The following is a 115107-nucleotide window of genomic DNA, read 5'->3' as shown; positions in this document are numbered from 1 at the left end:
CGATATGGCCGACAAAATCATGGTTATGTACGCCGGCCGTCCCGTCGAGTTCGGTACTGCTGAGGAAATCTTCTACGAGAGCCGCCATCCCTACACCTGGGGCCTTATCCGCTCCATCCCGGAGCAGGCTATCGATGAGAAGAAGCCGCTGACGCCGATTCACGGCAACCCGCCTTCGCTCATGAACCTGCCCGAGGGTTGTGTGTTCTCGCCTCGTTGTCCCTATGCGACCGATAAGTGCCGCAAGCAGCGCCCCGAGCGTGTTGTCATCGAGTCCGGTCACTATTCTGCGTGCCACTACGCCGGCGACCCCGAGTTCCTCAAGAACGCTCCTGAGACGTCCCGTACGCGCAAGGATTTCGAGAAGGGAGGCGAGGCGTAAATGGCAGACAAAAACACGCGCACTCCGCTGCTGAAGGTCGAGCACCTCTCTAAGGAGTTCCCTGCAGAGTCCGGCATGTTCGCCAAGCGTTTTTCCAAGCGCGTCGTCTCTGCTGTAAATGACATCTCTTTTGAGATTTATCCTGGCGAGACCTTTGGTCTGGTTGGCGAGTCTGGTTGCGGTAAATCCACGACGGGCCGCACTATTATGCGCTTGACCAAGCCGACCGCTGGTAAGGTGTTTTTCCAGGGCAAAGATGTTGCCGAGATGAGCAAGCATGAGATCAAGGACATGCGTCGTGAGATGCAGTTTATCTTCCAGGATCCTTATGCTTCGCTCAACCCTCGTATGACTATCGGTGAGATCGTCTCCGAGCCCATGACCATTCACGGCGTGGGAACCAAGGAGGAGCGCATTGAGCGTGTCCGCGAGCTTCTCGACGTTGTCGGACTGAACCCCGAGCACATCAACCGCTATCCTCATGAGTTCTCCGGCGGTCAGCGTCAGCGTGTCGGCATTGCCCGCGCATTTGCGCTGAAGCCCAAGCTGATTATCTGCGACGAGCCGGTTTCCGCTCTGGATGTATCCATTCAGGCCCAGGTTTTGAACCTGCTCAAGGAGCTGCAGGACAAGTTTGGCACGGCGTATCTGTTTATCGCCCACGACCTGTCCGTCGTGCAGCACATCTCCGATCGCGTTGCCGTTATGTATCTGGGTAAGATGGTCGAGGTCTCGGACTGGAAGACGCTCTACAGCGAGCCTCACCATCCGTACACGCAGTCGCTGCTGTCTGCTGTGCCAGTTCCCGATCCCGATATCCAGAAGACCCGCAAGCGCATCATTCTCGCTGGCGATCCGCCGTCGCCGCTGGATCCGCCGACCGGTTGCCGTTTCCACACGCGCTGCCCGATCGCGCAGGGTATCTGCTCCGAGAAGCTTCCCGAGTTTAAGGAAGTTGCCCCGGGCCACTGCTGCGCGTGCCACTTCGCAGAGCCGTTCCCGATCAAGGAATCGCACATCGACCTGTAGTCGGTTGTTCTCGTCCGGGCCCGCCCTGGTGTTACTTTCCAGAACGTCCTCGGACATGCAAGAAACCCCCGCTGCGCACTTCGTGCGGCGGGGGTTTCTTGCGTCCTGCGGAATGTTCTGAAAAGTAACACCAGGGCGGGCCCTACGGTAACAAGGTAGGGGGAGTTCGATTTCCTGATCGCTCACTTAATCTAATAAGAAATTGAGTGAGGCCGGAGCTTTCGCTCCGGCCTCCTTATATAAGGGCTCGGCAAAGCCGAGCCACCAAATTTGCATCAGCCCCCAGAACATGTTTGAGAACTGTGCCTGGAGTACATGCCCCTAGGGCAGGAATGAGGTTGCTTTCCAACGCATTCCGCAGGGGGCGGCATTATTTTGTAGCGCGAAGCGCGGATCAAAATAATGCCGCATGCCCGAGGACGCGTTTGAAAGCAACCTCATTTCTGCCCGAACAGTTCAGTCTACCTGGGCATTTACAAATTCGTAAACTTTTTTGAAAAAAGTGCTTGCACAGTTCTCGAATCATAGGTTATTATCTTCCTCGTTGAAAGCGCGGGTTCAACAGAACGAACCGCGATCAACAACATAGCATGTCGGAGTGGCGGAATTGGCAGACGCGCTAGCTTGAGGTGCTAGTGACCGCTTTTTGGTCATGCGGGTTCAAGTCCCGCCTCCGACACCATCGCATTTATGAAGCCTCTTCGGAGGCTTTTTTGTTACCGATAGACGGTGAGGTTCACGATGGAAACGCTTGAGCGCAACGAGTGGGCAGACGTTGCCCAATTGGTCGAGATTACGAGCGATGCTGTCATTGTCTGTGAGCTTGACGGAACCATTTTGCATGTAAATAATCGTTTGCTCGACTTAATGTGCGAGGAGCGTTCCGATGTGATCAACGGAGATGTTAAAGACCTCCTGTACTCGTCGGCATTTGAACGCGCGACAGCGCATCGTCTTCCTTTTGAGACCAATGGAACAAAGAGCGAGTTGATGCTCAAGCTGAGTGACGGCTCATTTATCCCCGTCCTGGTGTGTGCCGGCTCGGTTACACCGTCTCGCATCTTTGGCCGCCGTGCACCGCGTGTTCTGGTGGCGCTCCATAGCATCGAAGAACAGTATTCGCACGACCGCCAGCTCAAGCGTGCACTTTCGGAACTGAGAGTGGCGAATAAGCGCCTCTCGGGCACGCTCTCGGTCATTATGAGCACGGTGGGCTCCGATGAGCTGCCTAGTTTGTTAGATACCGTTTTGAACCAGCTCGTAGGAACCCTCGATGCCTCGGGCGCTGCCATTTATTTTTCTGAGAGCGGCGGTTTTAAGCTTCGCGGTGTTTCCAAGGAGCTGCATGACAGCTACCTGCCCGAGTTTTTGCCGTATGGCGCCGGCATTCCGACGTATGTTCTTCGCGAGTCGCGTGCCTGTCGCTTGTCGATTCAACAGGACCTTGAGGGCGATAGGGCCGCCTCCGGTATGTTCATGGACCTGGACAATCGTTCTAAGCACCTGTTGCGCGTGCAGGATATGCCTCCGTACCGCAGCGAGATCTGTCTTCCCGTGTTTTACGGTACGCAGATCCTTGGCGTGCTGGAAGTTGGTTGGAAACGCCCCCAGGCACCGCTCGCCTATGACGTTAATGTGCTCGAGGTTATTTGCGATTACCTGTCTATCCAGCTGGTCGGCATGGCATCGAGCCTTCGCTCTCGTCGCACGGCCGAGCTTGGCCGCTCGCTCAATGTCTTGCGTGACGAGTTGTTTACCTTTCTAGACGATCCCGCCGCGGCTACCCAGGCGGTATCGTCCGAGATCTGCAATATGCTCAACTGCCATTTTTGTCCTGTTGAGTATGACGCCAGTCTGGATTCCTACGTCATAGATTTTGAAGGCGGCAGTCGCGTTGCTTTGCCGGACGATCCCGAGCAGCTGTTCTTTTCCACGATGGCGCCAGCGGCACGTCTGGGGGCTGGCCCTGATGGCTTTGAGGCATCTGTTTTGGGCGGCACGAGTGCCGGGGACCTTAAACACGTCCGTATAACGCGCGTTGACGAATCGATGCCTATGGGAGGCTGGCTTAGGGCGCATGGCCTGCCTTGTCAAGGTCTCTACGTCGACACCGGCATCGAGGCGGGGCGCCCGCGCTCTGAGGGTGATGGCAAGCACAGTAACGACGCGATTGTTCCTGTTTCTGTTACGAAGAGCCCGACGACGCGCGCGCTGCTGCTTCGTGATGGTAGCCAAGAGCCGATTGATGACCTTGAATACGACTACTTGGTGCACTTGGCGCATGACTTTGAACTGATCTACGAAGGCGAATCTCAAAAGCGCGAGGAGCGCCATATCGCTCAGACCCTCCAGATCGGCATGAGAAATTCCCTGGGGGATGTTCCGGGTATCGCAACCGATTCGGTGTACCTGTCGGCCACGAACTCGGCGTTGGTCGGCGGCGATTTCTATACGCTCATCCGTCTTCCCGACGACTGCGCCGTCATGATTCTGGGTGATGTGTCTGGCAAAGGCATTGAGGCCGCATCGATGTCCGCGCTCGTCAAGACGGCCCTGACGGCCTATGCCTGGGAGGGCGCTGGACCGACCCGCATGGCACGCTCCCTTAACAGCATGCTCATGGGCTTTTCGAGGGTCGAGACGTTTGTGACGGCGTTTATCGCCAAGATCGATCTTAAAGCGGGTCGCGCTACCTATTGCTCTGCGGGACATCCTCCCACTATGGTCATTAGGCCGTCGTCGACGCCGCTTGGTGGCGGCGAGACCTGCGGGGGAGAAGTGGAGCTCCTTGGGTGCCAATCGGGCGTGATCGGTGCCTTTGAGAGCATGGTGTACGAGACAGGCGTGTTTACGTTCGCCCCCGGCGACATGCTCTTCATGTATACGGATGGAACGATTGAGGCCCGCGACCGCACCGGAGCGTTCTTTGGCGAGCAGCGCTTGCGTGATCTTCTGCTTTCTGTTTCGGGGGAGGGCGTGTCGGGCATTTGCGGCAAGGTCTTGGGCGAGCTTGACCGATTTACCGAATCGGCGCTGGACGATGACATTGCATTGGTGTCCCTTGAGTTTTTACGGGGTCGTTCATAGACGACGCTGGGCGGGCTGAATCCGTGCGGTTGGGAAAACGAATGCATCGAGTGGGCTTTTTTGGGGAACCATGGTCGTATGAATGAGTGGAATGACATAGCGGTTTTGACGCCACCAGGCGATATCGACATCGCCACGGTGCCTGCGCTGCGTCGGCGGTTGGATGCTTTGATTGGCCGCGGCGTGCGTCGTGTCGTCTTCAACTGTCAGGCTGTTAGCTTTATCGATTCGACAGGCTTGGCATTTCTGCTTATGCACGCTCGTGAGCTCATGAGACGAGAAGGCCTGCTTTCGCTTGTCAATGCATCAGATGAAGTTGTTCGCTTTTTGAAGATTGCTCGTCTTGTCGATATCCTTCATGTCGCAGGGCCGGCACGGGAGTCTATTCCCGCCATTCCGGTGGGGGAGCTGCCTCGCTGGAGTAAGAGCGTCGAGGTCCGTCAGGGTATCGAGAATCTTCCATACTACCGACATCGCATCGCCGAACTCCTTGAATCGCTTCCGTTGCGCCGTGACGAGCGCTACGATGTCGCATTGGCGTCGGGGGAGGCGCTGGGTAATGCCTATGACCATGCGGGCGGTATCGGGTGCGTCCTGACGGTTCAGGCCTATGGCGATCGCGTTGTGGTTGAGGTGCTTGATCGAGGTGCCGGCTATTCTATCGATGAAACGAGCGAGCCGGTGGCATCCGAGGAACGTGGACGTGGTATCAAGCTAATGCGCATGCTCGTCGATAACGTGGAGGTTGCTCGTCGTACGGACGGCGCCGGCACGCGCGTGCAGATGGTGAAGCTGTTTAGCGGAGCGCTGGAATCGTGTGCCTAGCCAATCGCTTTAGCGCGTTTAGCTACTAAGAACATGCGGCAGACAACTTTTTTTGAAAAAAGTACTTGCGTCTTTTGGACAACTCGCGTAAATTAATAACCCGCAAGCGGACATGGCTCAGTTGGTAGAGCACAACCTTGCCAAGGTTGGGGTCGCGGGTTCGAGCCCCGTTGTCCGCTCCATTGCATTTCCGGACCGTCTTAAGCGGTCCTTTTCCGGCGAAGTGGCCAAGTGGTAAGGCAGAGGCCTGCAAAGCCTTTACCCCCGGTTCGAATCCGGGCTTCGCCTCCAGGCAACATCCGGGCGCTCCGGCGCCCGTTTTGTTTTACATATGCGGACATGGCTCAGTTGGTAGAGCACAACCTTGCCAAGGTTGGGGTCGCGGGTTCGAGCCCCGTTGTCCGCTCCAACTATCTTACGCGGTTCTAACGAACCGCGTTTTTTGTTGACGCTGCGCGAGCCCCGGGCACCCCATCTTGCCCCTCAATCGTCGGTCGCGTACATAAAGTACGCTTCCCTCCTCTTTCGCGGCAACCTGGGGCACCCGGAGCCCGCTCGCTGTTGTGGCCGGGGGAGTGAGTCTTCCATTCTTTTCACTAATTGGTCGATCCGTCCCAGGGGGCTCGAACTTTTTTCAAATTATTCGAAAATAGTTCTTGCATTCGGGTGGATTATCCCGTATATTGAATCCTTGCAGGCGGACATGGCTCAGTTGGTAGAGCACAACCTTGCCAAGGTTGGGGTCGCGGGTTCGAGCCCCGTTGTCCGCTCCATTTGGGCGTTTAGCTCAGGGGGAGAGCGCTTCCCTGACACGGAAGAGGTCAGAAGTTCAAATCTTCTAACGCCCACCAAATGTTCGCAGCTCAGAGGCTTAGCCTCTGAGCTGTTTTTTGTCACGAAGCTCGCCGCCAAATATTGATTTAAGGTCTGTACGCGATGATCTTCGCATCCCGTAGGGGTACCGACAGATTGCATACATCTTGGTCGATCGTGACCGCAACATGTTGGTCAAGCATAATCTTTTGGATTCTTTTGGCATGAGTGGCTTAGTTTTGGTAGGATTTGTCGGCGGCTTGACTAAGGGGTTTTATAACTGCCATGCAGGTAGTCGTGTTGGTAACGTTTTACCGACTTGTCAAATACCCCTCAGTTTTAATGCGTCTGCAAAATGACTAATTGCTTTGACCTGCTGAAACACTATATGTTGTGTTTGACCTAAAAAAAGAATACAGGATATAGATGCATCTTTGTCGTATGATAGATGGCGGACAGAGAACGAAGACCTTAACTGCCTCTTTTGAACGTGTCCTTGAGCCGCTTGATCGGCTCCTGGGAATGTCCGCATGGAGGCTTATGGTTTATCGAGAACACAGATTGCGCGACGGCGCCGCAAGACAGGGGCAAGCCCTGCCGGGCATCGTTTGGCTCTGAAGCGCAATGAGACTACGATGCGAAAGAGGCAAGAGGATGAAGATCATCAAGCGCAGCGGCACCGAGGTTGTCTTTGACATCGACAAGATCGTCAATGCCATCCGCGCCGCAAACTTGGAGGTCGAGGAGAGCTCTCGTCTAACCGACCGTCAGGTGGTTTACGCGGCACAAAACGTTGCCGAGGCATGTGAGAATGCCGGGCACACCGTATCGGTCGAGGAGATCCAGGATCTGGTCGAGGACGAGATCATGCGCCTCGACTGCTATGAGGTCGCTCGCCACTACATCATTTATCGCTATGTTCAGAGCCTGAAGCGCCAAAAGAACACGACCGACGACAAGATCCTGTCGCTGATCGAATGCAACAACGAAGAGGTCAAGCAGGAGAACTCTAACAAAAACCCGACTGTCAACTCCGTTCAGCGCGACTACATGGCCGGCGAGATCTCCAAGGACCTGACGCAGCGCGTGCTGCTGCCCCAGGAGATCGTGGATGCCCACAACGAGGGCCTGATTCACTTCCACGATTCGGACTACTTCGCCCAGCACATGCACAACTGCGACCTGGTGAACCTGGAGGATATGCTCCAGAACGGCACCGTTATCTCGGGCACGCTGATCGAGAAGCCGCACAGCTTCTCGACTGCCTGCAATATCGCGACGCAGATTATCGCCCAGGTCGCCTCTTCCCAGTACGGCGGTCAGTCGATTTCGCTGACCCATCTGGCTCCGTTTGTCGAGGTGAGCCGTCAGAAGATTCGTGGCGAGGTTGCCCGCGAGCTCGAGGAGCTTGGCGTTTCTGCGTCTGCCGAGAAGGTTCGTGAGGTCGTTGAGGACCGCCTGCGCGATGAGATTCGTCGCGGCGTCCAGACGATTCAGTATCAGGTCGTGACCCTTATGACCACGAATGGCCAGGCGCCGTTCGTGACGGTCTTTATGTATCTCAATGAGGCCCGTACGCCCCAGGAGAAGCACGACCTTGCCATGATTGTGGAGGAGACGCTTCGTCAGCGCTATGAGGGCGTTAAGAACGAAGCCGGCGTGTGGATCACCCCGGCGTTCCCCAAGCTTATCTATGTGCTTGAGGACGATAACGTTTACGAGGATTCCCCGTACTTCTACCTGACTCAGCTGGCTGCGAAGTGCACCGCCAAGCGCATGGTGCCCGACTACATCTCCGAGAAGAAGATGCGCGAGCTCAAGCTGTCGAAGGGCGAGACCGCGGGCAACGGCGACTGCTATACCTGCATGGGTTGTCGCAGCTTCCTGACGCCCGACCGTTCGGGCAACGGCTTTAACAATGTCGCCAACGCGCTGAACTATGACCCGACCAAGCCTAAGTACTATGGTCGCTTTAACCAGGGTGTTGTGACCATCAACCTGCCCGATGTCGCGCTGAGCTCGCATCAGGACATGGACAAGTTCTGGAAAATCTTCGATGAACGCCTTGAGCTGTGCCACCGTGCCCTGCTGTGCCGTCATGAGCGCCTGATGGGTACGCTTTCTGATGCCGCCCCGATTCTGTGGCAGTACGGCGCCCTCGCTCGTCTGAAGAAGGGTGAGACGATCGACAAACTGCTCGTGGGCGGATACTCCACCATCAGCCTGGGCTATGCTGGCCTGTATGAGTGCGTCAAGTACATGACGGGCCACAGCCACACCGAGAAGGAGGGTACGCCCTTTGCCATGGCCGTCATGCAGCGCATGAACGACAAGTGCGCCGAGTGGAAGGCCGAAAGCGATATCGACTTCTCGCTGTACGGTACCCCGCTTGAGTCGACGACCTACAAGTTCGCCAAGTGCCTGCAGCGTCGTTTTGGCATCATCCCGGGCGTGACGGACAAGGGCTACATCACCAACAGCTACCATGTCCACGTGTCCGAGGAGATCGACGCATTCGACAAGCTCAAGTTCGAGGGCATGTTCCAGCAGCTTTCGCCGGGCGGTGCCATCTCCTACGTCGAGGTTCCCAACATGCAGGACAACCTCAAGGCTGTCATTCGCGTGATGCAGTACATCTACGACAACATCATGTACGCCGAGCTCAACACCAAGAGCGACTACTGCCAGGTGTGCGGCTACGATGGCGAGATCCGCATTATCGAGGACGACGGTAAGCTGGTGTGGGAGTGCCCCAACTGCGGTAATCGTGACCAGGAGAAGATGAATGTCGCCCGTCGCACGTGCGGCTACATCGGTACCCAGTTCTGGAACCAGGGTCGAACCGAGGAAATCCGCGACCGCGTGCTGCATCTCTAATATCGCTCCGGGGCTGAACCGAGAGGACCGCTTGGGCATTTGCTCGCTATTTCGGACAGTCCTGCGCAAGACGAAGGCCACATTAAGTGGCCTTCTTTGCGTGCGGAACTCATATCGAGCAAAAGCCCAAGCGGTCCTCTCGGTTCAGCCAAGTTGACGTAGTTGAGATGCAGCATACGGTCTGCTCACTCCTCGAAGTTCTTAGCGGAAATGAGTCGACTTGCAATAACGGTTTGCTTGCAGCAACGGTTGAGCTGCAACAAATTTTTTATTGGACCTCGAACCCTATACTCGATGCTCGCTTCGTTCATTGAGTGTTGCTCGCGAGGGGTCTGGAGTATATCGTTCCGCCCGCAGTTTCGCAGGCCAAAGGCCGAGAATGTTTGAGGACGGAATGATATACTCCAGACCCCCAGGAAGGTTACTTATGAACTACGCGAACATTAAGTATTTCGACATTGCCGATGGGGAAGGCGTTCGTACTTCTCTGTTTGTGAGTGGATGCCGTCGTGGGTGCAAGAACTGCTTTAACTCTGCTGCGTGGGACTTTGCTGCGGGCGAGCCGTTCGATCGTGCCGTCGAGGGCAAGATTATCGAGAGTCTCGACCATCCCTTTATTGATGGCCTGACAATTCTGGGCGGCGAGCCCATGGAACCCGAGAACCAGGCGGGGCTTGTTGATTTCATTGAGCGCGTTCGCGCCACTTATCCTGTGGGGTCGGGAAAGACCATTTGGTGCTTTACTGGCGACGTACTCGAGGAGCTTATGCCGGGCGGGCACCATCATACCGAGGTGACGAGCCGCATTCTCGCCTGCCTCGATATGTTGGTGGACGGTCCGTTCGTTCAGGATTTGTACGATATCTCGTTGCGCTTTAGGGGCTCGAGCAATCAGCGCGTGATTGATATGAATGCCACGCGTGCCCGTGCCGAGCGTGAAAACGTTGCGCTTTGCGACGCCGTGGAGCTTTGGCGTGATGATCCGGTCTATTCGACCCATACTATGTAGCTGGCAGAGGTTGCGTGCCGTCGTGGTACCATAGCGCGAACGCGAAATCGAAGAAAGTGAGGCCCAGATGGTCGATCAGGAAAAAGTCGAGACTGCCATTAAGCTGCTGCTTGAAGGTATAGGCGAGGAGCCGTCTCGTGAGGGGCTGCTGGAGACGCCGGCACGCGTTGCCCGTATGTATAGCGAGATTGCCGGCGGTATGGACCAGAGTGCCGAGGAGCATCTGTCCAAAACTTTTGCCGTCGCTTCGAACGATTTGGTTATCGAGCGTGACATTACGTTTTACTCGTTGTGCGAGCACCATCTGCTGCCGTTTTATGGCAAGGCTGCCATTGGTTATATCCCTAACGGTCGGGTGGCGGGCCTGTCTAAGCTTGCTCGCACGGTTGAGGTTTATGCCCGCCGTCTGCAGCTGCAGGAGCAGCTGTGTGCGCAGGTTGCCGACGCTCTCATGGATTATCTCGCTCCCCAGGGAGCGATTGTGCTCATGGAAGCTGAGCATATGTGCATGACCATGCGCGGCGTGCAAAAGCCCGGCACCAAGACTGTAACGCTCGCTCGCCGCGGCGTCTTTGAGACCGATCCGGCGCTCGAGGAGCGATTCTTTAGGATGCTGGGACGCTAGCTATGAGAGTCGTTAACGACTTTACATCGAATACGGACGAGGGAACACTGCGTCGCGGTTTTATGGCTTCGGGCCTGACTCCCTTTGGTGCCATGCCTCGCATTGATTATATTTGTGCCAACGGGCTGTTCCGGCGGCACCTGGGCAACATTGCACGGTTGGAATCGGGGCGCATCTTTTGCCGCCACGGTATTGACCACCTGCTGGATGTTGCCCGTATTATGTGGATCAAGAATCTCGAGGAACAGCTCGAATTTGACCGCGAGGTCATCTACGCCACGGCACTTCTTCACGATATCGGCAAAGATGAACAGTATGAATCGGGTATATCCCATGATGTTGCAAGCGAACGCGTCGCTGATGCGATCCTCGGCGGCATGCCCGATGACGTGGCGTTTGAGCCGGCCGATGCCGCAGCCATTAAGACGGCCATCCTGGGCCATCGAAAGCTGCGCGTGAACAGCCAACCGCTTGAGCGTCTGCTCTATGCAGCCGACAAAGCGTCACGCGCCTGCTTTGCATGCCCCGCGCGCAATGCTTGCAACTGGAGCGACGATAAAAAGAACCTGTCGATTCGCGTGTAGCCGGTATGCGCGATCGGGGTTCTAAACGAAGGAGACGATCGCGATGAGTAACAAAAAACTGCCTGAGAATGCCACCAAGACCGAGGGTGCTGAGCTTGCCCGTCGTGGTAGGGGCGAAATTTCTGCTGCGACGGCGGTACCCCATGTGAGCTATGACGACCTTCGCCATGCCGACCGTATTGTCATTGACGGCCTTGAGGTTTTTGCCAACCATGGCGTGTATCCCGAGGAGAACGCGCTGGGTCAGAAGTTCATCGTTTCTCTGGTGCTCTATGCCGACCTGCGCGCGGCGGGGGAGCACGATAGTTTGGACGCCTCGATTGACTATGGCTCGGTGTGCCACGATGTTGATGGCTATCTGCGCGAGCATACGTTTAAACTCATCGAGGCGGCAGCCGAGGGGACAGCCCAGATGCTGCTGCGCCGTCATCCTTCGCTGCTTGGTGTGCGTGTTAAGCTCGATAAGCCTTGGGCGCCTGTCGGTCTTCCCCTGGCAAGCTGCGGTGTCGAGATCGAGCGCGTGCGCTAACCGGCTCTAATACGTCTCTATGGGTGGTTGCTTGAGCCGCTGAGACGGTGCTCTATTGTTGGGGCAGTATGTGTCGAGCAGGGCGTGGAACCGCTGGTTGTGGCTTGGCTCAAGCAGATGGACAAGCTCGTGGGCGACAACCATGTCGAGACACTCGATGGGATAGGCGGCAAGTTCGCGTGCGATGCGAATGGCGCCGGTCTTGGGCGTGCATGAGCCCCAGCGCGTTTTCATGCTGCGCACAGAGACGCGGGCCACGGTGACGCCCATTGCGATTTCGTACGCGTGCACCATATCGCGCAGTGCCGTGGTGACCTCGGACGTATAGAGCTGGTTGATGTTGGCTTGGAGCTCATCGGGCGTTAGGCCGTCGAGGATTGCGTGCCGCTTGGCCTGTGGGCGTTCCTCTGGCTCGTCGGTACCCATAAAACTTGCAAAGGTGGCCTGTTTAGGCCGCGGTACGGGTGATGCAAAGTTGTGATCGAGTGCATCCTGCACCGTGATGGGCTTGCCCCAAAGTGCAATGATGGACGAGGGGCTGAGCGGCTCTCGCGCTGTTGCCTGACGTTGCTCGCGCTGGGCAAGTCGCCTGATAATCCAGGCGCTGTTGCGCTTCACAAAGGCTTCGATACGCTCGCGGCTGGCGCCGAGCGGTGCGCTGGCGTGGACCTCGCCGCTCGATGTGATGCGTAGGTTGAAGTTTTTGACGCGCTTTTTGGCAACGACGACGGGGATGGGCGTCCCATCCGGTCGGGATAGGAAAAACGTAAATTGCTGCGTCAAAAGCGGTCCTTCAGATTGGGGACGGGCCGGCATGTCGACCGTTCGGGATGCCGGCCCGCTCAAGGGATGTGAAATTAATAACGCTCAAAGAAGGCAAGCGCGTTGTCGCTGCAGAGCTTCTGCATCACGGTCTTGCCGAAGTGCCTGGAGAGCATGTTTTGGAATTCGGGCATTTTGCTGGCATCGGAGAGGAAAGTGGGCACCGCGGCACCGTCCCAGTCGCCGCCGAGCGCGATGATATTTTCGCCACCCAGGTCAAGCCAGTGTTCGATATGGGCTGCCAGCTGGTCGAAGGTGACATCTGCGGCGGTCTTGTCGGTTGCATCGTTGGATAGGAACTTGCTGCAGTAGTTGAGGCCGACGATACCGCCCATGTCGCGGATGGTGCGGAACTGGTCGTCGGTGAGGTTGCGCTTGACGCCGCAGACGGTGCGGGAGTTGGAGTGGCTGGCGACGAAGGGGCGCGTGGCGTGGGCGACAACCTCGTCAAAGCACTCATCGTTGAGGTGGGAGACGTCGAGCACCATGCCGGCGTGCTCCATCTGCGTAAGCGCCTCGATGCCGGCGGCGGTGAAGCCGGCATGGGTGTCGTGTCCGCTCGCGAGCGGTCCCTGCGCGTTCCAGCTGAGTGATGACATGAGTACGCCCAGGCTCTTGAGCACCTCGATCAGCGCGGGGTCCTCGGCAAAGAACGTGGCGTTTTCGATGGTGTGGATGCAGGCGACCTTGCCGTCTTTGAGCGCAGGGCGAATGTCAGCGGCGCTACGTACGTTGACCATGCGGTCGTGGTTGAGCGTTGCCTGGCCGCTCATGTGCGCCATGATCTGCGCCTGGAAGCGCGCAGCGTGGGCGGTGGGAATCTCGTCGGGGACAAACGTGGCGAAGCACTGTGCCCACGGCGTGTTGCCGATCTTTGCGAGCGAGATGGCGCAGGCGTTGCCCTCGATGAGGTCGAAATCCTGCGGATGCGTTTCGTCGCCGGGGAAATAACCGTCGGTGCCGGCGGTAAAGCGCAGGTCGAGATCGAGCGTGGCCCAGCCGATGCGGTCGGCGGTGTCGCAGTGTAGGTCAAATACGGGATATGCCATGGTTCCTCCGGTTGCAGCGTTTCTTTGCAAACTGTCTTTGAATTGTATGACTAGGGTATAGTTAGCGCCATATGTTCACGGCGGCCCGCGTTGTGCGCCGCCCTTATCACGGAGGTTACCATGTCCAACCAGGGCAAGAAGGTTAAGACCCATTATCGTGGCACGCTCGACGACGGCACGCAGTTCGATAGCTCCTACGATCGCGGTGAGCCGCTGGAGTTCACCTGCGGCGCCGGCCAGATGATCAAGGGCTTCGACGCCGCTGTTGTCGACATGCAGGTGGGCGAGAAGAAGACCGTGCACATTCCTGCTGCCGATTCCTACGGCGAGCACAATCCCGAGATGGTTATTACCTTCCCGGCCGAACAGGTTCCCAACATCGAGCAGATCGAGAAGGGCATGAAGCTTTTCCTGTCCACGCCAAGTGGTATGCCCGTCCCCGCCGTGGTCATCGACGTAACGCCCGAGGCCGTGACGCTCGATGCCAACCACGAGTTGGCCGGCAAGGACCTCAACTTTGATATCGAGCTCGTTGAGGTCGAGGGTTAGAGTATGCCTGAACGCTTGGTTTCGACGACATGCTTGGGAAATCTCAACGATCCGTCCTATGAACTCCTGCTTCGCCGGAAGTTGGGCGGCGTCTTTGAAGTTGACGAGCTACTGCTCGATTGGGACCAGGCCGATGTGTGCGCGTTTGTGGGCGTGACGGGGCTGGGGCGCACGATCGACGTTCGGCTGGATACTACCGATGGCGGTCGTCTTGCCGATGGCGACGTGCTCGCCATCGACCGTTCGGGCGTGGTGCCCGTGGCGGTTGTCGTGCGCCTGCGCAGCGCCGAGGTTTATTTGGTCGAAGTCGACCGCGTGGATCCGATTGCGCTCGCGCATGCGTGCTGGGAGATCGGCAACATGCATGCGCCGCTCTTCCGGGGCGACTCGGACGAGCATACCGTGCGCATGTATACGCCGTTGCAGCCTGTTTTGGGCCGCATGCTCCGGGGTGTCGAGGGTGTTCGGCTCTCGGTGGTTACCCGTGAACTCGATGCGGACCGGCGCTTTGCGTCGAGTGCGGCGGAGGTCGTCGTGAGCAGGGCTCCCGACTTTACCATCGTAAAAAAGACGTGCGGCTAAGCGCACGTATGCGCAAGATGGGCTTTGAGGGGCGACCAATCAAGGTCCGTCTTGCTGTTGATAGAAGGCTTTGGGGGAAGCTATGGGTCTTGAGGGAATCAAGCTGATTGCATGCGATTTGGACGGCACTTTACTGCATCCGGGGGAGCGCGAGCTGCGTTCCGAGGCCTTTGAGCTTATCGATGAGCTGCATCGCCGCGGTATCGTGTTTATGCCGGCGAGTGGCCGTCAATATGCGAGCTTGCGCTACCTGTTTGCCCCGGTGGCCGATGAGCTCGCCTATGTATGCGAAAACGGAACCCTGGTGATGAGCGAGGGGCGTGCCGTTGTCAAGCGTTCCATGGAGCGTAGCCTTGCTATGGTTATCGCGAATGCCGTGGTTGCGTATCCCCATGCTGACGTGACCCTTTCGTGTGAGGGGCACCTCTACGCCATGAGCGGCAACGATGCGTTCGTCGACCATTTGCGCTATGAGGTCCACTGCGATGTGGCGGTGGTCGACCGTCCCGAGGACATCGACGAAGATGTCATTAAGATTGGCTTCCAGACGCCCAAGGTGGATTATCCGGCGGCCCGGGAGTATTTCGAGCGCCTCTTTAGCGACCGTGTCGACGTGATGACGTCGGGAGCCGCATGGACGGACTTGATCGGTTTCGGTTCGGGCAAGGGCTCCGCGCTTGTCGATTACGGTCGTGCCCTGGGGATTTCGCCCGATGAGATGATGGCGTTTGGCGACAATGAGAACGATCGCGACATGCTCAACGTCGTGGGCCATCCCTATCTGATGGAGAGCTGCAACCCCACTATGCGCGGCATCAACGACCGCGTCCGCTACGTGCACACGGTCGAAGAAGAACTCCGTCGCCTGCTCGCCGAGTAGATATTTGGGACATGCCTAGAAATCTACTTTTTGCTGCAGGGTGCGGAAAGGTGTTTTTTAAGGCATGTCCCGAACATCTACCGGCAGTCGGGGCAGAGACCCTCGAAGATGGTGTAGTGCGACGTGACGTGCCAGCCGATGCGCTCGGACGCCTTGGCGTTGAGCTGGGCATCGAAGGGAAGTGGTACGTCGATGACGCGGCTGCACGAGGCGCAGATGATATGCGCATGCGGATCAATCGTGCGATCGAAGCGGCTGCCGCCCGGCGTCTTGATGGAGAGAATCTCGCCGGCGTCGGCCAAGAGGTTGAGGTTGCGGTAGACCGTGCCGCGGCTGATCTTGTCATCCTGCGCGCGCACGACGTTGTAGATTTCGTCGGCGGTGGGATGGTTATAGCTTTGGCGCACGGCGTCAAGAACCAGCTTTCGCTGTCTGGTATTCCTTCTTTGCACCGCCATGCGCCTCGCCTCTTTTCTATCAACGGTCGTAGGTAAATGATACCGTATTTAGCACACAATACTAATAACGAGGACTGAAACCGTCTTCATTGGCAAGTGGGGCTCGGGCCTGGGCGTCTACGAGGCGAAAACGCGTTCCTATGCGCTCGTAGGAGGCATGAAGCGCCTCGAGATGAGATAGGATGTTTGCCGGAGCTCCCTGTATCTCCATCTCAACCGAGTCGTCTTCCATATTGCGCACCCAGCCGGTGAGTGCGCGTGCCTGCGCGAGGTTGGTGTTGGTAAAGCGAAAACCAACGCCTTGGACTTGTCCCGCCCAGCGCAGGAAGTAACGCAGGGGAGTGTCTTGAGTGGCCTCGTCGCTTGCGAACACAGTAAGTCTGCGGCGCAGCTCGAGCTCGACGCCAGAGGGCTTTTGAGGTTCTCGACTGCCGCCGGTGACGCCCGAGAAAAGCTTGTCGAAAAAACCCATCGCTATGCCTGCTTGTTAGAGTCGGCGGGGAAGGCGATGCCCGCCTGCTGACGCACGGCATCCATGATACGCAGCGACACGAGCGTGACATCGCGGTAGTGGCCAAGCTCGTGGCGTCCCGCCGGGGTCTCCCAAATCTCTTCCTTAACGTTATCGATGCCGCCGATGGCGGTGATAAAGTCTGCGAGTTCGTATTCCATCGTGTTGTCCGATTTGGGCAGGTCGAGCACACGGCCGTTGTCGCCCTGATCGCGCGGTGTCTCGGTTGCCGAGCCGCGTACGACATCGCCGCGATAGTCGATGCGGACGTTGCGGGGCGTGGACAGATGGTCGATCTGGATAGTGCCACGCTCGCCTTCGATCTGCGAGGGCAGCAGGTCATTCGTAATTTTGGAGTGTGCGAGCTCGACGGAGATACGGCTACCGCCGTAGCTGGCGAGGATGGAACCGCAGCCGTCGATGGGGCCGTGCGTGAGCTGTCGCGTGGTGGGGTCGAGCAGAGTGGTCATGCTCGTAAGGCCGGAGGGCATGCCGAAAATCTCGACCATGGGCTCGACGGTGTAGACGCCAATGTCCATGAGGGAACCCGATGCCATATTGCAGTCAAAGATATTGGTGGCGCGTCCCGCGAGAATCTCGTTGTAGCGCGAGGAATATTTGCCAAAGCGCAATGAGGCGCGGCGGATGGGGACGATCTCGCCCAGGGCATCCTCGATGGCGTGGAAGGCGGGATCGTGGAGGGGGCGCATGGCCTCGAGGGCCACGACACCTGCTGCCTCGGCAGCGCGGAAGACTTCCAGCGCCTGCGCTTCGGTGGCGCAGAAGGGCTTTTCGACGATAACGTGCTTGCCGCCGGCAATACAGGCGAGCGCCTGGTCGCAGTGGAGCGCATTGGGGCTGCCGATGTAGACGGCGTCGACGTCGGCGGCTGCCGCAAGCTCATCGAGTGAAGTAAAGTTTCGCTCGCCACCGCGCTCGGCGGTAAAGGCGGCACCGCGATTAGCATCGCGTGAAAGCGCGCCCACAAACGCGGCTTGGTCGTTGGCGTTGACGACTTGGATAAAGTCGTTGGTGATCATGGATGTGCCGATGGTCGCGATGCGCAGCATACGTCCCCCTTGCGTTGTTTGGTCTACAGGATGAGTGTAGCGCGTGGGGATATAAAGCTGCGCGAAAACGTTATTACAGGTCGCTCTCGTTAAAGCCGGTGTCGATATCGAGGTTGCCGCCGTCGGCCGCCGTGGTGGCGAGCTCATCGCAGCGCTCGTTGAGCTCGTGACCGGCGTGACCCTTAACCCAGATGAACTCAACCTTGTGCTTGCTTTTGGCGGTGAGTAGGCGCTCCCACAGGTCGCGGTTCTTGACGGGCTGCTTGTTGGCGGTTTTCCATCCGCGCTTTTTCCAGCCGTCGATCCAGTGTTTGTTAAAGGCGTTGACGACGTACTGCGAATCGGAATGGACTTCGACCTCGCAGGGGCGGTTGAGTGCCTCGAGCGCCACGATAACGGCCATGAGCTCCATGCGGTTGTTGGTGGTCTTGGCGTAACCGCGCGAAAGCTCGGAGGTAAAGGTCTTGCCGGCGGGGTTAGTGTATTTGAGCACGGCGCCGTAGCCGCCACGTCCCGGATTTGATCGGGCCGAGCCGTCGGTATAGATGATGACCTTCACGGGTTTCCTTTCGTTGGGTATGTTTCGCGCGAGTGACCATTGTAGCGCCATGCCCGCCGGGGGCTAGCAATCTACGATTTCTACCCCGTCTTCCGACAGTTGGTTGGCATGGATGATGCGGTCGAGCTCATCGAGATATTGCTGCAGCAGGGGAGAGGGCCTGCGCTCGTCGTGCATGATATAACCCACATGCATCGTCGGGGCGTCTGCTAGCGGGATCGACGCCATGCCCCATTGCATTTCGTTAGAGAGGACACCGGTCGATAGCGTGTAGCCGTTCGAGGTGATAAGCAGGTTGGTGAGCGTGCCGCGGTCGGACACGCGGATGTTGCGGTCACAGGGAATGTAGCTAAAGGGTTCCTCGGCGTAATAGAAGGAGTTCGAGGTGCCTTGCTCAAAGCTGTAGCGGGTGTAGGGCGTAAGGTCGACAAGGGACAGTTGCGGGCGGCGGGCGAGCGGGTGGCGTTCGCTTACGAATACGTGGACCTTTGCGTCAAAGAGGGGGTGGAAGCTCGCGCGCGCATCGGCAAAAGCCTTCTGCAGAACGCGGGCGTTAAAGTCGTCCAGATACAGGATGCCGATGTCGCTGCGAAACGCGCGGACATCATCGATGATCTGCGATGTGGTGGTCTCGCGCATGATGAACTCGAACTTGCTGTCGCGGCAGCGCTCGACCACGTTGACAAAGGCCTCGACCGAAAAGGCGTAGTGCTGGGCGGAAATGGCGAGGCGGGCTTGCGGGGTGCCGCCGTCCTCGTAGCGTGCCTCGAGCATGTCGGCCTGCTCTACGACCTGGCGCGCATAGCCCAAAAGCTCGGTGCCGTCGTTGGTGAGCGTGACACCGCGGCTGGAGCGCGTAAAGATCTCCAGATGGAGCTCCTGTTCCAGGCTCTTGACGGCGTTTGAGATGTTGGATTGAGCGGTATAGAGGCGCTGAGCTGCGGCGTTGATTGAGCCGGACTCTGCCACGGCGATCAGAAAACGAAGCTGCTGAAGGGTCATCGACGCCATCCTTTCGATTGTTATCTATAAAACAGATAACAGGTTAGCGCTTTTAAGTGATTGACCGAGGGAAACAATGCTCGTACTATTCAAAACACACAAAGGCGGTAGGTAATTAAGCCGACTACGGAACCGGGATGCGAAAGGAGGCCCGCATATGAGTTGCTTACCAAGACGAATGCCGGGCTCCTGTTTGCGCCCGTTGGCGTGATCAGGAGACAGCGACTTACTTCTCTCTTTTTATTTTATTTCCTTTCGTTCGATCAAGGAGATCATCATGAGCCAGTTTATCAACAACCCCGAGCACACCTTTGGTTTCGATACCCTGCAGCTGCACGTTGGCCAGGAGAGCGCCGATCCCGCATCCGACTCCCGTGCCGTGCCTATCTACCAGACCACGAGCTATGTGTTCCGTAACTCCCAACACGCCGCCGACCGCTTTGGTCTTGCCGACGCCGGTAACATCTACGGTCGTCTGACCAACTCCACCCAGGGCGTCTTCGAGGACCGTATCGCCGCACTCGAGGGTGGCGTGGCAGGTCTTGCCGTCGCCTCCGGTGCTGCTGCCATCACCTATACCCTGCAGGCTCTTGCCCAGGCCGGTGACCACGTGGTGGCTCAGAAGACCATCTACGGTGGCTCCTACAACCTGCTGGAGCATACGCTCTCCCAGTTTGGCGTCGAGACCACGTTTGTCGATGCCCATAACCTGGAAGAGGTTGAGGGTGCCATCAAGGACAACACCACGGTCATCTATCTCGAGACGCTCGGCAACCCCAATTCCGACATCCCCAACATCGACGCCATCTCCGAGATCGCCAAGAAGCACGGTCTGCCGGTTGTCGTCGACAACACCTTCGGCACCCCGTATCTGTTCCGTCCGCTGGAGCATGGTGCCAACATCGTCGTCCACTCCGCAACCAAGTTCATTGGCGGTCACGGCACCTCGCTGGGCGGCGTGATCGTCGACGGCGGTAACTTCGATTGGAAGGCGAGCGGAAGGTACGCCCAGATCGCTGAGCCCAACCCCTCCTACCACGGTGTTTCGTTTGCCGAGGCTGCCGGTCCCGCCGCCTTCGCAACCTATGTCCGCGCTATCCTGCTGCGTGACGAGGGCGCCTGCATCAGCCCGTTCAACGCCTGGGTCCTGCTTCAGGGCACCGAGACTCTGTCGCTGCGCGTCGACCGTCATGTCGAGAATACCAAGAAGGTCGTTGAGTTCCTGGCTGGTGACAGCCACGTCGCCAAGGTGAACCACCCGAGCCTGCCTGAGCACCCCGATCACGAGCTCTATCAGAAGTACTTCCCCCATGGCGGTGCCTCGATCTTTACCTTTGAGATTAAGGATGGCCAGGAGGCAGCTTGGAAGTTCATCGATCATCTGCAGGTGTTCTCGCTGCTCGCCAACGTGGCCGATGTCAAGTCGCTCGTCGTGCACCCGGCTACCACCACGCACTCCCAGCTCTCTGCCGAGGAGCTCGCCGAGCAAAACATCACGCCTTCCACGATTCGTCTTTCCATCGGTACCGAGAACGCCGAGGATATCATTTGGGATCTGAAGCAGGCCTTCGCTGCGCTGGACGAGTAGGGCGACTTGTGCAAGGACCCCTTGCGACTCGATAGGTATAACTGCATAAAATGCCTGTTCAAGGTGCCTGTGCGAACAATGGTTGCACAGGCGCCTTTTTTTTGCAGAGAGAGGGGGCAAAAACAGGGTTTTTGACACGCTTTATGCATTCGAGTTGTGGAAAACTCCTGTTGAGAGGATGTGAGTTTTACGCAATTGACGTGCGCCTTTTGAGTAAAACCGCAGGTCGCGATGTGCTCGGGGTACTATGCAGCGCGATCGAATCACACGCAGCTCAAACGCAGCAAAAACGCACTACGGAGGTTTCCAGCTACATGAAGATTGATTCACGAAAACCGAAAGCCGCCGCCCTTTCCGCCGCTCTGACCGTGGCACTTTTGGCGGGCGCCGGCGCAACTGATGCCCGCGCGGCAACACTATCCGATACGGTCGGATCTACGCCGTCCGAGGCGACGCTGGCGCAGCCCGTCGACTACCGCGGCGACGGTTATGGCTCTATGCAGGAGTGGAACGCCTCGATGGGGGCAAAGCGCGATTCCCTGGAGATGCGCGCTCAGATCATTATGAATATGTATGGCGACTATGCTACCGATGACGAGCGCGCTGTGTTGCAGGGCTGCATCGACGGTGCGGGTAGCCTGTTGACGATGGGGGAGGTCGACGCCAAGTCGACCGAGCTCGACGAGCTTCGCTCCGCGCTTGAGGATGCCAAGCGCGAGGCGCTCGAGGCTGCCGCAGCCGAGGCCGAGGCTGCCGAGGCCGCCCAGGCTTCGTACTACAACGCCGGCTCCGGCTCGTCTTACGCGTCTGCTGCGTCCTACGCGAACGGATCGGGCCTGACGCGCTCTGCGGGTGTCAATAACTACAACGGCCGCCGCGAGACTTATTACAGCAGCAACGTGTTGTATCACCACCGCACGGGCGAATGGACGCAGGACGCCGAGGGCTTTTGGCGAGATTCCGATGGCTACTACGTCGTGGCCGCGGGCGATAAGGCCCAAGGCTCCACGTTTACCGGATCCAAGGGCGAGTGCAAGGTCTATGACTCCGGCTGCGCTGCCGGAACCACCGACTACTACACCGGCTGGTAATTTTTTCTGCATCACGGATATTTGGCAGACGGGCGTCTTTACCGAGCTTTTGGGCAACGTAGGGACGTCCGTTCTATGTATGCGCTTGAGCTAACAGAGCCCTTACCGTGACGGTACGTCGCGCATATGGGCGCGGGGCACACTAGTTCATGAGAAATAGGGTCTTTCTCGTGGAGGAAGTGGTCTTGTGAACGCTCGAGATATCGCCGTTGCCGCCGTTGCATTGACGCTTGGTTGCCTTGGTCCTACGGCCGCGCTCGTCGCGGGTATGCAGGGGTCTTGTGGGGCTGCCTCTATCGTGGTCGGCGCGTTGATCGCGGCCGCGCTGCTGGGAAGTGCGGGTGTAGTCCTTTGTCGCGACGATGGGGACCAGGCGTCGGAGTTGCAGCTCTAACCGTCGGGACATCGACTTCTGGTTATAGATGAAGATGAAAGCTGCCGTAAGGGGAGCGCTCCTTGCGGCGGCTTTGCTGTTGAGTCTGTTGACGTGGTGAGCCGGGCGCTACCAGCTTGCCTCGATATCGCGAATGCGCTGATAGAGCCATTCGTTCTGCGGTGTCTGGATATCATGCTTGGCCGCCAGACGGCAGATGGTGCCAGCGAACTCCTCGACCTCGGTTTTGCGCCGCGCGACGCGGTCTTGCGCCATCGATGGCATGCCGGCAGGGTCGAGCCCCTCGATGAGGCGCACCATCTGCGTCAGGTCCGCCTCGGTCAGCTCGATGCCTTCGACATTGGCGATTGCAAGTGTCTCGCGCATGGCGGAAACAAAGCAACGACGCTGCTCGGAGCCTTGTTTCGTGGCGCTTCCGTACGTGCCGCCGTAAGCCATGCAGGTCTGGTTGATGCCGTCGTTGAGCATAAGCTTGGCCCACATGCGGTGCGCGATGTCTGCCTCGACGGTGTGTGCGATGCCGCAACGCGTGTAGAGCTCGTCGATTGCGGTGACGGTTGCGGGATCCGTACCGGCCGCCGCGCCAAAGCGGATTTCTCCCGTGTTGGTAAAGGTGAGCTCTCCGTTGAGGAATACGGCGTCCATGCCCTGGCAGATACCAAGAACGGTATGCTCCCAGCCAAAGCGCTCGGCAATCTTTTGCTCGCTCGTAATGCCGTTGCACAGCGAGGCGATGAGCGTATTGGGCCCCACGACGCGCTCCATAGTCTTGAGTGCCATATCGAGCCCAGTCGTCTTGACCGTAAGAATGACCAGATCGGCGGGCGTTGCCTCGCTGGCGCGGACAGATTTGAGCGCACAGGGCTTGCCGTTGACGGTGAGCGCATCACCCGCGTGACGCTCAAAACGAGCGTCATCCATAACGTATTCGACGGCGTCATTGCCGAGGGCCCTGGCAATCATACTGCCGTAGAGCAGGCCGACGCCGCCCTTGCCGATAAAGGCGACCTTGTTGATCTGCATATGAATCATCTCCCCATATAAAAGGCGCCCGCGTAAGGGACGCCTGATGGATTGTATGTCGCTGGCGCGTTTGGTGAGCGCGTGGGGCTGCTGCTATGAAAAAGATACTATTGCGCTGTGCGCTTATGCCGCGGGGCAGACCGCAAAAACGCGCGCGGGGTATCCGACGCCATCGCGGACCTTGGGGAAGGTGCAGAAAATGACGGCGCCCGTGGCGGGAAGCTCGTCCAGATGGTCCATGACCTCGATCTGGTAACGGTCGACCGAGAGGATGTATTGTTCGCCAGGGTAGGGGTAGGCATTCTCGCGTGTGGTCACGGTCGCGGGGTCGGTGTCTGCCGGTTCGTGGCCGATGGCGCCGATATTGCGCTCTTCTACAAGCCATTTGATGGCGTCGAGGTCCCAGCCTGGGTAGTGGGGTTGGCCGTCCTCGTCTTTGTTCTCCAGGTCGGCGAGCTTGGACCAGTCGGAGCGGAAGGCGACGAAAGCGTCCTCGGGAATACGACCGTGCTCGTCCTCCCAAGCTTTGAGGTCATCGACGGTCAGGATAAAGTCGGGGTTGGCGGCGCACTCCTCGTGCTTGTCGATTACGCAGAGCGGATGCATAAACTCGATGGGTTCGATCTCGCCAAGGGAACGGCCGTCAACATGGAAGTGGCGCGGTGCATCGACGTGGGTGCCGTACTGCGAGGCGACCGAATACTGGAAGCAACGCATGGGCGCGAGCATGTCCTCGGGCGTGCCGGGCAGGTAGTCGAAGAGCTTGGTGGACTCAAATGGCTTAAAGCCAAACCAGTGCGGGGTGTCGCACGAGAGCGTGTGGGTGAGGTCGACCCAGCGATAATCGGTGCTTTTGAGCTGGGATGCGAGGTTCCAAAGATTGAGTGCGGGCATGGGTGACTCCTTTCATCGGGCTTTTTGCTGATGTTAAAGCGGTGCTGTGACAGCTCGATTTCTGCTACGTTACGATACGTTCTCGATTGCGATTCCAATGTGTTTCGATGATGTGGCCGTTGTGTTTCGCCTCATTAGGATTTCGAGGGGAGAGGAGGGGCAGTGCAATATCGTGTTGACCCCAAAAGCGACAACCGTATCTCGGCGCTGGGGCTGGGTTGCATGAGGTTTCCCGGTGCGCCGGGACACCCCGATGCGAAGACGGCCGATGCCATCATTTCCCGTGCGGTGGAGCAAGGGATAACCTATCTGGACACGGCCTATCTCTACCCCGGTAACGAGGCTTGTGTGGGGGCTTCGCTTGAGCGCCTGGGTCTGCGCGACCAGATTTTTCTTGCGACCAAGTTGCCGCACGCTTCGTGCAAATGTGCGGAGGATTTCGACCGCTTTTTTGACGAGCAGCTGCACCGTTTGCGGACTGACCATATCGACTACTACCTCATGCACAACATCACCTCGCCCGCGCAGTGGGAGCGCTTGGCAGCGTTGAGCATCGAGGACTGGATCGCGCGTCAAAAGGCGGCGGGGCGCATTCGGCAGATAGGTTTTTCGTACCACGGCAGTGCGGCGGACTTCTTCACGATGCTTGACGCGTATGACTGGGACTTTTGCCAGATCCAGTACAACTACGCTGGAGAGCGCTACCAAGCGGGAACGGCGGGGCTCATGGCAGCCGCCGAGCGCGGGCTCGCGGTGTTTGTGATGGAACCGCTTTTGGGTGGACGCCTGGCGGGCAAGCTGCCTCCGCGGGCCCGCGCCGTGCTCGATGGCGTATGCGATCCGTACCTGAAGACGCCGGCTGCTTGGGGGCTTTCGTGGGTGTGGAATCATCCTCAGGTGACGATGCTGCTTTCGGGTATGACCGATACCGCGCAGGTGGATGAGAACGCGGCGTTGGCCGATCGGGCCCTGCCGGATTCGATGACGGCTGCTCAGCTCGATGCCATCGCACGCGTGCTGGCAGAGTTTGAAAAATCGAATCGCGTGCCCTGCACGGGATGTGGCTATTGCATGCCGTGTCCTAAAGGCATCAATATCCCTGGGTGTTTCGCCGCCTACAACGCAAGTTATGCGCACAGCTGGTTTACGGGTCTATCGCAGTACTTTACGGCGAGCGCGGTGCGCACAAGCGAGCCCAAGTTGGTGAGCAATTGCGTCAAATGTGGCAAATGCGCGCGGCACTGCCCACAGCACATCGATATTCCCGGGCGCTTGGACGACGTACGCCGCCGTTTTCAGCCTGGACCCGTGACGGCGGTGCTTAAGGCCTTCGGCAAAACGAGCTCCTCGTGACTCTTTTATAAGTTGCGGTGGAATAGTTCCTGTTTGCGGCAGAATAGGGCTTAAACAGGAACTATTCCACCGCAACTGAAGGGGGGGCTGTCGTGGGCCATCGGGATTCATGTGATGATTTGCGTGAGGTTCGTTGGGGCGTTTTGGGCGCTGGGCACATTTCGCATCGATTTGCTTCGTCGCTCAAGGAGGTGGACGGGGCACGGCTTGTGGCTGCCGCCGGTCGTACTCCTTCGCATGTTGAGGAGTTTTGCGGGGCGTTTTCGATTGACGCCGCGCACAGTTATGCCACGGCTGACAATAGCGGCGATGCGGCTTATGATGCGCTGATTGCCGACTCCGATGTCGACGCAATCTACTTGGCTCTTCCACATGGCATGCATGCGCATTGGGTCTGTCGGGCGCTGTGCGCGGGAAAGGCCGTACTGTGCGAAAAGCCGGCCGTCTTGAATGAAGAAGAGGCCCATGCGATCACTTCCGTTTCCCGCGAGTGCGGTGTGCCGTTTATGGAGGCGATGAAAAATCGGTTTTGTCCGATGCATACTCGCGTGAAGGGCTTGCTTGCGTCGGGCGAGCTCGGCCGTATCGTTTCGATCGAAAGCGTGCAAAAACTCGATTATGGTGAGTCCCCTTCGAGTTATCTGCTCGATCCGTTGCAGGGTGGCTGTCTATATGACATGGGCTGCTATGCGGTCGGGTGGTTTGAGGATCTGCTTGCGGGTGCGTGCGATGTTTCGTCTCGTGAAGTTCGCTGGCGTGACGTATCGGGCGGTCGCGTGGATTGGGCCGATGAGATTCATATGAGCGTCGGCGGCATACCCATTCATATGGTGTGCGACGGCAATGCAGCATATGAAAGCCGCTTAACGATTGCCTGCGAGCGGGGCTCGTTGGAAATCGAGCGCTTCCATCGCCCCGAGCTCGCCCATGTGAAGTACTCGGACGGACGAGTGCTCGAAATAAATGCCCCGTTTGAGGTCGATGATTTCTACGGCGAGATCCAGCATGCGACCCAGCTCATCCGGGCGGGGAAACTCGAGAGTCCCGTCATGCCCCTTGCCGCCACACAGCGTTGCGCGCGCATTATCGATGCAATCCGTCTAGCCCTCTAGAACTTGACGCTGACGTGTAGAGGGTCATGACGTTGGCGCCCGTAGCCGTAGTGCTTGGCGGCCCGCATCTCTGATGCCCCTTTTATAAGTTGCGGTGGAATAGTTCCTGTTTGCGGCAGAATAGGGGCCAAACAGGAACTATTTCACCGCAACTGATGAGGGGGAGCTGGGGATGCTGACGATTGGGTGCCACCTTTCGACGACGAAGGGCTATCGGGCGATGGGGGAGACGGCGCTATCCATTGGCGCCAACACCTTTGCATTCTTTACGCGCAATCCGCGCGGCGGCAAGGCGAAAGACCTTGACATGGATGATGTGGCGGCTCTGCGTGACCTTATGGCGCAAAATGATTTTGGCCCACTCGTGGCGCATGCCCCCTATACCTACAACCCCTGTTCTGCCAAAGAGCGGGCGCGCGAGTTTGCCTTGGAGGCAATGGCCGAGGACTTGCAGCGTCTGGAAGCACTACCCGGCAACTACTACAACTTCCACCCCGGCGCGCATGTGGGACAGGGGACTGATGCTGGCATTCAGATGATCGTCGACACCTTGTGTCAGGTGATGTTTGAGGGGCAGCAGACGACGGTGCTGCTCGAGACCATGGCGGGAAAGGGTACCGAGGTGGGTCGTAGCTTTGAAGAGCTGGCGCGCATTATCGAGGGTGCTGCTGCCAGACGTCCAGAGCTATCGGACAAGCTAGGCGTGTGTCTGGACACCTGCCATGTGAGCGATGCCGGCTATGACATCATCCATGATCTGGACGGCGTACTCGACGAGTTCGACCGCGTGGTGGGGATCGACCGCTTGCATGCCGTACACATCAATGATTCGAAGAACCCCTGTGGCGCCCATAAAGATCGTCACGAGTGCATCGGCAAGGGACACCTTGGCAGCGAGGAGTTTGGCGGCGGTATGCAGGTTATGCAGAATATTGTATCGAATAACCGCTTGCGTACACTTCCATTTATTTTGGAGACGCCTAACGAACTTGCAGGTTATGCGGTGGAAATTACGCTATTAAGGTCGTTACAGCAGTAACAACTGTCACAAAGTGGAGTGTTCCATTCACGTCATGCGTTTGTTTCAATCAGTTTTCTAATTGCAGATTCGCACTTACGGGTGCATAATATCCAACAGTTTTTGCAGACCTCTGAATCAAACGAGGTCACCGGAAGGAGACTGATTATGAAGCTCAAGAAGCTTGGCGCATTTGCCGCCACGGGCGCCATGGCGCTCGCCCTCGCACTGACGGGCTGCGGCTCGTCCAACGCCACCTCTGGTTCCGACGCCGGTTCCAGCAGCTCTGACAACGCGAAGGTCGAGAAGGTCGACGGCTCCAAGAAATATGCGCTCGTCAAGGACGGTACGCTCACCGTTGGCACCTCTGCCGAGTACGCGCCGTTTGAGTACAAGGATAACAATGGCGACTACCAGGGCTTTGACCTTGAGCTTATCAAGGCTATCGCAGACAAGCTGGGTCTGGATGTCGAGTACGTCAACAACGACTTCGACACGCTCGTCCCCGGCGTTGCTTCGGGCGCCAAGTATGACGTCGCCATCGCGGCCATCACGGACACGCCCGAGCGTGAAAAGGAAGTCGCGTTCTCCGACTCTTACTACATGGACGATCAGGCTATCGTGACCAAGGTCGATAACGCCGACATTACGGCCGATAACTACAGCGAGAAGCTCAACAATGCTGACGCCACGATCATCGTCCAGTCCGGTTCGACCGCCGAGGCCTTTGCCCAGGAGAACTTCCCCAAGGCCAAGATCGTCCCCTATAAGGACGCCACCGAGTGCTTCAGCGCCCTGCAGTCCGACAAGGGCGACGCCGTGGTCACCAATCGCTCCGTTGCCAGCCAGCTGACCGCCGAGCAGTTCAACACCTGCCATACGGTTAAGCAGATCAGCACCGGTGAGGAGTATGCTATCGCCATCAACCAGGGCAATACCAAGCTTAAGGACGACATCAACCAGGCCATCAAGGACCTGACCGACGACGGTACCGTTGACGCCCTCATGGCTAAGTACAACATCAAGTAAAATAGCTACTTGATCGCGCGCGGGCCCTTTCCGTTTTGGCGGAGAGGGCCTTTGCGGTTCTTGAATGGGCACGATACCGCCCCGTTATGTCGGCAACTTAAACGTTAGGAGCCACCTTGTCTCGATTGAACCAAGGAGCTATGGGCCAGAGCTATCCACTGCCCTCGATGCTCCAAAAGCTGGCCTGTGCCCTGGCTGTGGCGCTCGCCCTGGTATGCGCGGGGGCCTGCGCGCCCTCGACTGCTCAGGCGCTTGAGACCGCAAAGATCACCGCCCGACCCAATACCGGTTCGGGTAGCGACGTGGTCGGTGGTACCGAGACTCGTATCACCTGGGAGGTCCAGGCCGATGCCGACGAGGAACTGAGCGGTCTTTCGCTGACGTTTGCCAATGGCACGACCTTTGGTGCGGACGACACGCGTCTGACGATGCTCTCGGGCGATGACCTTATGGACCGTACGCCCATGAAGCCTACGTGCAAGGTCGACGGTCAGACGCTCAAGATCGATTTTGGCGAGACGGCGCCCGCCGGCGGCTATTTCCGCGTCGAGGTCTACGGCGTGACCTTCCCCGTCGAGGGTGGCGACGAGGCCTTTAGCGGCGCCTACACTTTGGCCGATGGTTCGACCAAGAAGATCTCCAAGATTCCGACGGTGAAGATCAAGGGCGTGACGGCATTCGATAACTTCCTGGCCGACCTTAAGGGGCAGCCGTGGGTCAAGGCATGGAATTCCAACATGTTCCTTCGCCTGTTCCTGAACCCGGTCATTTTGGTCCAGAGCCTGCCGATCGTCTTCAAAGGCTTCCTCATGTCGCTCTCGATCGTGCTCGTGGCGTTTCCGCTGGCAATTCCCTTTGGCTTTGCCTTGTCGCTCATGCGCATCTCCAAGTCGCGCATCCTGCGTTGCCTTGCCGGTATCTATGTGAACATCATCCGTGGTACGCCGGCGTTCCTGCAGATCTACATCGCGTTTTTTGGCCTGCCGCTGGCTGGCGTCAAGGTGGACGACTATGTGCTGGGCGTCATCGTCATGGCCATGAACTCGTCCGCCTACCTGTGCGAGATCTTCCGCGCCGGTATTCAGTCGATCCCCAAGGGCCAGAACGAGGCCGCGCGCTCGCTGGGCATGAACGCCTTCCAAACACTGCTCTACGTTATGATTCCGCAGACGTTCCGCAATGTTTTGCCTACGTTGACCAGTGAGTTCATCCTGCTTTACAAGGATACGTCGCTGCTTGCGGCCGTGGGCGTGGTCGAGATCGTCATGAACGCCCGCACCATCGTGGCCACGACGGGGTCCATCACGCCGTATGTGGTTGCCGCCCTGTTCTACCTAGTCATCACCCTGCCGCTTGCTCGCTTGGTGAGCGGTCTTGAGGCGAGGCTTTTGGGTACGGCCGAAACCAAGAAGAAGCGTCCCGCCAAGAGCGCCGGACAGGTCGTCGCGACGCCCGCCGATCACATCGCCGGTCTGTAAGGAGGTCCTATCATGAGCGAAACCAATAACTCGAACGAGGTCGTCGTCAGCATCAAGAACCTCCAGAAGGCCTTTGGCGATAACGTGGTCCTGCGCGATATCGATCTGGATGTGCACAAGGGCGAGGTCGTCGTAGTCCTAGGTCCTTCGGGCTCGGGCAAGTCGACGATGCTTCGCTGCATCAATCGTCTGGAGCATCCCACGAGCGGCTCGATTGTCGTTGAGGACGTGGACGTGTGCGCCAAGGGCGTCGACCTTAACAAGGTACGTACGCATCTGGGTATGGTGTTCCAGCAGTTCAATTTGTTCCCGCACCTGTCAGTCAAAAAGAACGTCATGCTCGCGCAGCAAAAGGTACTCAAGCGCAGCAAGGAAGAGGCCGAGAGGATTGCCGTCGAGGAGCTGACCAAGGTCGGTCTTGCCGAGCGTATCGACTTTATGCCGAGCCAGCTCTCGGGCGGCCAGCAGCAGCGCGTTGCCATCGCCCGTGCCCTGTCGATGAACCCTCACGTCATGCTCTTTGACGAGGCTACGTCGGCGCTCGACCCCGAGCTGGTTCGCGACGTTTTGGGTGTCATGCGCGACCTGGCACGCGACGGCATGACCATGATCGTCGTGACGCACGAGATGGGCTTTGCCCGCGACGTCGCCGACCGCGTCGTCTTTATGGATGGTGGCGTTATCGTGGAAGAGGGTACGCCGAGCGAGGTCTTCGACCACCCCAAGAGCGAGCGCACCAAGGCGTTCTTGGGCAATATCTCGTAGATGATCTGCAGCGTCTCGGAGTGAGAGTTTGCTTGAGCGGGCGGGGTCGTGGCAATGATGCTGCGGCCCCGTTTTGCATTTCGGGTAAAGGTCTCGTCGTTGCCCAGGCGGACTTTCAACCACATTTTCGGTGAATTATGTGTGCGTGATATCGGCGGGCGCTCGTTGCCTGGCCTTCCATACAATTACATGCTGTTTGAAAAGAAGCCGGACCATGGGTGCGCTTGGCGCATAAAAGGGAACTGGGTGGGAATCCCAGACAAGGCGGTTACTGTGTGCGGAGCTGTCCCGCGAGTCAGATTACTTGCCCATGGTCTTCTCGTGTCGAGGGTCTTTTGGGAGCCGCTGGATTCCGGTGAGCAGAAGATGACATCATTTTTGCCCCAAGCATCCCGTATTCGATGCGGGGGCATTGTCGTATGCTGTCAGGTGCGGGCGTTTCGCTGTGTCCCGTTTCCCTTTACATGGTTGGCCTCGATTCTTATTGGGGTAGTGATCTTCCAGACCAAGGGGGAAAGGATGCTCAACAACATCCGAACAGGTACGAGGAAATTCCTCGTCGTGCTCATGGCGTTTATCTTTGCCAGTTCGAGCACGGGAATGACCGCGTTTGCCGAGGAGGTGAGCACGGGCGTAGCCGCGGCGGCCGATCAGGTCACCGCGACGGGCGATGCTGGGCAGGGCAGCCCTGATGAAGATGGGCCTTCTGCCGACGCTGAAACCGGCATGGCAGATGGCGGCGGCACGCAGGAGCAGGAAGGCTCCGGTGTTGCCGTGCAGTCTATTGCGTCCGAAGAAACGGTACCGGCTGCACAGGTCGAAGAAGCAGGTTCTCTCGTCAAGGTAGTGCGCTCGGGCGAGACGGTGGTCGTCAACGATGCGGCCGATATGCCTGAGACCATTGAGGCGGGTGCGACCGTCAAGCTCGGCGCGAATATTTCGATGGGCGCTGACCAGCAGATCGAGACCGTTGACGGCATCCTGGATGGCCAGGGCCATACGGTCACCATTAACGGCAAGGCCGTTGCGAATAATGTGACCGGATCGATTCAGAACCTGGGCGTGACAGGCTCGGTCTCGAGCACCGACAATGTGGGCTCCATTGCCATGAAACTTTCTGGCACCATCCAGATGTGCTGGTCCACGGCGAGCGTGAACCTTAGCGGCTGGAGTGGCTATGCCGGTGGCCTGGTCGGCGGTATGACGTCCGGAAAGATCGTCAATTCCTATTTTGCCGGCTCAGGCGTTGAGATGAACGGTGGCCTGGTCGGTGAGGCTCAGGCCGGATCGCTGTCGAACTGCCTATATACCGTAGGTTTTTCGCCTGCCGAGATGAACTATGGCGGCTTTAACAAGGGAAACGCGGCTAAAGCCGCCGACCTCTCTTCTGCTGAATCACTCGCCGTGCTCAATACCGATGTGCCGTCGACTGGCTTTTCCTGGGTGTCCAACGGTGGCCTGCCCTTGCTTGTGAGCGGCTCTGCCCCCGTCATTGTCAATAAGGACGCGCTCGTCGCGGCTATCACGGCCGCCGAGGCGCTCAATGAGTCAGACTACACAGCGGATTCCTGGTCCGCCTTTGCCGCTGCTCTTGCTGACGCCAAAAATGTCAACGGTAGCGACGATGTATCTCAGTCCGATGTAAATGCGGCGGTCAAGACGCTCAACGATGCCAAGGAAGCGCTTGAGAAAAAGAAGCCGACGGCTCCCGTCGCCCAGCCGGAGAACGTTAAGCACATCAAGTCGCAGGATGACTTCATGTATATGAATGTCAAGGATGCAAGCAACTACTATGTGCTCGATAACGACATCGTGATTGATGACGAATGGTTCTTTGGTCCCACGGGTGAGCTCAATTGTACGTTTGACGGGCAGGGTCATACCATTACCTTTAATAACGGCGGCGGCGTTAAGTCGCTGTTTGCGAGTATCGGCTCCGCCGGCGTCATCCAGAATGTCTCTTTTGCCGGCGAGCTCAAGCAAGCAGTGGACGGCAAATCGTTTGGTCCGCTCGGCAATCAGATGAAGGGCGCTGTCATCAACTGCTCCACGTCCGTTACGGGCAAGGGCGTTGTCGGCTTTGCCCGTACGCTCGAGGGCGGCGTGATTTCCAATTGTGTGTCTTCCGCCACTTCGACCGGCGGTGTGCTCTTTGCGAGCTATGGTTCCGGTCAGCTTATCAATACATACTGGCAGGAGGGTCTTACCAACAGGGTCGTCTTTCCCGCGAAAGCGCTCGTCAACTCCTATGCCGTTGATGCCGATGACATGAAAACGGCGGCCTTTGTCGAAAATCTCAACGTCAACCGCGGCGAAAACGGCAGTGTGTGGGGTATGGGTTCCGACGGCTTGCCGTACTTCGGCGAGAATCAGGACTATGAATCCCCCGAAGGTCCTGCCACAAACAACAAGTATGAAGTGACGTTTACATCTGCCTCCACCGGCAAGACCGTAACTGCCGCCGATGGCGTACTCTATCCGTCTCCCGATGATGTTGTGGTGGGCGAGAACGGGGCCGCCTGCGTTTCGGGCACGCTTGAGCTCAAGGATCTGCCCACGGATGCCAAGGTGACTTGGGGCACTCCGGACGCCAACAAGGGCGATATCGCCGTTAACGAGGAAACGGGCCTGCTGCACGTGTACAACGATGCCGTGGGTACGGTAACCGCCACGCTTCATAAGGATGATGGCACCAGCGAAGACATCGCGACTGTCGTGGTCAAGGCCGTCTCCAAGCCGATTGATGATTTCCAGATTTGGTACAACGGCGAAAACGTGACGGGCGGCAACATCGCGGTCACGGGCTCCGAGGTCAAGAACCTCGAGATTCGCGTTCATTACACCGATGCCGCCGAGGGCGAATACACCCCTGTTTCGTATACGCGTTTTCGCTTTGCGGGTACGCCGTCGAACGTGATTTGCTCCAATCCCGGATCGGCCTGTTTCTATTTTAAGAAGTCGGGTGAGGCCACGATTTCGGTGTCTTCGCGCACGAATACCGATATCGCCTCCAAGAGCGTGACAGTCACGTCGAGCTATGTGCCGGCGACGGGCATTTCGCTTGGCTATAACGAGGACGGCGATACCGTCTATTTGCATGGCCGCAATCCGCTTGCCAAGGGCGCCTTCCTGACCGATAAAGCTGCGCCGGTCGTGGGACCCGAAAACGCGAGCGACCGCGCAAACTACACGGTTGTCTCGAGTGATTCTGCGGTTGCCGAGTACACGACGAGCGGCGAGATTGGCTTTACGCCGTACAAGGCCGGCAAGACGACCTTTGAGGCAACGGTCACAAACCAGGACGGCAACGTCATCTCCTCGGGCAAGCGAGAGGTTACCTACGCGTACCGGAACCCACTGAAATCGGTGACAATCACAAATGTCCCCGCGTCCGTTAAGGCCGGTAAGACCGTCGAACTCAACCTGAGTTATACGGGTGAGAACGATGCCGAGGGCTGGAGTGTTTCCGAGCCCGGTATGAAATGGAGTGTGACGACCGAGGAAGGTCGGGATGCCTCGGATGCCGTGAGTATCGACCGACGCGCTCTTGGTGATTGGAAGCACGTTGACGGTGCTCCTGACGATGGCTTGTTTGTGGCGAGCGGCGCCTATGTCCTGACGGCGAACAAGGCCGGTACCTATACGGTGACCGGTACGCCGATCGATCAGACTGCCGGTGCCCAGGCCATCTCCTTTGAGATTACGGTTGACGGAATCGTTGCCTCGCCGGATAACGAGGCAAAGGCCGACGAAGGCGCCCTTTCCGCTGCCAAGTACTTTGACGTCAACCGTACGATCGATGCGTACACCTATGGTCAAGAATGGGAGATTTACGCCTTCGCGACGTCGGGGCGCAAGATTGACGACGCACTTATCGCGAATTACAAGAAGTCCCTTGCCGTTCATAAGGCCGAGTGGTCGGGCAACACCGCCAAGGTGACTGATTGCGAGCGAGTTGCGCTTGCGCTAACCGCGCTTGGCGAGGATATCACCTCTTTCGATGGCGTGAATCTCATTGCCGACATTTGCTCTCACGAAGATCTTGTGGCTTCGGCGAACAACGTGGTCTATGCGCTGATTGCCCTTGACGAGGCGGATATTTCGAATGAGGTGTTGCGTGCGTCCGGCTCTTCTTGGACGCGTGCTCAGCTTGTTTGCGCGCTGCTTTCGTTCCAGAATCCCGACGGCGGTTTCACCATCGATGCGGGCGGTGCGAGCAACATCGATATGACCGCTATGGCACTTCAGGCGCTTGCGCCCTATGTCGATGATGACGCGTGCGCCGTCGACCTGGCCTCGAATGGCCAACCTTCTGTTGCATCTGCTGTCGACAATGCGCTCGGCTTCCTGAGGGGCCAGATGAACGGCCTTTGCGATTTTGGGTCCGTTGAGTCTAATGCCCAGGTGCTGCTCGCTCTTGTGGCTCTTGGCAAGGATCCCGTAAATACCAAGAACGGTTTTGCAACGGGTGCGAATAGCCTGATTTCTGCAATCTGCGCCTACGAGGTTGCCGACGGCAAGGGCTACGCTCATACCATGGGGTCCGACGGTAAGCCCGGCAATGCCAACGCGCTTGCGACTGTACAGGCCTTACGAGCCCTTTCGGCCTATAAGTCCGCAGGGTCCGGTGTGAGCTGGTCCAAGATCGGTGGCGTAAAAGCCGGTGTCGTCGAACCGGGCGGCTCGATAAAACCCGTGACGCCTGAGGTACCCGTTCCTACGGTCCCGACGAAGAATCCGACGCCCGCGGTCATGCCGACCGGTTCGCAGAGGGGCGATGGCTCCGGCGATAAGCAGGGCGGTTCTGGAATGCAGGAAGTTGTTGCTTCGCAGGATGGCTCGAAGTCGGAGATGTCGCAGAATGTGGATGCCAACAAGGGCGAGTCCGATAAGAAGTCCGGCTCCGACGAGTCTTCCGGTTCGAAAACGACGTCCGCTGCTGCCGCATCACGCAAGGGTGCTTTGGATGGGCGAGGCGGCGTTAATCCGGTCGCTGTTACCGGCGTTGCTGTCGGTATCGTGTGCCTTGCGGCTATTGGTGCGTGGTTTGTGCGCTCCCGTAAGAACGCATAGTAACTCGATGCCTGCAACGTCCGTCGTTTGATACGCGGGTGAGTTGTGCCGTTCGTGTCGTGGCTTTATAGATGGACGGGCTCCGGGTCAAGACGACCCGGAGCCCGTTTGCGTTGCATCTGTCGTGTCAATGGGTGGTTTATGCCAGCTCCGCTCCCAGAGCCTTGCAGGCCACCTCGCCCTCATCGTCGGGCGCATCGTAGCAAATGACGGAATCGACGACGTTGACGCCGGCCTCGTCGGCGTCGGCCTTCCAGTTGTCCATCCACTCGCCCTCGGCCCACGAGTATGAGCCAAAGAGGACGACCTTCTTGTCACCGAGGGTCTCCTTGACCTCGTCCCACATAGGCTGGAACTCGTCATACTCAAGCTCCTCGGAACCCATGGCGGGGCAGCCGAAGGCAATGGCGTCATAGCTGGCGGCCTTGTCTACGGAGAAATCGGCGCAGGAGATGACCTCTGCCTCGGCGCCGGCATCGGTTGCGCCCTCGGCAACGAAGTTTGCCATGGCCTCGGTGTTGCCTGTACCGCTCCAGTAGACGACTGCGATCTTGCTCATATGTTTTCCTCTCGGTTGTGCGGCGTGCAGCCGCGTTTTGTATGCTCTATCGGGTTGCCTGGACAAGTTGTTCCAAGGTGCAGCCCTGTTGATAGATATAGGTAAGGTATTGCGTGCATGCGCGATAGGAGTCAAAGGTCGTGAGCGCCTGTTCGACGTTCGTGTATACCTTCCAGGCGCCAAAGACCTTATAGTTTTCGCCGTGCTGGACGATAAACTGATGGACATCTTCGTAGGGATAGCCCAAAAAATAGCCAATTTCGTGGGGGAACTCGCACATGCACCCCGTATCGCAGTGCCTATTTCGCGCGAGTGCGCAGACACTGCCGTCATAGGCGCTTTCTGCGGCATTGCTGCTTGCCAGCGTGATGCGCGCGGCGAGATGCACCAGGGATGCGGGCAGGTTGTGGACATCGTAGCCTTCGGCGACAAGCGCCGTCGCGGCGCGGGGGTCGGAGAGATATCGCATAAGGTCCGCAGGGCGGTACACATAGATGAGCGCTCCGCAGGGGCGCCAGACCAAAACGCTCATATGGATCCCGAGTGGCTGGAGCTCTCGGTTGCATTGGGCTATGACGGCGAGCAGGCGAGAGCGTCGCTCTTCGATTTGAACGACGCCGAGTTTTCCGTTTTGGTTGGCGTAAACGCCGGGATAGGTAAAGAGCGATGCTGGCTTGATACCTGCGAGCGTAGGGGAGCAGTTGCGCACGACAGCCGTTTGGTATGTTGGGATGTCAATGGTTCGAGTCACGTTGCCCCTTTCGAGCCCTCACTTGTTAGCCTAGGAAAACTTATACACGAAAGTAAGCCATGGTCAACAAAAAAGTTTGAAGAGGGAAACTAATTGACCGAACGGACATGATTTTGGGTTAAGATGGGGACACCCCATGGGGGTATCTAGAAAAGGCTTGGAAAGAAAGGGGAGCGCATGGAGGACTTGCTCAATCCTGCAAATATCATCGTGCTGGCCGTCATTGCCGTCGGTTTGTTTTTTGGGTTGCGTCGCATTGCCGCTTCGACTCGCGGAAAGAGCTGCTGCAGTGACGGCGCGAGCGGAAAGAAGGCCAAGAAGGTCGTAGTCGCGGATACCGATCCGTCGCACTATCCCTATAGCGAGGAGCTGCTTATCGGCGGTATGAGCTGCGACGGGTGCGCTCAGAACGTGGCCAATGCCCTGAATGCGCTGGATGGTGTGTGGGCAACGGTGACGTATGCGGACCACACGGCGCGCGTGCGCTCTAAGCAGCCGATCGATCGCGGCGCTCTCGTGGCCGCCGTGAAGGACGCGGGTTACTACGTCATGACGCTGTAAGCGCCGCCTTGGATGCATCTCCTCGTCTAGGCTCGACCACGCAGCTCGATGCCTTGGATATCGCCGAAGTCGATGGCGATATCCCTGAGTTTGAGTAGCTTGAAGGCGGGGAGTACTTCGTCGAGAATGCCCGTGCGGCTACGATAGCCGTACGTATCGTAATAGGTGACGCGCACCAGGTCGCCGCGTTTGAGGCCCTCGAGCTTATGCGAAAGCTCGAGGGCTTTCTCTTCCGTTAGTTCACATTTTGGTTCGACGGTGATCTCTTGCTTGCGCACGAGTTCGTAGTATCCCGTGAGGGCGGCAAAGGGCATAAACTGTGCGGCGCGGTTGGCGGTGAGTCTGGGGTCGGCGGATCGGCGTCTTCCCTCGGGGTCCGCTAGACGTTCAAAAGGCGTCGGTGGCCGTATCGGCTGTTGTTGGGACTTAGGCACGATGTCCTCCTACCTGATCGTTGCGTTCGCGTGCGGTGGCGCCGGTGGTAAAGCTTAATCCCTTGACAAGCGCGTTCTTGCCGTACTTGCCCTTCACGGCCAAGACGGCGCGTGCCAGGTCGCGCTCGCGCTCATCGGCCTTAACATCGCTAAACAGATCGATGGTGGCAAATTCTTCGGGCACCAGATTGCCAAAGCCCAGATTGATACGCTTGACCGGTCGCTTGGGGTCGACCGTTTGTGCCCAAAGGTCATCGAAATACCCCATGATCTTCTTAAACGAATTAGTGTTCTCGGGCAGCTTACGCGAGGCGTTGGAGTGCGCAAAGAGCGCGGCATAGCCACCACGCGGCTTGCCGCCGTGTTCGCCCACAAAGATGCCGTCAATCGCCTGTGCCTCCCGCACCAAACGTCGGCGTTCGTCATCTCGCTGGACGGGTTTCGGTGCGTGATGCGCGAGCTCGGGGCCGTCGGTCGCTGCGGGCTCGATGCCCGACGTGCTCGAGCGCAGATGTCCGCAGCCGTCTATATACTGCGCCGTGCCGCTGGCGTTGAGCCGGCGTATGTCGGCGTGCTCGCTTGCATAGCCCACAAAGAGCGAGATGCTGTCGCACACCACGTGCTTGTCGATCAAATCCAGCACGGCGGCATCGACCATTTCGCGCAAGACGGTGTAGGCCTGCTCGTAGGCATAGCCCTTCGAGAGCACCTGCCCCGTGGTAGTCGAGGTCGCTTGTGGACGATAAGCTTGGATATCGGCGATGGTTGTCGGCTCACGCCCGAAGGCGTGGTCGATAAGATACTCGGCATTGACGCCGAGTTCGTCGTAGAGCAGGTTCTCGTCGAGTGCGGCGACGCCCATCAGGTCGTAGACGCCGTATTTCTCGAGACGGGCCGCCACGCCGGGGCCGATGCCCCAGATGTCGGTGATGGGGCGATGGGGCCAGATTTCCTTGCGAAAGGTCTCGTCGTCGAGTATGCCGATACGGCTGGGCACGTGCTTGGCGGTGATATCGAGCGCAACCTTGGCCTGGAATAGGTTGGGGCCGATGCCGACCGTCGCCGTGATGCCGGTGCGCGCCAGGACCTCGTCACGCAATATGCAGGCGAAGCCTTCCGCATCGGTGTGATAGAGGTCCAGATAGGGTGTCACGTCGATAAAGCACTCGTCAATTGAGTAGACGTGAACGTCTTGCGGACTGACGTATTTCAGGTAGATACCGTAGATCTGCGCCGACACCTCCATGTAGTGCTGCATGCGCGGTACGGCCTTGATGTAGTCGATGCCATCGGGTATTTCGAACAGGCGACAGCGATTGTGAATCCCTAGGTCCTTCATGGCCTGCGTGATAGCGAGACAGATGGTCGTGCGTCCGCGCGATTCGTCGGCAACGACCAGGTTGGTGGTGAGCGGATCGAGCCCACGATCGACGCACTCGACGCTGGCATAAAACGTCTTGAGGTCGATACAGATGTAGGTGTGCTGCTCGTGCGCCATCCGTGCCCTTTCATCAAACACATGTTCTTATCGAATACCTGTTCGATAATACTCGCTCGACCGGACACCGTCAAAACCTACCAAAAAGGGACAGGTTTATTTTGGTCGGTTTACCGAGTGCTTACAGTGAGCCGGTAGCCTTAATGTGTTGAATACGCTGAGGGGGTATGGATGACCATCGATATGGGTGATCTTGCACTTCTGATACTGTTCGTGCTGTGCCTTGCGATCTTTGTTTACCTGCTGATCAAGGTGCTCAAAGGACGGGCTATAAGAATCGATGAGGTGGGTTACTTGCTGCTTGTCGAGAGGCTTCGGTCGCCGGTGTTGACGGCCGTGATGAAAGCCGCCTCGAGTTTGGCGTCGCTGCCGTTTGTCGTCGGTGTGCTAGCCGCGGCGATGCTGTGGGCGCCCAATTGGGCCCATGTTGTCTGGGCCGCCTTCAATGTCGGCGCTATCAGCGCAATCGACCAGCTGTTAAAGGTCCTTGTGCGTCGACCTCGTCCACAGGGATTTCGGCTTGTCGAGGCGCCGGGGCTGAGCTTCCCCTCGGGCCACTCGATGGCGGCCATGGCGTTTTATGGCTATGGTATATGGTTGGTGCGGTGTGGCGTGTGTGGCCTTCCGTTCGGCGCCGCCATCGAGGTTGCACTCGCGTGCGTCATCCTTGCGGTGGGCGTCAGCCGTGTCTATCTGGGCGTGCACTACGTTTCGGATGTGCTGGGCGGGTTTTGCCTGTCTTTTGTCTGGCTCATCCTGTTCGTGCGTCTTGGCCCTTGGATTTTGACCGTCTAATTGTCGCAACTGGACGCCATGTCGGATCGAATCTGATTTTAACGCAGCCCTAAAGAGCGCGAAACAGCTCGGAAAAGCTCGCTTCGTAGCATGAGCCTAACGATCGATACCACCATAAAGCACGGAAGGGTTGTGGGGACAATGGTCAACTATGGGTTTGGTATGCCGACGCGCTTGGTTGCGGATGGGAATGTGGCTCGCTGGTGCGGACGATTGGTTGCCCACTATGGCGGCACCAAGGCACTGGTCGTGCTGGGAGGCGACAAGCACACGCGTGATGAGCTCGTTTCGGCGGCGCTGGGCTCGCTCGATCGCGCCCTGCTCGAACGCATACTCTTTCGTTGCGGCTTGGTCGGGGGCGACGGGGGAGACGATTTGGTCGACGAGGCCGTAGCCCTGGCGACCGATGAGGGCGTGGACTTTGTCCTGGCGATCGGCGATGCCGATACGGCGAACTTTGTGCGCGAACTCGCTCGTCGCATGGCCGTGCTCGATGCCGGCGAGGACGGCTTTGTTCCCTACGGGTGCATCGTCTCCGAGGGAAAAGTGCCCGCCGTTGTGGGTGCCGGCGAGGTTCCCGTTTTTGCTATCATCGCGCCCGAACTGCTGGAGGGCATCGGGTCTCCCTTGCGCGAGCTGCTCGGCAGCGTATGCGCCGCGGCATAATGGCCTGCCAGGAAGGGACAGGTAAATTATGGTAGGTAAAGCGTTTGACCTGCCAAAATAAACCTGTCCCTTTTTGGTCGGTCGCCGTTCGGGGGCCGATTGGCAACGCTCGCTGATTACGGTCTTGACCTGCGTTAGAATAGGGGCATCTGATTATCCGGGCGCATGGAGGAATGCGCCCGTATGCTGAGGAGGACTCTATGGCAACTGTTGCCGCACCTATCGATGCTACGTCGACTGCCGCTTGGAAGGCGCTCGAGGCCCATCAGGAGAAGCTCGAGGCCGAGGGCATCGACCTCAAGGCCTGGTTTGCTGCTGACGCCGACCGCGTGAATAAGTTGAGCTTTGACGCCGGCGACCTTCACTTCGATCTGTCCAAGAACCTGGTGACCGATGAGACCGTCAAGCTGCTGTGCGATCTTGCCCGCGAGGTGAAGCTCGAGGAGCGCCGCGACGCCATGTTCTCCGGCGAGCACATCAACACCACCGAGGACCGCGCTGTTCTGCACACCGCACTTCGCCGTCCGGCAAACGAGAAAGGCCAGCTCATCGTTGACGGCCAGGATGTCGTCGCCGACGTGCACGAGGTCCTCGACCGCATGTATGCCTTCGCCGAGCGCGTGCGCTCCGGTGAGTGGAAGGGTGTTACCGGCAAAAAGATCGAGCACCTGGTGTCCATCGGCATCGGTGGCTCCGATTTGGGCCCGGTCATGGCTTACGAGGCTCTGCGCCCCTATGCCGACGCCGGTATCGACTGCCGCTACATCTCCAACATCGACCCCAACGATCAGGCCGAGAAACTCCGCGGTCTGGATCCCGAGACCACGCTCGTGATCATCGTTTCCAAGACCTTCACCACGCTCGAGACCCTCACCAACGCCCGCGAGGTCAAGACCTGGATGCTCGAGCAGCTCAAGGCTCAGGGTGCCATCGATGGCTCCGAGGAGCAGAACGCCGAGGCCGTGGCAAAGCACTTCGTCGCCGTTTCCACCGCGCTCGAGAAGGTTGAGGCCTTCGGTATCGACCCCGCCAACGCCTTCGGTTTCTGGAACTGGGTCGGCGGCCGCTACTCCGTCGACTCCGCCGTGGGCCTGTCGCTGATCGTCGTGCTCGGCCCCGAGCGTTTCCAGCAGTTCCTCGAGGGCTTTCATGCCATCGACGAGTACTTCTGCAACACGCCGCTCGAGAACAACGCCGTCGCGCTGATGGGCCTGCTCAACGTCTGGTACGTCAACTTCTTCGGTTCCAAGAGCCACGCCGTGCTTCCGTACTGCCAGTACCTGCACCGCTTCCCGGCCTACCTGCAGCAGCTCACCATGGAGTCCAACGGCAAGCACGTCCGCTGGGACGGCAGCGCTGTGACCTCCGATACCGGTGAGATCTTCTGGGGTGAGCCCGGCACCAACGGCCAGCATGCCTTCTATCAGCTGCTGCACCAGGGCACTGTGGTGGTTCCGGCCGACTTTATCGCCTTCGCCAACACTGCTAACCCCGCAACCGACAGCGGCCAGGATGTCCACGAGCTGTTCCTGGGCAACTTCCTGGCCCAGACCAAGGCGCTCGCCTTTGGTAAGACGGCCGATGAGGTGCGCGCCGAGGGCACGCCCGAGCAGATCGTCCCGGCCCGCTGCTTTGAGGGCAACCGTCCGACGACCTCGATCTTCGGCGACACGCTGACCCCGTTCGCACTCGGCGAGCTCATCGCCCTGTACGAGCACATCACGTTTGTCGAGGGCACGGTCTGGGGCATCGACTCCTATGACCAGTGGGGCGTTGAGCTGGGTAAGCAGCTCGCCAAGCAGATCACCCCTGCCTTCCACGATGATGCCGCCAAGGCCGAGCAGGACGCTTCGACCCAGGCGCTCATTGAGTTCTACCGCGCTCACCGCAAGTAGGATTCGCTGCGAAAACTAACGCATAGCCGACAAGGGCCCGTATCCGTTGGGATGCGGGCCCTTTGCTGTTTGGATAGGATGGAATGTATCGGGAGACGCCTCGACGGGCATCGCAATCGTCGAAGGCGCGCCGTTCATGTTTGGGACAATATGACATTTTTCCCGTTGCAAACAGCGCCGCCGTGGGTGTTCTGTATGATGGCTCAGACAAGGTTGTTCAATGACAGGGAGGCATATATGGCAATCAAGGCCATCGCAATGGATATCGACGGTACGCTCACCAATGACCAGAAGGTCATTAGCCCGCGCACGCGCGAGAAACTGCTCGCAGCGCAGGAGTCGGGCATTAAGCTCATTTTGGCCTCGGGCCGTCCCGCATGGGGCCTTCATGCCCTGGCGCAGGAGCTCGATCTTCAGAGCCACGGTGGCCTGCTGGTGGCCTTTAACGGTGCCCACGTGGTCGATGCTCAGACCGACGAGGTGCTGTTCGACCAGGCCATGCCGGTCGACGAGTTGCATCGCTTGCTCGACCATCTGCGTAACTTTGACGTGATCCCCATGATTTCGCTCGGCCGCGATCTGCATGTCGTGGACTCGTATTGCTGCATGATCACGTTGCCCGACGGCTCGCAGAAGAACATTGTCAAATATGAGCGAGACGCATGCGACCTTAAAATCCGCGAGGTCGAGAGCCTTCATGAGGTTGCGGATACCCATCCGGTGGACAAGCTGCTCACTGCGGGCGATCCGGCCTATCTGCAGGCGCATCACGAGGAGATGTACGCACCCTTTACCGAGACGCTTTCGGGCATGTTTACGGCCGACTGGTACTTTGAGTTTACGGCGCCCGGTATCGATAAGGCGCGTGCGCTGCGGGGCGCTCTGCCCAAGCTAGGCATTGATGCCAGCGAGGTCGTATCGTTTGGCGATGGTCAGAATGACAAGTCCATGATCGAGTGGGCCGGCATCGGTGTTGCTATGGGTAATGCCATCGATGAGGTCAAGGCCGTGGCTCAGATGGTGACCGCGAATAATAACGAAGACGGCATCGCGGTGGCACTTGATCAGTTACTGGGCTAGAATCGCCGATAGTGCATGGTTCGGGCGTCTGCTTGCAGGCGCCCTTTTGTTAGGGAGGGTGCCGTGTCCGTATTTCCGTTCGACGCCGTTATCTTTGACATGGACGGCGTCATCGTCGATACCGAGTATTACTACCTGGGGGAGACCGCTGCGTTTGCCAAAGAGCTTGGGCTGAACCTGAGTCAAGAAGATCTGAACGCGCAGGTCGGTGCCTCACACCAGTTCTTTTTGCATATGCTGGTCGATTGGTTTGAACGTGCCGGAAAGGGGCACTTTACCGGCGAGGAGGCGCTTGCCCGCTGGGACGAGTGGGCACATAAACGCCCGCGCGATTATCAGGCCCTGATTAATCCTGGCGCTGTGGAGACGATTCGCGAGCTCCCGCGTCGCGGTGTACGCGTGGCGCTGGCCAGCTCATCTTCCATGAATAGCATCGTGGAAGTGCTTGACGCGTGCGGCCTGTCAGATGCCTTTGAGTACGTGGTGAGCGGCGAGCAGTTTAAGGAGAGCAAGCCCGAGCCCGACATCTACCTACATGCGTTGGATCTGCTGGGGCTGCCCGCGGACCGCTGCTGCTGCGTTGAGGACTCGGTACCCGGCATCACTGCCGGCAAGCGAGCCGGTCTGACAGTCATTGCCAAGCGTGAGGAGCGCTTTGGCTTTAGCCAGGATGCCGCGGACAAGATTATCGACCAACTGCCGGAGCTGCTCACGCTTTCTTAGGAGCGCGGTAGTTGCGCGTTTTTCGGGTCTGATGAGTAAATGCCCGGCATTTTGGTGCGGCAACAAGCATACTTTATGCTAAAGCGGGCTCAAGGGCTTGTTGAATGCCCTTGAGCCCGCTTTAGACTTAATTGTGCTGGGAGAGGGTATATGCCACCGACTGAAGGGCTAACTGACGGTAAAGCAGCGATACCGCTGTACCAACAGGTTATCGATATCATTAAAACCGAAATTAATTCCGGCGCCTATAAGGCGGGCGCGCGGATACCCAACGAATTCGAATTGGCTGAGAGCTATAAAGTTGGCCGCGTTACCGTGCGGCGCGCTATTGAGGAGCTCGTCCAGCAGGGCTATCTAACGAAGCGACAGGGGAAAGGTACGTTTGTCAATGCCCCCAAGCTCAAGCGCAAGATTCGCCAGAAGGATGACGTCCAGAGTTTTTCGGACGCATGCCGCGTTAACGGAATGGAACCGGGGGCGCGTGTCATTTCGAGAAAGATACTGCCGGCGGATTCCACCGAAGCGCAGTTCTTTGGTGTTCCCGTTGGAGCTGACCTGATTTGCGTTGAGCGCGTACGTACTGCCGATGGCGTCCCTGTCATGCTTGAGAACAACATATATGTTTACGAGGACAACGCCTATCTATCAACGGCACCTCTATCTAACCAATCCATTTTTGAGTTCGTGCGCAACCGGACGGGCCGCACGCCCGCGTTTACCGACCCGTGCACGCTCGAGATCGCGTGCGCAACGCCCGAGGTCGCTCGGCTGTTGGCAGTTCCCGTCGGCGAACCCTTGTTTTATATGGAAGCCTTCTTTTTCGATGAGCAGCGGCGGCCGTTTATCATCGGTCGTCAGCGGATCGTTTGATCTCGCTATGTTTTTGACATCTAGGACATTGCGAATGGAGAGGCCCGGTGGATCGTCTCACCGGGCCTCTCCATGCCGTTCACGGTGCGAACGCAACCGTTCAACCGCGTTGCGGCAATCAGTTTGAAATAATCTTGATGACTGGAAAAGCTGCTGGTAATCTATAGAACGTCATAGAACGTTTGCTTGTGCAAGCGTTGAAGCGAGATGCGATGCAGTCTTGAGTTCTTTGGAGGTATCTATGTCAGATACGAAGGCGAAGAAGACAAACAGACGTTTTAAGTTCAAATTACCGCATGTCTATACGATCATGTTCTTGCTGATCGTTGTCTTTGCGGTCCTGACTTGGATCGTTCCTTCTGGTCAGTATCAGCGCAAGACGATTTCGACAGCGGCGGGTGAGCGTGATGTCGCCGTTGCTGGAACCTATGAACAGGTCGATAAGAACTACACCGATTCCGAGACCGGCGAGACCATCAATCTGGGCCAGGATATCTTTGCGGTCCTGCAAGCGCCTACTAAGGGCATCCAGGAGGCTGCCGACGTCGTTGCGTTCGTCTTATTGATTGGCGGATCGTTCGCAGTCATCACCAAGACCAACGCTTTGAATGCCGGCATGAGCCGTGTGATTAAAAAGCTCAAGAACAAGGACATCCTCATCATTCCCATCACGATGACGTTGCTGTCCATTTGCGGCACTACGTTTGGTATGTCTGAGGAAGCCCTGCCGTTCTATGCCATCTTCATTCCCATCATGATGGGTATCGGTTATGACTCGATGACGGCATTCATCATCTGCTTCCTTGGTCCTAACCTGGGATATTGTGCCTCGACCATCGACCCGTTTAATGTTTTGATCGCCCAAGGCATCATTGGCATCGAGGGCAATCCTCAGCTGTGGCTGCGCGCCATTTCTTGGGTCATCTTCACCGCCGTTGGCATCGCATGGGCCATGCGCTATGCCATGCGCGTCAAGAAAAACCCCGAGTCGTCCATTACGTACGAGGACGACAAGCTCAAGCGTGTTGAGTTTTCCGTGACCGATGCCTCCATCGAGGAAGAGTTCACTACCCGTCAGAAGCTCGTGCTTATCGATTTTGCTTGCGGTATGGGCATTATCGTCTGGGGTCTTGTTACCCAGGGCTGGTACATGAATGAGATTTCCGCCGTGTTCCTCGGTATGGGCTTGCTTGCCGGTATCCTGGGCGGCCTTGACCAGCAGACGATCGCCGAGGAGTTCGTTAAAGGCATTGCCGACTTTGCGTATGCCGCTATCGTCATCGGCATCGCTCGCGGTATCTTGGTCATCGCAGAGGGCGGCATGATCATCGACACCATTCTCCAGGCGCTCGCTACTGCGCTCGCCGGTGCACCCGCCGCCGTCTATACCACGTTTATGTATATCGTCCTTGGCCTGCTCTCTTTGCTGGTTCCCTCGAGCTCTGGACTTGCGGCGCTCACCATGCCCGTCATGGGTCCGCTGACCGAGCTTATGGGCCTTAATCCCGAAGCCGCCGTTACCGCGCTCCAGTTTGCCAATCAGACCATCAACACCATCAGTCCCGTGGCGGGCATGACGGTTGCCGGCCTTGCCGTGGCAAAGATTTCGTTTGGCCAATGGTGGAAGACCATTTGGAAGTTCTTCATTTTCATGGTCGTGTTTGGCTTGGTCATTACTGCCATTTCCGGCATGCTTCCGGCGTAGGTGGTTATAATGTCCGATCGTTTGACGGTCCTGAAGTCTAAGAGCGTCTTTACCGGTACGGGGGACCTGCCGTTTGAAGGTTTCGTAGCGGTCCGTGGCAATCGAATTGAGGCTGTTGGCACCAAGTTTGAGGTAGCTTCGTATTTGACCCAGGCGGATGAGGTAGTTGACCTGGGCAACCGCACCGTCATGCCTGGCCTGATCGATGTGCATACCTTCTATACAGGCTGGGCGCTGCGGACGTTGGGGTCTGATCTGTCCGGCATCGATGATGCCAAAGAGGCCGTGTCGCTCTTGCGTGCATGGAAAGAAGATCATCCGGATTGCGCGGCGGCTTTTGGCCACAACCTACCCGAAACGTTGGCATCGGATGCCGAGAACGCAAATACGGCAGCTGTGTTTGACGATTGTTTTGGCGATATCCCTGTCGTCTGCTTTACACCGGGTGCGGAGACCTGCGTTCTCAATGCTGCCGCCAGTGTGCGATACGGCTTTACACCCCAGGCGTGCTATGCCGAGAAGATCTGGCGCATGATGAGCGATTTCCTCGCGCTACCCGAGGTGCGCGCCGGGTATTCGGACTACACGGGCATGCTTAACGAGCGCGGCGTTACCGCCATCAAGGAAATAGCGTTTGATGACTACTACGGCTTTGCCGACGAAGTGGCTCGCCGTGAGGAATCTGGTGAGCTGACGGTTCGCGTCTCTATGATGTCGCAGCCGGTGGGTGCCGGTGCAAATCTGGCATATGCCCGCGAGGCGCGAGAGCGCTTCCGGGGACCGTTCGTTCGTTTTTCTGGCTTCAACCGTATGACCGATCGCGGCGTATGGGCAGGGCTTGCCGAGATGATTGACCCCTATGAGGACTCGGCCGATGCGGGCGCTGCCGGCAAGACGGTTGTCGAGGAGCCAGAGTGGGATCTGATTGAGAGCGAGCTGCGTGCAATTGATGCTGACGGCTTCCGATATTCCTTGCATTGCCAGGGCGATGGCGCCGTTCGCCGCACCGTGGCGCTCTATGCCTCGCTGCCTCGAGACGAGCATGGACGGATGCTTCGCCGCCATGCGATTACCGATCTCGAGAACTCTGACCCGACCGATCTTGTCGAGTTTGGCAAGTTAGGTGGAATTTGCGAGGTCTATCCGCAGATTCTGACGCTGGACCGGCGCGAGGATTGCCTATCGATGATGCGTCGACAAATTGGCGAGACGCGACTTTTGCACAGTTGGAATCGCCGCGGCATGGAAGATTCCGGATGCACGGTGTGCTGTGGAACGGATTTGCCGCTGCTGATTCCGAGCCTGGGCGAGTCAATCTACAGCGCGTGCGGCGGATTCTTCGCCGACGGACTGCCTGTGAATGAGGTCAACACGCTGACGCTTGTCGAGCTCTTGCGCGCTTGGACTGCCGGGGGCGCGTACGATCTGATGCGCGAAGACGAGCTGGGTACGCTTGAGGTTGGCAAGCTTGCCGATATCTGCGTGCTCGATCGGGATGTGTTCGACCTCGATTATCGCGACGCACGCGATCTTGCGGTTGATATGACGATATCGGATGGGCAAATCGTGTTCGACCGAAATAAGGAGGCATAAGATGCCTGAATCCAAACCGACGCTGCGCCGCGAACAGATTGCGGGCATGAATATCCACTACATCATGTGGTCGCTCGATTACTTCCTTGATGTGCAGCAGCGTTTGGGCTTTGAGTCCATTGAGCTGTGGTGTGCGGAGCCGCATGTGACGCTCGACCACACGGGCTACTTTGAGGCTGAGGTTCTGGCGAAAAAGGCTGCAGACCGTGGGCTTAGGTATCGTACTCTGTGCCCCGAGAATGTTGTCTATCCTTGGCAGTACTGCGCACGCAAACCGCTGCATGAACAGCGCAGTCTGGCGTACTTTAAGCACGGCATTGAGCTTGCCGAGGTACTTGGGTGCGACCGTATGTCCGTCAACTCGGGCTGGGGCGACTGGGACGAGGACCGCGAGGAGGCCTGGAAGCGCAGCCGCGAGCACTTGTCCATTCTGGCGGAGTATGCCGGCGAGCACGGTCTGGTGCTCACAATGGAAAGCCTGCGCCCCGAGGAGAGCAACCTTGTGACGACGGTTTCCGATGCGAAGCGCATGATTGACGAGGTCGCGAGCCCGTACTTACAGCCCATGGTTGATACAACCGCGATGGGCGTTGCAGGCGAGACGCTCGAGGACTGGTTTGCCGCCTTTGGTGATGGGGCAATTCACGAGATGCACTTTATCGACGGTGACCCGTATGGCCATCTGGTGTGGGGCGATGGCAAACACGATATGGACGCCTTCGTCGCCACACTCAACGCCCATGGTTTCGACGGCTTGCTGGGCCAGGAAATAACGGACGGTCGTTACTACGATGACCCGGCGGCGGCTGATGCCAAGAACATGGCCGCATTCGAGAAATATCTGATTGACTAAAACAACTATCGGCCACGCAGTCAACGTCATTGGTTGCGGCCCAAATAAGAAAGGAACTGGATATGAACGCACACGATCTGATTAAAGAGGCAATTGCCGAGAAGGGCAAGTTCGACAGCGTCTACTGGATTGCTTGCGGTGGCTCCATGATCGATTTGATCCCGGCTCATGAGCTTCTGCAGCGCGAGGCAACCACCTTCACTTCGTATATCTATACCGCGCGTGAATTCGACATTATGCGTCCGCGCCGCTTGGGTGAGAAATCCCTGGTCATTGCTTGCAGCCACAGTGGCAACACCCCCGAGGTCGTCGAGGGCTGCGAGATTGCCCTTGCCGCCGGCGCTACGGTGATCGCTCAGACCGACAACGCTGGATCCAAGATTGACTCCGGCAAGTGGACCACGTGGGTCTACCCGTGGGGCGAGGGCGTGCCGCAGGCCGAGGTCCCCGCTGGTATTTCGCTGTCGCTTGCGGCAGAGCTGCTCGATCAACAGGAGGGATACGCCGATCTTGCCGATATGTATGCCGGTATTGCCGAGATGGATAAGATTCTTCCCCCGGCACGCGAGAAGGTAAATGCCGAGCTGGGCGATCGCTTTGCCAAGCTTTGCCAGGAGCACGAGTTCTTCTATATTCTGGGCAGCGGTCCCAACTTTAGCCAGACCTACGGTTTCGCTATCTGCTCTCTTATGGAGATGCAGTGGCAGCACTGCAGCTACATCCACTCTGCCGAGTACTTCCATGGTCCCTTCGAGGCTACTCAGGATGGCGTTTTTTACTTCTTGCAGATGGGATCCAGCGAGTGCCGTGCTATGGACGAGCGCGCTCTGGCGTTCCTTAAGACTCATACCGATACGCTGATGGTGCTCGATGCCAAGGAATACGGTATGGAAGCCGTGCCGGTGAGCGTCCGTGCCTATCTTGACCCGGTGCTGTTCTACGCCATGAACTGCGAGCTGCGTGCTGCACGCGGCAAGGTGTTTGATCACGATCCCGATTTCCGTCGCTACATGGGCGTTGTCGAGTACTAGAAGGGCAAAGGCCATGGCATTTAACGTTAACGCGCTCGGATTTGGCGACAACGTCGTCGATCGCTACGAGCATATCCACACCATGTATCCTGGCGGCAACGCGGTGAACTTCGCCGTTTATGCCAAGAAATGCGGTGCCGCACGCTCCGCATACATGGGCATTTTTGGCAATGACGCCGCTGCCGAGCATGTCATTGCAAGCCTCGAGTATGAGGGTATCGAGCTTGACAAGTGCGAGCAGATGATTGGCGAGAACGGAGCGGCTCGCGTGACCGTCGTTGACGGTGACCGTGTCTTCCTTGGCTCCAACGAGGGCGGTATCCGTGGCGATGCGCGCTATGTCCTCGATTGCTTTGACCTTTCGTACATGAAGCAGTTCGATGTGGTTCATTCGGGCAACTATTGCTTTACCGAGCGCGAGCTTCCCAAGCTGAAGGCTGCGGGCGTCACGGTCTCTTTTGACTTTTCGGACGACTCCACCGACGAGTACTACGAGCAGATTGCGCCCTACGTCGATTTTGCTTTCTTTAGTGCGGCGGATGCCGCGAGTGCGGATGAGATTCGCGAGCGTCTGGCATGGGTGAAGGGCTTGGGTCCGCGTTTTGTGTCGGCTACGGCGGGCGCCGAGGGCTGCATTGCTTACGACGGCGAGCGTTATTACCGCCAGCTGGCTAAACCGGTAACGGACATGAAGGACACCATGGGGGCGGGCGACTCGTTCCTCACCTCGTTTTTGATGTGCTATCTCGATTCTGCCAAGCGTGGCGAAGATGGCGCCGAGGCCATCGAGCGCGCGCTCGACTTTGCTGCCGGGTTTGCCTCGACCGTGTGCGGCATGGAGGGTTCTTGGGGCCACGGAGCACCAATTTTTGAATAGTTGAGCAGTCCCGGGGAGTCGAATTGTCGCCTCCCCGGGACTCCGTGGGCAAAAAATGCCAAATATGAGTACTGTCACTAATCTAGTAACAGCAAAATCAAGCCTTTGAGGCACTACTTGGGTGTCAGCGAGCGATAAACACCTGTTAAAAATGACTTAAACCATCTTAAAGCGCCCTGATAATGGACAGATGTATATTATCAGGGCGCTATGTTGCCGTAAAATAATGTGACTAGTTTGGCAACAGTACTCATATTTGATATTTTCTGCCCACCGGGGTTAGCGAAGGCCAAAAATGGAGCGTGAGTTGTCTAAAATGATCGACTCGATGCTCCCCGCATCGCGGGTTTTAAGTTGGGTGATGACTTTGGAAGCTCTCGCGAGTGAGTCGGCGAGCTGTCGCGCTGAGGTTTCCGTATTTGCTTCGGCTGGCGCATCGGTCTCGAGCAGTAAATGGTCGAGTGGAATCTGTCGGGCGTATTCACGACCACGCTTGGTAGCGAGCATCCGCTCGTTCACGGAAAAATAGCAACCCGCATTGCGCGCGTGGACGAACTCGTTCGAAGTGCCGCTAAACCAGTGGAAGATGATAGCGGGGGAGTCGGGGTTTGGGATGAGTAGTCCATGCGATTCGAGGACGTCTAGTACGGCTCCTGCCGAACGAACGGCGTGAATTGATATCACGCGCCCGGTAAGAGGATGCTGCACGAGTGTATCGCAGAGCCGGTCAAGTGCCTGTATTTGTAGCGGCTCGCTTCCGGCAAAGCGCGCGGAAAAGTCGAGTCCAACCTCGCCGATTAAGCGCTCTTGCGCAGCGACCTCGCAAAGCAGATTGATTTCGGCGGTTCCGCATCGCCCGTCGGCGAGCCACCAGGGATGGAGGCCGATGCCGGAAAAGGTATTTGAACGGTTGCAAGCGCGCTTCTTGGCGCGTGCAAAGTCGCGCGGATCGACGCCGCAGTCAAATAGGCTCAGGCCCAGCGTCGTCGCCTTATCGGCAACGGCGTCCGGGTAAGCCATCAAATCGAGATGACAGTGCGCATCAAACAGCTGCAGCTCCATCGTGGCGTACCCTGTTAGTCCAAGCGCTGGCCGTCGGCGCGTACGCGCTCGCACCCGCGCCCACTGATCTGGCGGATAACCTCGCCGGCGATCATCTGACCCATGATGGGCGGCATAAAGCTGGCGGTTCCGAGCTCGGTGCGCTCGTGGATGTTGGAGGGGTCACGGCGCTGGGTCTTGACCGACTCCTCGCAGCTAAACAGTACATGAAGACTTTTGATGCCGCGCTTCTTGCACTCTTTGCGCATGATGCGGCTCATGGGATCGCGGACCGTTTCGAAAATGTCGGCAAAGCGCAGGCACTCGGGATGCAGCTTGTTGCCGCCGCCCATGGAGCTCACCAGGCGAATGTCGTGGTCCTGAGCATATTTGGCAACGGTGAGCTTGGCGGAGATGGTGTCGATGGCGTCGATGGCGTAGTCGATCTTGCCACCCGTCTGCTCCAGAACGCTCGCGAAGAACCCGTCAATGTTGTCGCTCAACAGGTATTCGGTGCGTTTGATGACAGTGGCGGCAGGGTTGATGTCGTGGATCATAGCCTCCATAACGTCCACTTTGCGCTTACCGATGGTGCTATGAAAGGCAATGGCCTGACGGTTAATGTTACTGGGCGCGATGATGTCTTTATCCAGAATTACGAAATGGCCAATGCCGCCGCGGGCAAGTGCTTCACAGCAGTTGGAGCCCACGCCGCCGCAGCCGAGTACCAGCACCGTGGCAGCGGCGAGTTTGTTGAGTGCCTCGCGGCCCATGATGATCTCGAGCTTGGTGTCGCGCGTCTCGATGGGTGAAGCGGCTATGGTTTCGGTCATGGATATCCTCCGATGGGGAAGCAAATCGTGTTTTAGCTATCGCCATTATAGGTATTATCGCGATTCCATTTGAGCCCTTGGGGCTTGTTGAAATGAGACGGGGATTCTCATAAGATGAAGCAGATGGCACCCGTTGCCGCGGGTTAGCCAACTCCGAAACACGTTTTTGGCGTGAGAAGTGGCCGTCTTCGCATTACGCGGGGGCGGCTATTTCATTCGACCTCCAATGTGGATGCCGAGCTCCACGGCCGCGATTACAAGTAATAACAACGTCAGGACATCGTCAATACTCATAGTCCATCTCCTTCTTGGGTAGAGGGAGCTGGCCCATCTGCTTCAACTTCTATTGTAGTTAAATACGAACGAATGTTCTATAGATGTTCCTGTATTAGATAGTTAGACAAACATCTAAATATAGAGTATAGTGTGCGCGTCGAACGAAATACTGAGAGGAGGCTCTATGCCGGGAGAGGGTTTTAAGGCGCTGGCCGATCCTACACGACGGCACATTTTGGAACTGCTGCGCGAGGGCAATTGTACGGCCGGGGAACTTGCCGAGCATTTTGACATTAGCAAGCCGTCGCTCAGCCATCATTTGGCGACGCTCAAAAACGCCGGGTTGGTGACCGACGAACGCCATGGTCAAAACATCGTATACAGCTTAAACACCACCGTCATGCAGGACTTGATCGGCTGGTTTATGGGCTTTACAGACACCGAAGGAGATAAGGATGAATAACGAAAACAAGGGCATTCACGCCACGGGGGTATCGCCACGCGTGTGGATTGCGCTGGTCGCTCTGTGCGTCGCCAACGTCGCAGCGCACCTTATGGTGATGCCGAGCCTGCCGGCGCAGATTCCCACGCACTGGGGAGCGAGCGGCGCCGTTAACGGTTGGGGTCCCAGCTGGATGGCATCGGCGCTCGGCGCGTTGCCGCTGGTGTTGCTCGCGATGTTCTACGTGGTGCCACGCATTGACCCCAAGGGCGAGGCGTATCGGACCTCGGGCAAGTTCTACCAGAGTTTCGTAATTGCTTTCACGGTATTCATGTGTGCTATAAGCTGGCTGGGAGAGCTTACGGTGTGGGGCGTTGTGTCCGCGGTCGGAACGGTCAACGTGCTGACTACCGGTGCTATCGGTTTGCTGCTCATCGGCGTAGGCAACTACTTGCCGCGTGTGAAGCAGAACTATACGCTCGGTATTAAGACGCCTTGGGCGCTTGCCGATCCCGAGAACTGGCGCCGTACGCAGCGCTTTGGCGGTGCCTGCTTGATGGTGCTGGGTGTTGGTTTGATTGTGATGGGCGTGGCGGGTAGCGTACTTTCGAGTGAAGTCGTCGCCGCGGTGATTGCGGTTCTGGCGTTTGGTTCGGCCGGAGCTGCCTATGTCTACTCGTATCTTTTGTGGCGTAAATCGCAGCGAACCGCTCGCTAAGGTTGCGGAAAACTAGCGTACGCAGTTCATAGTATGTTCCGGGGGACTTTTCCCAGGTAGTATTAGGGGGTGTGGGCAACCATGCCCCCCTTTTTCGTTACGTTTCAGAGCTGATTTCCTCATTTCGTTTCCACTAAAGCGAAACAATAATAGGGAAACAGCAGGTAGAAAGGATAAAACAGGCAAATGGCAGAGTTTATCTACCAGATGTATCAGGCTCGCAAGGCCCATGGCGACAAGGTGATCCTTGACGACGTGACCCTGAGCTTCTATCCCGGTGCCAAGATCGGCGTCGTGGGCCCCAACGGTATGGGCAAGTCGACCCTACTCAAGATTATGGCCGGCATCGAAGAGGTCTCCAACGGCGATGCCAGGCTTACCCCTGGCTATACCGTGGGCATCCTGCAGCAGGAGCCGCCGCTCGACGACGATAAGACCGTCATCGAGAACGTGCGCATGGCGTTTGGCGACATGATCGCCAAGGTCGATCGCTTCAACAAGATCGGCGAGGAGATGTGCGACCCGGACTGTGACATGGACGCCCTCATGGCCGAGATGGGCAAGCTCCAGGACGAGATCGACGCCGCCGACGGCTGGGATATCGATTCCAAGCTCGGCCAGGCCATGGACGCCCTGCAGCTGCCTGATTCCGACATGCCAGTTAACGTTCTCTCTGGCGGCGAGCGCCGTCGCGTGGCCCTGTGCAAGCTGCTGCTCGAGGCTCCCGACCTGCTGTTGCTTGATGAGCCCACGAACCACCTGGACGCCGAGTCGATCCTGTGGCTCGAGCACTTCCTGCATAACTACCAGGGCGCCGTCCTGGCCGTCACGCACGATCGCTACTTCTTGGATAACGTCGCCGAGTGGATCTGCGAGGTCGACCGCGGCCACCTCTATCCCTATAAGGGCAACTACTCCACGTATCTGGAGACCAAGGCCGCGCGTATCGAGGCTCAGAGTAACCGCGACGCCAAGCTCGCCAAGCGCATGGAGGCCGAGCTCGAGTGGGTGCGCAGCTCGCCCAAGGCCCGTCAGGCCAAGAACAAGGCCCGTCTGGCTCGCTACGAGGAGATGGAGGCCGAGGCCCGCGCAAGCCAGAAGCTCGACTGGACCGACATCCGCATCCCTGTGGGCCCGCGTCTGGGCAATAAGGTGCTTGAGGCCCATCATCTGCACAAGGAGTTCGACGGTCGCGTGCTCATCGATGACCTTTCGTTTACCCTGCCGCGCAACGGCATCGTGGGCGTCATCGGCCCCAACGGCGTGGGCAAGACTACGCTCTTCAAGACCATCGTGGGCCTGGAGCCGCTGACTTCGGGCGAGCTCGAGGTGGGTGAGACCGTCAAGATCTCCTATGTCGACCAGAACCGTTCCGGCATCGACCCCGATAAGAACCTATGGGAGGTCGTCTCGGACGGCCTGGACCACATGATGGTCGGCGAGACCGAGGTTCCGAGCCGCGCGTACGTGGCGAGCTTTGGCTTTAAGGGCCAGGACCAGCAGAAGCGCGCCGGCGTACTCTCCGGTGGCGAGCGCAACCGTCTGAACTTGGCGCTTACGCTCAAGCAGGGCGGCAACCTGCTGCTCCTCGACGAACCCACGAACGACCTCGACGTCGAGACGCTGTCCTCGCTCGAGGCAGCGCTGCTCGAGTTCCCGGGCTGCTCGGTGGTCATTAGCCACGACCGTATGTTCCTGGACCGCGTCGCTACGCACATTCTGGCGTGGGAGGGCACCGACGAGAATCCGGGCAACTGGTATTGGTTCGAGGGCAACTTTGAGGCCTACCAGGCCAACCGTATCGAGCGCCTGGGCGAGGACGCAGCCCAGCCGCATCGTATTCACCGCAAGCTGACGCGCGACTAATTTGTTACGCGGTTTTCCAAACCGCGTAACTGCTCGACGCTGCAAATGTCCCAGAGCGGCAATCTGACGTTCAATCGTCGCTTGCGTACCAAAGTACGCGGCGCTCCTCTTTCGCGTCACCTTGCTCGCTCTGGGACATTTTCGCTGACTTATGCTCAACCTGGAAAAAACGCGGCGAACGTTTTGTGGCGTTCGCCGCGTCTTGCTATTCGTTTGGTTTTTCGACTTTATCGATGACCCAGGCGGCTCCAAGGCCGCCGGTGGTGTTGCGGCGGATGCGCAGGGTAACCTCGCGGCGCTCGCCGGCCTGCGTGTAGCGCAGGGGGAAGCTTGCGCGGTTTCGCGCGGCCTCGATGGTACCGCGCTCGCGGGCGATCCAGTAGTACTCGCCGACGATGCCGAGCGTGTCGGCGCCGTAGGGGAGATAGGTCGACAGCTGGTGCAGAAGCGGGCCGGGGCAGAAGACCTCGGTCGCGAAATCGACGGGGAAGTCCTCGGGGATGGCGGGCGCTGCGGGTGTGGGGGCCGGTGCCGCAGCGGGGGCCGGAGCCGCTGCAGGCACAGGAATCTGGTCATAGACAGGTGCGGATGTGGAGTCGATGACGGGTGCAGACTCAGGCACCGGTTCCGGCTTACCTGCGAAATCTGTCGGTTCCACGGAGACGGTTGCGTCTTCAGTCTCGGTTTTGGCATCGGCTTGCGGAGCGTCCTCTGCCTCGACAGATGACTTTGCCTCGATGGGCGTGGATGCCATGGTGGTGATGCCGGCGTTGGCGTTCTCGGGGTCATAGACGACCGTAAGCGAGATGGCGGGCTGCGGCGTCTCGGGCTCCGGTGTCGACTCGGTGGCGTCCTGATCGTCGGGCTCGTCGGGCTGATCGTTCTCGGTCTCGTCGCCAAAGACATCGCTGTTTTGGAACGCAGGCGTCTCGGATTGGTTAGCGGCTTCTTCGGTTGTCGACTTGGGAGTCTCGTTGAGCTCCGCAGTGGTTTCCTGCTCTGATATGACTTCGGGATCGGTTGTGACGGCGATCTCGGTTTCGGCTTCTGCTGTTACCTCAATAGCGACTTCGATCTCTGTCTCGGGCTCGGGCTCCGGAGCGACTTCGGCCACGGGCTCGGGCTCGGGACGCTTAACGTGCTTGGGACGCACAGCCTTGAGGTCCTTCTCGCCGCGCTTTTTCTTTTTATAGGACTGCTTGGCGCCCTTGGCTGCCTTGGGCTTGTCCTCGCCCTTGGCAAGGGCGGCATCCCAGGTCTCGTTGGCGATGACCGTGGCATACAGGCGGCCGCCTTTAAAGACGGTCAGCTTAATACAGTCATCAAGTTCCTCGAGCAGCTCGCGCGTGGACTCAAAGCCCAGGTCATTAGCGGTCATGTCGCCGGCGGCGAGCGCCTCCTCGACCTGCGTCATAAACGTTTGCTTACCGCACCCAATCGCGTCGCGCAGCAGGCGATACAGATAGATGTGGTTGCCCAGCGATAGTGCGGGCGTAACTATTGTCTTGCTCATGGCAAATCTCCTCTTTACACACCAAAGCATCTTACCATCGCACGGGGCGTGCCATCTCGGCGCCTAAGGCAAACGGGCGCGACCGTTGCCGGTTCGCGCCCGTTATACAGGTCGATTATCTATGAGAGGCAAACGTGCTTAGTTGCCCGATGCCGTGCCTTGGCTCGAGCCGTCAGATGCCGTGCCGGACGCGGTTCCGCTCGAGCTGTTAGTGCTGCTGTTGTCGGTAGATCCCGTGCCCGATGTATTGCCGCTCGTCTGGTCGCCCGTGCTCGGCTGCGAGCTGTCAGTTGTTTGGCTTGAGTCGGTCGTGCCGGATTGCGTGTCGCTGTTGTTCGCAGAGGAATCGACGCCCTGCGATTGATCGGGGGTGTTCGAGGACGAGTCGGTGGATGCGGAGGTGCCCTGCGGGTCGTTCTGCTGGCTTTGCGATTGGCCGGAGCTATCTACGTCGTGCTCGGTCGTGCGCGACGAAAGGATTGGCTCGGGACGCTCGCCCAGACCCTCACCGGCGGTGGTGATAAGGATGGCGCCGGTGCAGGCGATGACCGCGACGATGGCGATGGCGATCGAGAATACGATGACCTTCTTTTGCGTCTGGCTGCGCTCTGTCGCGGCCTTGGCGCGCAGGCTGTTAGGGGCGACGCGCGCCGTGGTCGCGCGCCCCGCAATCTGGCGCATCTCCTGCGTGGTCGCGGCGCCGCCCAGGTGCTCCTCGGCATCAAACTCAACGGGCTCATAGGCGCCGACGGGGTAGTCGTCGGCGTGCGTACCTTTGAGGGCTTCGGCGCTAGCAGAGATAAAGTGGCGGTAGACATGCGAGGACACAACGGTGATGACCGAGCTCACGGCGGCGCCAATTACTGAACCAGCGATACCAATCTTGGAAGCAAGCGCGACGCTTGTGGCGGCGGCTGCGGCGCCAGCGATGATTTGAGGAATGGAAATGTCGTCGAACAGGCCTTTTTTGGGCGCGATGGCCATGGTCTGTCCGATGGAATGGTTCTCGTGCACGCCGTTGTTGAGCGATGCCGGCGTCATGACGCGCGTGCGCGGCGCGTCGGTGTACTTGGTTGTCATACGGGGTCCTCCCGGTGTAAATCTGCTTCGTTTCGTGTAGCCATCAGGGTACCCACCAGATGTGAATCGTACGTGACATTTAACAGATACCATCAACTCATCAAGGGGGGCTTGCTGTCTTTGGCGAAATAGCTTGATGCTAAACTGGACTTACGATTGCGAGGTGGTTTACGTGATGTACCCGTATATGACATTCGAAGACGGTACCGAGGTCATTCATTCTGACCTGATTACAGATGGCGATATCGAAAAGGTTATCGTGCATTTTGAGCGACCGACGGCAGAGGGCTTCGACTCCGCTCGTTGTGAGTTGCCTTCTTACAATTGGACCATGTGGGAGGGGCATTTCACCGACGAGGAGAAGCGAGGATTTGAGACTTTTCTGAGCAATAACGCCCATCTGCTGTATCGCTACGCCGCAAACGGAGGAGCTAAAGTTGCCTAGCCTTTTTCTTATTGGCGGCTATAGGGTCTTCTTTTGGTCCAACGAAGCGGGCGAGCCAATCCATGTCCATGTTTGCAAGGGGGCGCCTTCAGATAACTCGGCCAAAATCTGGCTGACTCGCAGGGGAGGTTGCATTGTCGCTAATAACAAAGTGAAAATCCCCCGGAGCACGCTTGACGACCTCTGTGAAATTATCGCCGCTCAGCATGAATTGATCTGCTCTAAATGGAAGGCATTTTTCCTTGTGGACGAGATCTCGTTCTACTGCTAAACGCCACCCCGGCTTCCCTTTTTCAATTTTAAGCATGAGCCCGTCCCATCAGCACTGATTGAACTTGACAGTACAATGGAAGCGGACTTTATCGCCGCCGCTCACCGCGGCTAAACGGATATGTTGGAGCTCGCATGAACGATTTTCAAAACGGTCAAGTTAAGAACGACGGCTTTTTGCGTGTGGCGGCGGCCTCGCCCAAGATTCGTGTTGCCGATGTCGAGGGCAATGCCGAGGTTACGTTGGCGGCTGTTCGCGAGGCTGCCGAGCACGGTGTTCGTGCTCTGGTGCTGCCCGAGCTCAACTTGTGCGGCTATACCGCGGCCGATCTGTTCCATAACCGCACATTACTTCATGCCTGCGAGGCGGCACTTGTGCACATCCTCGATGGAACCCGTGAGTTGCCGATCGTCTTTACCGTTGGCTTGCCCGTTGCGATGGCAGAAAACATCTACAACTGCGCCGCCGTGTGCTGCGCGGGCGAGCTTTTGGGCCTCACGGCCAAGAAGTATCTGCCCAACTATGGCGAGTTCTACGAGCGCCGCTGGTTTGCTCCGGCGCCCGCAGATCCTGTGTGGGTCGAGTTTGCCGGTCAGGGTTCGGTTCCGCTGGGTTCGGGGCTTGTCTACCGCTGCTGTGATGAGGGCGCCGAGGACCTGGTGCTGGGCGTTGAGGTCTGCGAGGATCTGTGGGTGCCGGCACCCCCTTCGACCGAGATGGCGCTTGCCGGTGCGACGGTGATCCTCAACCCGTCGGCCTCGGACGAGATTATCGGTAAGGCAGATTACCGCCGCAGCCTTATCTCTAGCCAGAGCGCGCGTCTGTACTGCGCCTATGCCTATGCAGACGCGAGCGAGGGCGAGTCCACGACCGACATGGTCTTTGCGGGCGAGAACCTTATCTACGAAAACGGATCCAAGCTCGCCGCCACTAAACTGCTTACCTGCGATATGGCGGTGGCCGATGTCGATCTTGACCGCCTGGTTGCCGAGCGCCGCCGCTCGACGACGTGGGCGCGCGCGGACGATGCGCCGGAGGCCACGACCGTTGAGTTTTCGTTTGAGGGCGTGCCGGCCAAAGAGCCCGTCCTGCGCAACGCCTGCGACATCGACCGCGTCTTCCCCCGCGCGCCCTTTGTGCCGGCCGACCATGGTGACCTGGCCGAGCGTTGCGAGACCATCCTCGACCTGCAGACCGCCGGCCTCAAGACCCGCCTTGCCCACACGGGCACCAAGGCTGCGGTCATCGGCCTTTCGGGTGGCCTGGACTCCACGCTGGCACTGCTTGTGACCGTGCGTGCCTTCGATGCGCTGGGGCTGCCGCGCACGGGTATCACGGCGGTCTCCATGCCAGGTTTTGGCACGACGCATCGCACCAAGTCGAATGCCGAGTCGCTCGCCCGCGACCTAGGCGTGAGCTTCCGCGAGGTTTCGATCCACGCGGCCGTGGAGCAGCACTTCAGGGACATTGAGCACGATCAGACCGTGCAGGACGTGACCTACGAGAACAGCCAGGCGCGCGAGCGTACGCAGATTCTGATGGACCTGGCCAACCAGGCTGGCGGTTTTGTCATCGGCACGGGCGACCTGTCGGAGCTGGCGCTCGGCTGGGCCACCTATAACGGCGACCACATGAGCATGTACGCCGTCAACGCGAGCGTGCCCAAGACGCTTGTGCGTCATCTGGTGCGTTATGCGGCTGATGTCTTTGGCGGGCGTATTGCCGAGGTCTTGCTCGACATCCTCGATACGCCGGTGTCCCCCGAGCTTCTGCCACCCACGGGCGATGGCGAGATTGCGCAGAAGACCGAGGATTTGGTGGGCCCGTATGAGCTGCACGACTACTTCCTCTACTACCTGCTGCGTTTTGGCTTTGAGCCGGGCAAGATCTACCGCATGGCGCTCAAGAGCTTCGAGGGCGTCTACGGCGCCAAGACCGTCCACGCGTGGTTGCGTACGTTCTATCGTCGCTTCTTTGCTCAGCAGTTTAAGCGCAGCTGCTTGCCCGATGGCCCCAAGGTGGGCTCGGTGACGCTCAGCCCGCGCGGCGATTGGCGTATGCCGAGTGACGCCAGCTCGCGTCTATGGCTTGCGCAGATCGACGCGCTCAATGCAATTGACTAAGGTTGGCTAAATTGAACCAATGCGGGGTTTGCAAGCGTTACACTTTTGCAATCTGATGGCCCGTATCGCGCGGCGCTCTTGTCGGAGCGCCGCGTTTTTTATATCGAAAGGTGGCACCATGCAGGCATCGCAGCGTCTCGACCGCTTTGGCGCGGAGGTTTTCGCTTCGCTCAACAACAAGCTCCTCGCGCTGAAGGCTCAGGGCAAGACCATTTACAACATGAGCGTGGGCACGCCCGACTTTAAGCCGTACGACCACGTGGTCGAGGCACTCACGCGAGCAGCCCAAGATCCCGAGATGTGGAAGTATGCCCTGCGCGACCTGCCCGAACTCAAGCAAGCCGTGTGCGATTACTATGAGCGTCGCTTTGGCGTTTCGGGCATTACGCCGTCCATGGTGCAGTCGTGCAACGGCACGCAGGAGGGCGTGGGTCATTTGGGCCTGGCCCTGCTCGATCCGGGTGACACCATTCTGGTTCCCGATCCGTGCTACCCGGTCTTTGAGGCGGGTGCCAAGATCGCCGATGCCAAGCTCGAGTACTATCCGCTGATTGCCGAGCACAATTACCTGCCCTATGTGGCGGGCATCGATCCCGAGGTGGCCGATCGTGCCAAGTACATGATTGTGTCGCTGCCCGCCAACCCGGTGGGCTCGGTGGGCACGCCCGAGGTCTACGAGGAGATCATCGCTTTCGCCCGCGAGCACGACCTGCTCATCGTCCATGACAACGCATACTCCGACATCGTGTTCGACGGCGAGCCGGGCGGAAGCTTTTTGCAGTACCCTGGCGCGCTCGAGGTGGGCGTGGAGTTCTTCTCGCTCTCCAAGTCGTTTAACGTCACTGGTGCGCGTATCGGCTTTTTGGTCGGCCGCGAGGACGTGGTCTCTGCCTTTGCCAAGCTGCGCAGTCAGATTGACTTTGGCATGTTCTTCCCGATCCAGAAGGCCGCCATCGCGTGCCTTAATGGCCCGCGCGATGAGGTCGAGGCACAGCGTCTGAAGTACCAGGATCGCCGCGATGCCCTGTGCGACGGTCTTGAGGACCTGGGCTGGGAGCGTCCCAACGCGCATGGTTCTATGTTTGTGTGGGCCAAGCTTCCCGGTGGACGCACCGATTCTATGGCGTTTTGCGAGGAGCTCATGGAGAAGGCCGGCGTTGTGGTGACGCCGGGCGCGAGCTTTGGTCCTTCGGGCGAGGGACACGTGCGCATGGCGCTGGTCCTGCCGCCCGATCAGATTGCTTTGGCTGTCGAGGCCATTCGCGAGGCGGGTCTCTATTAAAAAGATATTTCGGCTCGTCAATAGATCGAAACCGATTTCGTACAGTTCTTTTACGAATCCTGCAAACATTTTCGGTAAACGGTCGATTTTTGGCCTCGAATAGGAGCATAATCAAAGTCCCGATTGGATGTATTGGGATTACGGCAAGCCGCTCGGGTCGTTCCCGGGCGGCTTGTTTGTGGAGAGAGATGGGAGTTTCTAATGGTTAACGAGAAGAAAGTCGCTATTGTCGGTTGCGGTTTTGTCGGTTCGTCTTCGGCGTTCGCGCTGATGCAGAGTGGTCTGTTCTCCGAGATGGTCCTCATCGACGTGGACAAGAACCGCGCCGAGGGTGAGGCCTTGGATATCGCGCACGGCATGACGTTTGCCGAGCCGATGAAGATCTACGCCGGCGATTATTCCGATGTCGCCGACGCCGCCATGATCGTCGTCACCGCTGGCGCTGCCCAGAAACCCGGTGAGACCCGCCTGGACCTGGTCAACAAGAACGTCAGAATCTTTAAGTCCATTATCCCCGAGATTAAGAAGTCCGGCTTCGACGGCATTCTGCTCATCGTCTCCAACCCGGTCGATGTTCTGACCTACGCCGCCATCAAGATGTCCGGCCTGCCCGAGGGCCACGTCATCGGTTCCGGCACCGTGCTCGACACTGGCCGCCTGCAGCAGATGCTTGGTGCTCATGTCGAGGTTGACCCGCGCGATGTCCAGGCTTATGTCATGGGTGAGCACGGTGACTCCGAGTTTGTCGCTTGGTCCAGCGCTCAGGTTGCCGGCGTTCCGCTGAACACCTTCTGCGAGCTTCACGGCCACCTGGAGCACGAAGCCGCCGAGAAGCGTATCGCCGAGGACGTCAAGAACTCCGCCTACACCATCATCGAGAAGAAGCACGCTACCTACTACGGCGTCGCCATGGCCGTCAAGCGCATCTGCACTGCCGTCATGCGTGACGAGCAGACCGTTTTGCCTGTCTCTTCGCTCATGGTGGGCGAGTATGGCCTGTCCGATCTGGCCATCTCCATGCCGACCGTCGTTGGCCGCGACGGCGTTGTCTGCCGCGTCCCCGTGCCGCTGAACGATGACGAGCAGCATGAGCTCACCGCCTCCGCCAAGGCCCTCAAGGACATCATCGACAGCGTCGATTTCTCCTGCTAAATCAAGCTCGCTCGAGCGAAAAGCTACAATGAAGGCGTTCGGGTCCATACGGCCCGGGCGCCTTTTTGGTGCAAAGTAACCTGACCCCAATGCACCATCCCAATGCACCCTAGTTGATGGGAGGGCCATGTCGGATTCGCCTAATTTCTTGACCTATGCCCAGACGGCGTTTGATTCGTTTGAGGAGCGGTCGTTCTGCGCGGTGGATAGCCTGGTCTTTGCGTGGTTGTCCTATTTGCGTTTGCCGGGTGATATGGCGGAGCTGACGAACTGGCAGGGCCTAGACGTGCGTGAGCTGCTGCGTGCCGAGTGCTACCGGGACATGATTGACGACTTGTGGGACCCGGAGGGGAGCAGGGCCTTGTTGGAGGCCGTGGCGGCAAGCCCTCGCTACCGTGGCGTGCACGTTTGCGGCTATCGTGCCGTGAGCGATATGGTGGCGACAGAGCAGTTTGCAGCCATGGCGTTCCGGTTTCCGTCGGGGTTTAGTTATCTTTCCTTTCGGGGGACCGACAGCACGATCGTGGGCTGGAAAGAGGACTTTAACATGGCGTTCCGGTGTCCTGTGCCGGCTCAGGAATCCGCGGCGCGCTATGTAGACGAGGCGGCGGATGCGATTGACGGGCCGCTTTTGTGCGGAGGTCATTCCAAGGGTGGAAACCTTGCGGTGTACGGTGCGGCGATGTGCTCCGATGTCGCCCGTGAGCGAATCGAACGGGCGTATTCCCATGATGGTCCGGGCTTCGTCGAGGAGTTTCTGAGCGGAGACGCCTTTGCCGATCTTTCCGGTCGAATTGACAAGACACTACCTCGGTCGTCGATCTTTGGCATGATGTTCGAGACGCAGGAGGACTATGCCATCGTTGAGAGCACCGAGTTCAGCCTGCTGCAGCACAATCCCTTTAGCTGGGTGGTTGATGGTCGCGACTTCGTGTACTGTGAGCGCCTGTCCGCCGGTGCTCGATACGTTGATGGCTCCATTCGCGAGATGCTGCTTGCAGTGGGGCCTAGCGAGCGCGAGCGTTTTGTAGATGCCTTGTTCTCCGTGTTTGAGGCTACGGGTGCTGAGCGGTTTGCGGATATCGCTGGGAATCTGCGCGAGAGCCTGCCCGTGATGCTCCAGGCTGCGCAAGGTTTTGACAAGGATACGCGACGCCTTGTCTCGCAGACCATCGTGGCAATCCTTAAATGCGCGCTGCTGCCCAAACGACCCCAAATCGACATGCCCGCTGCCGGCAAGAGTCTGGCAGAACAGCTCGAGGCTTGGCAGTCCGAACTCCTGCGCTAGCCATTGGTGCAGAGCAACCTGTCCCCGATGCACCATTCTTCGATGCGCCTGGGGCGGGCTCGACCGCTATACTGGTTCGTGCCGAAATCGATCTAGAACGGAATGCCGTATATGAAAATCAATCACGCGATTCTGCATATCCTGGACTTTGACTCTGCCGTCAACGTCATGAGCCAGCGCGAGCTCGATATCGAGAGCCGTACCGTGCGCAACTTCGTGACCACGCATCTGCGCCGCGCGCGTACCTCGGCCGACAATAAGCGCGCCACGTTTGCCGAGAACTCTGCGTTTGGCGGCGAGCTCAAGGGCTATTTCTTTGGCGAGCGTGAGTTCGTGGACCTGTCGCAGCAGATTGCGGAGTTTATCTCCTCCGAGCTCACCAAAGCCGAGAAAGCCGAGTCCACCGACGTGCTCGTGGCCGATTTTGACGACGATGAGGATGCCCGCTGGTTTGCCGTGATGCTGCTGGGCTCCAAGCAGGCTTTTATGCACGAAGTGGGCCGCGAGGAGGGGGAGGTGCGCAACGACATCGCGCGCCACTACGCCATTCTGCCGAACCCCTCGCAAAAGGTGCCGAGCTATGCCATCGTGCGCGCGAGCACTATGGAGATCGGCTACGTGGACAAGAAGCGCAAGATCGCCGGCGAGGATCGCATGCTCATTCCCGACGGCCTGCTGCAGTGCGACACGGGCGTATCGGGCAAGGAGGTCATCGACACGGTGACGCGCGTGGTCGAGGAAGTCGCCGAGGAGCACGGTGCCAATACGGCCGTGGCGCTCGCCAAGGTCAAAGCCGCCGTCGCCGAGAAGGTTGAGGATGACGAGGAGCTGCCGCCGTGGGATATCGTCGATGAGGTCTTTGAGGACGAGCCAGTCATCAAGGAGAGTGTGCGTGCGGCGCTGACCGAGGAGAAGGTTCCCGAGCGCGTCCCCGTGGAGCGCAAGCAGGTTGAGCGCGCGGCGGTGCGCAATCATAAGATCCGCACCGATACGGGTATCGAGATCAGTTTCCCGGCCGAGATGGGTTCGAACTCCGAGTACATCGAGTTCGTTAACGAGCCCAACGGCCTCATCTCCATCGAGCTCAAAAACATCGGCAGCATCGAGAATCGATAAGGCTTTTTACTTTTGAATAAAAGTCTGGATTATATTTTGAAGTATAATTTGAAATATAATCCAGATTATTTTTTGGAGGTCAAAATGTCCCCACTTGTTCTGGAAAAACCGGTGTTTACAAAAGACCAGGTTGTTTCTGCTACCGAAGCAAGCAAGTCTTTGTCTGCCATTCGTAAACGCGCAAAACGCGCGCCTCAGTTCATTGCCGATCATAATGATATCGATACCGTGATTATCGACTATGCTGCCTATGAGGAAATGTACGGCGCGCTGCAGTATCTGCGTGAACTTGAGATAAATCACATCGCCGCGGATCGAGTCAAGCATGGTCCGCATGAGTTTGTTCCGTTTGAGGACGCCTTAACTGCCGAGGAGCTCGCGGAGCTTGAGTCGATAGACCCGGGCACCATTCCCGACGAGGATCTTTTCGAATGAGCGGGCATTTTGTCGTCGGCTTTTTAAATCGAGACGTCGAGAAGGAATATCAACAACTTGATGGATCCCAGCGAAGACTCGTCCGCATTGCAGTCGCAAAATTAAAGACGCGTGCTGATGAAATCGGAATGCCGCTTCACGGCGAGCTTGCCGGCTGCAAAAAGATCAAATGGCGGAATGCGGGACTCCGAATGGTTTTTCGGATCCGGGAGGACGGAATGGTTGAGATTGCCGAGATCGTGGCAATAGGGCGGCGCGACCGTTCCGAGGTCTATAAGACGGCCGCAGAGCGCCTGTCAAAGCGGCCTGCCATGGTTGAATACGACGGAGCCCTGAGATGATGAAGGCCGAAGCTCCGATGGTGCTTCGGCCTTCTTTGTTTTCGGCTTGGTTGCGGACATTGCGCTACAGGTTGAGCATACGTCAGCGAAAACGCCCCTAGGCGAGCAAGGCGACGTGAAAGAAGAGGACATTGACCTTCTGGTCATGCCCGACGATTGAACGTCAGATTGCCGTTTAGGGGCGTTTGTAGCGTCGACCTGTTACGCGGTTTGTCAAAACTGCGTAACTATTAGAGCTGGCGTAGGCCTTCCTCGAGACCGGTCTTGCTGTCGGTCTTCTCGTCGCGCATCTTGATGACGCGGGCGGGGACACCGGCCACTACGGCGCCGGCGGGGACGTCCTCGACGCACACGGCGCCGGCGGCAACGACAGCACCCTTACCCACGTGCACGCCCTCCAGGACCACGGCGTTGGCGCCGATCATGACATCGTCCTCGATGATGACGGGCGTGGCGCTGGCGGGCTCCACAACGCCTGCCAGTACGGTGCCGGCGCCGATGTGGCAGTTCTTACCCACGGTGGCGCGGCCGCCCAGCACGGCGCCCATGTCGATCATGGAGCCTTCGCCAATGACGGAGCCGATGTTGATGATGGCGCCCATCATGATGACGGCGCGATCGCCAATCTCGACGCGGTCACGGATGATCGCGCCCGGCTCGATGCGGGCGTTGATACCCTTAAGGTCGAGCATGGGCACGGCGGAGTTGCGGCAATCGTTTTCAACGTCGTAGTAATCGATGGAATCGGCGTTGGCGTCCAGGATGGCCTTAAGCTCATCCCAGTCACCAAAGACGGTCTTGCCACGTCGACCGCCGTAGACGTGTGCATTGCCCCACTGGACCTTCATGCCCGGCTTCTCGCGCACGTACAGTTTGACGGGCGTCTTTTTGGGCGCGGTGGCGATGTAGTTGATAATCTCCTGCGCATTCATCTCGGCTGCGTTACTCATATGCTGTCTCTCCTTTGAGCGGGTACGGTTGATAACTAGTTAGGCGAACATGACCTGGTCGAACGTATAGAAGCCGGGTTCGCGGGTGACGAGCTTCTGCGCGGCTGCCAGGGCGCCGTTGACGAAGATCTGACGGCTCGTGGCGCGGTGGGTGAGCGTGACTTCCTCGTCCTGGCCAAAGAAACTCACCTCGTGCACGCCAGCGATGGTGCCGCCGCGCAGCGAGTGCATGCCGATCTCCTTGGGGTCGCGCGCTCCGCACATGCCCTCGCGGCCATAGACGGGATGGTAGCCTGCCTCGGGCTCAGCTTCGACGACAGCGTCGAGCAACAACTTGGCAGTGCCGCTGGGGGCGTCGACCTTTTGGTTGTGGTGCGTCTCGACAATCTCGCAGTCAAAGCCGGGCAGCTCGCGTGTGGCCTGGGCTACCAGATGACGCAGGGCGGCGATGCCGATGGAGTAGTTGCCCGAGTGCATGACCCGGGCGTTCTGGCCCAGCTCGCGCAGGCGGTCCATCTGCTCGGGCGTATAGCCCGTGGTGCCCGAGACCAACGCGGCGCCTGTACGCTTGACATAGGCGACGACGGCGTCGAAGGTCGCAACGTTCGAGAAGTCGATGATGGCGTCGGCTGCCGGGGCGCTCTCGAGCTCGGACAGATTAAAACCGATCTGGGCGACGATATCAAAAACGGGCTGACCGGCGGCGTCGACAATGCCTTCGGCGGTAGTGCGGATGAGCGAGCCCATGCGGCCCGTTCCCATAATGACGGTCTTAATCAAGCAGACCAGCTCCCTTCAGAGCATCGGTAAGTGCAGCGCGCGTGTCGTTGGCCATGGGGCACAGCGGCATGCGGTAGTTTGCCTCGATCATGCCCATCTGTGCGAGTGCTTCCTTGACGGGGATGGGGTTGACCTCGCTAAAGAGGGCGTTGATGAGCGGCTGGCCGGCAATTTGGATGTCGCGGGCACGTGCCACGTCACCGTCCAGATAGGCACGGCACATGTCATGCACGAGCTGCGGCTGAACGTCGGCCCACACGCTGATGGTGCCCGAGGCGCCCAGGCTCATGAGCGGCACGGTGAGCGCGTCCTCGCCCGAGTACATGCGGAAGTCGTCGGACAGCAGGTGGGCAATCTTGGCCGCGTAGGCGACGTTGCCCGAGGCTTCCTTGATACCCATGATGTTGGGGTGTGCGGCCAAGCGCTCTACGTTGCGCTCGCTGATGCTGCAGCCGCAGCGGCCGGGGATGTTGTACAGGATGCAGGGGATGTCCAAGGCGTCGGCGACGGTCTTAAAGTGCCGATAGATACCCTCTTCATTGGACTTGTTGTAGTAGGGGGTAATGAGCAGCAGGCCGTCGGCTCCCAGGCCTTGGTAGGTGAGCGACTTGGTGAGCATGGTCTGCGTGGAGTTGGAGCCCGAGCCGGCAATGACGGGGACGCGGCCTGCAACCTGCTTGACCACGGCGGCGACAACGGAGTTGTCCTCGTCATCGGTCATCGTGGCGCTTTCGCCGGTGGTGCCCAGGGTGAGGATGGCGTCGGTGCCGTTTTGCAGGTGGAAATCGATAAGGCGCTCGAGTGCGTCAAAGTCGACACTGCCGTCCTTTTTAAATGGCGTGACGAGGGCGACAATCGAGCCCTCGAGGTTGCGGACATCCATATTCTTCTCCTTCGCTTCTGCGATCTGGATGCGTTTGTTCCATTGGGCGGCGACGGCCAGGCGTTCGTCCTGGGCGCGACGACGGGCGCTTTCGGCGCGCGATTTTGCCAGCAGCTCGCGGCCGCACGGCAGCACGTCGAGCGTGGCAAAGTAGTCGCCCGGGCGCTCGGCGCGACGAATGAGATCTGCCGAGCCGTCGGGGCGCAGCAGGACCTCGGCGGAGCGCAGACGGCCGTTGTAGTTGTAGCCCATGGAGTAGCCGTGCGCGCCGGTATCATGGATCACGAGCACATCACCCATGTCGATCTGCGGCAGCTCGCGGTCGATGGCGAACTTATCGTTGTTCTCGCACAAGTTGCCCGTGATGTCATACGTGTTCGTGACCGGTGCTGCGGTCTTGTCGGAGCCACCCGGCTGGCCCATCACCGTAATGTGGTGGTAGGCGCCATACATGGCAGGGCGGATCAGATCGACGGCGCTTGCGTCCACGCCGATATAGTCCTTGTAAATCTGCTTTTCGTGGATGGCCATAGTGACCAGGCAGCCGTAGGGACCCATCATAAAGCGGCCCATCTCGGTGTAGATCGCCACATCGCTCATGCCGGCGGCGACCAGAATCTCGTCGTAGGCTACGTGTACGCCCTCGCCGATGGCGTTGATGTCGTTAGCCTGCTGCTCGGGCAGGTAGGGGATACCCACACCGCCGGACAGATTGATAAAGGCGACATGTGCGCCTGTCTCGCGCTCCAGGCGCACGGCAAGCTCAAAGAGGATGCGCGCAAGCTTGGGATAGTAGTCGTTGGTGACGGTGTTGCTGGCAAGGAAGGCATGGATGCCAAAATTCTCGGCGCCCTTGGCCTTGAGCATGCGGAAGGCCTCGAAGAGCTGCTCGGTGGTCATACCGTACTTGGAGTCGCCGGGGTTATCCATGATGCCGTTGGAGAGCTGGAATAGGCCGCCCGGGTTAAAACGACAGCTTACCGTCTTGGGGATGGGGCCCGCGACGCGCTCAAAGAACTCGATATGGCTTATGTCGTCAAAGTTGACGATGGCGCCCAGTTTATCTGCAAGGGCAAAATCCGCCGCCGGTGTGTCGTTGGACGAGAACATGATGTCGTGGCCGGTGATACCCAGCGAGCGGGCAATCATGAGCTCGGTATAGCTCGAACAATCGCAGCCGCAGCCGTATTCGTTGAGAATGGAGATGAGCGCCGGGTTGGGATTGGCCTTGACGGCAAAGTATTCCTTAAAGCCTGGGTTCCACGCAAAGGCGTCGCGCACCTCTTGCATGTTGCGGCGGATGCCCGCCTCGTCGTATAGATGAAACGGCGTGGGAAACTGCTCGACGATATGCTCGAGCGTCTCCTTGTCCACAAACGGCTGTTTGGCCGCATATGCCTCGTTGGGGGTCAATGCCATGTCCCGTAAACCTCGCTATCCAGACGGCGCCATCGGCGCATCGAATCCGTATAGCGTGGACCCAATGTCCGGATAGCGCTCCCGCATTGCTGCAGACAGTCCTGCGAGTGTTTCCCGCAGGCCCACCAGGCTGTTCGTGCCCGAAAAACCCAGTTCGGCGGGTTTCGCCTCCCCGCGGGGTCAAAGTCTGCCGACTCGCCCGCGGCTCTTCGTGCCCGCGCCTCTATCAAGTGGTAAAGACCCTACCACGTTGCACTTTACCAAACAAGAGTATTCGTATATAACGTTTAAAAAATGTAGGGATATGCTGGAAATAAGGGTGCGGCAATCTTGCGGCACAATTAGATGGCAACTGGCGCGCACCTATGAAAGGAACCTTTATGACCGAGCTCCAAGAACTCCGCCGCTATCGGCGCGACTTGCACAGGATCCCGGAGCTCGACTTCGATCTTCTGCAGACTATCGCCTATATTGAGGGCGTGTTGGCGCCGCTCGCCTGCGAGGTGACACATCCGTGTCCCAGCTGCGTCTGCGCTTTCTTCGATGCCGGTACGGGCGCCGCGCGTGCTACGGCGATTCGCGCCGACATGGACGCCCTGCCCATTGCGGAGGCGACGGGAGCTGGTTTTGCCTCGACCCATCCCGGCAAAATGCACGCGTGCGGACACGATGGACACATGGCCATGGCACTTGCGGCGGCAACCTTCGTTGATCGCACGATTCGTGAGCAGCCGGGCGCCATTAAACGCAACGTGCTCTTTGTGTTCCAGCCTGCCGAGGAGACGACCGGTGGCGCCAAGACAGTGTGCGAGAGCGGCGTGTTCGAGCGCTATGGGGCAGATCGCATCTTTGGCTTCCATGTATGGCCCGATTTGCCTGCCGGTACGTTGGCGAGCTGCCCCGGTCCGCTGCTGGCGCGCTCAAGCGAGACGCACATTCATATCCATGGCGCGAGCATCCATATCGCCAAGACCTACGGCGTTCCAGTCGAGGAATCGCATGATGCCGCGCTGGCAGCGGCCAAGTTCTTGGTTTCCGAGCGCGAGCTCATGGACGAGTTGGGTGCCGACGAGCCCTGCATTGGTAAGTTCGGCCTGCTGCAGGCCGGTACGGTTTGCAACGCGGTGGCGGGGGAGGCCCATGTCGCGGGCAGCTTGCGCGTGTTTACGGACGGTATGTTCGACCGTGCGCGCGAGGGCGTGCGCCGCGTGTTGGACGAGGCCTGCGCCGCAACAGGCTGTACGTACGATCTCGACTTTGCCGAGGGCTATCCGCCGGTCGACAACGACCCCGAGCTGTTCGCTCATATTGCGCCTGCCTTGCCCGAGTTGCAACTTGTGGACGAGCCGCTGCTAATCGCCGAGGATTTCGCGTTCTATCAGCGCCATCTGCCGGGCGTATTCTTCTTGCTGGGCACGGGCGTGCCGGAGGGTCAAGAAAACCCGAGCGACTCGGATGGCTGTCCCGCCTATGCCACGAGCGCTCTGCATACCGATACCATGCTCTTTGACGAGGAAATCCTGCTCAAAGGCCTCGACGCCTACAAGCGATTGCTTTTGCTTGGTTAATTGGCGAAGAACACCTGCTCTAAAAAAACACGAACATATGTACAATATAATTGAGATGTAAGTCTATAGAAACGTTTAACGTTATTAACGTAAGGCGATACGATAATTGCATCGTAATGAGCGCTATCGGGTCTGTTTTGAGTGGAGACAGGGGATGGCTTGGAATGTCGAAATCGTCGATTATCACAAGTGATGAGACTGCGTCCGATTTGCTGCCGCCGGTGACTCCTGGTGAGCTTCTCAAAGAGGAATTTCTTGTCCCCATGGGCATTTCTCAATATCGCCTTGCTAAGGAGACCGGGATTCCGGCTCAACGCATTGGGCAGATTATCTTGGGGAGGCGTCGTGTGACGGCCGACACCGACCTCCGTCTTTGCCGTTATTTTGGCCTGACGGATGGTTATTGGCTGCGCGCTCAGGTGGCGTTTGACCTTGAGGCCGAGAAAAGGCGCATCGAACCGGAACTGGATAAGATCGTTCCTGTCCAGCAGGCTATCGCATTGTAGGGTTCAAAGATGTTGAGGTTGGAGTGACGATGGGGCGACGCTGACGGACTGCCGTGTATAGTCCGGGTGGATGCGGGTGTGGCTTGTTGCGCTGCCAGCGGACGGTCGAGCAAAGTGCGTTTGCTTGGCGTTTGGATAACTGCATGGGCTGCAAGGAACACGACTTTGCCGCCCCGTCGCTTTCGGATTACTTAAAGCAGTTGCTGCAAGAGAAGGGGCTCGAGCGTTCGCGCGTGGTACGTATGGCCGACCTCAACGAGACCTTTGGCTATCAGATCTTTACCGGTTCGCGCAATCCGAGCCGCAATATGGGGCTGCAGATTGCCTTTGCAATGGCGCTGTCGATGAAGGAGACCAACCGCACCCTGACGGCTGCCGGAGTGAGCGTCCTTAACTGCAAAGACCGTCGCGATGCAATCATTATCTTTTGCATCGACCGTGGCTGTAGCCTCCAAAAGGTCAATGAAGAGCTGACTGCTTCACTCGTCGAGCATTTGGCGTCGCTCGACCGCGATAACAGCTATCGTGTGGAGCGCGTGCTCAAGTTTTCGGATGTCGAGACGACCGAGCTCGTGTACTTTGAGGGCTCTGGTGGCGGGTCTCTCGGCCCCTTTGTTCGCAAACGTATCAACGCATCGGCCCAGATTGGCGGGGTGTATGAGCACCTGTTTGCGGCCCAGCGCGCCGGGCTACGTTATGAGCACTTGCCTCGGATTGTCGATTGTCGCCGCATGGGCGACGAGTTTTGCGTGGTTATGGAATATGTCGAAGGCGAGACACTCGGGGCGTTGGTGGGGCGCTTGGGGGCGACGCCCGATTATGCCCGCGGGCTGTATCCCGTTTTGTGTGAAGCGGTAGGCGAGCTGCATGCTGGTTTTGCAGCCGCGGGGGAGCCGGGGTACTGGTAATCCACTGCGACCTTAAACCCTCGAACATCATCGTATCGGGCGTGAGGTATGCGGCCGATGCTGGCATGACCTTCTCGTCGCTGGTGATTATCGACTTGGGGATCGCGCACGTTTGGCGCGATGGCGCCGATGCCGACACTGTCAAATTTGGCACGCGACCCTATGCGCCGCCCGAGCAGTATGGGTTTGGGCAGACGAGCGTCCGCAGCGATATTGACGCGCTTGGCGCGCTGCTGTTCTTTTGCCTGACGAGAACTGACCCTAAGCCGGGTCCAGAATATGCGCGAGCAATGCGAGGCCCTCGACGTTCCCGCCCCGCTTGCCGATGTTATCTGCATGGCGATAGCGCTCGATCCGGCCAAGCGCTTTGCAAGTGCCGCAGCGCTGGGGCACGCTGTGCGCGCGGCATACGGGCTGTGTTTGCCCGGGGCGAGCTCGATTCGTGTGACGGGGCCTTCAATGGCACAGGTCGCTCTGCAAATGACGATATCTTCCGTACGGCAGCCCCAAGATGTCTCGCCGGCGGCCCCTTGCCGCAAGAGCCTGCTTTCACGGATCCCGGAACCCATTGGGCGTATATGGAACGGCATGATCTATGCGGCAACCTTGCTGCTACTGGTCGGAAGCCATTTTGCCGTATTCCAGCCCACGGGAGCCAACCGCAGTTATCCAATGTGGTTTTTGGCCCTTGAGTTTTTTCTTATGGTCGATGGCATGGTGGTGCTCATCTCGTTTGGCATGCTCGACCGCCGCAGGCTTCGGCGCCGCTTTCCCGTGCTTGATCGTTATCGGGGCCGTGGGTTTGTCACGCTGTGGCTTAAGGCGCTGGGAATTATGTGCGTCATCATGATCGTGATTATTGCCGTCGGCAACGCAACCGGTATAGTCGCCTAATGTAGGGCACCGCTCAAATAAAAAGGGCCCAAACGAGGGTCGCCTGATGTGCAGACGGGGCGAGCGCCCATCCTCATTCGTTTCGTGACGGTCAAACCGCTCAACGCTTCGAATCCCTGTCGATCGTCACCACAGATAACCGTCAATTGTCACCACAGAACACCGTCAATCCTCACCACAGATTACCGTCAATCGTCACCATGCAGCTGGTAAAATACCTAATATGGGTAAGGAAGGTGGCACTATGGATAGGTATGTAGATAGATGCATCGATAAGGCAATTGGCCGTAATATCAATATCTTCGGTGCGGTTCTCATTCAGGGTCCCAAGTGGTGCGGAAAAACCACTTCGGCTAGCCGTTTTGCTAAATCGTCCTTGTCTCTTTCTGATCCTGCTGGAAATTTTTCCGCTCTCCAGCTGGCCCGGATCGATCCTGCGCAAGCATTAGCGGGACCGTCTCCCAGGCTCATTGATGAATGGCAGGAAGAGCCGAAACTGTGGGATGCTGTGCGTTTCGAGTGCGACGCAAGGAAGGGAGAATCCGGTCAGTTTATTCTTACGGGTTCGGCAACGCCTCGGGATTCGATGCAGCCGATGCATAGCGGCGTTGGGCGAATAGCCAGGTTGCGAATGGACACCATGACGATGTTCGAGCTTGGCGTTTCTTCTGGCGCGGTTTCGATCGGAACGCTGCTTTCCGGTTACCCTGCCAAGCAGGCTGTCGGGTCAATCTCCGGCATCGCCGGAATCGCCGATTTGCTGTGTCGTGGCGGTTGGCCTCAGGCGATGGGGAAAACGACTGACGATGCCATGCAGATAGCCGCTGCCTATGTTGATGGCGTATGCGAATCGGATGTTTCTAGAACTGATGGCGTTAAGCGCGACCCGGTCAAGGTCAGGTCTCTTTTGGCATCGCTAGCGCGGAATGAGTCGACGCTTGCTGGCTCAAAGTCTATTGACAAAGATATCGGTACCGGCGTTTCGAAGAACTCGGTCTCCAGATACATGGACGCCCTGAGACGAATCAATATCATCGACGATATCCCCGCTTGGCATCCAGCGCTCAGGTCTCCGGTGAAGCTGCGGCAGGGGGCGAAGAGGCATCTCGCCGATCCTTCGCTTGCCGTTGCGCTGCTCGGAGCAAATCCGGAGTCGCTGGCATCTGACCCGAAGACACTGGGGTTGCTCTTCGAATCCCTCGTCTTGCACGACCTCAAGGTCTACGCCTCCGCAAATGACTCGCTGTTGTCCCATTATCACGACGCCGACGATCTTGAAGTCGATGCCGTTATACACAGGCGCGATGGAACATGGATTGCCGTGGAAGTAAAGCTCGGAAGCCCTCAAATCCCCGAGGCATCTGCAAATCTGCTTCGGCTGGAGCGAAAGCTGGTCGAGCGTGGTGAGAAGCCGCCCGTGGCCAAACTTATCGTCATCGGGTTTGGCATGCCGGTTCATACAACGCCCGAGGGCATCATCGTTGCTCCCGTTGACACACTCGCGCCATAACGTTGTGGTGGGATCACCTTGCCTTCGAAAGGGGGGTCAGTCTCAAGCGACTTTTCCAACACTCACTTATGCCTGTATGCCAATTCTGGTCTAGCAAGGTCAAAGAAAAGGGACCCCGTTTGGGGCCCCTTTGCAGTTGCACTTAAATACGGTTCATTTGATTGGCGACCTTGTTGTACCAGTCCTGCCACGTGGGCGGGCAGTACTTCTTGGCGGCTGCCGGGGTAAGCGTGGAGCCATAGTTGGCACCCAGGTAGGCAACGTGGGCGGAGACGGCCTCGCTCCAGCTGCCAAAGCTACGCCAACCACCGCCGCGGGCACTCCAGCCCCAGGCGTTATAGGAGCCGGCGCAATAGAGGCCCTTGCTGCTCTCGATGCAGGCGATGGCGGGGGACCAACGGGGATCGACGCCGGTATTCCAGGCGGCGACGGCAAAGTTATAGCCCTGACCTGCCATGGGGGAACCGGCGAGGTAGTTGTCGATGCGGCTCGTCCACTCGTTAATGAACGAGTCGTAATCGGAATTGCCGGTATTGGAGTTGCTCGGCGTAGTGTCGATGGTGGTGTTGGCGTTATTTGCTTGGCTATTGGAGTTATTGCCACTCACGCCGGTACCCGAGAGCTTCTCGGCGGCAGCGGCTTTGTCGGCCTCGAGCTTAGCCAGTTCGGCGGCATTTTCCTGCTCGGCCTTCGCTTGCGCCTCGTTGCGGAGCTGCTGTGCCTGCGCCAGCGCGTCCTCGGCATTCTTTTGTTCGCCCTCGAGCTGAGACTTGGCCTGCTCGAGGGCGGTTTTGTTCTGCTCGAGCTCGGTCTGCATCTTGTTAAGCTCTTCGATCTCGTCGACGCTTGAGCTCGTAATCTGGTTGGTGTATTTGCAGGTGGTGATAAAGTCACCCAAGCTCTGCGTGTTCACCAGGAAGCTCACGATGGGGCTGGTGCCCTTCTGGTACTTATACAGATCGCGCATGGCGGAGCTTGCCTTGGCCTGCTGCTCGGGCAGCTCGGCCTCAATCTTATCAATGTTCGCCTCATTGGAGTCGATCTGCTTTTGCAGATCCTCGAGCTTGGTTCGGGCGTCGTTGTAGGCGCTCGTGGCGTCCTCGATTTTTTTCTGGGCGGCGGAAAGCTGATCCTGCGTTGCCTGCGAGGCGGCATAGGCCGCGACGGGGGAGAGCATCGGCGTGGCCGTCAGCGCGACGGCGAGCGCGGCGCTCGTGATGATACGAACCGGCTTCGACGCGATGAGCGCTGCGGTGCGATGGTTCGAATGCTGCATCCAGTCCCTCTGCAATCAATCGTAGGTTATTGGTCGAGGTGTATTCTACTACTGCTTTCGACCTCAACTTGAACCTTAAAGGTTCTAAAGGGTCAAGTTGAACTTGAGGCTTTGGCCTTGACCTGCGGGAACAGTGAATTGTTGAGAAACCATAGAGTTCAACTTTAACGTTACGGCACCCTGTTGCAACGGGATTCTTAGCTGTAAAAGCCACCTTAACGTGGGGTTTTTGCAACTATAGGGTTCCCTCGCGGTGAGCCTGCTCCACCTCTTGGAGCGCCTCAGCCGGCGTAAACGAACAGGTACCGTCGCCGAGCCTGACCACCTGGACGTCGTCGCCGGTATGGGCTTCTCCGCCTTGTAGCACCACGCCGAAAATGCCCTCGTGGGGAAAGATGCAGTCGCCGGCGAGATAGTAGATGGCACAGCGGGTGTGGCAGACCTTGCCGATCTGGCTGATTTCGACGAGTACTTCGTTGCCAATCTTGAGCTGCGTTCCCAGAGGGAGCGAGAGCAGGTTGATGCCCTGGGTTGTGAAGTTCTCGCCAAAGTCGCCCTCGTGCACATCGAGCCCGCGCGCCTGCGCCGTCTGGATAGACTCTGCAGCTAAAAAGGAAACCTGGCGGTGCCAATGCCCGGCGTGCGCATCGGAGGCGAGGCCAAACTGCTCGATGACGGTGTCGTGCCCGTCGGCGACGGGTGACTTACGCGTGCCTTTGTGCTCTGACGTGTTGATTGAGACGATGCGGGCAGGCCCGTTGTAAGCATCGTTTGCGGTGCGTAGGGGAGCTGACGCATGGGCACGATCCGCAAGTTCGCGCTTTGCGGCGTCAATGATGGGGTTGTTGATCGGATGAGCCTGGGGCACGGTGCACCTTTCGACGGGGCGGGCAACATGTCGAATCCTACAACAACGGTGGGTTCATTGCCCGTTGTCGTACACCGGTGATTGCCGCCTTCGTGCTGGATAATTACGCCGATTGCCATAGATACGGTGGAGCTTTGGGCGCCGCCGGCTCGGCACGCTAGAATAAATCAGTTGCACAAAGACCGCCCGTCGTGTGGGCAGTTCATGATAGGAAGTTTCCATGGCATTGCAGTTTACAGAGCGCGAGTTTATTCCCGTGCTGCTCGGCGGCGACATCAACGCGTATTCGGTGGCACGCGCCTTCTACGAGGAGTATCAGGTCAAGAGCCTGGTCTTTGGCAAGTATCAGACGGGCCCTGCGTATCGCAGCCAGATTATCGACTACACGCCTAACGTGGATATCGACACCATGCCCGTGATGCTTAAGACCGTCAACAGTATCGCTCGGGCACATGCCGACAAGACGATTGTCCTGATGGGCTGCGGCGATAACTATGTTGCCCTGGTGGCTCAGGCCAAGGATGCCAACGAGCTGGCGGATAACATCGTTGCGCCTTACGCGCCCTATAGCATGCTTGAGCAGTGCCAGAAGAAGGAGATCTTCTACGAGCTGTGCGAGAAGCACGGTGTGCCCTATCCGCATACGTTTACCTTTACTGCGCAGATGCTCACCACGCAGGGAGAGGCGCCTGCCGAGGTGCTCGACCAGATTGACTTCCCCTACCCGATGATCCTGAAGCCTTCCGACGGCATCATGTGGTGGCAGCATGAGTTCGAGGGTCAGAAGAAGGCTTATGAGATTGCCGACCGCGCCGAGCTGGAGCAGGTTATCCGCGATTCCTATGCCAGTGGCTACACCGATGACCTGATTTTGCAGGATCGCGTGCCCGGCAATGACGAGTACATGCGTGTGCTCACCAGCTATTCTGACCGCAACGGCAAGGTTCGCATGATGTGCCTGGGTCACGTGCTGCTCGAGGAGCATCAGCCCCATGGCGTCGGTAATCACGCCTGCATCATCACCGAGCCCAATGATGAGCTTATGGGTGGCGTGCGCAAGCTGCTCGAGGACCTTCACTTTGTGGGCTATTCCAACTTTGACGTCAAGTATGACGAGCGCGATGGCTCGTTTAAGTTCTTTGACTTCAACACCCGTCAGGGCCGCAGCAACTACTACGTAACCAACAGCGGCTTTAACGTTGCCAAGTATGTGGTGGACGAGTATGTGCTCAACCGCCCGTTTGAGCCGGAGTTTGTGACGGCGCAGGACGAGGCACTGTGGATGGTCGTTCCCATGGGCGTCGTCGACAAATACGTCAAGGCTCCCGAGCTGCGCGCGAAGGTGCATCGTCTTGCCAAGGAGGGCAAGGGCGCCGATCCCTCGTTTATGAAGGGAGACTTTGTCTTTAACCGCTGGTTGCGCATGTGGCATACCAAGCTGCGTCACTATAAGCTGTTCAAGACGTATTACAAGTAGACGAGCGTGGCGCCCGTCCGGTATGTATCGGGCGGGCGCGGGTATGATACGCGCAATTGCGTGGGCGTCACCAAGGAGGCGGCGATGGAAAAGCTGGGAGTTATCGGCGGCATGGGCGCCGAGGCCACGTCGTATTACTACGACCAGGTGGTACGTCATACGGCGGCTACGTGCGACCAGGAGCATATCGACATGGTGGTGCTTTCCAAGTCGACCATGCCCGACCGCACGCTCGCCATCAAGACCGGTGAACATGCCGAGCTGCTGGCGACCATGAAGGAGTGCGCTCAAGCGCTTGAGTCGCTGGGCTGCGCGCACATAGCGATTCCCTGCAACACGTCACACTACTTCTACGACCAGATCCAGTCGTTTACGAAGGTGCCGATTATCCACATGCCGCGCGAGTCGGTGCGCTATGCTCTGGCCGGCGCGGTGATGGGGGAGTGCGAGTTCGATCCCAACCTGAGTATGCCGGCCGAGCCGGTGCACAAGATCGGCATCATGGGCACCGATGGTACCGTGGGCGCAGGCGTCTATGGGCGCGAATGTAAGGCTGCGGGTGTTGATGTTGTCTATCCCAGCGAAAAGCGTCAGGCCGACGTGATGTCGCTCATCTACGATGATGTGAAGGCCGGACGTGAGCCCGATATGGATAAGTTCGACCGCGTGATGTGGGAATTCGCCCGTAGCGGCTGCGACCGCGTCATCCTGGCTTGCACGGAGCTCTCGGTGTTGCAGAAGTATCGCGAGATGCCCGAGATCACCCTCGATGCGATGGATGTCCTGGTACGCGAGTCCATCATTCGCAGCGGCGTCCCCTACCGCCTCTAGTTTCCGACCTGCCAAAAAGGGACAGGTTTATTTTGGTAGGTTTTATCTGGGAAAACAGTAAGGTCTCGGCTCGTTTGGTGCGAGCCGAGACCTTTTGCATTTGCCGGTTGCTGCCAGCGATTGCTAGAACAGGAAGCCGATGGCGACAAGAGCGATGCTGACGATAAGTACGGCGATATCCAGGCCTTTGATGGGGTAGCGCTTATACGAACTCGCACGTGTGCGCAGGTAGAAGCCGCGCTGCTCGGCGGCAAGCGCGGTGGCATCGGTCTTGCCCACGCTCGAAATAAGCAGTGGCACGCACAGCGGCAGCATGAGCTTGAGTTTCTTGACGGGATTCTTAGTGTCGTATTCGACGCCGCGTGCAGTCTGCGCCTCTATGATGGCGTTCATTTCCTGGCCAAATACCGGCACAAAGCGCAGCGCCGTGGTAAAGGTGAAGGCATAGCGATATGGCACGTGCAGCACCTCGACGCAGGCGTTGGCAAGGTCGTTGAGCTTGGTCACCATAAGCATGAGGATGAGTGGCAGCGCCACGCCCAACAGGCGTAGGCAGGCCTTCGATCCAGTAATGAGACCCGTGTCGGTGATAAAGCCCCACACTATGTTGCCGTCGCGCATGAAGGCCAGCTGAAGCACCAGCATGATAAGCGCGAGCGGAATCAGCAGCTTGAGTAGCGAGAACAGGCGGTCGATGACGCCGGCGTAAGCGCCCAGTGCAAGGGTGAGTGCCAAAAAGCCCAACAGCGTCACGTAGGTATCGGACAGGAAGATGCCGATGATGATGGCGGCGGCAAGGCCCAGTTTGACGACCGGGTTCAAGCGGTGCAGCAGTGTATCGCCCGGCATATAGTCGATGACGTTAACCACGGTGGACCATCTCCTCGGTAATGCGAACGATATCGGTGACCTCGCTCACCTGTGCAAAGGCGGGAGAGACGGAGGATGCCAGACGACGAGAAAGCTCTATGACCTGGGGTGGCTCAACGTAGGCTCGCTGCATGAGCTCGATGTTCGAGAACAGCTCGTGCGTGCGGCCGCGCTCGAGGATGCGGCCGTCGGCCATCACCACGATGCGCTCAGCAAAGTCGGATACGACTTCCATGTCGTGGCAGACCATGATGACGGCGCAGCCGCGTTCGGCCATGGTGCGCACGGTTTCCATGACGGTCATGCACTCACGGTAGTCAAGGCCGCTCGTGGGCTCGTCGAGTACCACGATTTTGGGCTCTACGACCACGACGGAGGCGAGTGCCACCATCTGGCGCTGACCGCGCGAGAGCGAGAAGGGCGCCTCGTCGGCCGGCAAGCCAAAGCGGTCGATGACGAGCTGGGCGCGACGCAGCGCCTCGGCACGGTCGATGCTGGCAAGCTCCAGGCCAAAGGCGACCTCGTCGAGCACGGTGTCCTTGCAGATCTGGCGGTCGGGGTTTTGGAAGAGGGTTGCGACTTCGCGGGCGATGCGGCTCGTGGGAACGGCTGCGGTATCCAGTCCCGTGACGCGCACGCTGCCCGAGGCGGGCTTAAGCAGGCCCGTGAGCAGCTTGGTGAGCGTGGTCTTGCCGGCGCCGTTTTGGCCGACGATGCCCACGAGCTCGCCGGGATAGAGGGTCAGGTTGAGGTCGTGGACGGCGGCGCCGCCATTGGGATAGGCAAACTCAACATGGTCGAAGGTGAGCACGGGCTCGGCGTCCTTGGCGTGCGGGCGCAACGACGGTGCGTGCGGTGAGCCGGCGGGTGCCTGAATGTCGTTGCTTACGTGTGCGGGGTCGACGATGCCCGAAATCAGGCGCTCGGCCTCATCGACATCCAAGCAAGGGGTGCCGCTTACCAGGCCATCGGCCTCGAGGCTATTGAAGATACGCGTGACGCGAGGACAGTCGACGCCGATGGCACGGAGCTCGTCGGTATGCGCGAAGACCTCGTGTGGTTCGCCCTGCAGCGCGATTTCGCCATGGTTGAGCACGAGCACGCGGTTGCAGTACTCCGAGAGCAGGGCGACCTTTTGCTCAACGACGACGATGGTGATGCCGAGCGCACGGTTTGCCTCGCGCAGGGTCTCGAAGACCAGCGTGGAGCTGGCGGGGTCGAGCGCCGCGGTGGGTTCGTCGAGCACGAGCACGCGCGGACGCATGGCGAGGATGGCGGCGATGGCAACCTTTTGCTTTTGGCCGCCCGAAAGCGTGGCGATCTCGCGGTCGCGCAGGTCGCTGATGCCGACGGTCTCGAGCGTCTCGCTCACACGTTGCTCGATCTGGTCGTGAGGAACGCCAAAGTTCTCCAGGCCAAAAAGCATCTCGTCCTCGACGACCGAGGCAACCATTTGCGTGTCGATGTCCTGCAACACGCTGCCGACGATCTGCGACACATCGGTGAGCGAAACTTCACAGGTGTCGTTGCCGTCAACCATGACGGACCCAAAGAACGTGCCGGTGTAGTGGTGGGGCACGGCACCCGACAGGCAGGCGGCAAGCGTGGACTTGCCGGCGCCCGAGGGCCCGATGATGCCGATGAAATCTCCCTTGTTCACGCTGAGCGAGATGTGGCTGAGCGCCTGCTCGGTCTGTGTGCCATAGGAGAACGAGACATCGTCGACGTTGATGATCGTTTCCATGGATACCTTTCATAGTCATTGGGGACGTTCTTACATGACTAGTCGTTTAAGAACGTCCCCAAGAGCTAGTTGTTTGGGACAGTCTTTGATGGTGGGGCCGCTTTGGTGCGGTCCGTTCATCATATCAGGCTACTTGCCGAGTACCTTGCACAGCGGGAAGAAGAGGGCCTGGACCACGACGGCGTTAAAGACGGCGGTGCCGAGCACGATGGGCGCCTTGGCAAGTGCCGTAGGCAGCGCGGCACCCATGATGATGGTGCCCAGGGCTGCGAAGAGAGCGCCCGAAACCAGGGTGGTGAGCAGCCCGGCGATAAAGGGGTTAATCTTGTCGCCGCCGATGTTGGACTTGACGAGGGCGACCATGGTCAGTGCGCCGGCAAGCTCGGTGACAAAGTTGAGACCGGGGATGGACGTAGTGATCTGTATGACAGCGGCTGACAGGATGCCAAAGATAGCAGCCTGGGCAAAGCTCGCCTGCGTAAGCGCGATAGCCAAGGCGTAGGCGGCGATGATGAACTGAGGTTTAATGCCCGTTACCGCCAGAGCGTTGCCGACGGTCATGTTGAGGATAAAGCCGGCGGCAAGCAGGATAGCGAGCAGGACGAGCGAGCTGACATTTACCAGTCCCTTGGAGGCGGGGGTGGCAGTGACGGTGCGCGCCTGGGCGTTCTGGGTAGCCATGATGTTCTCCTTATTCTCCTTAAGGTGAGATTTGAGATAAGAGTGCTCTGAACCCCCACGAAAGGGGTTAAATCGAAAAGGGGATCAATTTTGAATAATGGAGCACGGAGACGGCTTTACGAGGTGCCCCAGGTTGGCGCGAAAGAGAAACGAAGCGTACTTGGGTATGCGAGCGACGAATGAACGCCAAGATGGGGTGGCTCGTAAAGCCGAGCAGGTTAGTTGAGCTTAAGGGCCTTCTGGATGGGCAAGTAGAGGGCGCCGACCAGGATGGCGTTAAAGACGGCGGTCATGGCGACGACGGGCAGCATGGCAGCGGCGAGCTCGCCCACCACGCCGAGCATGGACATCTTGATGACCATGAAGATGACGCCCGAGACAAAGGTGGTCAGGAAGGTTGCGACGATAGCGATGGCGGGCTTGACCTGACCGTTCTTGCCGGCGGCGTTGACGATGCCGGCCATGAGCATGGCGGCGATACCCTCGGCGGCAAAATCGACAAACGGCGAGGTGGTGGTGATCTGGATTACAGCGGCTGAGATGAGGCCGATGATGAGCGCCTGGCCGATGTTGGGGCGAACGACCAGGATGGTGAGGCAGAAGGCCGAGATGATGAACTCGGGGCTGATCATGCCCCCCGAGATGCCGGAGATGGCCTTGCCGACGGTGAAGTTGAGGATGAAGCCGGCAGCGAGCAGAATGGCGAGCAGGACGAGGGCGCGGACATCGAGTTTGCCGCGGTCGGCGGTTTGGACGGTGCGGGGCTGGGCGGCGGTGGTGTTCTGAGACATGTTGAAAAACCTTTCGGAGGGGAAGTGCAAGAGAAGAAAGCGGAGGCGCGTGATGCGAATGCGATCGGGCTCGAGATAGAAAAAGGCCCCCGGTCGAAACCGGAGGCCTTCCAATCACCTAGAGTGCAAAAACAGGCGTGAGGGACTCACTGTCGACCGATCGTATTCGCATCACGCCACCACCAGTTGTTGAGGGACTTCATCGTCTTCTTCATGTTGGTGGCTCCTTTCGTGATGCCGTGGCGCGGTCACACCTCGTTGCTGTTGCGCTGCACTATAGCATAGCGAAGTGTGTGCGGGGAAATCTTTTTTGAAAAGATTTCAGGCGGGTTTCCCACCGGTCGAATGGGCGAGCTGAGCGGGCGGGGCGACCTGCGCCATCCCGCCCGCGCCTTAGGGCTTCAGGGCCTTAGGCCTTCTTGCGACGATAGAGCACGAAGCCGCAGACGCCGATGATGACGGCGCCAACACCCATGGCGGCCATGTTGTTGCCCTTGGACTTCTCCTCGGCGACTTGATGAATATCATACCAATGTGGAATTACTTCTTCCGGCGGTGGATCACGTTAATCACATAGCCGACGAGCATGGCCAGAACAATGACGATAAAGCCGAGCAGGGGGTTGTCATTCATGGGGTTCTCCTATTTTCCGAGTGGGGAGAATTCGTCGACGATGAGGTCGAGGCATTGCGGAAGTGCGCGGGCACCAAAGACGCCCGAGTTGCTGGAGATGATCTCGCCATCGAACTGCATGCCCAGCGACGGCGTACAGGTGATCTTAGCTTCTTTGGTCTGGATGATCTTGAACTGTGGACGGCCGAGCACCTTGCCGGCGGGGTCGAGCGCGGCGGTGATCACGGTGGGCAGGAGCTGGACGGTTTTTACGGGCTCGATGACCGCGATGTCGACCATGCCGTCGTTCATGCGGCAATCGGGGAACAGGTTGATGTCATTTTGAATGACCGAGGTGTTGCCGGCCATGCAGCAGATGCCATCGAGCTCCTCGACAATGCCGTCGTGCTCAATCGTAAAGTGCGCCACCGTGGGGTTGGGTGTGGCGAGCGCCGACAGGAAATAGGCGATCTCGCCGATGTCGTTTTTGGTGGGGGCGGCCTTCATCATGATCTCGGCATCGTAGCCCGATCCGGCGATGATAATAAAGCCGTGGCGCTTTTCGTTGCCATTTTCGTCGAGCCAAAAGAGCCCGCCCATGTCCGCCTTGACGGTACGGCCGATGCGGCAGGCCTTGGCGAGCGCCGCGGCCTCGGGGGCATTGCCAATGTTGTTGAAGAACAGGCAGGCCGTGCCGGAGGGGAAGACAAGCGTGGGGACGCCGCATCCACGCATTTGGTCGAGCACATTGGAGACGGTGCCGTCGCCGCCCGAAATCACCACACGATCAAACTTGCGCACGTCTGCCACGGCGTCCTTGGGCTCCATACCATCGCCGATAAAACGCATCACGACCTCGTCGCCGCCCTGCGCGAGGGCGTGCGTGAACGCGTAGATCTCATCTGAGCTGGGGCCCGATGCCGGGTTGTGGATGATAAGGCAGCGCATACTTACGTTCCCGTTCTGTGACTAACCGAGTATAGTTGTAGGGCAATGCCGTTATCCTACCCGTGTTTTTCGGGCCTAACCTTATTCGATGGGTTGATATGTACATTTCCACACATCAGGCTCTGCTCGACTTTTGCCAGCGCGCCCGTGAGTTTGACGCAATTGCCGTCGATACCGAGTTTTTGCGCGAGCGCACATTCCATCCGCGCCTGTGCCTGGTTCAGATTGCCACCCCTGCCGAGAGCGTCGCGGTCGATCCCCTGGTGATCGACGACCTATCGCCGCTGGCCGAGCTTATGGCGGACGAGAGCGTGACTAAGGTCTTCCACGCCTGCTCACAGGATATGGAGGTCATGCTCCACACCGTGGGCGCGCTGCCGCGGCCGATTTTTGACACGCAGGTCGCCGCCGCCTTTTTGGGCGAGCGCCAGCAGATTTCCTACGGCGCGCTCGTGCAGACATTTTGCGGCGTTTCGTTGCCTAAGACCGAGTCGCTGACCGACTGGTCGCGCCGCCCGCTGACCGATAAGCAGATCGAGTACGCAATCGACGATGTCAAGTATCTGATCGTTGCCTATACCGAGATGATGAGCCGCCTGCGCGAGCTGGGCCGTGTGGATTGGGTGCTCGACGAGTTGCGTCCTCTGGCCGACGAGTCGCACTACCGTGCCGATCGTCACGAGGCATTCCGTAAGGTCAAGCGCATCAACTCCTGCAGCCGCCATCAACTGGGCATTGCTCGCGAGCTTGCCGCTTGGCGCGAGGATCGCGCCGAGCGCCGCAACATCCCGCGCAAGTGGGTCATGTCCGACGATACGCTGCTGGCGCTCGTCAAGCGCAATCCCGTGCGCGTTGAGGAGTTCCGCAGCATCCGCGGTACCGACCAGCTGGGAGAGCGCGACGTGGACGGCGCGTTGATGGCCATCAAGCGCGGTGCGAGCTGTCCGCACGATCGCCTGCCGCTCTTGGTGCGCGGACATCACCAGATTTCGCCGGAGCTGGAGAGCGTGACCGACCTTATGTATGCGCTCATTCGCCTGGTTGCCGAGCGCTCGGGTGTGGCGACCTCGGTCATTGCCTCGCGCGATGACCTGGCCGACTATATTGAGCACCCCGAGCAGAGCCCCCTGCGCGAAGGCTGGCGCTTTGAGCTCGTGGGCTCGCGCCTGGACGATTTGCTCTCGGGCAATATGGGGTTGACGGTGAAGGACGGCAAAATCGAGCTTTTGTAGTCATATAGTTACGCGGTTTTACCAAACCGCGTAACAGCTCGACGCTGCAAACGGCCGAGAGCGGCAATCTGACGTTCAATCGTCGCTCGCGTACCAAAGTACGCGTCGCTTCTCTTTCACGTCACCTTGCTCGCTCTCGGCCGTTTTCGCTGACATTGCCAAAACATTGATGTTGATTTGCTGGTCAGTCGAATGGGTAAAATGCCTCCAACGTGTAACTCGATTCGGAGGAATTCGCATGCCTTATTACTATGGATACGGCTTTGGCATCGACCCGCTGTACCTGCTGGTTGTTCTTGTCTGCACGGTGCTTGGCCTTGCCGCACAGAACTATATCAGCTCGACGTACAAAACCTGGTCCAAGGTTCGCTCGGACGGCGACACGGGCGCCACGGTCGCTCGCCGCATGCTCGACGCAAACGGCTGTAACGCCGTGGGTATCAAGGGTGTCGCTGGCGAGCTCACCGACCATTACAACCCGCAGGACAACAACCTATATCTGTCAGACGCCAACCGTTCTGGCGGCTCGGTCGCAAGCGTCGCCGTCGCCTGTCACGAGGCGGGCCATGCCGCTCAGCGTCAACGCGGCTATGCCATGATGAAGGTACGCACCGCTTTGGTCCCCGTCGTCAACTTTACCCAGAACACCTGGACGATCGTGCTGCTCATGGGCCTGTTCATGAACATCGCGGGGCTCACGACCCTCGCGCTGGTCTTCTTCTCGTTTAGCGTGTTGTTCCAACTGGTTACGTTGCCGGTCGAGATTGATGCCAGTCGGCGCGCCGTGGCGTATATTGAGCAGTCGGGTATGAGCTCCAAGCAGGTCAACGGTGCCAAGAAGGTACTGACGGCCGCCGCGCTCACCTATGTGGCTGCGGCGCTCACCTCGATTATTCAGCTGCTCTATCTTATGGCTCGCTACAACAGAAGCTCCAACCGATAACAAATTGGGTCGCTGGGCGCCGCGGTGATTTGTGTCCCCGCGGCGCTGTACTATGTGTTGGACTTGAATTTGCGCAGGGCCGAAGCCTCTGTGCACGATGACGAAAGGAGGCTGCGTGGCTGGCTGGAATCTAACCGGCAATGCCGTTTCCGCCGAGTTCGACGGTTCGGATGATCAGGAGCGCAAGGAGCTCAGCGTGAGCCAGGCGGTGGAGATCGCCGCCGGCGCGCTCGATGCCATTCCGCAGCTGAGCGTTTTGGGCGAGGTCACGGGTTTCCGTGGTCCCAACGCCCGAAGCGGCCACTGCTACTTTCAGATCAAGGACGACTCGGCGGCCGTCGACTGCATCATCTGGAAGGGCGCCTACCTTAAGCGCACCTTCGATCTGCGCGACGGCATGCAGGTGAGCTTTAAGGGCAGCTTCAATCTCTACAAGCCTACGGGTCGCATGAGCTTTGTCGCCCGCTCGTTCTCGCTGGCGGGGGAGGGCCTGCTGCGTCAGCAGGTGGCTCAGTTGGCCGAAAAGCTGCGTCGCGAGGGCCTGATGGACGAGGCACGCAAACGTCACATTCCGGTGTTTTGCTCGCGTGTGGCGGTCGTCACCTCGCTTTCGGGCGCCGTGATCGACGACGTCAAGCGTACGCTGCGCCGACGCAACCCGCTCGTTGAGCTTGTCTGCGTGGGCGCCAAGGTTCAAGGCGAGGGTGCGCCCGCCGAGCTTATCGAGGGTTTGCGCCGCGCCGCCGCCATCACACCGTCGCCGGACTGCATCTTGCTGGTGCGTGGCGGTGGCTCCTTCGAGGATCTTATGACTTTCAATGACGAAGACCTCGCCCGTGCGGTGGCGGCCTGTCCCGTGCCCGTGGTGACGGGTATCGGACATGAGCCCGATACCTCGATCTGCGACATGGTGAGCGACCGTCGCGCCTCCACGCCAACGGCAGCGGCAGAATCGGTGGCGCCGGCTATGACGGAGTTGGCCGACGTGCTCGAGACGCGCCATCAGCGTCTGGGCGCCGCGATGGCATCGATGATCGGGTCGAATCAGGTTGATCTGGAGATGCTCGACCAGCGCGGTCGTCGTGCCTGGGACGCCTATACGGCTCGTCTGGGCGACGCGCTCGATGCAGCCGCGTGCCGCCCGTGCCTCAACGACCCCACGTTTATGGTCGAGCGTCGCGAGTCTGAGCTCGCCTTGACGGCCGATCGCCTGTCTGGCGCCATAACGCGCTCGGTCGGGGCCTTCCACTCCAACTTTGAGCGCCTGCCCGAGCGCTTGATCGCAAGCACCTCGGGACTCGACGGCAAGCGCCATGCGCTCACGCTTGCGAGTTCCCGTCTGGAGCACCAGGGACGCACGATGCTCAGCAAGCCAGCATCCGATCTGGGCCGTGCGGCGGCTTCGCTCGATGCCCTGTCGCCGCTCAAGGTGCTTGCCCGCGGTTACTCCATCGCCTATAGCGATGACGGCGTGGCTACGAGCGCCAAGACCTTTAAGCCCGGCGACGCCATTCGCGTGCGCATGGCAGACGGCAACGTGGCAGCAACGGTCAATACGGTCGAATAGACCGCGTTTCATAGCGATAAACCTTTAGGAAAGGAAACAGATATGGCAGAGAAGACCCCGGTCGAGCAGCTTACGTACAAGCAGGCTTCGCAGGAGTTGGAGCTCATCATCCGCAGTCTGGAATCGGGCGACATGGAGCTCGAGGAGTCGCTCGAGAGCTATACCCGCGGCGTCGAGCTCCTCAAGAGCCTGCGTACTCGCTTGTCCGATGCCGAGCAGAAGGTCTCGGTGCTCCTGAAGGACGTCGACGGCAACGATGTGCTCGCTGACGGCGAAGCCGCCAACACCGACGACAACCTTTCGTTCTAACCACCTCGCAGCCTACTTTGGGGTAGTCTTTTTGGGACGGGGCTTTTTTGACTACCCTTGCGCGATGGCTCGCCGAGTGTTTGCGCTTGCAAAAAAGTAGTCAAAAAAGCCCCGTCCCAAAAAGACTACCTTGGTCTGTGAGAAAGGAACCAGCCATGTGCGATTGCATTTTCTGCAAAATTGCCAACCACGAGATTCCCTCGACCGTTGTCTATGAGGACGACCAGGTCATCGCGTTCGACGACCTCAACCCCCAGGCGCCGGTCCACACGCTCGTGATCCCCAAGAAACACTACAGCGACATTGCCGACAACGTACCCGCCGAGACCATGGGCGCCATGGCTCACGCCGTCCAGGAGGTCGCCAAGGCCAAGGGTCTGGAGGACGGTTTCCGCGTCATCTCCAACAAGGGCGTCAACGCCGGCCAGACCGTCATGCACTTCCACATGCACGTCCTCGGCGGCAAGAACCTGGGCGAGAACCTCATCTGAGGGCGCGTAGCCCGTCGACTTGGCTGCCTTTGGAGTAATCTATGCAGCTTTCTCAACTCGAATACCTTGAAGCGGTAGCGAACAATGGCGGCGTGCGCAAAGCAGCTCGCGCCGTTCATGTGAGTCCGCAGGCCGTTTCGTCGGCAATCAAAAAGTTGGAATCTGAGTATCAGATTGTTTTGCTCGACCGATCGGCGGGGGAGGCTGTTTTGTCTCCGGCGGGCAGAGAATTTGCGCGTCGTGCACGTGTGATCTTGGCACAAGTCGACGATCTCAAAAAGTATGCTCAATCGAGGGATGACGGCGTCTCGCCCGACGGCCACTTTCGTCTTTACGCCCCCTGTCTTCACGGACGGGGGCGCCTTTTTTCCGAAAACTGGTACGACTCGTTTGAAAGCTCGCACCCTCAGATTCATCTTGATGTGTGGCATCAGCCAACGGCAACATGCTTTGAATCACTTATACTTGGAATTTCGGACGCGGCCATCTCATTTGAGGAACCACGGGACAGTGTCCTTTCTTCGAAATACTTGGGTGAAAAGGAGCTCAAGGTTCTTTCATGCCCTGCGGGTCATCAATCTGTTGACGCTATGACCATACGTGAGTTACTGGGCGGCAGGCTCGCTGTTCCCATTAATTTGTCACCCTGTCTCAATGCAATCAATCAATGTCCCGAAGCCCAGCTCGTCAATTTTCGCTTCCGTGATGTCGAATACGGAAACAGGGCTCAGACTGAGTTTCTTCAAGCCGGGGGACTCATATTGAGTTTGTCTGGGTCCTCTCTCGCATCGGATGGGTCAGAAGTGAGTGAGTGCTCCATTGAAGGTTCGCGTGATGTAACCTTGCCTATCTACTTTTGCTATCGACAAAATGTCTGGACCGATCGACACCAGACGGTATTTCTGCACCTCTTGCGTCATCTTGCTTCGTGAGATTAATTGGCTTCGAGACGTCAAGTGATTATTGACGCCTTGTAACACATAGCTGACAGCTTTGCCCTCATGCTTTTCCAAGATTCCGATTTAGATTGCTGACTCTTGGAGGGCGGAGCATGAAAAACCGTACGGTTTTGCTTTATATGACGTTCGTTTTTCTGTCGAACTTCAGCACCATCTTGTATTTTCTGACGGTTTACCTTGAATTCGTCGGATTCTCGATGGTAGCGATCTCTAGCATGATGATTGCCTACCAAGTGAGCAAGTTCATCCTTGAAGTTCCCACTGGCTATATTGCTGATAGGTTTGGACGAAAGACCAGCGGTCTCGTTGGCGTCGTGGGAATGCTTGGATACTACGCCGCCCTGCTTCTCGTCCGTTCTCCTCTGCTTTTAATCGGCGCGTTTGCTCTCAAAGGTTTTGCCGTTGCATGTGTGAGCGGATCCATAGAAGCGATTTACATTGACAGCGTCTCTCAGGACCAGCTCGTAAGACTTAATGTCGTTGAGCGATTTGTTTTCTATGCCTCTTATGCCATCTCCGCTTGTGTGGGCGGTTTCATTTCGTCTGTCGGTGCATACCTCATTGGTCTTTCGGCAGATATCATCGCAATGGTGTTGACGTTGGTTGTCGTTGTCTGCATTCCTGAGATGCGAAGAGGGGACACTGCGGCAACACTTGAGCGTGGAATTAGCCCGAAGATGATCGGTGCCGCTATTGCGGGTAATAGCATTCTTCGGTCAGCGTTCATCATGGACTGTTCTCAGGCATTTGCCTTTGTCGCCCTGGAAGACTTTTTCTCACTGTTGCTTGCGGGTCGCGGCATGAATGCCGTCGCTTCGGGCGTGACCATTGCAATCCAGCTCCTTGCCTCCGCCTCCATAGGGTTTATTGTGCCCAGTGTGATTGCTCGTGTCGACAAGGGCCGTTTTGCGCGTATTTGCGGCATCATTCACTTAGCATTGACAGCTTTGTTTTTGATTCCCCTTACTCCGGCTAATTTGCTGCCCGTGTTCTATGTGCTGCAGGAGGTCGCTTACTCGTTATTTGCTCCAATTAAATACTCAATTTTTCAAAATGCTGCCGATTCTTCGATGCGCTGTTCACTGATTTCGGTACAAAGCCAGATGGTGGCGGTGGGTGCCATCCTATTCTATCTGTTTAATGCTGCGTTGAGCAGCATTGCGGGCATTCGGATCGTATTGCTTGTCGCGCTCGGGATCTCTTCTTTGGTGTATATCCCCGCGCTCTTTCGTCTTACAAGCCAAAGGACATGAGTATTCGGGCATCGATAACTTATATATCAACGCAATAAACCCGAGCGCGAGGGCGTTTGGGTTTATTATTGAAGCGTATGTAACCTGGCGGCGCCACACCGCCTGTTAGTAGGGAGACACATGAACGTTCTGGTCGTCAACGCAGGATCTTCGACCCTTAAGTATCAGGTCATCGATACCAAGTCCCACAAGGTGTCCGCAAAGGGCTCCTGCGAGCGCGTCTGCTTTACCGGCGGTACCTTCACCCACGCTGCCAACGGTTCCAAGAAGGTGACCGAGAACATCGAGTTCCCCGACCACAAGGTCGCCATCGAGGTCGTTCTGAAGGACCTCGAGGCCAACGGCGTCAAGATCGAGGGTATCGGCCACCGTATCGTTCAGGGCGGTTGGTACTTCGGCGATTCCTCCCTCGTCAATGCGGACGTTCTTGCCAAGATCCGCGAGGTCGCTCCGCTCGCCCCGCTGCACAACAACCCCGAGGCCAACGTTATCGAGTACTGCCTCGAGCAGTATCCCGACCTGCCCAACGTCACGGTCTACGACACCGCTTTCCACTTCAACATGCCCGAGGTCGCCAAGACCTACGCCCTGCCCAAGGACGTCTGCGACAAGCTGCACATCCGTAAGTACGGCGCCCACGGCACCAGCTACCGCTATATCTCCAAGAAGGTTGCCGAGATGACCAACGGCGAGGCTCGCAAGGTCGTCGTGTGCCACATCGGTTCCGGCGCTTCCCTGTGTGCCATCGAGGACGGCAAGTGCATGGACACCACCATGGGCTTGACGCCGCTCGACGGTGTCATGATGGGCACCCGCTGCGGCTCCATCGACCCGGCTACCGTGTGCTACCTGCAGCGCGAGGGCGGCTACACCTTCGACGAGGTCGACGAGATGATGAACAAGAAGTCCGGCCTTTTGGCTGTGACCGGCGGCAAGACCAACGATTGCCGCAACGTCGAGGAGCTCGCCGCCGCTGGCGACCCCGAGGCCCAGCTCGCCTTCGATATGTTTGTCTACAAGATTGCCGCCAAGGCCGCCGAGATGGCCACTTCCATGTGCGGCATGGACACCCTGGTCTTTACCGCCGGCATCGGCGAGCACGCTCCGGCCGTTCGCGCTGGCGTGGCCGACCGTCTGGCCTTTATGGGCGTCAAGATGGACCATGCCCGCAACGCCCTGCGCGGCGACGGCGCTTGGTGCCTGTCCGCCAAGGATTCCAAGGTCAAGATCTTCGTCATCCCCACGGATGAGGAGTTCATGATCGCTTCCGACGTCGAGCGCATCGTCAACGGCAAGTAATTGCAAGAGGGGAGGGGCTGGACGACCAAGTGCCGTTCAGCCCCTCTTTTGCGCTCGTTTGGCGATATGTCTGATAGCTATTTATCAAGATGTGATAACTTCTTATTAAAATGCGGTCGCCTTAAGAGGTCTGCGTCGACCGTATTGCACTGCAAAGGAGTCTCATGAACGTACTTGTTGTCAACGCCGGCAGCTCAAGCCTTAAATATCAGCTTTTGGATACTGATACCCGCGAGGTTTTCGCCAAGGGTAATTGCGAGCGTATCGGCTCGGAGATGGGCATCTTTGGCCACTCCGAGAACGGTGGTGCCAAGCAGACCGAGGAGGTTCCCTTCCCCGATCATCGCTCTGCTATCGCTCGCGTGCTCGATGAGCTCGAGAAGACCGACTTTACGATTGATGGCATCGGCCACCGTATCGTTCAGGGTGGCTGGCACTTCGATGATTCCGCGGTCGTCGACGATGAGGTCATGGCTAAGATCCTTGAGGTGGCCCCGCTTGCCCCGCTGCACAATTACGGCGAGGCCGCGGCGATTGAGTATTGCCGTGAGAAGTATCCGGAGCTGCCCAACGTGGCTGTCTTCGACACCTCGTTCCACATGACCATGCCCGAGGTCGCCTACACCTACGCGCTGCCCAAGGACGTGTGTGACAAGTACCACGTGCGCAAGTACGGTGCGCACGGTACGAGCCACCGTTACGAGTGGATGATGGCCAAGGAGATCCTGGGCTCGCGCTGCCACCGCCTGCTCTCGTGCCATTTGGGCAACGGCGCCTCGCTTGCCGCTATCGAGGACGGCGTCTGCCGCGATACCACGATGGGCCTCACACCGCTTGACGGTCTGATGATGGGTACTCGCTGTGGTTCCATCGACCCGGCTACCGTGTGCTACCTGCAGCGCGAGGGCGGCTACAGCTACCAGGAAGTCGACGACATGATGAACAAGCAGTCCGGTCTGCTTGCCATCTCGGGCATCTCCAATGACGCCCGTGACATTCGTACGCGCGCCTCTGAGGGTGACGAGCGCTGCCTGCTCGCCTTCGATATGTTCGCCTACAAGGCCATGCAGCAGGCCGGGTCCATGATTGCCTCCATGGCGGGCGTGGATACCATTACCTTTACCGCCGGCATCGGCGAGAATGACTGGTCGATCCGCAAGGCTTTCTGCGACTGCTTTGAGTGGCTGGGCGTGCGCATCGACAACAACAAGAACCGCGAGGCCGTGGGTAACGGCCCGCAGGTCATCAGCGCGGCCGGTTCCGCCGTCACGGTCATGGTCATCCCCACCGACGAGGAATACATGATCGCCCACGACGTCGAGCGCCTGACCGCGAACAACTAACGCGCGCAGTTGCAAGTAAACGAAAGGCCTCCAGAGCAACAGCTCCGGAGGCCTTTTTTCTGGCAGGTGGACGGTGGAAACTCCATCCCATTTTGAGCGCAAATTCTGGGACACGCTTTCCGGTTGAGGCGCGTTGCGGAAAGTGCGACCCACAAAAGAGCAAAATTCCGTCCCGCAGTTTCCCAAACAGCCCCCAAGCGGAAGCTACATCCCACAATCCGCCTCCAAACCGGGACACACTTTCCGGTGGGCCAGACATCAGGCCGCAGCTAACATTTCGGTCCTAAAGTGATCACCGCCAGCAATGCCTGCGCTCCCAGCGACGGCACCCATCCATTCAGATTCTCAGCTCCAGCTCGTAGCCAAACCGCCGTCCACTCCGGATGCCCTGAATGCTACGTGGCAGTAGAAGGCCGTACGGGCTAACCCCTGAAAACATTCCGCAGACCAGAAACGCCCCCGTTCGTAGCTCCGAAGGAGCAGAACGGGGGCGTTTCATTGGTCGAGGACGTTTTCAGGGGTTAGCCCGTACGGCCTTCGGGCGAGTGCGTACGCTACTCAGCCATCTGAGCCTGGACGGCGGTGATGGCCACGACACCCACGATGTCGTCGGCAGAACAGCCGCGCGACAGGTCGTTGACCGGCTTGGCGATGCCCTGCAGGATGGGGCCGTAGGCGTCAGCGCCAGCGAAGCGCTGGACCAGCTTGTAGCCGATGTTGCCTGCCTCTAGGTCGGGGAACACGAGCACGTTGGCCTTACCGGCGACGGAGGAGCCGGGAGCCTTGAGCTGGGCGACGGTGGGGACGATAGCGGCATCGAGCTGCAGGTCGCCATCGATGGCGAGCTCGGGAGCCTTCTCCTTGCAGAACTTCACGGCCTCCTGGACCTTCTTGGCGACCTCGCCACCGGCGGAGCCCATGGTGGAGTAGGAGAGCATGGCAACGTGCGGCTCAACGTTGCCCATGAAGGTGGACCAGGAGTGAGCGGAGGCGATGGCGATCTCGGAGAGCTCGTCGGAGGACGGGTTGATGTTGAGGCCGCAGTCGGCGAAGATCAGCGTGCCGTCGGTACCGAACTTCGGGGTGTCGGTGCACATCACGAAGAAGGCCGAGACCAGCTTGGTGCCCGGGGCGGTCTTGAGGATCTGCAGCGCGGGGCGCAGAGTGTCGGCGGTGGAGTGGCAGGCGCCGGAGACCAGGCCGTCGGCGTCGCCCATCTTGACCATCATGGTGCCAAAGTAGGTGGCGTCCATCACCTGGGCGCGAGCCTGCTCGATGGTGACGCCCTTCTTGGCGCGGAGCTCGGCAAACTTCTGCGCGTACTCCTCGTGCTTCTCGGAATTGCGCGGGTCGATGACGGTGGCGCCGGGAACGTCGATCTCGTCGGGGTTGCCCAGGATGACGATCTTTGCCAGACCCTCCTCGATGATCTTGGTGGCCGCGACGATGGTGCGCGGGTCCTCGCCCTCGGGCAGGACGATCGTCTTAAGGTCGGCCTTGGCGGCAGACTTCATACGGTTTAGGAAATCGCTCATGTTACTCCTTACAAGCGTTTCGCTAAGCTCCAGGCGCCCGGCTGCACACGAATAAACCCGCTGCTAGCGGGTTTACCTTTCAATAATGTACGCCGTGGTGCTTGAGCTTTCCTTGTGTGGCAAGCTCATTATAGGACGCATTAGCGCTATAATCGCTCTGATAAATATGTCTCGAAGAATGTTCGAGAAAAGCCCAGCTAACGAGCCCGTGGCTTTTGACAAGGAGTATCGATGCAGATTACCTCAGGCCTGCCTGAAGGCTTTAATGCCGGTGCGTACGACATGATCGTCGTCGGCGCCGGTTATGCCGGTGCCGTTTGCGCCCGCCGTCTTGCCGAAACCATCGGCTATCGTGTTGCCGTTTTGGAGCGCCGTAGTCACATTGCGGGCAATGCCTTCGACTGCACTGACGAGGCGGGAATCCTGGTCCACGAGTATGGTCCGCATATCTATCATACCTTTAACGAGCGCGTGCATAACTTCCTGTCGCGCTTTACCAAGTGGACGGACTACCAGCACAAGGTGCTCGCCAACATTAACGGTACCCTTATGCCCGTGCCCTTTAACCATGCGAGCCTTAAGCTTGCCTTTGGCGATGAGCGCGGCGAGGAACTGTATCAGAAGCTCGTGGAGACCTTTGGCAAGGACGTCAAGGTACCCATTATGGAGCTGCGCAAGAAGAATGACCCGGATCTTGCCGAGGTCGCCGATTATGTCTATGAGAACGTCTTTTTGCATTACACCATGAAGCAGTGGGGTCAGACGCCCGACCAGATCGATCCCTCGATCACCGGCCGCGTTCCCGTCTTTGTGGGCGATGACGATCGCTACTTCCCGCAGGCTCCTTTCCAGGGCATGCCGCAGGACGGCTATACCGCTCTGTTCGAGCATATGCTCGATCACGATCTGATCGACGTATTCTGTGACGTAGACGCCCGTGACCTCTTTGAAATCGACGAGACAACCGTCAAGATCGACGGCAAGGTCTATGGCGGCGAGATCGTCTATACCGGTCCACTCGACGAGCTGTTCAACCTCGACCTGGGCGCGCTACCGTACCGCACGCTCGATATGAAGTTCGAGACGCTCGATATGGATCAATTCCAGCCCGTGGGCACCGTCAACTACACCACGAGCGAGGACTATACGCGCATCACCGAGTTCAAGAACATGACCGGTCAGGTTTTGCCCGGCAAGACCACCATCATGAAGGAGTACTCCAAGGCCTATACGCCCGGCTCGGGCGAGACGCCGTACTACGCTATCCTGGAGCCCGAGAACCGTGAACTCTACGAGCGCTATCTTGAGCGCGTCCAGAACCTGACGAACTTCCACCCGGTGGGTCGTCTGGCCGAGTATCGTTACTACGATATGGACGCCGTGACCAATTCCGCCCTCGATCTTTCGGATGAGATTATCGCCTGCCATGCATAAAGTCATAACATTCGGTATTCCCTCGTATAACGCCGCCAAGGACATGGACCATTGCATCACCTCCATCTTGGAGGGGAGCAATTACGCCACCGATATCGAGATTATCGTGGTGGACGACGGCTCCAAGGACGAGACGGCCGCCAAGGCCGACGAGTGGGAGGCCCGTTATCCTGGAATCATCCGCGCGGTGCACCAGGAGAATGGCGGCCACGGTATCGCCGTCCTCTCGGGCCTGCGCGAGGCGCATGGTACGTACTACAAGGTCGTTGACTCGGACGACTGGCTCGACGGTGCGGCGCTTTCGACCATGCTGTCGATTCTGCGTGGCTTTGAGGAGCGCGACCAGCGCGTCGACCTGTTTATCTCGAACTACGTGTACGAGAAGGTTTACGAGGGCACGCATACCGCTATTGGCTACAAGTTTGCCCTGCCGCGCAAAAAGATTTTCTCTTGGGACCAGATCGGACACTTCCGTCCCGATCAGAACCTGCTCATGCACAGCCTGTGCTATCGCACCGATGTGCTGCGCGAGTCCAATCTGCCTATGCCGGCACACACGTTCTACGTGGATAACATCTACGCATACGTGCCGCTGCCGCGCTGCAAGACCATGTACTACGCCGACATCGACCTCTATCGCTACTTTATTGGTCGCGAGGGCCAGAGCGTCAATGAGGCCACGATGGTCAAGCGCCTGGGTCAGCAGTTCCGCGTAACGCGTATCATGATGGAATCGTTCCACCTGTACCAGGACGTTGAGTCTTCGCGTCTGCGTTCGTACATGATGGGCTACTTCACCATGATGATGGCGATTTGCTCGGTGCTCACCAAGCTTTCCGAGGAAGATTGTGCCGATGAGCGCCTGAAGACGCTGTGGAAGGACCTGAAGGAGTACGACGAGCGCATGTATCGTCGCGCTCGCTACGGCGTGGTCGGATTCTTTACCAACCTGCGTGGACGGGCCGGAGACAAAACCACACTCGGCCTATACCATCTTGCCTCAAAGATCTTCAAATTCAACTAACTGTTGAGTAATCGCTGCTGATAGGTTGACTGGGCCCCTTGGCCTTTAGTTTGATACTGCGAACAGTCCTGCTCGCACGGAAAGCACATTAAGTGCTTTCCGGCTCGTGCGGAACTTGTATCAAACTAAAGGCCAAGGGGCCTTTGCTATAAGAATCGATTGTCAGGCTGCCTGAATTTGAAGATCTTCGACGCGCGGTACACAGGGGCCTGGGCTGAAAAGAATTTGGTTGGTAGTCGGTCGGAGACGGGCGGGCGTTGCGTTTGTCGCGAGTTCCGCATGCAAAGAAGGCCACTTAATGTGGCCTTCGTCTTGCATAGGACTGTAGAGCAGCAAACGTAACGCCCGCCCGCCTCCGACCGACGGTCGAGTGGATTACTTTGCGGCGCCGGGGATGCCGTGGGAGGTTTTGGCGTTTTTTGCTCCGTTCACGATGGCGGTCTGTAGGGCCCTTACGGCGAGCATACCCAGCAGGTCCAGGGGCACGGCGGCGCTTGTCTGAGCGTCTAGTTTGCCGCTGGCGAGGGTGTAGATGGTGTCGCCATCGTTGGTGGTGTGTGTGGGGCGGATGGCGTGCGCATAGGCGTCTGCTGCCATCTGGGAGACCTTGGTGGCCTGAGCCTTGGTGAGCTCCACGTTGGTGACGATGCAGCTGATGGTGGTGTTGGTGCGGTCGAGCGGCATTTGCATAGAACCGGCGGCGGCAAAGGCTGCGAGCTCCATGTCGACGATTTGGTCGCTATCTGCTGCAGCGCGCATACCAGCGACCCATTCGCCGGTGAAGGGGTCGACGACATTGCCGCAGGCGTTGACCGAGACCACGGTACCCACCTTAACAGGGCCGAGTGCCACGGCGGCAGCGCCAAGGCCGGCCTTCATGCAGGTGGCGGGGCCCATGAGCTTGCCCACGGTGGCACCGGTGCCGGCGCCTACATTGCCCTGCTCGAGCGTGGTGGGGGTGTTGTCGAGCGCCTCGCGCACGGCGGAGATGCCAGCCTCAATGTCGGGGCGTACGGTGGGGTCGCCAAAGGCGAGGTCGAAGATGCAGCTGGAGCACACGATGGGCACCTGCGTGGGGCCGACGGGAAGGCCGATGCCGCGGCTCTCGAGCTCGCGGGCGACGCCACTTGCGGCCTCCAGACCAAAGGCCGATCCACCCGAAAGGCAGACGGCGTGGACCTTGTCCACGGTGTTCTCGGGACGCAGCAGGTCGGTCTCGCGCGATGCCGGGGCACCGCCGCGAACGTCAACACCGCCGGTGGCGCCCTCGGGTGCCACGATTACGGTGCAGCCGGTGCCGGCCTCCTCGTCCGTATAGTTGCCAAAGCAAAAGCCATCGACATCGCAAACGTCAATGGCTTCAAGCAGTGTATCCATGTTTTACTCCTATCGGTTTTCCGCCGGGCCTTATGCCCGGTCGGGATCCGTACGGTACGCCGAAATTGTAGGCGCTGGGGGATACCCAGCGCCAGATGCAATTACGATAGTTTTTGAATCGCGCGCGCGACGCGTGCGATGGGCAGGCCCACCACGTTGTAGAAGTCGCCCGCAATATCATGCACGAGCATGCGCCCGCCGACGCCCTGGATGCCGTAGGCGCCGGCTTTGTCCATGGGCTCACCTGAGGCGACGTAGCGCTCAATCTGCTCGTCGGTGAGCTCATAGAACGTCACGTCGGTCACATCGACAAAGGACAGGCTCTCGGCGGCGTGCGGGGCTGTGTCGTCTCCGGCTCTAACGATGCAGACGCCGGTTGCGACCTGGTGTGTGCGCCCCGAGAGCTCGTGGAGCATGGTGCGGGCTTCGTCCTCGTTTGCCGGCTTACCCAAAATCTTGCCATCGAAGGTGACGATGGTGTCGGCCGCGATGGTCAGCTCATTGGGCTCAGCGTGCTCGGCGGCAACGGCGGCAGCCTTAGCGCGAGCTAAGCGCTCGACAAGCGTAAGCGGGGCCTCGTCATCAAAAGGAGTCTCATCGATGTCAGCGGGAATGACGCAGATGTCGTAGCCCGCTTCGCGCATCAACTCGATGCGGCGCGGTGATTGCGAAGCCAAAATCATAGCTGAATGCCCTCGGCAACCTTCTCGACAGCCTTGTCGCCGGCGAGCGTACGCAGCAGCTCAAGCGCAAAGGGGAGCGACTGGGCCATGCCGCTGGCGGTGATGATGTTGCCGTCGTGCGTGACCTTGTCGCCGGTATAGGCGCCCTCGGGGAAGCTCTTCTCGAAGCCGGGGAAGCACGTGGCGTGGCGCCCCTTGAGCAGGTCAAGCTCGCCCAGGATAAACGGGGCGGCGCAGATGGCGGCAACATGCTTGGTCGCGGCGAAGTCGCAGACTACGTCGCAGACGCGCTGGTCGGCGCGCAGGTTGGTGGCACCGGGCAGACCGCCGGGCAGCACGACGCAGTCATACTCGTCAAAGTTAATCTCGTCAAAGAGTGCATCGCAAGTTACGGGAATCTGCAGCGAGCTTACGACCTCGCGCGTGGGCATGATCGAGACGAGCGTGGCGCGCACGCCGCCGCGACGCATGACATCGACCATGGTCAGGCATTCAATCGTTTCAAAGCCATCGGCGGCAAGAACGGCAACGCTGGGCATAAGGGTTCCTTTCGTAGGGCGGCATACAATCAGCCGTCTTATACCCCGAAGACCCCCGCTTGCCACGCTCGATTTCCCAATGATTTTTCTGAGCAATGATTAAGTGGCTAGTTGCGCCTGAGGTGGACGACCGTTTCGCAGTGGAAGGTCTGTGGGAACAGGTCGACCGGCGTGATCTTGACGGGGGAGAAGGTGCCCTCCTCGACAAAGCGCTTGAGGTCGCGGGCCAGAGTCGCCGGGTCGCAGCTCACGTAGGCGACATCGCGGGCACTCGTGCTCGCGATGAGGTCGATGGCCTCGGGCGCCAATCCTGCGCGCGGCGGATCGACTACCAGGACATCGGCGTCCTGATCGGGGAACTCGCGCACCGCGTCGCCGCCGATGACGTCGACGTTATCGAGCTTGTTGATCTCCAGGTTACGGCGCAGGTCGCGCACGGCCGGGCCATAGGCCTCGACGGCGGCGACAAAGTCGCAGCGGCGGGCGAGCGGCAGGGTAAAGGTGCCGGCGCCGCAGTACAGGTCCACGGCAAGCTCGTCTTCCTGCGGGTCGAGCGCTTCCATGACAAGCTCGATCAAAATCTCGGCACCCTTGGTGTTGACCTGGAAAAACGACGGGGCAGACAAGCGCATCTGACCCTCGGCGATATTCTCGGTCCATGAGCCCTCTCCGGCGAGCATTTCGACCTTGGAGACACGGCGGGCCTTCTTCTCGCCCTTGCTCATCACGCGCACGATGCTCGTGGGATGAACGGCGTCCGCCAGCACGCGCGAGACCTGCGAGCGCGGGAAGGAACCCGTGGGCGTCCAGAGTGCGACCTCGAGTGCCTTGGTGCGGCGCGATGCGCGAATGCCCACGCGCTCCAGGCCCAAGTCGTGGCTGCCGCTTAGATAGTTGAGTGCGCCGACGACCGATTTGAGCGCCTTCGGGAAGCGCTTGTCGAACAGCGGGCACGCATCGACGGTCACGATTTTGCTGGGGTCGACACCGTGCATGCCAAGGCGCACGCGACCGTTGACGACAGTCGGTTCGAGCTCGATTTTATTGCGGTAGCCCCAGTCGTCCTTGGTGTGGCAGATGGGCTGTACCAACTCATCTGTCTGCTCAGGAGCGAACTTGCCGATGCGCTCGAGTGTGGAGCGCAGGTTTTGCTCTTTGGCGGCGAGCTGTGCCGTGCGCGAGAGATTGCCCCACGAGCAGCCGCCGCAGATGCCCACGAAGGGGCAGGGAGGCTGAATGCGATCGGGGCTTGGCTCCAGAATCTCGGTGGTGCGGGCGCGCATGAACGACTTGCCGTCCTGTACGACCTCGGCCTCGACGGTGTCGCCTGCCACGGCACCCTGCACAAAGACGGCCTTGCCGTTGTCGGCGTGCGCCAGCCCGTCGGCGCCGTAGGTCATCGATTCTATAGTGAGCTTCATATTCCTGCCTGTCATTCGCGTTGTTGTTCGCACCATGGTAGCAGGGAAAAGCGCCCCGCATCCGAGGCTTTCCTCAAATACGGGGCGCTTCTACAAACCGCTTCTACAAACGACTATTTCGTCTTGCCGGTAATGAGCGTCTTAAGACCCAGGCCGATCAGGCCCAGGCCCATGCGCACGCGACCGGGGCGATGGCGCTCGATGGCCTTAGTCTTGCCGGCGGGCTTATCGCGACAGGCGCTCGTCTCGGGTGCGGGCTTGGTGACCTGCGGCTCGGGCTGAGGTGCGGGCTCGGGCTCAATGACGGTCGCCTGGACCTTCTGAACCGCGGGTGTGGCCGGCTGCGGCTCAGGAGCAGGGGCGGGCTTTGTCTCGGCGGCGGGCACCGGAGTCGCGACTGCGGGCTCGGGCGCTTTCTCCACGGCGGGCTCTGCGGCCGCCTCGGGCTCATTCACCGGGGGAGCGGCAACCGCTTCCGGTTTGGCAACTGCCCCATGTTCAACCTCGGCCTGAATAGCTTCTTCGGCCACACGTTCCTTCTCCTGTGCGCGCTGTTGCGCAGTGGCCTCGGCGTTGCGATAGGCTCGCTCTAGCAGGGCTTCCTGCGAGTTGAAGGGTTTCTCGCCCTCTGCACGCTCCACGGGGACCCAGGTGCCGTCGCTCGTGAGGCTGCGGGCCTTTACGTTGTCGCGCAGCTGCATGCCCATGTACTCGTGTACCAGGGCGCGGCAGGTGGGGTCGAGCACGGGGAAGGCGATCTCCACACGGTGCTCGGTGTTGCGCGTCATCATGTCGGCCGAGCTCAGATAGATCATGTCCGAGTCCACGCCAAAGGCGTAAACACGGGCGTGCTCCAAAAAGCGTCCGACGATGGAGCGGACATGTACGTTCTCGGTCTTACCCGGAACACCGGGCTTAAGGCACGAGATGCCGCGGATGATCATTTCCACGCGGACTCCTGCACACGATGCCTCGGCGATTTTGTCGATGACCTCGCGGTCAGTGAGCGAGTTGAGCTTAAAGAACACACGGGCGGGCTCGCCAGCGAGGGCGCGCTGGATCTCGCGGTCAAGCCCGCGCATGATGAGCGGCTTCAGGCCGACCGGCGCCACGCCCAGGAATCGGTAATCGCCGCGAAGGTTGCCCAGCGACAGGTTGCGGAAGAACAAGTTGGCGTCCTCGCCGATGCCGGGATGGGCGGTCATGAGCATAAAGTCGCTGTAGAGTTTGGCCGTCTTCTCGTTAAAGTTGCCGGTGCCCAACAGCGTGAGGCGGGTGAGCGCCATACCCTCACGATAGGTGAGCTGGCAGATCTTTGAGTGGCATTTAAAGCCCTCGGAGCCATAGATAACGGTGCAGCCCGCTTCTTCCAGGCGCTCGGCCCACTCGATGTTGTTCTGCTCGTCGAAGCGCGCGCGGAGCTCCATGAGCACCGTGACCTCTTTGCCGTTCTCGGCGGCATCGATCAGCGACTCGCACAGGCGGCTCTGCTTGGCCACGCGGTAGAGCGTGATGCGCAACGAGATGCACTCGGGGTCATAGGCGGCCTCGTGCACCAGGTCCAAGAACGGATTCATGGCCTCATAGGGATAAAAGAGCAGCTTGTCGTGCTGCAGCACCTGCTCGCGGATGGAGCGGGTCATGTCGATGTTGGGGTTGGGCTGCGGCTTAAACGGCGTAAAGAGCAGCTCGTTGCGCAGATGCTCGGGAATCTTGCCCTCAATGCCAAAGACGTAGCCTAGGTCGAGCGGAATATCGCAGGTAAAGACAGAGCGGCGCGAAAGCTCGAGCGCCTTGCGGATGGTCTTGAGCGTCGCCTTCTCGAGCGACCCCGAGACCGCGAGCACGACCGGCTGCAGACGCAGGCGCTTCTTGAGAATGCGCTTCATGTGCTGGCGGTAGTCCTCTTCCTCTTCGACGCCCTCGCCGTCCGGATCGATGTCGGCGTTGCGGGTGACGCGGATGAGCGCGCGATCCAGCGGCTTATAAGAGCCAAAGCAGCTATCCAGGCAGGCGAGGATGACGTCCTCGAGCAAGATGTAGGAGTAGGTGCCGGTGGGCGAGGGGATCTCGACCACGCGGTTCATCGAGGCGGGAATCTCGATAAGGCCCAGCAAGCTCTCCTCGTCGGTGACGCCGTCCAGGCCGCAAGCCAGGTAGAGCGCACCGTTGCGCAAGTTGGGGAAGGGGTGGCGCGGGTCGATCACCAACGGCGAGATGACCGGCGACACGTAGGCCTGGAAGTAACGGGCTACAAAGGTGCGCTCCTCGGGCGTAAGCGAATCGATGCGGGCGCGGTGAACGCCCAGGGTGTCGAGCTTGCCCTCGATGCTCTTGAAGATGGACTCCCATCGGGTAAGGAGCCCGGGCATTTCGGCCATGACAGCATCGACCTGTTCGGAGGCGGTCATATTGCTCTTGTTGTCGACAGGCTGTATTTTGAGCTCTGCCAGATCGGACAGGCCGCCCACGCGCACCATGAGAAATTCGTCGAGGTTAGACTCGAAAATCGATACGAACTTTAGACGCTCGAACAGCGGAACGGTCTCATCGAAAGCTTCGTCGAGCACGCGGTTGTCAAAGCGCAGCCAGCTGAGCTCTCGGTTTTGCGTGTACGAGAAGTCCCGCGGCGGTTTGCGCAGCTTTGCGGCGGCTTGCTTCTTTTCGATTTTGCTCGGCATATGCATCTGTCCGTTCAGTCCCCACAGGGGACGGTAGCCTAACACTATTCACTATTGTCTCAATTTAGTCGACCTATGGCACGGACGTATCGCGTGAACGGTATCTTTACCTATTTCTTACGCTGACAAGCCATAGAGCTGACGCCCGTCGCGTTGTGAAAAACGGTCTATATCCTCATTCAACTGGTGAGCATATGTGAATAAGAATGATAGGTAGCTGAATATCATCGAATACAGACAGTAACACGAACAAGCGTCATTTATATACATAAAACCGTTGTAGATATGCAATTCTTAATCGAAAGATTGGAGTTGTCATTGCGAATGATTTTTGAGAAAAAAGAGCGTTTACCTTAGAAAAGCTACTTTAGAACGCCGAAGTACATCATGGGGGAATCACATGTGATATACCGTTCATCGTACTTTGTTGACCGTTCGGGGGCGAGGTGGAATTGCGAGTTGAATTTGGATATAACTAGAGCTGTCAGCAAGCAGTGCCCGTTACGGAGGGGCGCTGAGAGATTCGGCCAGTAAGGCCCGAAAGAAAGGTAGGAGGCCATGACGAAAGGTCTGCACGTGCCTTCCGAGATCGGCAAGCTCAGGAAGGTCTGCCTGCACCGTCCCGGCGACGAGCTCCTCAACCTGCCGCCCGACGAGCTCGAGCGGCTCCTGTTCGACGACGTCCCGTTCCTGGAGGTCGCGCAGCAGGAGCACGACACCTTCGCCCAGATCCTGAGGGACCAGGGCGTGGAGGTCCTCTACCTCGAGAACCTCGTCGCCGAGGTGTTCGACCAGGTCCCCGGCGCCCGCGCCGAGTTCACCGACCAGTACATCGCCGAGGCCGGCATCCGCGGCCAGCACATGCCGCAGGTCGTCCGCGAGAAGCTGGACTCCATCGAGGACAACCTCGAGTTCGTCAAGAAGACCATGGCCGGCATGACCAAGGCCGAGATCGAGCTGCCCCTCACGGCGTCCACGACCCTCGACTCCCTGGTCAACTCCGAGTCCGAGTCCGACCTGATCATCGACCCGATGCCCAACCTCTACTTCACCCGCGACCCGTTCGCGGTCGTCGGCGAGGGCGTCAACCTCAACCGCATGTACTCGGTCACCCGCAACCGCGAGACCCTGTACGGCAAGTACGTCTTCAAGCACCACCCCGACTACAGGGACGTCTCCCTGTACTTCCGCCGCGACTGCCAGTTCCACACCGAGGGCGGCGACGTGCTGAACATCAACGAGAAGACCCTCGCCGTCGGCATCTCCCAGCGCACCCAGGCCGCCGCGATCGACGTCATGGCCCAGAACATCTTCTGGAACTCCGACTCCAGGGTCGAGCGCATCCTGGCCTTCGACATCCCGGTCTCGCGCGCCTTCATGCACCTCGACACGGTCTTCACCCAGATCGACGTCGACAAGTTCACGATCCACCCCGCCATCATGGGCACCCTGCGCGTCTACGAGCTGACCGCCGGCAAGAACCCGGGCGACGTGAACATCCGCCTGATCGAGGACACCCTCGAGCACGTCCTGGAGGACGCCACCGGCGTCGACCAGGTCAAGCTGATCCCCTGCGGCGGCGGCGACCCGATCGCGGCCTCCCGCGAGCAGTGGAACGACGGCTCCAACACCCTGTGCGTCGAGCCCGGCAAGATCTGCGTCTACGCCCGCAACACCGTCACCAACGACGTGCTGTACAAGGAGGGCCTGGACCTCCTCGTCGTGCCCTCCGCCGAGCTCTCCCGCGGCCGCGGCGGCCCGCGCTGCATGAGCATGCCCTTCTGGCGCGAGGACCTCTAAGGTCTTCAAGGACCCCTACAGGTCTTACTACATACATCTAGCTGCCATTAGATGTCTCCCGTTGGGGCGGTGCGGATATTCGCACCGCCCCAATCTTGTTTGAGGAACGTCAACACGATTGGATGACTGCTTTTGCAAGGAGTTTGGCCATGGACATCAAGACAATCGGCGTTAAGGAGTAGCTCAACGTTTGGGAGAAGAGCGCTACGAGGGATATCATCTCGTCGACGATCTCGCCGCTTACCATGGGTGAGCTGCGCGTGCTCGACGAGCAGGACGGCGCCACGTTCTATGAGCGCCTGGACCGCGAGTAGATGAACTACGGCTGGATCGAGGGTTCGCCCGACTTTAAGGCAGAAGTCGCCAAGCTCTATCGCCGCGAGGTCAACCCCGACCATATCCTGCAGACCAACGGCTGTACGGGTGCGAACCTCAACGCCACATGGCCGTGGGTGAGCCCGGCGACCATGTGATTGCCGAGTGGCCTACCTATGCGCCGCTCTACGAGATTCCGCGTACGCTGGGTGCCGAGGTCGAGTACTGGGAGCTTCGCGAGGGCCTGAGGCTTTTGGGCGAGGCACTGGCGGAGTTCGATCGCTAGGATTCCGACGTCTCTCAAAGCCGCTCAAATCTGTCTAAGATTATCGATAACAGACCCGTTTCCCATGAGGGGAGCGGGTCTGTTTTTCTATACCGAGAAGTCAAGTTGTTACAAATGAGGCCGTAAGGCGAGCCGGTATCCGTTGGGCCTTATACTGAGCTTCCGGTGAACGGTACCAAGCGTCTGGTAAACGGTGATATACATACCAGAAATGAATAGGACAAACTTTTTTCTGAATAAAAATGAAAATGGTTGATACGTGGTATGAATCGCTAATTCTATTCATATCTTTAGTGAAAATATGCAATTTGAGGGTGGTTTAGAAAGATAAGTTTCAATCAATTATCAGATTGGAAAAGCGTTTAAGCACGTAAATACACTTTATTATGTCGAAGTGTGCCATGCGTGAAGTATATGTGTATGCCGTTCACCCCCTATAAAAAACCGTTCGGGGGCGAGGTGGAAGTATGAGCTAATTTTGGATATAAATATATCGTCAGCAATAACGCCTCACACGGAGGGGCGCTAACGAATCGGCCAGCAAGGCCCGAAAGAAAGGTAGGAGGCCATGACGAAAGGTCTGCACGTGCCTTCCGAGATCGGCAAGCTCAGGAAGGTCTGCCTGCACCGTCCCGGCGACGAGCTCCTCAACCTGCCGCCCGACGAGCTCGAGCGGCTCCTGTTCGACGACGTCCCGTTCCTGGAGGTCGCGCAGCAGGAGCACGACACCTTCGCCCAGATCCTGAGGGACCAGGGCGTGGAGGTCCTCTACCTCGAGAACCTCGTCGCCGAGGTGTTCGACCAGGTCCCCGGCGCCCGCGCCGAGTTCACCGACCAGTACATCGCCGAGGCCGGCATCCGCGGCCAGCACATGCCGCAGGTCGTCCGCGAGAAGCTGGACTCCATCGAGGACAACCTCGAGTTCGTCAAGAAGACCATGGCCGGCATGACCAAGGCCGAGATCGAGCTGCCCCTCACGGCGTCCACGACCCTCGACTCCCTGGTCAACTCCGAGTCCGAGTCCGACCTGATCATCGACCCGATGCCCAACCTCTACTTCACCCGCGACCCGTTCGCGGTCGTCGGCGAGGGCGTCAACCTCAACCGCATGTACTCGGTCACCCGCAACCGCGAGACCCTGTACGGCAAGTACGTCTTCAAGCACCACCCCGACTACAGGGACGTCTCCCTGTACTTCCGCCGCGACTGCCAGTTCCACACCGAGGGCGGCGACGTGCTGAACATCAACGAGAAGACCCTCGCCGTCGGCATCTCCCAGCGCACCCAGGCCGCCGCGATCGACGTCATGGCCCAGAACATCTTCTGGAACTCCGACTCCAGGGTCGAGCGCATCCTGGCCTTCGACATCCCGGTCTCGCGCGCCTTCATGCACCTCGACACGGTCTTCACCCAGATCGACGTCGACAAGTTCACGATCCACCCCGCCATCATGGGCACCCTGCGCGTCTACGAGCTGACCGCCGGCAAGAACCCGGGCGACGTGAACATCCGCCTGATCGAGGACACCCTCGAGCACGTCCTGGAGGACGCCACCGGCGTCGACCAGGTCAAGCTGATCCCCTGCGGCGGCGGCGACCCGATCGCGGCCTCCCGCGAGCAGTGGAACGACGGCTCCAACACCCTGTGCGTCGAGCCCGGCAAGATCTGCGTCTACGCCCGCAACACCGTCACCAACGACGTGCTGTACAAGGAGGGCCTGGACCTCCTCGTCGTGCCCTCCGCCGAGCTCTCCCGCGGCCGCGGCGGCCCGCGCTGCATGAGCATGCCCTTCTGGCGCGAGGACCTCTAAGTCTTTCCGTTTCCGGTGCGGTCCCCCTACAACCGCACCGGTTTCGCCCGTCAAACGGGCAACACTAATACTTACGTAATTCATTTCTTCGAAAGGAATCAAACCATGGGTGTTAACCTCTCCGGTCGTAGCTTCCTCAAGCTCCTCGACCTCACCACCGAGGAGATCGAGTACCTGCTCAAGCTCTCCAAGAACTTCAAGGACATGAAGCGCGCTGGCGTTCCGCACCGCTATCTCGAGGGCAAGAACATCGTTCTGCTCTTCCAGAAGACCTCCACTCGTACCCGCTGCGCCTTCGAGGTCGGCGGCATGGACCTGGGCATGGGCGTGACCTACCTCGATCCCGGTTCGTCGCAGATGGGCAAGAAGGAGTCCATCGAGGACACCGCTCGCGTTCTCGGCCGCATGTATGACGGCATCGAGTTCCGTGGCTTTGCCCAGGACGACGTCGAGGAGCTCGCCGCTAAGTCCGGCGTGCCCGTGTGGAACGGCCTGACCACCGAGTGGCACCCCACTCAGATGCTCGCCGACATTCTGACCGTCCAGGAGAACTTCAATTACGACATCAAGGGCAAGACCCTCGTCTTCATGGGCGACTGCAAGAACAACGTTGCTCGCTCCCTCATGGTCGTCTGCTCCAAGCTCGGTATGAACTTCGTGGCCTGTGGCCCCGAGGAGTGCATGCCCGCTGACGACGTCATCGAGGCCTGCAAGCCCATCGCCAAGGCCAACGGCTGCACCATCAAGCTCACCACCGACGTCAAGGACGGCGTCACCGGTGCCGACGTTATCTACACCGACGTGTGGGTCTCCATGGGCGAGCCCGACGAGGTCTGGGCCGAGCGCATCGCTCAGCTCACCCCGTATCGTGTTACCTCCGAGGTCATGGCTATGGCCAACCCGGGTGCCATCTTCCTGCACTGCCTGCCCAGCTTCCACGACACCAACACCACGATTGGCGCCGAGAAGTGCGAGCAGTTTGGCATCACCGAGCAGGAGGTCACCGACGAGGTCTTCGAGAGCCCCGCTTCCAAGGTCTTCGACGAGGCCGAGAACCGCATGCACACCATCAAGGCCGTCATGTACGCAACGCTCAAGTAAGAGCTCTAGCATCTCGCTCGGGGTGTATTGCTGCACACCCCGAGCGGCTTTGTCTGGTAAATATCTCGCTTTGGGCGGTGGGCACGGCACGGAAGATCCGCTTCGCGCGAGAAAGTGAAATGATTTATGAAGGGGGGATGAGAACCATGACTGAGACCGCTAAGAAAAAGCGCGGTATGCCTTCATCGTTCACCATTCTTCTAGCTCTGCTGGCAATTGTCGCAGTGATTACCGTTATCGTCTCCGGCGCGTCCGGCGGCGCGGTTACTGCAGCCCGCCTGAGCGATTTCTGCACCGCTCCGATTCTGGGCTTCGCTGACGCTTTGCCCGTCTGCCTCTTCGTTATGATCCTGGGCGGCTTCCTCGGCATGATGACCGAGACTGGCGCTCTGGACAACGGCATTGCCGTTCTGGTGCAGAAGCTTAAGGGCAACGAGATCATGCTCATTCCTGTCCTTATGTTCATCTTCTCCCTCGGCGGTACCACCTATGGTATGTGCGAGGAGACCGTTCCCTTCTACGCCCTGCTCGCCGCTACCATGATGGCCGCTGGCTTCGACCCTATGGTCGGCGCCGCCACCGTCCTGCTCGGTGCTGGCTGCGGCTGCCTCGGGTCCACGGTTAACCCGTTTGCCGTCGGCGCTGCCGTCGACGCCCTGACCGGCGTTGGCATTCAGGTCAACCAGACCATCATCATCGGCCTCGGTGCCGTCCTGTGGGTCGTCACCACCGCCATGTCCATCGTCTTCGTGATGAGCTACGCCAAGAAGGTCAAGGCCGACAAGGGCTCCACCATCCTGTCGATGCAGGAGCTTAAGGACGCCGAAGAGGCTCACGGCAAGGCTGCTTCCGAGGTTAACAAGGAGGTCAAGCTCACCGGTCGTCAGAAGGGTGTTCTGATCGCCTTCGCCTTCACCTTCGTCGTTATGATCGTCGGCTTCATCCCGCTGGCTGACCTCAACAAGGGCGTTGCCGACTTCTTCGACGCTGGCGCCGTCTACGACGCTGATGGTAACGCTGTCGTCCAGGGCTGGTCTGCCCTGATCACCGGTCTGCCTATTGGCCAGTGGTACTTCAACGAGGCTTCCACCTGGTTCTTCCTCATGGCTATCCTGATCGGTATCATCGGCGGCCTGTCCGAGAAGCAGATCGTTAACACCTTCATCGCCGGCGCTGCCGACATGATGTCCGTTGTTCTCGTCATCGCTCTCGCCCGTGGTATTTCCGTCCTCATGGCTAACACCGGTCTTGACAAGTATGTCCTTAACGCTGCCGCCAATGCCCTGGCTGGCCTGTCCGGTGTGATCTTCGCTCCCATGAGCTTCCTGGTCTACTTCGGCCTGTCCTTCCTGATCCCCTCGACCTCCGGTATGGCCACCGTCTCCATGCCCATCATGGGACCGCTGGCTGTTAAGCTCGGCTTCTCGCCCGAGGTCATGGTCATGATCTTCTCCGCTGCCATCGGTGTCGTGAACCTGTTCACCCCGACCTCCGGTGCCATCATGGGCGGTCTCGCTCTGGCCAAGATCGAGTGGACGACCTGGCTCAAGTTTGCCCTTAAGCTCATCGTCGCTCTCTCCGTCGTCTGTGCCATCATCCTGACCGTCGCCTGCGTGTTGATCTAAGTACCCAACGGGTGCCCCACGGAAACCTTGACGATCCTGTAAAGGATCACCTGGTCATCGTCTGTCCGGTGGGGTCAGCCTGCCGGTAGACTCCTACCTTTAGCCCCCTCCTGTTCCGTGCGCGGGAGGGGGCGACTTGCGTTCCGGCGTTTTGCCAAACGCCGGAACCGGTCGACGCTGCGCGCTGTCCGTCCTCTGCTTGCGGCGCTTTCTATTGCTGGTGCAGGGGGCGCATAGCCTACTCTGATGGGCTTTCGCTGACTTATGCTCAACCTGCGATGTTGCCGATGTTGGTGGAGGGGAAGTGCGTTGGGGGTGTTCCTATAGTTTTGTCAACTGGGAAATGCTCTCCGTGCGACAGAATCGCGGCATGCTGACGCCAAGCCATTAG

The 115107-nt window shown here is 58.7% G+C and carries 104 protein-coding genes, 6 tRNA genes, 1 pseudogene and 2 riboswitches (1 of these 113 only partly in view); of the genes and pseudogenes, 77 read left to right on the top strand and 34 right to left on the bottom strand.

Annotated elements, in window-relative coordinates; translation table 11 throughout:
* The 15 genes from GT495_RS00545 to folB all read left to right on the top strand — a co-directional run.
* On the top strand, positions 1–382 hold the 3' portion of the coding sequence (locus GT495_RS00545) for an ABC transporter ATP-binding protein (RefSeq protein WP_161161153.1). The gene continues 710 nt to the left of window position 1, outside the view; 382 of the gene's 1092 nt are visible here — the last part of the coding sequence; the start codon falls outside the window, past its left edge; it ends in the stop codon at positions 380–382.
* The gene (locus GT495_RS00540; protein ID WP_152074877.1) at positions 383–1411 is read left to right on the top strand and encodes an ABC transporter ATP-binding protein; all 1029 of its coding nucleotides are present in this window, start codon (positions 383–385) and stop codon (positions 1409–1411) included.
* Positions 1412–2003: 592 nt separating this feature from the next.
* Positions 2004–2093 (top strand) — tRNA-Leu (locus GT495_RS00535).
* Positions 2094–2152: 59 nt separating this feature from the next.
* Positions 2153–4498, top strand: a complete 2346-nt coding sequence (locus tag GT495_RS00530; RefSeq protein ID WP_161161152.1) for a SpoIIE family protein phosphatase — start codon at positions 2153–2155, stop codon at positions 4496–4498.
* A gap of 78 nt (positions 4499–4576) precedes the next feature.
* Complete coding sequence (locus GT495_RS00525; protein ID WP_161161151.1) at positions 4577–5323, top strand: anti-sigma factor antagonist; 747 nt, start codon at positions 4577–4579, stop codon at positions 5321–5323.
* A 106-nt stretch (positions 5324–5429) separates the two neighbouring features.
* A tRNA-Gly gene (locus GT495_RS00520) sits at positions 5430–5505 on the top strand.
* A 35-nt stretch (positions 5506–5540) separates the two neighbouring features.
* Positions 5541–5614, top strand: a tRNA-Cys gene (locus tag GT495_RS00515).
* Between the two features lie 42 nt (positions 5615–5656).
* A tRNA-Gly gene (locus GT495_RS00510) sits at positions 5657–5732 on the top strand.
* A gap of 288 nt (positions 5733–6020) precedes the next feature.
* Positions 6021–6096, top strand: a tRNA-Gly gene (locus GT495_RS00505).
* 3 nt (positions 6097–6099) lie between these two features.
* Positions 6100–6174, top strand: a tRNA-Val gene (locus tag GT495_RS00500).
* 616 nt (positions 6175–6790) lie between these two features.
* Complete coding sequence (gene nrdD / locus GT495_RS00495; protein ID WP_152078826.1) at positions 6791–9013, top strand: anaerobic ribonucleoside-triphosphate reductase; 2223 nt, start codon at positions 6791–6793, stop codon at positions 9011–9013.
* Positions 9014–9440: 427 nt separating this feature from the next.
* A complete protein-coding gene (gene nrdG, locus GT495_RS00490) occupies positions 9441–10022 on the top strand; it encodes an anaerobic ribonucleoside-triphosphate reductase activating protein (RefSeq protein WP_161161150.1) in 582 nt (193 codons plus the stop codon).
* Between the two features lie 67 nt (positions 10023–10089).
* Positions 10090–10647: a GTP cyclohydrolase I FolE gene (folE, locus tag GT495_RS00485; protein ID WP_152074872.1), complete on the top strand. Its 558-nt coding sequence runs from the start codon at positions 10090–10092 to the stop codon at positions 10645–10647.
* Positions 10648–10649: 2 nt separating this feature from the next.
* Positions 10650–11231 (top strand): HD domain-containing protein, encoded by a 582-nt coding sequence (locus tag GT495_RS00480; protein ID WP_187323876.1) that lies wholly within the window; start codon positions 10650–10652, stop codon positions 11229–11231.
* A gap of 43 nt (positions 11232–11274) precedes the next feature.
* Complete coding sequence (gene folB, locus GT495_RS00475; protein ID WP_152074871.1) at positions 11275–11760, top strand: dihydroneopterin aldolase; 486 nt, start codon at positions 11275–11277, stop codon at positions 11758–11760.
* A 6-nt stretch (positions 11761–11766) separates the two neighbouring features.
* Here the strand turns inward: folB and GT495_RS00470 are convergent, their stop codons facing one another.
* Positions 11767–12543, bottom strand: coding sequence for a M48 family metallopeptidase (locus tag GT495_RS00470; RefSeq protein ID WP_161161149.1), 777 nt, complete (start codon positions 12541–12543; stop codon positions 11767–11769).
* A gap of 74 nt (positions 12544–12617) precedes the next feature.
* Positions 12618–13631 (bottom strand): dipeptidase, encoded by a 1014-nt coding sequence (locus tag GT495_RS00465; RefSeq protein ID WP_161161148.1) that lies wholly within the window; start codon positions 13629–13631, stop codon positions 12618–12620.
* 120 nt (positions 13632–13751) lie between these two features.
* On the opposite strand from GT495_RS00465, the gene GT495_RS00460 reads away from it, so the two are divergent.
* The 3 genes from GT495_RS00460 (at position 13752) to GT495_RS00450 (ending at position 15642) form a co-directional block, all read left to right on the top strand.
* Positions 13752–14180 carry a peptidylprolyl isomerase gene (locus GT495_RS00460; protein WP_161161147.1) on the top strand — a complete coding sequence of 143 codons (429 nt, stop codon included), beginning with the start codon at positions 13752–13754 and terminating at the stop codon, positions 14178–14180.
* Positions 14181–14183: 3 nt separating this feature from the next.
* The gene (locus GT495_RS00455) at positions 14184–14762 is read left to right on the top strand and encodes an urease accessory protein UreE (RefSeq protein ID WP_161161146.1); all 579 of its coding nucleotides are present in this window, start codon (positions 14184–14186) and stop codon (positions 14760–14762) included.
* A gap of 82 nt (positions 14763–14844) precedes the next feature.
* On the top strand, positions 14845–15642 hold the full coding sequence (locus GT495_RS00450) for an HAD-IIB family hydrolase (RefSeq protein WP_161161145.1): 798 nt from the start codon (positions 14845–14847) through the stop codon (positions 15640–15642).
* A gap of 77 nt (positions 15643–15719) precedes the next feature.
* On the opposite strand, the gene GT495_RS00445 is transcribed toward GT495_RS00450, so the two are convergent.
* From GT495_RS00445 to GT495_RS00425, 5 genes are all read right to left on the bottom strand, one after another.
* A complete protein-coding gene (locus tag GT495_RS00445) occupies positions 15720–16100 on the bottom strand; it encodes a Fur family transcriptional regulator (RefSeq protein WP_192924082.1) in 381 nt (126 codons plus the stop codon).
* A gap of 61 nt (positions 16101–16161) precedes the next feature.
* Positions 16162–16572, bottom strand: a complete 411-nt coding sequence (locus GT495_RS00440) for an acylphosphatase (protein ID WP_161161144.1) — start codon at positions 16570–16572, stop codon at positions 16162–16164.
* A 2-nt stretch (positions 16573–16574) separates the two neighbouring features.
* Positions 16575–17681 (bottom strand): Gfo/Idh/MocA family protein, encoded by a 1107-nt coding sequence (locus GT495_RS00435; RefSeq protein WP_161161143.1) that lies wholly within the window; start codon positions 17679–17681, stop codon positions 16575–16577.
* 73 nt (positions 17682–17754) lie between these two features.
* Positions 17755–18291, bottom strand: a complete 537-nt coding sequence (gene rnhA, locus GT495_RS00430) for a ribonuclease HI (RefSeq protein ID WP_192924081.1) — start codon at positions 18289–18291, stop codon at positions 17755–17757.
* Between the two features lie 12 nt (positions 18292–18303).
* Positions 18304–19242: a LysR family transcriptional regulator gene (locus GT495_RS00425; RefSeq protein ID WP_161161181.1), complete on the bottom strand. Its 939-nt coding sequence runs from the start codon at positions 19240–19242 to the stop codon at positions 18304–18306.
* Between the two features lie 277 nt (positions 19243–19519).
* Between GT495_RS00425 and GT495_RS00420 the strand changes: the two genes are divergently transcribed.
* The 3 genes from GT495_RS00420 to GT495_RS00410 all read left to right on the top strand — a co-directional run bounded on the left by GT495_RS00420 (position 19520) and on the right by GT495_RS00410 (position 22315).
* Positions 19520–20830 (top strand): O-acetylhomoserine aminocarboxypropyltransferase/cysteine synthase family protein, encoded by a 1311-nt coding sequence (locus tag GT495_RS00420; RefSeq protein WP_161161142.1) that lies wholly within the window; start codon positions 19520–19522, stop codon positions 20828–20830.
* 314 nt (positions 20831–21144) lie between these two features.
* Positions 21145–21921, top strand: a complete 777-nt coding sequence (locus tag GT495_RS00415; RefSeq protein ID WP_161161141.1) for a hypothetical protein — start codon at positions 21145–21147, stop codon at positions 21919–21921.
* A gap of 187 nt (positions 21922–22108) precedes the next feature.
* Entirely contained in the window at positions 22109–22315 is a 207-nt protein-coding gene (locus GT495_RS00410; protein ID WP_161161140.1) for a hypothetical protein, read from the top strand.
* 108 nt (positions 22316–22423) lie between these two features.
* On the opposite strand, the gene GT495_RS00405 is transcribed toward GT495_RS00410, so the two are convergent.
* Together GT495_RS00405 and GT495_RS00400 are read right to left on the bottom strand one after the other, a co-directional pair.
* A complete protein-coding gene (locus tag GT495_RS00405; protein WP_240128044.1) occupies positions 22424–23338 on the bottom strand; it encodes a ketopantoate reductase family protein in 915 nt (304 codons plus the stop codon).
* 123 nt (positions 23339–23461) lie between these two features.
* A complete protein-coding gene (locus GT495_RS00400; RefSeq protein ID WP_152074858.1) occupies positions 23462–24232 on the bottom strand; it encodes a cyclase family protein in 771 nt (256 codons plus the stop codon).
* Positions 24233–24394: 162 nt separating this feature from the next.
* On the opposite strand from GT495_RS00400, the gene GT495_RS00395 reads away from it, so the two are divergent.
* From GT495_RS00395 to GT495_RS00365, 7 genes are all read left to right on the top strand, one after another.
* Positions 24395–25585, top strand: a complete 1191-nt coding sequence (locus tag GT495_RS00395; protein WP_161161138.1) for an aldo/keto reductase — start codon at positions 24395–24397, stop codon at positions 25583–25585.
* Between the two features lie 92 nt (positions 25586–25677).
* Positions 25678–26697, top strand: coding sequence for a Gfo/Idh/MocA family protein (locus GT495_RS00390; protein WP_370457543.1), 1020 nt, complete (start codon positions 25678–25680; stop codon positions 26695–26697).
* A 172-nt stretch (positions 26698–26869) separates the two neighbouring features.
* Positions 26870–27736 (top strand): deoxyribonuclease IV, encoded by an 867-nt coding sequence (locus GT495_RS00385; protein WP_161161137.1) that lies wholly within the window; start codon positions 26870–26872, stop codon positions 27734–27736.
* A 147-nt stretch (positions 27737–27883) separates the two neighbouring features.
* Positions 27884–28744 (top strand): ABC transporter substrate-binding protein, encoded by an 861-nt coding sequence (locus GT495_RS00380; RefSeq protein ID WP_161161136.1) that lies wholly within the window; start codon positions 27884–27886, stop codon positions 28742–28744.
* A gap of 116 nt (positions 28745–28860) precedes the next feature.
* A complete protein-coding gene (locus GT495_RS00375) occupies positions 28861–30222 on the top strand; it encodes an ABC transporter permease subunit (protein WP_240128403.1) in 1362 nt (453 codons plus the stop codon).
* Between the two features lie 12 nt (positions 30223–30234).
* Positions 30235–30987: an amino acid ABC transporter ATP-binding protein gene (locus GT495_RS00370; protein WP_161161135.1), complete on the top strand. Its 753-nt coding sequence runs from the start codon at positions 30235–30237 to the stop codon at positions 30985–30987.
* A 199-nt stretch (positions 30988–31186) separates the two neighbouring features.
* Positions 31187–31314, top strand: a riboswitch (cobalamin riboswitch).
* A 192-nt stretch (positions 31315–31506) separates the two neighbouring features.
* Positions 31507–36060, top strand: a complete 4554-nt coding sequence (locus tag GT495_RS00365; protein WP_161161134.1) for a prenyltransferase/squalene oxidase repeat-containing protein — start codon at positions 31507–31509, stop codon at positions 36058–36060.
* Positions 36061–36199: 139 nt separating this feature from the next.
* On the opposite strand, the gene GT495_RS00360 is transcribed toward GT495_RS00365, so the two are convergent.
* Together GT495_RS00360 and GT495_RS00355 are read right to left on the bottom strand one after the other, a co-directional pair.
* A complete protein-coding gene (locus GT495_RS00360) occupies positions 36200–36619 on the bottom strand; it encodes a flavodoxin (RefSeq protein WP_161161133.1) in 420 nt (139 codons plus the stop codon).
* 46 nt (positions 36620–36665) lie between these two features.
* Positions 36666–37370 (bottom strand): DUF3793 family protein, encoded by a 705-nt coding sequence (locus GT495_RS00355; protein WP_161161132.1) that lies wholly within the window; start codon positions 37368–37370, stop codon positions 36666–36668.
* 177 nt (positions 37371–37547) lie between these two features.
* Between GT495_RS00355 and GT495_RS00350 the strand changes: the two genes are divergently transcribed.
* Complete coding sequence (locus GT495_RS00350; protein ID WP_161161131.1) at positions 37548–37931, top strand: heavy-metal-associated domain-containing protein; 384 nt, start codon at positions 37548–37550, stop codon at positions 37929–37931.
* A gap of 26 nt (positions 37932–37957) precedes the next feature.
* On the opposite strand, the gene GT495_RS00345 is transcribed toward GT495_RS00350, so the two are convergent.
* Both GT495_RS00345 and GT495_RS00340 read right to left on the bottom strand, forming a co-directional pair.
* Positions 37958–38365, bottom strand: a complete 408-nt coding sequence (locus GT495_RS00345) for a hypothetical protein (RefSeq protein WP_192924080.1) — start codon at positions 38363–38365, stop codon at positions 37958–37960.
* Positions 38358–39863 (bottom strand): DNA repair protein, encoded by a 1506-nt coding sequence (locus GT495_RS00340; protein WP_161161130.1) that lies wholly within the window; start codon positions 39861–39863, stop codon positions 38358–38360. Before GT495_RS00340 ends, GT495_RS00345 begins: the two co-directional genes overlap by 8 nt.
* A 171-nt stretch (positions 39864–40034) precedes the next feature.
* Between GT495_RS00340 and GT495_RS00335 the strand changes: the two genes are divergently transcribed.
* The 11 genes from GT495_RS00335 to GT495_RS00285 all read left to right on the top strand — a co-directional run bounded on the left by GT495_RS00335 (position 40035) and on the right by GT495_RS00285 (position 51951).
* Complete coding sequence (locus GT495_RS00335) at positions 40035–40658, top strand: phosphatase PAP2 family protein (protein WP_161161129.1); 624 nt, start codon at positions 40035–40037, stop codon at positions 40656–40658.
* Between the two features lie 141 nt (positions 40659–40799).
* Entirely contained in the window at positions 40800–41324 is a 525-nt protein-coding gene (locus GT495_RS00330; protein WP_161162658.1) for an iron-containing alcohol dehydrogenase, read from the top strand.
* A 200-nt stretch (positions 41325–41524) separates the two neighbouring features.
* Positions 41525–43219 (top strand): glucose-6-phosphate isomerase, encoded by a 1695-nt coding sequence (gene pgi, locus GT495_RS00325; protein WP_161161127.1) that lies wholly within the window; start codon positions 41525–41527, stop codon positions 43217–43219.
* Between the two features lie 237 nt (positions 43220–43456).
* Entirely contained in the window at positions 43457–44299 is an 843-nt protein-coding gene (locus tag GT495_RS00320; protein ID WP_192924079.1) for a Cof-type HAD-IIB family hydrolase, read from the top strand.
* Between the two features lie 63 nt (positions 44300–44362).
* Positions 44363–45022 (top strand): HAD family hydrolase, encoded by a 660-nt coding sequence (locus GT495_RS00315; protein ID WP_370457542.1) that lies wholly within the window; start codon positions 44363–44365, stop codon positions 45020–45022.
* A 150-nt stretch (positions 45023–45172) separates the two neighbouring features.
* Positions 45173–45892, top strand: a complete 720-nt coding sequence (locus tag GT495_RS00310; protein WP_161162657.1) for a GntR family transcriptional regulator — start codon at positions 45173–45175, stop codon at positions 45890–45892.
* 241 nt (positions 45893–46133) lie between these two features.
* Positions 46134–47597: a YfcC family protein gene (locus GT495_RS00305; RefSeq protein WP_161161123.1), complete on the top strand. Its 1464-nt coding sequence runs from the start codon at positions 46134–46136 to the stop codon at positions 47595–47597.
* 9 nt (positions 47598–47606) lie between these two features.
* Positions 47607–49190, top strand: a complete 1584-nt coding sequence (locus GT495_RS00300) for an amidohydrolase (protein ID WP_161161122.1) — start codon at positions 47607–47609, stop codon at positions 49188–49190.
* A gap of 1 nt (position 49191) precedes the next feature.
* A complete protein-coding gene (locus tag GT495_RS00295; RefSeq protein WP_161161121.1) occupies positions 49192–50043 on the top strand; it encodes a sugar phosphate isomerase/epimerase in 852 nt (283 codons plus the stop codon).
* A gap of 62 nt (positions 50044–50105) precedes the next feature.
* Positions 50106–51074, top strand: a complete 969-nt coding sequence (locus GT495_RS00290) for an SIS domain-containing protein (RefSeq protein ID WP_161161120.1) — start codon at positions 50106–50108, stop codon at positions 51072–51074.
* Between the two features lie 13 nt (positions 51075–51087).
* Positions 51088–51951, top strand: a complete 864-nt coding sequence (locus GT495_RS00285) for a PfkB family carbohydrate kinase (RefSeq protein WP_161161119.1) — start codon at positions 51088–51090, stop codon at positions 51949–51951.
* A 279-nt stretch (positions 51952–52230) separates the two neighbouring features.
* On the opposite strand, the gene GT495_RS00280 is transcribed toward GT495_RS00285, so the two are convergent.
* Complete coding sequence (locus GT495_RS00280) at positions 52231–53013, bottom strand: TatD family hydrolase (RefSeq protein WP_161161118.1); 783 nt, start codon at positions 53011–53013, stop codon at positions 52231–52233.
* Between the two features lie 14 nt (positions 53014–53027).
* On the bottom strand, positions 53028–53825 hold the full coding sequence (locus tag GT495_RS00275; protein ID WP_161161117.1) for a ThiF family adenylyltransferase: 798 nt from the start codon (positions 53823–53825) through the stop codon (positions 53028–53030).
* A 460-nt stretch (positions 53826–54285) separates the two neighbouring features.
* Here GT495_RS00275 and GT495_RS00270 point away from each other — a divergent pair, with 460 nt between their 5' ends.
* The 3 genes from GT495_RS00270 (at position 54286) to ettA (ending at position 57127) form a co-directional block, all read left to right on the top strand.
* On the top strand, positions 54286–54564 hold the full coding sequence (locus GT495_RS00270; RefSeq protein ID WP_156597475.1) for an autorepressor SdpR family transcription factor: 279 nt from the start codon (positions 54286–54288) through the stop codon (positions 54562–54564).
* Positions 54557–55261, top strand: a complete 705-nt coding sequence (locus GT495_RS00265) for an SdpI family protein (RefSeq protein WP_161161116.1) — start codon at positions 54557–54559, stop codon at positions 55259–55261. Before GT495_RS00270 ends, GT495_RS00265 begins: the two co-directional genes overlap by 8 nt.
* A gap of 186 nt (positions 55262–55447) precedes the next feature.
* On the top strand, positions 55448–57127 hold the full coding sequence (gene ettA, locus GT495_RS00260; protein ID WP_161161115.1) for an energy-dependent translational throttle protein EttA: 1680 nt from the start codon (positions 55448–55450) through the stop codon (positions 57125–57127).
* A 205-nt stretch (positions 57128–57332) separates the two neighbouring features.
* On the opposite strand, the gene GT495_RS00255 is transcribed toward ettA, so the two are convergent.
* Entirely contained in the window at positions 57333–58640 is a 1308-nt protein-coding gene (locus tag GT495_RS00255) for a hypothetical protein (protein ID WP_161161114.1), read from the bottom strand.
* Between the two features lie 138 nt (positions 58641–58778).
* The gene (locus tag GT495_RS00250) at positions 58779–59720 is read right to left on the bottom strand and encodes a hypothetical protein (RefSeq protein WP_161161113.1); all 942 of its coding nucleotides are present in this window, start codon (positions 59718–59720) and stop codon (positions 58779–58781) included.
* 175 nt (positions 59721–59895) lie between these two features.
* Between GT495_RS00250 and GT495_RS00245 the strand changes: the two genes are divergently transcribed.
* The 9 genes from GT495_RS00245 (at position 59896) to GT495_RS00205 (ending at position 68173) form a co-directional block, all read left to right on the top strand.
* A complete protein-coding gene (locus GT495_RS00245; RefSeq protein WP_161161112.1) occupies positions 59896–60165 on the top strand; it encodes a hypothetical protein in 270 nt (89 codons plus the stop codon).
* Entirely contained in the window at positions 60158–60436 is a 279-nt protein-coding gene (locus GT495_RS11065; RefSeq protein ID WP_161161111.1) for a DUF4160 domain-containing protein, read from the top strand. The genes GT495_RS00245 and GT495_RS11065 overlap by 8 nt, the downstream gene beginning before the upstream one ends.
* A 134-nt stretch (positions 60437–60570) precedes the next feature.
* Positions 60571–62559 carry an NAD(+) synthase gene (locus GT495_RS00235; RefSeq protein ID WP_161161110.1) on the top strand — a complete coding sequence of 663 codons (1989 nt, stop codon included), beginning with the start codon at positions 60571–60573 and terminating at the stop codon, positions 62557–62559.
* Positions 62560–62677: 118 nt separating this feature from the next.
* Entirely contained in the window at positions 62678–63841 is a 1164-nt protein-coding gene (locus GT495_RS00230; RefSeq protein WP_161161109.1) for a pyridoxal phosphate-dependent aminotransferase, read from the top strand.
* A gap of 201 nt (positions 63842–64042) precedes the next feature.
* Positions 64043–64993, top strand: a complete 951-nt coding sequence (locus GT495_RS00225; RefSeq protein ID WP_152076025.1) for an L-lactate dehydrogenase — start codon at positions 64043–64045, stop codon at positions 64991–64993.
* 127 nt (positions 64994–65120) lie between these two features.
* A complete protein-coding gene (locus GT495_RS00220) occupies positions 65121–66281 on the top strand; it encodes an Mbeg1-like protein (protein WP_161161108.1) in 1161 nt (386 codons plus the stop codon).
* 111 nt (positions 66282–66392) lie between these two features.
* Positions 66393–67397: a nucleoid-associated protein gene (locus tag GT495_RS00215; RefSeq protein WP_022094136.1), complete on the top strand. Its 1005-nt coding sequence runs from the start codon at positions 66393–66395 to the stop codon at positions 67395–67397.
* An 84-nt stretch (positions 67398–67481) separates the two neighbouring features.
* The gene (locus tag GT495_RS00210; RefSeq protein ID WP_161161107.1) at positions 67482–67832 is read left to right on the top strand and encodes a hypothetical protein; all 351 of its coding nucleotides are present in this window, start codon (positions 67482–67484) and stop codon (positions 67830–67832) included.
* Positions 67829–68173: an addiction module toxin RelE gene (locus tag GT495_RS00205; RefSeq protein WP_161161106.1), complete on the top strand. Its 345-nt coding sequence runs from the start codon at positions 67829–67831 to the stop codon at positions 68171–68173. The genes GT495_RS00210 and GT495_RS00205 overlap by 4 nt, the downstream gene beginning before the upstream one ends.
* 230 nt (positions 68174–68403) lie before the next feature.
* On the opposite strand, the gene dapD is transcribed toward GT495_RS00205, so the two are convergent.
* From dapD to dapA, 3 genes are read right to left on the bottom strand one after another with little or no spacing between them, the layout of a single operon-like run.
* On the bottom strand, positions 68404–69123 hold the full coding sequence (gene dapD, locus GT495_RS00200) for a 2,3,4,5-tetrahydropyridine-2,6-dicarboxylate N-acetyltransferase (RefSeq protein ID WP_161161105.1): 720 nt from the start codon (positions 69121–69123) through the stop codon (positions 68404–68406).
* Between the two features lie 39 nt (positions 69124–69162).
* Positions 69163–69903 (bottom strand): 4-hydroxy-tetrahydrodipicolinate reductase, encoded by a 741-nt coding sequence (gene dapB / locus GT495_RS00195; RefSeq protein WP_204986862.1) that lies wholly within the window; start codon positions 69901–69903, stop codon positions 69163–69165.
* Positions 69896–72205, bottom strand: a complete 2310-nt coding sequence (gene dapA / locus GT495_RS10785; protein WP_161161104.1) for a 4-hydroxy-tetrahydrodipicolinate synthase — start codon at positions 72203–72205, stop codon at positions 69896–69898. The genes dapB and dapA overlap by 8 nt, the downstream gene beginning before the upstream one ends.
* Positions 72206–72270: 65 nt before the next feature.
* Positions 72271–72439: riboswitch (Lysine riboswitch) on the bottom strand.
* Positions 72440–72585: 146 nt separating this feature from the next.
* Here dapA and GT495_RS00185 point away from each other — a divergent pair.
* The 6 genes and pseudogenes from GT495_RS00185 to GT495_RS00165 all read left to right on the top strand — a co-directional run bounded on the left by GT495_RS00185 (position 72586) and on the right by GT495_RS00165 (position 77591).
* Positions 72586–73773 carry an amidohydrolase gene (locus GT495_RS00185; RefSeq protein ID WP_161161103.1) on the top strand — a complete coding sequence of 396 codons (1188 nt, stop codon included), beginning with the start codon at positions 72586–72588 and terminating at the stop codon, positions 73771–73773.
* A gap of 164 nt (positions 73774–73937) precedes the next feature.
* Positions 73938–74279, top strand: coding sequence for a HigA family addiction module antitoxin (locus GT495_RS00180; protein WP_161161176.1), 342 nt, complete (start codon positions 73938–73940; stop codon positions 74277–74279).
* A gap of 143 nt (positions 74280–74422) precedes the next feature.
* Positions 74423–75187, top strand: coding sequence for a hypothetical protein (locus tag GT495_RS10780; RefSeq protein ID WP_240128041.1), 765 nt, complete (start codon positions 74423–74425; stop codon positions 75185–75187).
* 41 nt (positions 75188–75228) lie between these two features.
* Positions 75229–75396: pseudogene (locus GT495_RS11060) on the top strand (hypothetical protein); the annotation flags it as partial.
* Between the two features lie 70 nt (positions 75397–75466).
* On the top strand, positions 75467–76081 hold the full coding sequence (locus tag GT495_RS10775) for a hypothetical protein (protein WP_240128040.1): 615 nt from the start codon (positions 75467–75469) through the stop codon (positions 76079–76081).
* 244 nt (positions 76082–76325) lie between these two features.
* Entirely contained in the window at positions 76326–77591 is a 1266-nt protein-coding gene (locus tag GT495_RS00165) for an ATP-binding protein (RefSeq protein WP_161161102.1), read from the top strand.
* Between the two features lie 142 nt (positions 77592–77733).
* On the opposite strand, the gene GT495_RS00160 is transcribed toward GT495_RS00165, so the two are convergent.
* Together GT495_RS00160 and GT495_RS00155 are read right to left on the bottom strand one after the other, a co-directional pair.
* Positions 77734–78867, bottom strand: coding sequence for a glucosaminidase domain-containing protein (locus GT495_RS00160; protein ID WP_161161101.1), 1134 nt, complete (start codon positions 78865–78867; stop codon positions 77734–77736).
* Between the two features lie 235 nt (positions 78868–79102).
* Positions 79103–79735, bottom strand: coding sequence for an MOSC domain-containing protein (locus GT495_RS00155; RefSeq protein ID WP_204986860.1), 633 nt, complete (start codon positions 79733–79735; stop codon positions 79103–79105).
* Between the two features lie 220 nt (positions 79736–79955).
* On the opposite strand from GT495_RS00155, the gene GT495_RS00150 reads away from it, so the two are divergent.
* Complete coding sequence (locus GT495_RS00150; protein ID WP_161161100.1) at positions 79956–81212, top strand: ATP-grasp domain-containing protein; 1257 nt, start codon at positions 79956–79958, stop codon at positions 81210–81212.
* Positions 81213–81296: 84 nt separating this feature from the next.
* The gene (locus GT495_RS00145; protein ID WP_192924078.1) at positions 81297–82043 is read left to right on the top strand and encodes an aspartate/glutamate racemase family protein; all 747 of its coding nucleotides are present in this window, start codon (positions 81297–81299) and stop codon (positions 82041–82043) included.
* 123 nt (positions 82044–82166) lie between these two features.
* On the opposite strand, the gene GT495_RS00140 is transcribed toward GT495_RS00145, so the two are convergent.
* The 6 genes from GT495_RS00140 to GT495_RS00115 all read right to left on the bottom strand — a co-directional run bounded on the left by GT495_RS00140 (position 82167) and on the right by GT495_RS00115 (position 87689).
* Entirely contained in the window at positions 82167–82913 is a 747-nt protein-coding gene (locus GT495_RS00140) for a CbiQ family ECF transporter T component (RefSeq protein WP_161161098.1), read from the bottom strand.
* On the bottom strand, positions 82906–84657 hold the full coding sequence (locus GT495_RS00135; RefSeq protein WP_161161097.1) for an ABC transporter ATP-binding protein: 1752 nt from the start codon (positions 84655–84657) through the stop codon (positions 82906–82908). The genes GT495_RS00140 and GT495_RS00135 overlap by 8 nt, the downstream gene beginning before the upstream one ends.
* 129 nt (positions 84658–84786) lie before the next feature.
* Positions 84787–85338: a hypothetical protein gene (locus tag GT495_RS00130; protein ID WP_161161096.1), complete on the bottom strand. Its 552-nt coding sequence runs from the start codon at positions 85336–85338 to the stop codon at positions 84787–84789.
* Positions 85339–85556: 218 nt separating this feature from the next.
* Complete coding sequence (locus GT495_RS00125; RefSeq protein ID WP_161161095.1) at positions 85557–86129, bottom strand: hypothetical protein; 573 nt, start codon at positions 86127–86129, stop codon at positions 85557–85559.
* A gap of 409 nt (positions 86130–86538) precedes the next feature.
* Positions 86539–86613 carry an LPXTG cell wall anchor domain-containing protein gene (locus GT495_RS11055; protein WP_161161173.1) on the bottom strand — a complete coding sequence of 25 codons (75 nt, stop codon included), beginning with the start codon at positions 86611–86613 and terminating at the stop codon, positions 86539–86541.
* Positions 86614–86771: 158 nt separating this feature from the next.
* Positions 86772–87689, bottom strand: a complete 918-nt coding sequence (locus GT495_RS00115) for a diacylglycerol kinase family protein (protein WP_161161094.1) — start codon at positions 87687–87689, stop codon at positions 86772–86774.
* A 98-nt stretch (positions 87690–87787) separates the two neighbouring features.
* Here GT495_RS00115 and rnd point away from each other — a divergent pair, with 98 nt between their 5' ends.
* From rnd to GT495_RS00070, 9 genes are all read left to right on the top strand, one after another.
* Positions 87788–88921 (top strand): ribonuclease D, encoded by a 1134-nt coding sequence (gene rnd / locus GT495_RS00110; RefSeq protein ID WP_152074808.1) that lies wholly within the window; start codon positions 87788–87790, stop codon positions 88919–88921.
* 238 nt (positions 88922–89159) lie between these two features.
* Positions 89160–89864, top strand: a complete 705-nt coding sequence (locus tag GT495_RS00105) for a zinc metallopeptidase (RefSeq protein WP_161161093.1) — start codon at positions 89160–89162, stop codon at positions 89862–89864.
* A 115-nt stretch (positions 89865–89979) separates the two neighbouring features.
* Complete coding sequence (gene xseA / locus GT495_RS00100; protein ID WP_368158739.1) at positions 89980–91431, top strand: exodeoxyribonuclease VII large subunit; 1452 nt, start codon at positions 89980–89982, stop codon at positions 91429–91431.
* A 42-nt stretch (positions 91432–91473) separates the two neighbouring features.
* Positions 91474–91740 carry an exodeoxyribonuclease VII small subunit gene (xseB, locus tag GT495_RS00095; protein WP_006234311.1) on the top strand — a complete coding sequence of 89 codons (267 nt, stop codon included), beginning with the start codon at positions 91474–91476 and terminating at the stop codon, positions 91738–91740.
* A 155-nt stretch (positions 91741–91895) separates the two neighbouring features.
* Positions 91896–92231, top strand: a complete 336-nt coding sequence (locus GT495_RS00090) for a histidine triad nucleotide-binding protein (protein WP_118334004.1) — start codon at positions 91896–91898, stop codon at positions 92229–92231.
* A 41-nt stretch (positions 92232–92272) separates the two neighbouring features.
* A complete protein-coding gene (locus GT495_RS00085; protein WP_161161092.1) occupies positions 92273–93163 on the top strand; it encodes a LysR family transcriptional regulator in 891 nt (296 codons plus the stop codon).
* A gap of 119 nt (positions 93164–93282) precedes the next feature.
* Positions 93283–94443 carry an MFS transporter gene (locus GT495_RS00080; RefSeq protein WP_161161091.1) on the top strand — a complete coding sequence of 387 codons (1161 nt, stop codon included), beginning with the start codon at positions 93283–93285 and terminating at the stop codon, positions 94441–94443.
* A gap of 120 nt (positions 94444–94563) precedes the next feature.
* A complete protein-coding gene (locus GT495_RS00075; protein WP_161161090.1) occupies positions 94564–95742 on the top strand; it encodes an acetate/propionate family kinase in 1179 nt (392 codons plus the stop codon).
* A 164-nt stretch (positions 95743–95906) separates the two neighbouring features.
* Complete coding sequence (locus GT495_RS00070) at positions 95907–97085, top strand: acetate/propionate family kinase (RefSeq protein WP_161161089.1); 1179 nt, start codon at positions 95907–95909, stop codon at positions 97083–97085.
* 554 nt (positions 97086–97639) lie between these two features.
* On the opposite strand, the gene pta is transcribed toward GT495_RS00070, so the two are convergent.
* Positions 97640–98620 (bottom strand): phosphate acetyltransferase, encoded by a 981-nt coding sequence (gene pta, locus GT495_RS00065; protein WP_161161088.1) that lies wholly within the window; start codon positions 98618–98620, stop codon positions 97640–97642.
* A 231-nt stretch (positions 98621–98851) separates the two neighbouring features.
* Between pta and glf the strand changes: the two genes are divergently transcribed.
* Together glf and GT495_RS00055 are read left to right on the top strand one after the other, a co-directional pair.
* On the top strand, positions 98852–100054 hold the full coding sequence (gene glf, locus GT495_RS00060) for a UDP-galactopyranose mutase (protein WP_055309799.1): 1203 nt from the start codon (positions 98852–98854) through the stop codon (positions 100052–100054).
* Positions 100047–101078, top strand: coding sequence for a glycosyltransferase family 2 protein (locus GT495_RS00055; RefSeq protein WP_161161087.1), 1032 nt, complete (start codon positions 100047–100049; stop codon positions 101076–101078). Before glf ends, GT495_RS00055 begins: the two co-directional genes overlap by 8 nt.
* A 375-nt stretch (positions 101079–101453) precedes the next feature.
* Here the strand turns inward: GT495_RS00055 and GT495_RS00050 are convergent, their stop codons facing one another.
* The 5 genes from GT495_RS00050 to ppk1 all read right to left on the bottom strand — a co-directional run bounded on the left by GT495_RS00050 (position 101454) and on the right by ppk1 (position 107785).
* On the bottom strand, positions 101454–102455 hold the full coding sequence (locus tag GT495_RS00050; protein WP_161161086.1) for a P1 family peptidase: 1002 nt from the start codon (positions 102453–102455) through the stop codon (positions 101454–101456).
* A 101-nt stretch (positions 102456–102556) separates the two neighbouring features.
* A complete protein-coding gene (locus tag GT495_RS00045; RefSeq protein ID WP_161161085.1) occupies positions 102557–103138 on the bottom strand; it encodes a nucleoside triphosphate pyrophosphatase in 582 nt (193 codons plus the stop codon).
* Positions 103135–103677, bottom strand: a complete 543-nt coding sequence (locus GT495_RS00040) for a DJ-1 family glyoxalase III (RefSeq protein WP_152075998.1) — start codon at positions 103675–103677, stop codon at positions 103135–103137. The genes GT495_RS00045 and GT495_RS00040 overlap by 4 nt, the downstream gene beginning before the upstream one ends.
* A 107-nt stretch (positions 103678–103784) precedes the next feature.
* The gene (rlmD, locus tag GT495_RS00035) at positions 103785–105113 is read right to left on the bottom strand and encodes a 23S rRNA (uracil(1939)-C(5))-methyltransferase RlmD (protein WP_161161084.1); all 1329 of its coding nucleotides are present in this window, start codon (positions 105111–105113) and stop codon (positions 103785–103787) included.
* 98 nt (positions 105114–105211) lie between these two features.
* Entirely contained in the window at positions 105212–107785 is a 2574-nt protein-coding gene (ppk1, locus tag GT495_RS00030) for a polyphosphate kinase 1 (protein ID WP_161161083.1), read from the bottom strand.
* 552 nt (positions 107786–108337) lie between these two features.
* On the opposite strand from ppk1, the gene arcA (GT495_RS00025) reads away from it, so the two are divergent.
* From arcA (GT495_RS00025) to GT495_RS00005, 6 genes are all read left to right on the top strand, one after another.
* The gene (arcA, locus tag GT495_RS00025; protein ID WP_161161082.1) at positions 108338–109579 is read left to right on the top strand and encodes an arginine deiminase; all 1242 of its coding nucleotides are present in this window, start codon (positions 108338–108340) and stop codon (positions 109577–109579) included.
* 314 nt (positions 109580–109893) lie between these two features.
* Positions 109894–110052, top strand: coding sequence for a hypothetical protein (locus tag GT495_RS10770; protein WP_240128037.1), 159 nt, complete (start codon positions 109894–109896; stop codon positions 110050–110052).
* Positions 110049–110180: a hypothetical protein gene (locus GT495_RS10960; protein WP_255451665.1), complete on the top strand. Its 132-nt coding sequence runs from the start codon at positions 110049–110051 to the stop codon at positions 110178–110180. The genes GT495_RS10770 and GT495_RS10960 overlap by 4 nt, the downstream gene beginning before the upstream one ends.
* 568 nt (positions 110181–110748) lie before the next feature.
* The gene (arcA, locus tag GT495_RS00015; protein WP_161161082.1) at positions 110749–111990 is read left to right on the top strand and encodes an arginine deiminase; all 1242 of its coding nucleotides are present in this window, start codon (positions 110749–110751) and stop codon (positions 111988–111990) included.
* 105 nt (positions 111991–112095) lie between these two features.
* Positions 112096–113091 carry an ornithine carbamoyltransferase gene (argF, locus tag GT495_RS00010; protein WP_152074023.1) on the top strand — a complete coding sequence of 332 codons (996 nt, stop codon included), beginning with the start codon at positions 112096–112098 and terminating at the stop codon, positions 113089–113091.
* A gap of 137 nt (positions 113092–113228) precedes the next feature.
* Positions 113229–114716 carry a YfcC family protein gene (locus GT495_RS00005; RefSeq protein WP_370457536.1) on the top strand — a complete coding sequence of 496 codons (1488 nt, stop codon included), beginning with the start codon at positions 113229–113231 and terminating at the stop codon, positions 114714–114716.
* Positions 114717–115107: the final 391 nt, after the last annotated feature.

Source organism: Collinsella sp. BIOML-A6, assembly GCF_009875845.1.
In the GTDB taxonomy this organism is placed as follows: domain Bacteria; phylum Actinomycetota; class Coriobacteriia; order Coriobacteriales; family Coriobacteriaceae; genus Collinsella; species Collinsella aerofaciens_H.
Note: the sequence above shows the minus strand (reverse complement) of the source record. Positions and strands in the feature narration are given on the sequence as shown.

What these genes read in the sequence shown, in the direction of transcription:
- GT495_RS00400 (WP_152074858.1), bottom strand. Translation starts at nt 24,232, where the DNA reads ATGCCCGCACTCAATCTTTGGAACCTCGCATCCCAGCTCAAAAGCACC.
- GT495_RS00415 (WP_161161141.1), top strand. Translation starts at nt 21,145, where the DNA reads ATGAAGATTGATTCACGAAAACCGAAAGCCGCCGCCCTTTCCGCCGCT.
- GT495_RS00440 (WP_161161144.1), bottom strand. Translation starts at nt 16,572, where the DNA reads ATGGGTTTTTTCGACAAGCTTTTCTCGGGCGTCACCGGCGGCAGTCGA.
- GT495_RS00320 (WP_192924079.1), top strand. Translation starts at nt 43,457, where the DNA reads ATGGCAATCAAGGCCATCGCAATGGATATCGACGGTACGCTCACCAAT.
- GT495_RS10780 (WP_240128041.1), top strand. Translation starts at nt 74,423, where the DNA reads ATGGGCTGCAAGGAACACGACTTTGCCGCCCCGTCGCTTTCGGATTAC.
- GT495_RS00235 (WP_161161110.1), top strand. Translation starts at nt 60,571, where the DNA reads ATGAACGATTTTCAAAACGGTCAAGTTAAGAACGACGGCTTTTTGCGT.
- GT495_RS00350 (WP_161161131.1), top strand. Translation starts at nt 37,548, where the DNA reads ATGGAGGACTTGCTCAATCCTGCAAATATCATCGTGCTGGCCGTCATT.
- GT495_RS00005 (WP_370457536.1), top strand. Translation starts at nt 113,229, where the DNA reads ATGAGAACCATGACTGAGACCGCTAAGAAAAAGCGCGGTATGCCTTCA.
- GT495_RS00130 (WP_161161096.1), bottom strand. Translation starts at nt 85,338, where the DNA reads ATGGCTACCCAGAACGCCCAGGCGCGCACCGTCACTGCCACCCCCGCC.
- ettA (WP_161161115.1), top strand. Translation starts at nt 55,448, where the DNA reads ATGGCAGAGTTTATCTACCAGATGTATCAGGCTCGCAAGGCCCATGGC.
- nrdD (WP_152078826.1), top strand. Translation starts at nt 6,791, where the DNA reads ATGAAGATCATCAAGCGCAGCGGCACCGAGGTTGTCTTTGACATCGAC.
- GT495_RS00305 (WP_161161123.1), top strand. Translation starts at nt 46,134, where the DNA reads ATGTCAGATACGAAGGCGAAGAAGACAAACAGACGTTTTAAGTTCAAA.
- GT495_RS10770 (WP_240128037.1), top strand. Translation starts at nt 109,894, where the DNA reads ATGAACTACGGCTGGATCGAGGGTTCGCCCGACTTTAAGGCAGAAGTC.
- GT495_RS00090 (WP_118334004.1), top strand. Translation starts at nt 91,896, where the DNA reads ATGTGCGATTGCATTTTCTGCAAAATTGCCAACCACGAGATTCCCTCG.
- GT495_RS00480 (WP_187323876.1), top strand. Translation starts at nt 10,650, where the DNA reads ATGAGAGTCGTTAACGACTTTACATCGAATACGGACGAGGGAACACTG.
- GT495_RS00455 (WP_161161146.1), top strand. Translation starts at nt 14,184, where the DNA reads ATGCCTGAACGCTTGGTTTCGACGACATGCTTGGGAAATCTCAACGAT.
- GT495_RS00085 (WP_161161092.1), top strand. Translation starts at nt 92,273, where the DNA reads ATGCAGCTTTCTCAACTCGAATACCTTGAAGCGGTAGCGAACAATGGC.
- GT495_RS00105 (WP_161161093.1), top strand. Translation starts at nt 89,160, where the DNA reads ATGCCTTATTACTATGGATACGGCTTTGGCATCGACCCGCTGTACCTG.
- GT495_RS00070 (WP_161161089.1), top strand. Translation starts at nt 95,907, where the DNA reads ATGAACGTACTTGTTGTCAACGCCGGCAGCTCAAGCCTTAAATATCAG.
- GT495_RS00300 (WP_161161122.1), top strand. Translation starts at nt 47,607, where the DNA reads ATGTCCGATCGTTTGACGGTCCTGAAGTCTAAGAGCGTCTTTACCGGT.
- GT495_RS00145 (WP_192924078.1), top strand. Translation starts at nt 81,297, where the DNA reads ATGGAAAAGCTGGGAGTTATCGGCGGCATGGGCGCCGAGGCCACGTCG.
- GT495_RS00525 (WP_161161151.1), top strand. Translation starts at nt 4,577, where the DNA reads ATGAATGAGTGGAATGACATAGCGGTTTTGACGCCACCAGGCGATATC.
- rnd (WP_152074808.1), top strand. Translation starts at nt 87,788, where the DNA reads ATGTACATTTCCACACATCAGGCTCTGCTCGACTTTTGCCAGCGCGCC.
- GT495_RS00540 (WP_152074877.1), top strand. Translation starts at nt 383, where the DNA reads ATGGCAGACAAAAACACGCGCACTCCGCTGCTGAAGGTCGAGCACCTC.
- GT495_RS00080 (WP_161161091.1), top strand. Translation starts at nt 93,283, where the DNA reads ATGAAAAACCGTACGGTTTTGCTTTATATGACGTTCGTTTTTCTGTCG.
- glf (WP_055309799.1), top strand. Translation starts at nt 98,852, where the DNA reads ATGCAGATTACCTCAGGCCTGCCTGAAGGCTTTAATGCCGGTGCGTAC.
- GT495_RS00330 (WP_161162658.1), top strand. Translation starts at nt 40,800, where the DNA reads ATGGTCAACTATGGGTTTGGTATGCCGACGCGCTTGGTTGCGGATGGG.
- GT495_RS00230 (WP_161161109.1), top strand. Translation starts at nt 62,678, where the DNA reads ATGCAGGCATCGCAGCGTCTCGACCGCTTTGGCGCGGAGGTTTTCGCT.
- arcA (WP_161161082.1), top strand. Translation starts at nt 108,338, where the DNA reads ATGACGAAAGGTCTGCACGTGCCTTCCGAGATCGGCAAGCTCAGGAAG.
- GT495_RS00075 (WP_161161090.1), top strand. Translation starts at nt 94,564, where the DNA reads ATGAACGTTCTGGTCGTCAACGCAGGATCTTCGACCCTTAAGTATCAG.
- GT495_RS00265 (WP_161161116.1), top strand. Translation starts at nt 54,557, where the DNA reads ATGAATAACGAAAACAAGGGCATTCACGCCACGGGGGTATCGCCACGC.
- GT495_RS00250 (WP_161161113.1), bottom strand. Translation starts at nt 59,720, where the DNA reads ATGACAACCAAGTACACCGACGCGCCGCGCACGCGCGTCATGACGCCG.
- GT495_RS00450 (WP_161161145.1), top strand. Translation starts at nt 14,845, where the DNA reads ATGGGTCTTGAGGGAATCAAGCTGATTGCATGCGATTTGGACGGCACT.
- GT495_RS00290 (WP_161161120.1), top strand. Translation starts at nt 50,106, where the DNA reads ATGAACGCACACGATCTGATTAAAGAGGCAATTGCCGAGAAGGGCAAG.
- GT495_RS00465 (WP_161161148.1), bottom strand. Translation starts at nt 13,631, where the DNA reads ATGGCATATCCCGTATTTGACCTACACTGCGACACCGCCGACCGCATC.
- GT495_RS00205 (WP_161161106.1), top strand. Translation starts at nt 67,829, where the DNA reads ATGAGCGGGCATTTTGTCGTCGGCTTTTTAAATCGAGACGTCGAGAAG.
- GT495_RS00530 (WP_161161152.1), top strand. Translation starts at nt 2,153, where the DNA reads ATGGAAACGCTTGAGCGCAACGAGTGGGCAGACGTTGCCCAATTGGTC.
- ppk1 (WP_161161083.1), bottom strand. Translation starts at nt 107,785, where the DNA reads ATGCATATGCCGAGCAAAATCGAAAAGAAGCAAGCCGCCGCAAAGCTG.
- GT495_RS00460 (WP_161161147.1), top strand. Translation starts at nt 13,752, where the DNA reads ATGTCCAACCAGGGCAAGAAGGTTAAGACCCATTATCGTGGCACGCTC.
- GT495_RS00435 (WP_161161143.1), bottom strand. Translation starts at nt 17,681, where the DNA reads ATGCTGCGCATCGCGACCATCGGCACATCCATGATCACCAACGACTTT.
- GT495_RS00125 (WP_161161095.1), bottom strand. Translation starts at nt 86,129, where the DNA reads ATGTCTCAGAACACCACCGCCGCCCAGCCCCGCACCGTCCAAACCGCC.
- rnhA (WP_192924081.1), bottom strand. Translation starts at nt 18,291, where the DNA reads ATGGCGCTACAATGGTCACTCGCGCGAAACATACCCAACGAAAGGAAA.
- GT495_RS00180 (WP_161161176.1), top strand. Translation starts at nt 73,938, where the DNA reads ATGTCGAAATCGTCGATTATCACAAGTGATGAGACTGCGTCCGATTTG.
- GT495_RS00115 (WP_161161094.1), bottom strand. Translation starts at nt 87,689, where the DNA reads ATGCGCTGCCTTATCATCCACAACCCGGCATCGGGCCCCAGCTCAGAT.
- GT495_RS00340 (WP_161161130.1), bottom strand. Translation starts at nt 39,863, where the DNA reads ATGGCGCACGAGCAGCACACCTACATCTGTATCGACCTCAAGACGTTT.
- GT495_RS00210 (WP_161161107.1), top strand. Translation starts at nt 67,482, where the DNA reads ATGTCCCCACTTGTTCTGGAAAAACCGGTGTTTACAAAAGACCAGGTT.
- GT495_RS00370 (WP_161161135.1), top strand. Translation starts at nt 30,235, where the DNA reads ATGAGCGAAACCAATAACTCGAACGAGGTCGTCGTCAGCATCAAGAAC.
- GT495_RS00255 (WP_161161114.1), bottom strand. Translation starts at nt 58,640, where the DNA reads ATGAGCAAGACAATAGTTACGCCCGCACTATCGCTGGGCAACCACATC.
- GT495_RS00275 (WP_161161117.1), bottom strand. Translation starts at nt 53,825, where the DNA reads ATGACCGAAACCATAGCCGCTTCACCCATCGAGACGCGCGACACCAAG.
- dapD (WP_161161105.1), bottom strand. Translation starts at nt 69,123, where the DNA reads ATGAGTAACGCAGCCGAGATGAATGCGCAGGAGATTATCAACTACATC.
- GT495_RS00055 (WP_161161087.1), top strand. Translation starts at nt 100,047, where the DNA reads ATGCATAAAGTCATAACATTCGGTATTCCCTCGTATAACGCCGCCAAG.
- arcA (WP_161161082.1), top strand. Translation starts at nt 110,749, where the DNA reads ATGACGAAAGGTCTGCACGTGCCTTCCGAGATCGGCAAGCTCAGGAAG.
- GT495_RS00270 (WP_156597475.1), top strand. Translation starts at nt 54,286, where the DNA reads ATGCCGGGAGAGGGTTTTAAGGCGCTGGCCGATCCTACACGACGGCAC.
- GT495_RS00045 (WP_161161085.1), bottom strand. Translation starts at nt 103,138, where the DNA reads ATGATTTTGGCTTCGCAATCACCGCGCCGCATCGAGTTGATGCGCGAA.
- GT495_RS00365 (WP_161161134.1), top strand. Translation starts at nt 31,507, where the DNA reads ATGCTCAACAACATCCGAACAGGTACGAGGAAATTCCTCGTCGTGCTC.
- GT495_RS00445 (WP_192924082.1), bottom strand. Translation starts at nt 16,100, where the DNA reads ATGGCGGTGCAAAGAAGGAATACCAGACAGCGAAAGCTGGTTCTTGAC.
- GT495_RS00385 (WP_161161137.1), top strand. Translation starts at nt 26,870, where the DNA reads ATGCTGACGATTGGGTGCCACCTTTCGACGACGAAGGGCTATCGGGCG.
- xseB (WP_006234311.1), top strand. Translation starts at nt 91,474, where the DNA reads ATGGCAGAGAAGACCCCGGTCGAGCAGCTTACGTACAAGCAGGCTTCG.
- GT495_RS00245 (WP_161161112.1), top strand. Translation starts at nt 59,896, where the DNA reads ATGTACCCGTATATGACATTCGAAGACGGTACCGAGGTCATTCATTCT.
- argF (WP_152074023.1), top strand. Translation starts at nt 112,096, where the DNA reads ATGGGTGTTAACCTCTCCGGTCGTAGCTTCCTCAAGCTCCTCGACCTC.
- GT495_RS00405 (WP_240128044.1), bottom strand. Translation starts at nt 23,338, where the DNA reads ATGCAGATCAACAAGGTCGCCTTTATCGGCAAGGGCGGCGTCGGCCTG.
- GT495_RS00165 (WP_161161102.1), top strand. Translation starts at nt 76,326, where the DNA reads ATGGATAGGTATGTAGATAGATGCATCGATAAGGCAATTGGCCGTAAT.
- folE (WP_152074872.1), top strand. Translation starts at nt 10,090, where the DNA reads ATGGTCGATCAGGAAAAAGTCGAGACTGCCATTAAGCTGCTGCTTGAA.
- GT495_RS00040 (WP_152075998.1), bottom strand. Translation starts at nt 103,677, where the DNA reads ATGCCCAGCGTTGCCGTTCTTGCCGCCGATGGCTTTGAAACGATTGAA.
- GT495_RS00135 (WP_161161097.1), bottom strand. Translation starts at nt 84,657, where the DNA reads ATGGAAACGATCATCAACGTCGACGATGTCTCGTTCTCCTATGGCACA.
- nrdG (WP_161161150.1), top strand. Translation starts at nt 9,441, where the DNA reads ATGAACTACGCGAACATTAAGTATTTCGACATTGCCGATGGGGAAGGC.
- GT495_RS00185 (WP_161161103.1), top strand. Translation starts at nt 72,586, where the DNA reads ATGACCGAGCTCCAAGAACTCCGCCGCTATCGGCGCGACTTGCACAGG.
- GT495_RS00050 (WP_161161086.1), bottom strand. Translation starts at nt 102,455, where the DNA reads ATGGATACACTGCTTGAAGCCATTGACGTTTGCGATGTCGATGGCTTT.
- GT495_RS00160 (WP_161161101.1), bottom strand. Translation starts at nt 78,867, where the DNA reads ATGCAGCATTCGAACCATCGCACCGCAGCGCTCATCGCGTCGAAGCCG.
- GT495_RS00295 (WP_161161121.1), top strand. Translation starts at nt 49,192, where the DNA reads ATGCCTGAATCCAAACCGACGCTGCGCCGCGAACAGATTGCGGGCATG.
- GT495_RS00425 (WP_161161181.1), bottom strand. Translation starts at nt 19,242, where the DNA reads ATGACCCTTCAGCAGCTTCGTTTTCTGATCGCCGTGGCAGAGTCCGGC.
- GT495_RS00380 (WP_161161136.1), top strand. Translation starts at nt 27,884, where the DNA reads ATGAAGCTCAAGAAGCTTGGCGCATTTGCCGCCACGGGCGCCATGGCG.
- GT495_RS00220 (WP_161161108.1), top strand. Translation starts at nt 65,121, where the DNA reads ATGTCGGATTCGCCTAATTTCTTGACCTATGCCCAGACGGCGTTTGAT.
- dapA (WP_161161104.1), bottom strand. Translation starts at nt 72,205, where the DNA reads ATGGCATTGACCCCCAACGAGGCATATGCGGCCAAACAGCCGTTTGTG.
- GT495_RS00360 (WP_161161133.1), bottom strand. Translation starts at nt 36,619, where the DNA reads ATGAGCAAGATCGCAGTCGTCTACTGGAGCGGTACAGGCAACACCGAG.
- GT495_RS00280 (WP_161161118.1), bottom strand. Translation starts at nt 53,013, where the DNA reads ATGGAGCTGCAGCTGTTTGATGCGCACTGTCATCTCGATTTGATGGCT.
- folB (WP_152074871.1), top strand. Translation starts at nt 11,275, where the DNA reads ATGAGTAACAAAAAACTGCCTGAGAATGCCACCAAGACCGAGGGTGCT.
- GT495_RS00285 (WP_161161119.1), top strand. Translation starts at nt 51,088, where the DNA reads ATGGCATTTAACGTTAACGCGCTCGGATTTGGCGACAACGTCGTCGAT.
- GT495_RS00420 (WP_161161142.1), top strand. Translation starts at nt 19,520, where the DNA reads ATGAGCCAGTTTATCAACAACCCCGAGCACACCTTTGGTTTCGATACC.
- pgi (WP_161161127.1), top strand. Translation starts at nt 41,525, where the DNA reads ATGGCAACTGTTGCCGCACCTATCGATGCTACGTCGACTGCCGCTTGG.
- GT495_RS00215 (WP_022094136.1), top strand. Translation starts at nt 66,393, where the DNA reads ATGAAAATCAATCACGCGATTCTGCATATCCTGGACTTTGACTCTGCC.
- GT495_RS10775 (WP_240128040.1), top strand. Translation starts at nt 75,467, where the DNA reads ATGCGCGAGCAATGCGAGGCCCTCGACGTTCCCGCCCCGCTTGCCGAT.
- GT495_RS00335 (WP_161161129.1), top strand. Translation starts at nt 40,035, where the DNA reads ATGACCATCGATATGGGTGATCTTGCACTTCTGATACTGTTCGTGCTG.
- rlmD (WP_161161084.1), bottom strand. Translation starts at nt 105,113, where the DNA reads ATGACAGGCAGGAATATGAAGCTCACTATAGAATCGATGACCTACGGC.
- pta (WP_161161088.1), bottom strand. Translation starts at nt 98,620, where the DNA reads ATGAGCGATTTCCTAAACCGTATGAAGTCTGCCGCCAAGGCCGACCTT.
- GT495_RS00225 (WP_152076025.1), top strand. Translation starts at nt 64,043, where the DNA reads ATGGTTAACGAGAAGAAAGTCGCTATTGTCGGTTGCGGTTTTGTCGGT.
- GT495_RS00150 (WP_161161100.1), top strand. Translation starts at nt 79,956, where the DNA reads ATGGCATTGCAGTTTACAGAGCGCGAGTTTATTCCCGTGCTGCTCGGC.
- GT495_RS00310 (WP_161162657.1), top strand. Translation starts at nt 45,173, where the DNA reads ATGCCACCGACTGAAGGGCTAACTGACGGTAAAGCAGCGATACCGCTG.